The organism is Halorussus aquaticus, assembly GCF_024218795.1.
Taxonomy (GTDB): Archaea; Halobacteriota; Halobacteria; order Halobacteriales; family Haladaptataceae; genus Halorussus; species Halorussus aquaticus.
Genome location: NZ_CP100400.1, coordinates 1,329,323 through 1,439,807, shown reverse-complemented (window position 1 = coordinate 1,439,807; position 110,485 = coordinate 1,329,323). Strand labels below are relative to the sequence as shown.

General features: G+C 66.5%; 111 protein-coding genes, 5 tRNA genes and 1 pseudogene (1 of these 117 only partly in view). 49 read left to right on the top strand and 68 right to left on the bottom strand.

What is annotated here, in order from left to right; all coding sequences use genetic code 11:
* Positions 1–174: 174 nt before the first annotated feature.
* The gene (locus tag NGM06_RS07445; protein WP_254269661.1) at positions 175–570 is read left to right on the top strand and encodes a DUF7522 family protein; all 396 of its coding nucleotides are present in this window, start codon (positions 175–177) and stop codon (positions 568–570) included.
* Between the two features lie 216 nt (positions 571–786).
* Here the strand turns inward: NGM06_RS07445 and NGM06_RS07440 are convergent.
* The 6 genes from NGM06_RS07440 to NGM06_RS07415 form a co-directional block, all read right to left on the bottom strand.
* Positions 787–858, bottom strand: a tRNA-Ala gene (locus tag NGM06_RS07440).
* A 96-nt stretch (positions 859–954) separates the two neighbouring features.
* Complete coding sequence (locus NGM06_RS07435) at positions 955–1,581, bottom strand: rhomboid family intramembrane serine protease (RefSeq protein ID WP_379793586.1); 627 nt, start codon at positions 1,579–1,581, stop codon at positions 955–957.
* 234 nt (positions 1,582–1,815) lie between these two features.
* A complete protein-coding gene (gene rpsJ, locus NGM06_RS07430; RefSeq protein WP_115864703.1) occupies positions 1,816–2,124 on the bottom strand; it encodes a 30S ribosomal protein S10 in 309 nt (102 codons plus the stop codon).
* Positions 2,125–2,127: 3 nt separating this feature from the next.
* Positions 2,128–3,396 carry a translation elongation factor EF-1 subunit alpha gene (gene tuf / locus NGM06_RS07425; RefSeq protein WP_254269660.1) on the bottom strand — a complete coding sequence of 423 codons (1,269 nt, stop codon included), beginning with the start codon at positions 3,394–3,396 and terminating at the stop codon, positions 2,128–2,130.
* A gap of 194 nt (positions 3,397–3,590) precedes the next feature.
* The gene (locus NGM06_RS07420; RefSeq protein ID WP_254269659.1) at positions 3,591–4,535 is read right to left on the bottom strand and encodes a homoserine dehydrogenase; all 945 of its coding nucleotides are present in this window, start codon (positions 4,533–4,535) and stop codon (positions 3,591–3,593) included.
* Positions 4,532–5,074: an amino acid-binding protein gene (locus tag NGM06_RS07415; protein WP_163522588.1), complete on the bottom strand. Its 543-nt coding sequence runs from the start codon at positions 5,072–5,074 to the stop codon at positions 4,532–4,534. Before NGM06_RS07415 ends, NGM06_RS07420 begins: the two co-directional genes overlap by 4 nt.
* 149 nt (positions 5,075–5,223) lie before the next feature.
* Between NGM06_RS07415 and NGM06_RS07410 the strand changes: the two genes are divergently transcribed.
* A complete protein-coding gene (locus tag NGM06_RS07410; RefSeq protein ID WP_254269658.1) occupies positions 5,224–5,382 on the top strand; it encodes a hypothetical protein in 159 nt (52 codons plus the stop codon).
* A 108-nt stretch (positions 5,383–5,490) separates the two neighbouring features.
* On the opposite strand, the gene NGM06_RS07405 is transcribed toward NGM06_RS07410, so the two are convergent.
* Complete coding sequence (locus NGM06_RS07405) at positions 5,491–7,677, bottom strand: elongation factor EF-2 (protein WP_254269657.1); 2,187 nt, start codon at positions 7,675–7,677, stop codon at positions 5,491–5,493.
* A 244-nt stretch (positions 7,678–7,921) separates the two neighbouring features.
* Here NGM06_RS07405 and NGM06_RS07400 point away from each other — a divergent pair, with 244 nt between their 5' ends.
* Positions 7,922–8,692: a DUF5781 family protein gene (locus NGM06_RS07400; protein ID WP_254269656.1), complete on the top strand. Its 771-nt coding sequence runs from the start codon at positions 7,922–7,924 to the stop codon at positions 8,690–8,692.
* Between the two features lie 8 nt (positions 8,693–8,700).
* Here NGM06_RS07400 and NGM06_RS07395 read toward each other — a convergent pair whose 3' ends face one another.
* Entirely contained in the window at positions 8,701–8,922 is a 222-nt protein-coding gene (locus NGM06_RS07395; protein WP_254269655.1) for a hypothetical protein, read from the bottom strand.
* Between the two features lie 140 nt (positions 8,923–9,062).
* On the opposite strand from NGM06_RS07395, the gene NGM06_RS07390 reads away from it, so the two are divergent.
* Positions 9,063–9,392 carry a cupin domain-containing protein gene (locus NGM06_RS07390; RefSeq protein WP_254269654.1) on the top strand — a complete coding sequence of 110 codons (330 nt, stop codon included), beginning with the start codon at positions 9,063–9,065 and terminating at the stop codon, positions 9,390–9,392.
* Positions 9,393–9,567: 175 nt separating this feature from the next.
* Here the strand turns inward: NGM06_RS07390 and NGM06_RS07385 are convergent, their stop codons facing one another.
* From NGM06_RS07385 to NGM06_RS07335, 11 genes are all read right to left on the bottom strand, one after another.
* On the bottom strand, positions 9,568–10,185 hold the full coding sequence (locus NGM06_RS07385) for a 30S ribosomal protein S7 (RefSeq protein ID WP_254269653.1): 618 nt from the start codon (positions 10,183–10,185) through the stop codon (positions 9,568–9,570).
* Positions 10,186–10,187: 2 nt separating this feature from the next.
* Complete coding sequence (locus tag NGM06_RS07380; protein ID WP_163522596.1) at positions 10,188–10,616, bottom strand: 30S ribosomal protein S12; 429 nt, start codon at positions 10,614–10,616, stop codon at positions 10,188–10,190.
* A gap of 185 nt (positions 10,617–10,801) precedes the next feature.
* Entirely contained in the window at positions 10,802–12,508 is a 1,707-nt protein-coding gene (locus NGM06_RS07375; RefSeq protein WP_254269652.1) for a pyrroloquinoline quinone-dependent dehydrogenase, read from the bottom strand.
* Positions 12,505–13,434, bottom strand: a complete 930-nt coding sequence (locus NGM06_RS07370; protein WP_254269651.1) for a hypothetical protein — start codon at positions 13,432–13,434, stop codon at positions 12,505–12,507. The genes NGM06_RS07375 and NGM06_RS07370 overlap by 4 nt, the downstream gene beginning before the upstream one ends.
* A 278-nt stretch (positions 13,435–13,712) precedes the next feature.
* On the bottom strand, positions 13,713–14,591 hold the full coding sequence (locus NGM06_RS07365; protein ID WP_254269650.1) for an alpha/beta fold hydrolase: 879 nt from the start codon (positions 14,589–14,591) through the stop codon (positions 13,713–13,715).
* Positions 14,592–14,726: 135 nt separating this feature from the next.
* Entirely contained in the window at positions 14,727–15,164 is a 438-nt protein-coding gene (locus tag NGM06_RS07360; protein WP_254269649.1) for a NusA-like transcription termination signal-binding factor, read from the bottom strand.
* 2 nt (positions 15,165–15,166) lie between these two features.
* Entirely contained in the window at positions 15,167–16,357 is a 1,191-nt protein-coding gene (gene rpoA2, locus NGM06_RS07355; RefSeq protein ID WP_254269648.1) for a DNA-directed RNA polymerase subunit A'', read from the bottom strand.
* Positions 16,358–16,388: 31 nt separating this feature from the next.
* A complete protein-coding gene (locus NGM06_RS07350; RefSeq protein WP_254269647.1) occupies positions 16,389–19,301 on the bottom strand; it encodes a DNA-directed RNA polymerase subunit A' in 2,913 nt (970 codons plus the stop codon).
* A 3-nt stretch (positions 19,302–19,304) separates the two neighbouring features.
* The gene (gene rpoB / locus NGM06_RS07345) at positions 19,305–21,131 is read right to left on the bottom strand and encodes a DNA-directed RNA polymerase subunit B (RefSeq protein ID WP_254269646.1); all 1,827 of its coding nucleotides are present in this window, start codon (positions 21,129–21,131) and stop codon (positions 19,305–19,307) included.
* Between the two features lies 1 nt (position 21,132).
* Entirely contained in the window at positions 21,133–22,698 is a 1,566-nt protein-coding gene (locus NGM06_RS07340) for a DNA-directed RNA polymerase subunit B'' (RefSeq protein ID WP_163522604.1), read from the bottom strand.
* Between the two features lie 2 nt (positions 22,699–22,700).
* Positions 22,701–22,928: a DNA-directed RNA polymerase subunit H gene (locus NGM06_RS07335; protein WP_254269645.1), complete on the bottom strand. Its 228-nt coding sequence runs from the start codon at positions 22,926–22,928 to the stop codon at positions 22,701–22,703.
* 297 nt (positions 22,929–23,225) lie between these two features.
* Between NGM06_RS07335 and NGM06_RS07330 the strand changes: the two genes are divergently transcribed.
* From NGM06_RS07330 to NGM06_RS07320, 4 genes and pseudogenes are all read left to right on the top strand, one after another.
* A tRNA-Asp gene (locus NGM06_RS07330) sits at positions 23,226–23,298 on the top strand.
* A gap of 227 nt (positions 23,299–23,525) precedes the next feature.
* Positions 23,526–23,660, top strand: a pseudogene (locus NGM06_RS24300) (group I intron-associated PD-(D/E)XK endonuclease); the annotation flags it as partial.
* Positions 23,661–23,800: 140 nt separating this feature from the next.
* Positions 23,801–23,873 (top strand) — tRNA-Asp (locus NGM06_RS07325).
* Positions 23,874–24,108: 235 nt separating this feature from the next.
* Positions 24,109–24,276, top strand: coding sequence for a hypothetical protein (locus tag NGM06_RS07320; protein WP_254269644.1), 168 nt, complete (start codon positions 24,109–24,111; stop codon positions 24,274–24,276).
* A gap of 14 nt (positions 24,277–24,290) precedes the next feature.
* Here NGM06_RS07320 and NGM06_RS07315 read toward each other — a convergent pair whose 3' ends face one another.
* Genes NGM06_RS07315 through NGM06_RS07305 form a run of 3 tightly spaced genes read right to left on the bottom strand, consistent with a single transcriptional unit; the run spans position 24,291 to position 26,324 of the window.
* Positions 24,291–24,641, bottom strand: coding sequence for a fluoride efflux transporter FluC (locus NGM06_RS07315; protein ID WP_254269643.1), 351 nt, complete (start codon positions 24,639–24,641; stop codon positions 24,291–24,293).
* 16 nt (positions 24,642–24,657) lie between these two features.
* Complete coding sequence (locus NGM06_RS07310) at positions 24,658–25,206, bottom strand: fluoride efflux transporter FluC (RefSeq protein ID WP_368410464.1); 549 nt, start codon at positions 25,204–25,206, stop codon at positions 24,658–24,660.
* A gap of 56 nt (positions 25,207–25,262) precedes the next feature.
* Entirely contained in the window at positions 25,263–26,324 is a 1,062-nt protein-coding gene (locus NGM06_RS07305) for an ATP-binding protein (protein ID WP_254269642.1), read from the bottom strand.
* 165 nt (positions 26,325–26,489) lie between these two features.
* Between NGM06_RS07305 and NGM06_RS07300 the strand changes: the two genes are divergently transcribed.
* The gene (locus tag NGM06_RS07300; RefSeq protein ID WP_368410470.1) at positions 26,490–26,933 is read left to right on the top strand and encodes a DUF7382 domain-containing protein; all 444 of its coding nucleotides are present in this window, start codon (positions 26,490–26,492) and stop codon (positions 26,931–26,933) included.
* Positions 26,934–26,976: 43 nt separating this feature from the next.
* On the opposite strand, the gene NGM06_RS07295 is transcribed toward NGM06_RS07300, so the two are convergent.
* The 6 genes from NGM06_RS07295 to NGM06_RS07270 form a co-directional block, all read right to left on the bottom strand.
* Complete coding sequence (locus tag NGM06_RS07295; protein ID WP_254269640.1) at positions 26,977–27,741, bottom strand: protein-L-isoaspartate O-methyltransferase family protein; 765 nt, start codon at positions 27,739–27,741, stop codon at positions 26,977–26,979.
* Positions 27,742–27,766: 25 nt separating this feature from the next.
* Entirely contained in the window at positions 27,767–28,726 is a 960-nt protein-coding gene (locus tag NGM06_RS07290; RefSeq protein ID WP_254269639.1) for a class I SAM-dependent methyltransferase, read from the bottom strand.
* Positions 28,727–28,750: 24 nt separating this feature from the next.
* Positions 28,751–29,419, bottom strand: a complete 669-nt coding sequence (locus NGM06_RS07285) for a protein-L-isoaspartate(D-aspartate) O-methyltransferase (RefSeq protein ID WP_254269638.1) — start codon at positions 29,417–29,419, stop codon at positions 28,751–28,753.
* Positions 29,420–29,439: 20 nt separating this feature from the next.
* Positions 29,440–30,093, bottom strand: a complete 654-nt coding sequence (locus NGM06_RS07280; protein ID WP_254269637.1) for an HVO_0476 family zinc finger protein — start codon at positions 30,091–30,093, stop codon at positions 29,440–29,442.
* A gap of 171 nt (positions 30,094–30,264) precedes the next feature.
* The gene (locus NGM06_RS07275) at positions 30,265–30,669 is read right to left on the bottom strand and encodes an Hsp20/alpha crystallin family protein (protein WP_254269636.1); all 405 of its coding nucleotides are present in this window, start codon (positions 30,667–30,669) and stop codon (positions 30,265–30,267) included.
* A 216-nt stretch (positions 30,670–30,885) separates the two neighbouring features.
* Complete coding sequence (locus NGM06_RS07270) at positions 30,886–31,899, bottom strand: type II glyceraldehyde-3-phosphate dehydrogenase (RefSeq protein ID WP_254269635.1); 1,014 nt, start codon at positions 31,897–31,899, stop codon at positions 30,886–30,888.
* 146 nt (positions 31,900–32,045) lie between these two features.
* On the opposite strand from NGM06_RS07270, the gene NGM06_RS07265 reads away from it, so the two are divergent.
* The 4 genes from NGM06_RS07265 to NGM06_RS07250 all read left to right on the top strand — a co-directional run bounded on the left by NGM06_RS07265 (position 32,046) and on the right by NGM06_RS07250 (position 34,994).
* Complete coding sequence (locus tag NGM06_RS07265; protein ID WP_254269634.1) at positions 32,046–32,717, top strand: ABC transporter ATP-binding protein; 672 nt, start codon at positions 32,046–32,048, stop codon at positions 32,715–32,717.
* Positions 32,714–33,544 carry an ABC transporter permease gene (locus NGM06_RS07260; protein WP_254269633.1) on the top strand — a complete coding sequence of 277 codons (831 nt, stop codon included), beginning with the start codon at positions 32,714–32,716 and terminating at the stop codon, positions 33,542–33,544. Before NGM06_RS07265 ends, NGM06_RS07260 begins: the two co-directional genes overlap by 4 nt.
* Before the next feature lie 148 nt (positions 33,545–33,692).
* A complete protein-coding gene (locus NGM06_RS07255) occupies positions 33,693–34,637 on the top strand; it encodes an aminopeptidase (RefSeq protein ID WP_254269632.1) in 945 nt (314 codons plus the stop codon).
* Between the two features lie 18 nt (positions 34,638–34,655).
* On the top strand, positions 34,656–34,994 hold the full coding sequence (locus NGM06_RS07250; RefSeq protein WP_254269631.1) for a CHY zinc finger protein: 339 nt from the start codon (positions 34,656–34,658) through the stop codon (positions 34,992–34,994).
* Between the two features lie 295 nt (positions 34,995–35,289).
* Here the strand turns inward: NGM06_RS07250 and NGM06_RS07245 are convergent, their stop codons facing one another.
* The 5 genes from NGM06_RS07245 to NGM06_RS07225 all read right to left on the bottom strand — a co-directional run bounded on the left by NGM06_RS07245 (position 35,290) and on the right by NGM06_RS07225 (position 39,771).
* Positions 35,290–36,177 (bottom strand): ATP-grasp domain-containing protein, encoded by an 888-nt coding sequence (locus tag NGM06_RS07245; RefSeq protein ID WP_254269630.1) that lies wholly within the window; start codon positions 36,175–36,177, stop codon positions 35,290–35,292.
* A gap of 551 nt (positions 36,178–36,728) precedes the next feature.
* The gene (locus NGM06_RS07240) at positions 36,729–37,259 is read right to left on the bottom strand and encodes a 50S ribosomal protein L16 (protein WP_254269629.1); all 531 of its coding nucleotides are present in this window, start codon (positions 37,257–37,259) and stop codon (positions 36,729–36,731) included.
* A 268-nt stretch (positions 37,260–37,527) separates the two neighbouring features.
* Positions 37,528–38,178, bottom strand: a complete 651-nt coding sequence (locus tag NGM06_RS07235; protein WP_254269628.1) for a PepSY domain-containing protein — start codon at positions 38,176–38,178, stop codon at positions 37,528–37,530.
* A 93-nt stretch (positions 38,179–38,271) separates the two neighbouring features.
* Entirely contained in the window at positions 38,272–38,862 is a 591-nt protein-coding gene (locus NGM06_RS07230) for a metal-dependent hydrolase (protein WP_254269627.1), read from the bottom strand.
* 24 nt (positions 38,863–38,886) lie between these two features.
* A complete protein-coding gene (locus tag NGM06_RS07225; protein ID WP_254269626.1) occupies positions 38,887–39,771 on the bottom strand; it encodes a hypothetical protein in 885 nt (294 codons plus the stop codon).
* 105 nt (positions 39,772–39,876) lie between these two features.
* Here NGM06_RS07225 and NGM06_RS07220 point away from each other — a divergent pair, with 105 nt between their 5' ends.
* Positions 39,877–40,725 carry an aldo/keto reductase gene (locus NGM06_RS07220; protein ID WP_254269625.1) on the top strand — a complete coding sequence of 283 codons (849 nt, stop codon included), beginning with the start codon at positions 39,877–39,879 and terminating at the stop codon, positions 40,723–40,725.
* 185 nt (positions 40,726–40,910) lie between these two features.
* Here the strand turns inward: NGM06_RS07220 and NGM06_RS07215 are convergent, their stop codons facing one another.
* A complete protein-coding gene (locus NGM06_RS07215) occupies positions 40,911–41,105 on the bottom strand; it encodes a cold-shock protein (protein WP_115798789.1) in 195 nt (64 codons plus the stop codon).
* A 319-nt stretch (positions 41,106–41,424) separates the two neighbouring features.
* Here NGM06_RS07215 and NGM06_RS07210 point away from each other — a divergent pair, with 319 nt between their 5' ends.
* The 3 genes from NGM06_RS07210 (at position 41,425) to NGM06_RS07200 (ending at position 46,151) form a co-directional block, all read left to right on the top strand.
* Positions 41,425–41,910, top strand: a complete 486-nt coding sequence (locus NGM06_RS07210; protein ID WP_254269624.1) for an Lrp/AsnC family transcriptional regulator — start codon at positions 41,425–41,427, stop codon at positions 41,908–41,910.
* Positions 41,911–42,271: 361 nt separating this feature from the next.
* Positions 42,272–43,759 (top strand): proton-conducting transporter transmembrane domain-containing protein, encoded by a 1,488-nt coding sequence (locus NGM06_RS07205; protein ID WP_254269623.1) that lies wholly within the window; start codon positions 42,272–42,274, stop codon positions 43,757–43,759.
* Positions 43,749–46,151, top strand: a complete 2,403-nt coding sequence (locus NGM06_RS07200) for a DUF2309 domain-containing protein (protein WP_254269622.1) — start codon at positions 43,749–43,751, stop codon at positions 46,149–46,151. The genes NGM06_RS07205 and NGM06_RS07200 overlap by 11 nt, the downstream gene beginning before the upstream one ends.
* Positions 46,152–46,249: 98 nt before the next feature.
* Here NGM06_RS07200 and NGM06_RS07195 read toward each other — a convergent pair whose 3' ends face one another.
* From NGM06_RS07195 to NGM06_RS07180, 4 genes are all read right to left on the bottom strand, one after another.
* Positions 46,250–46,918 carry a hypothetical protein gene (locus NGM06_RS07195; protein WP_254269621.1) on the bottom strand — a complete coding sequence of 223 codons (669 nt, stop codon included), beginning with the start codon at positions 46,916–46,918 and terminating at the stop codon, positions 46,250–46,252.
* Between the two features lie 96 nt (positions 46,919–47,014).
* Positions 47,015–48,097, bottom strand: coding sequence for a sugar ABC transporter permease (locus NGM06_RS07190; protein WP_254269620.1), 1,083 nt, complete (start codon positions 48,095–48,097; stop codon positions 47,015–47,017).
* Positions 48,094–49,059 carry a carbohydrate ABC transporter permease gene (locus tag NGM06_RS07185; RefSeq protein WP_254269619.1) on the bottom strand — a complete coding sequence of 322 codons (966 nt, stop codon included), beginning with the start codon at positions 49,057–49,059 and terminating at the stop codon, positions 48,094–48,096. Before NGM06_RS07185 ends, NGM06_RS07190 begins: the two co-directional genes overlap by 4 nt.
* A 9-nt stretch (positions 49,060–49,068) precedes the next feature.
* Entirely contained in the window at positions 49,069–50,358 is a 1,290-nt protein-coding gene (locus NGM06_RS07180) for an extracellular solute-binding protein (RefSeq protein WP_254269618.1), read from the bottom strand.
* Between the two features lie 279 nt (positions 50,359–50,637).
* Between NGM06_RS07180 and NGM06_RS07175 the strand changes: the two genes are divergently transcribed.
* Positions 50,638–51,762 carry an ABC transporter ATP-binding protein gene (locus NGM06_RS07175; RefSeq protein ID WP_254269617.1) on the top strand — a complete coding sequence of 375 codons (1,125 nt, stop codon included), beginning with the start codon at positions 50,638–50,640 and terminating at the stop codon, positions 51,760–51,762.
* Positions 51,763–51,815: 53 nt separating this feature from the next.
* On the opposite strand, the gene NGM06_RS07170 is transcribed toward NGM06_RS07175, so the two are convergent.
* Positions 51,816–53,939, bottom strand: coding sequence for a DUF7997 domain-containing protein (locus NGM06_RS07170; RefSeq protein WP_254269616.1), 2,124 nt, complete (start codon positions 53,937–53,939; stop codon positions 51,816–51,818).
* 106 nt (positions 53,940–54,045) lie between these two features.
* Here NGM06_RS07170 and NGM06_RS07165 point away from each other — a divergent pair, with 106 nt between their 5' ends.
* Positions 54,046–56,184, top strand: coding sequence for an alpha-amylase family glycosyl hydrolase (locus tag NGM06_RS07165; protein WP_254269615.1), 2,139 nt, complete (start codon positions 54,046–54,048; stop codon positions 56,182–56,184).
* Between the two features lie 84 nt (positions 56,185–56,268).
* The gene (locus tag NGM06_RS07160; RefSeq protein ID WP_254269614.1) at positions 56,269–57,324 is read left to right on the top strand and encodes a TrmB family transcriptional regulator; all 1,056 of its coding nucleotides are present in this window, start codon (positions 56,269–56,271) and stop codon (positions 57,322–57,324) included.
* A 64-nt stretch (positions 57,325–57,388) separates the two neighbouring features.
* Here the strand turns inward: NGM06_RS07160 and fer are convergent, their stop codons facing one another.
* A complete protein-coding gene (gene fer / locus NGM06_RS07155) occupies positions 57,389–58,132 on the bottom strand; it encodes a ferredoxin Fer (protein ID WP_254269613.1) in 744 nt (247 codons plus the stop codon).
* A gap of 88 nt (positions 58,133–58,220) precedes the next feature.
* Between fer and NGM06_RS07150 the strand changes: the two genes are divergently transcribed.
* Positions 58,221–58,580, top strand: a complete 360-nt coding sequence (locus NGM06_RS07150) for a DUF2892 domain-containing protein (protein WP_254269612.1) — start codon at positions 58,221–58,223, stop codon at positions 58,578–58,580.
* A gap of 268 nt (positions 58,581–58,848) precedes the next feature.
* On the opposite strand, the gene NGM06_RS07145 is transcribed toward NGM06_RS07150, so the two are convergent.
* Positions 58,849–58,922 (bottom strand) — tRNA-Phe (locus NGM06_RS07145).
* A gap of 18 nt (positions 58,923–58,940) precedes the next feature.
* On the opposite strand from NGM06_RS07145, the gene NGM06_RS07140 reads away from it, so the two are divergent.
* The gene (locus tag NGM06_RS07140; RefSeq protein WP_254269611.1) at positions 58,941–59,120 is read left to right on the top strand and encodes a hypothetical protein; all 180 of its coding nucleotides are present in this window, start codon (positions 58,941–58,943) and stop codon (positions 59,118–59,120) included.
* A 10-nt stretch (positions 59,121–59,130) separates the two neighbouring features.
* Here NGM06_RS07140 and NGM06_RS07135 read toward each other — a convergent pair whose 3' ends face one another.
* Both NGM06_RS07135 and NGM06_RS07130 read right to left on the bottom strand, forming a co-directional pair.
* Positions 59,131–59,673, bottom strand: a complete 543-nt coding sequence (locus NGM06_RS07135) for a hypothetical protein (protein WP_254269610.1) — start codon at positions 59,671–59,673, stop codon at positions 59,131–59,133.
* A gap of 101 nt (positions 59,674–59,774) precedes the next feature.
* Positions 59,775–60,452, bottom strand: a complete 678-nt coding sequence (locus NGM06_RS07130) for a hypothetical protein (protein WP_254269609.1) — start codon at positions 60,450–60,452, stop codon at positions 59,775–59,777.
* A 228-nt stretch (positions 60,453–60,680) separates the two neighbouring features.
* Between NGM06_RS07130 and NGM06_RS07125 the strand changes: the two genes are divergently transcribed.
* On the top strand, positions 60,681–61,640 hold the full coding sequence (locus NGM06_RS07125) for an ABC transporter ATP-binding protein (protein WP_254269608.1): 960 nt from the start codon (positions 60,681–60,683) through the stop codon (positions 61,638–61,640).
* Positions 61,637–62,458, top strand: a complete 822-nt coding sequence (locus NGM06_RS07120) for an ABC transporter permease subunit (protein WP_254269607.1) — start codon at positions 61,637–61,639, stop codon at positions 62,456–62,458. The genes NGM06_RS07125 and NGM06_RS07120 overlap by 4 nt, the downstream gene beginning before the upstream one ends.
* Positions 62,459–62,878: 420 nt before the next feature.
* On the opposite strand, the gene NGM06_RS07115 is transcribed toward NGM06_RS07120, so the two are convergent.
* Positions 62,879–62,952, bottom strand: a tRNA-Val gene (locus NGM06_RS07115).
* Between the two features lie 92 nt (positions 62,953–63,044).
* On the opposite strand from NGM06_RS07115, the gene NGM06_RS07110 reads away from it, so the two are divergent.
* Together NGM06_RS07110 and NGM06_RS07105 are read left to right on the top strand one after the other, a co-directional pair.
* Positions 63,045–63,314, top strand: a complete 270-nt coding sequence (locus NGM06_RS07110) for a DUF7538 family protein (RefSeq protein ID WP_254269606.1) — start codon at positions 63,045–63,047, stop codon at positions 63,312–63,314.
* Between the two features lie 178 nt (positions 63,315–63,492).
* The gene (locus NGM06_RS07105; protein ID WP_254269605.1) at positions 63,493–65,451 is read left to right on the top strand and encodes an ABC transporter ATP-binding protein; all 1,959 of its coding nucleotides are present in this window, start codon (positions 63,493–63,495) and stop codon (positions 65,449–65,451) included.
* Between the two features lie 40 nt (positions 65,452–65,491).
* Here the strand turns inward: NGM06_RS07105 and NGM06_RS07100 are convergent, their stop codons facing one another.
* The 3 genes from NGM06_RS07100 to NGM06_RS07090 all read right to left on the bottom strand — a co-directional run bounded on the left by NGM06_RS07100 (position 65,492) and on the right by NGM06_RS07090 (position 69,127).
* Complete coding sequence (locus NGM06_RS07100; RefSeq protein ID WP_254269604.1) at positions 65,492–66,430, bottom strand: hypothetical protein; 939 nt, start codon at positions 66,428–66,430, stop codon at positions 65,492–65,494.
* 139 nt (positions 66,431–66,569) lie between these two features.
* Complete coding sequence (gene otsB, locus NGM06_RS07095) at positions 66,570–67,535, bottom strand: trehalose-phosphatase (RefSeq protein WP_254269603.1); 966 nt, start codon at positions 67,533–67,535, stop codon at positions 66,570–66,572.
* Between the two features lie 32 nt (positions 67,536–67,567).
* Positions 67,568–69,127 (bottom strand): alpha,alpha-trehalose-phosphate synthase (UDP-forming), encoded by a 1,560-nt coding sequence (locus NGM06_RS07090; RefSeq protein WP_254269602.1) that lies wholly within the window; start codon positions 69,125–69,127, stop codon positions 67,568–67,570.
* A gap of 335 nt (positions 69,128–69,462) precedes the next feature.
* Between NGM06_RS07090 and NGM06_RS07085 the strand changes: the two genes are divergently transcribed.
* On the top strand, positions 69,463–70,617 hold the full coding sequence (locus NGM06_RS07085; RefSeq protein WP_254269601.1) for an NAD(P)/FAD-dependent oxidoreductase: 1,155 nt from the start codon (positions 69,463–69,465) through the stop codon (positions 70,615–70,617).
* 3 nt (positions 70,618–70,620) lie between these two features.
* On the opposite strand, the gene NGM06_RS07080 is transcribed toward NGM06_RS07085, so the two are convergent.
* The gene (locus NGM06_RS07080; protein WP_254269600.1) at positions 70,621–71,013 is read right to left on the bottom strand and encodes a hypothetical protein; all 393 of its coding nucleotides are present in this window, start codon (positions 71,011–71,013) and stop codon (positions 70,621–70,623) included.
* A gap of 201 nt (positions 71,014–71,214) precedes the next feature.
* On the opposite strand from NGM06_RS07080, the gene trpB reads away from it, so the two are divergent.
* Complete coding sequence (gene trpB / locus NGM06_RS07075) at positions 71,215–72,390, top strand: tryptophan synthase subunit beta (protein ID WP_254269599.1); 1,176 nt, start codon at positions 71,215–71,217, stop codon at positions 72,388–72,390.
* A gap of 30 nt (positions 72,391–72,420) precedes the next feature.
* Here the strand turns inward: trpB and NGM06_RS07070 are convergent, their stop codons facing one another.
* Positions 72,421–72,915, bottom strand: coding sequence for a deoxyuridine 5'-triphosphate nucleotidohydrolase (locus NGM06_RS07070; RefSeq protein WP_254269598.1), 495 nt, complete (start codon positions 72,913–72,915; stop codon positions 72,421–72,423).
* A 166-nt stretch (positions 72,916–73,081) separates the two neighbouring features.
* On the opposite strand from NGM06_RS07070, the gene NGM06_RS07065 reads away from it, so the two are divergent.
* From NGM06_RS07065 to NGM06_RS07050, 4 genes are all read left to right on the top strand, one after another.
* Positions 73,082–75,058 (top strand): aconitate hydratase, encoded by a 1,977-nt coding sequence (locus NGM06_RS07065; RefSeq protein WP_254269597.1) that lies wholly within the window; start codon positions 73,082–73,084, stop codon positions 75,056–75,058.
* 320 nt (positions 75,059–75,378) lie between these two features.
* The gene (locus tag NGM06_RS07060; protein WP_254269596.1) at positions 75,379–75,912 is read left to right on the top strand and encodes a GNAT family N-acetyltransferase; all 534 of its coding nucleotides are present in this window, start codon (positions 75,379–75,381) and stop codon (positions 75,910–75,912) included.
* Between the two features lie 68 nt (positions 75,913–75,980).
* Positions 75,981–76,412, top strand: a complete 432-nt coding sequence (locus NGM06_RS07055) for a DUF5810 domain-containing protein (protein ID WP_254269595.1) — start codon at positions 75,981–75,983, stop codon at positions 76,410–76,412.
* A 122-nt stretch (positions 76,413–76,534) separates the two neighbouring features.
* Positions 76,535–76,951, top strand: coding sequence for a DUF5809 family protein (locus NGM06_RS07050; RefSeq protein ID WP_254269594.1), 417 nt, complete (start codon positions 76,535–76,537; stop codon positions 76,949–76,951).
* Between the two features lie 71 nt (positions 76,952–77,022).
* Here NGM06_RS07050 and NGM06_RS07045 read toward each other — a convergent pair whose 3' ends face one another.
* Entirely contained in the window at positions 77,023–77,544 is a 522-nt protein-coding gene (locus tag NGM06_RS07045; protein ID WP_254269593.1) for a metal-dependent transcriptional regulator, read from the bottom strand.
* Positions 77,545–77,787: 243 nt separating this feature from the next.
* On the opposite strand from NGM06_RS07045, the gene NGM06_RS07040 reads away from it, so the two are divergent.
* Both NGM06_RS07040 and NGM06_RS07035 read left to right on the top strand, forming a co-directional pair.
* Complete coding sequence (locus NGM06_RS07040) at positions 77,788–78,120, top strand: hypothetical protein (protein ID WP_254269592.1); 333 nt, start codon at positions 77,788–77,790, stop codon at positions 78,118–78,120.
* Between the two features lie 73 nt (positions 78,121–78,193).
* On the top strand, positions 78,194–78,724 hold the full coding sequence (locus NGM06_RS07035) for an NUDIX hydrolase (RefSeq protein WP_254269591.1): 531 nt from the start codon (positions 78,194–78,196) through the stop codon (positions 78,722–78,724).
* Positions 78,725–78,736: 12 nt separating this feature from the next.
* Here NGM06_RS07035 and NGM06_RS07030 read toward each other — a convergent pair whose 3' ends face one another.
* The gene (locus tag NGM06_RS07030; RefSeq protein ID WP_254269590.1) at positions 78,737–79,384 is read right to left on the bottom strand and encodes a helix-turn-helix domain-containing protein; all 648 of its coding nucleotides are present in this window, start codon (positions 79,382–79,384) and stop codon (positions 78,737–78,739) included.
* 86 nt (positions 79,385–79,470) lie between these two features.
* Positions 79,471–80,169 carry a uracil-DNA glycosylase gene (locus NGM06_RS07025; RefSeq protein ID WP_254269589.1) on the bottom strand — a complete coding sequence of 233 codons (699 nt, stop codon included), beginning with the start codon at positions 80,167–80,169 and terminating at the stop codon, positions 79,471–79,473.
* A gap of 77 nt (positions 80,170–80,246) precedes the next feature.
* Here NGM06_RS07025 and NGM06_RS07020 point away from each other — a divergent pair, with 77 nt between their 5' ends.
* Complete coding sequence (locus NGM06_RS07020; RefSeq protein ID WP_254269588.1) at positions 80,247–80,780, top strand: GNAT family N-acetyltransferase; 534 nt, start codon at positions 80,247–80,249, stop codon at positions 80,778–80,780.
* Here NGM06_RS07020 and NGM06_RS07015 read toward each other — a convergent pair whose 3' ends face one another.
* Both NGM06_RS07015 and NGM06_RS07010 read right to left on the bottom strand, forming a co-directional pair.
* Entirely contained in the window at positions 80,781–82,058 is a 1,278-nt protein-coding gene (locus NGM06_RS07015) for an RNB domain-containing ribonuclease (protein ID WP_254269587.1), read from the bottom strand.
* Positions 82,059–82,222: 164 nt separating this feature from the next.
* On the bottom strand, positions 82,223–82,522 hold the full coding sequence (locus tag NGM06_RS07010) for a DUF7562 family protein (protein ID WP_163523839.1): 300 nt from the start codon (positions 82,520–82,522) through the stop codon (positions 82,223–82,225).
* A 287-nt stretch (positions 82,523–82,809) separates the two neighbouring features.
* Here NGM06_RS07010 and NGM06_RS07005 point away from each other — a divergent pair, with 287 nt between their 5' ends.
* Positions 82,810–83,193: a rhodanese-like domain-containing protein gene (locus NGM06_RS07005; RefSeq protein WP_254269586.1), complete on the top strand. Its 384-nt coding sequence runs from the start codon at positions 82,810–82,812 to the stop codon at positions 83,191–83,193.
* A gap of 177 nt (positions 83,194–83,370) precedes the next feature.
* On the opposite strand, the gene yciH is transcribed toward NGM06_RS07005, so the two are convergent.
* The 4 genes from yciH to NGM06_RS06985 all read right to left on the bottom strand — a co-directional run bounded on the left by yciH (position 83,371) and on the right by NGM06_RS06985 (position 88,148).
* Positions 83,371–83,664, bottom strand: a complete 294-nt coding sequence (yciH, locus tag NGM06_RS07000; protein ID WP_128477306.1) for a stress response translation initiation inhibitor YciH — start codon at positions 83,662–83,664, stop codon at positions 83,371–83,373.
* Between the two features lie 137 nt (positions 83,665–83,801).
* Positions 83,802–86,129, bottom strand: coding sequence for a transglutaminase TgpA family protein (locus tag NGM06_RS06995; RefSeq protein ID WP_254269585.1), 2,328 nt, complete (start codon positions 86,127–86,129; stop codon positions 83,802–83,804).
* Positions 86,126–87,169 carry a DUF58 domain-containing protein gene (locus tag NGM06_RS06990; protein ID WP_254269584.1) on the bottom strand — a complete coding sequence of 348 codons (1,044 nt, stop codon included), beginning with the start codon at positions 87,167–87,169 and terminating at the stop codon, positions 86,126–86,128. The genes NGM06_RS06995 and NGM06_RS06990 overlap by 4 nt, the downstream gene beginning before the upstream one ends.
* Position 87,170: 1 nt before the next feature.
* The gene (locus NGM06_RS06985; RefSeq protein WP_254269583.1) at positions 87,171–88,148 is read right to left on the bottom strand and encodes an AAA family ATPase; all 978 of its coding nucleotides are present in this window, start codon (positions 88,146–88,148) and stop codon (positions 87,171–87,173) included.
* A gap of 247 nt (positions 88,149–88,395) precedes the next feature.
* Here NGM06_RS06985 and NGM06_RS06980 point away from each other — a divergent pair, with 247 nt between their 5' ends.
* Positions 88,396–89,019 carry a TetR/AcrR family transcriptional regulator gene (locus NGM06_RS06980; RefSeq protein ID WP_254269582.1) on the top strand — a complete coding sequence of 208 codons (624 nt, stop codon included), beginning with the start codon at positions 88,396–88,398 and terminating at the stop codon, positions 89,017–89,019.
* A 63-nt stretch (positions 89,020–89,082) separates the two neighbouring features.
* Here the strand turns inward: NGM06_RS06980 and NGM06_RS06975 are convergent, their stop codons facing one another.
* Positions 89,083–89,343 carry a DUF7573 domain-containing protein gene (locus NGM06_RS06975; RefSeq protein ID WP_254269581.1) on the bottom strand — a complete coding sequence of 87 codons (261 nt, stop codon included), beginning with the start codon at positions 89,341–89,343 and terminating at the stop codon, positions 89,083–89,085.
* Positions 89,344–89,433: 90 nt separating this feature from the next.
* Here NGM06_RS06975 and NGM06_RS06970 point away from each other — a divergent pair, with 90 nt between their 5' ends.
* Positions 89,434–89,640: a DUF8024 family protein gene (locus NGM06_RS06970; protein WP_254269580.1), complete on the top strand. Its 207-nt coding sequence runs from the start codon at positions 89,434–89,436 to the stop codon at positions 89,638–89,640.
* On the opposite strand, the gene NGM06_RS06965 is transcribed toward NGM06_RS06970, so the two are convergent.
* The 3 genes from NGM06_RS06965 to NGM06_RS06955 all read right to left on the bottom strand — a co-directional run bounded on the left by NGM06_RS06965 (position 89,597) and on the right by NGM06_RS06955 (position 91,958).
* Positions 89,597–90,601 (bottom strand): 5,10-methylenetetrahydromethanopterin reductase, encoded by a 1,005-nt coding sequence (locus tag NGM06_RS06965; RefSeq protein ID WP_254269579.1) that lies wholly within the window; start codon positions 90,599–90,601, stop codon positions 89,597–89,599. The genes NGM06_RS06970 and NGM06_RS06965 overlap by 44 nt on opposite strands.
* Complete coding sequence (locus NGM06_RS06960) at positions 90,588–91,355, bottom strand: coenzyme F420-0:L-glutamate ligase (RefSeq protein WP_254269578.1); 768 nt, start codon at positions 91,353–91,355, stop codon at positions 90,588–90,590. Before NGM06_RS06960 ends, NGM06_RS06965 begins: the two co-directional genes overlap by 14 nt.
* 63 nt (positions 91,356–91,418) lie before the next feature.
* Positions 91,419–91,958 (bottom strand): metallophosphoesterase family protein, encoded by a 540-nt coding sequence (locus tag NGM06_RS06955; RefSeq protein WP_254269577.1) that lies wholly within the window; start codon positions 91,956–91,958, stop codon positions 91,419–91,421.
* Between the two features lie 108 nt (positions 91,959–92,066).
* Between NGM06_RS06955 and NGM06_RS06950 the strand changes: the two genes are divergently transcribed.
* The 4 genes from NGM06_RS06950 to ddh all read left to right on the top strand — a co-directional run bounded on the left by NGM06_RS06950 (position 92,067) and on the right by ddh (position 97,118).
* Positions 92,067–93,773 (top strand): Hvo_1808 family surface protein, encoded by a 1,707-nt coding sequence (locus NGM06_RS06950; RefSeq protein ID WP_254269576.1) that lies wholly within the window; start codon positions 92,067–92,069, stop codon positions 93,771–93,773.
* Between the two features lie 68 nt (positions 93,774–93,841).
* Positions 93,842–95,179, top strand: a complete 1,338-nt coding sequence (locus NGM06_RS06945) for an eIF2B alpha/beta/delta subunit family protein (RefSeq protein ID WP_254269575.1) — start codon at positions 93,842–93,844, stop codon at positions 95,177–95,179.
* Positions 95,180–95,238: 59 nt separating this feature from the next.
* The gene (locus NGM06_RS06940) at positions 95,239–95,847 is read left to right on the top strand and encodes a class I SAM-dependent DNA methyltransferase (RefSeq protein WP_254269574.1); all 609 of its coding nucleotides are present in this window, start codon (positions 95,239–95,241) and stop codon (positions 95,845–95,847) included.
* Between the two features lie 290 nt (positions 95,848–96,137).
* Positions 96,138–97,118, top strand: coding sequence for a D-2-hydroxyacid dehydrogenase (gene ddh / locus NGM06_RS06935; RefSeq protein ID WP_254269573.1), 981 nt, complete (start codon positions 96,138–96,140; stop codon positions 97,116–97,118).
* A gap of 78 nt (positions 97,119–97,196) precedes the next feature.
* On the opposite strand, the gene NGM06_RS06930 is transcribed toward ddh, so the two are convergent.
* Both NGM06_RS06930 and engB read right to left on the bottom strand, forming a co-directional pair.
* The gene (locus tag NGM06_RS06930) at positions 97,197–98,300 is read right to left on the bottom strand and encodes an NAD(P)/FAD-dependent oxidoreductase (RefSeq protein WP_254269572.1); all 1,104 of its coding nucleotides are present in this window, start codon (positions 98,298–98,300) and stop codon (positions 97,197–97,199) included.
* A gap of 142 nt (positions 98,301–98,442) precedes the next feature.
* Positions 98,443–99,063, bottom strand: a complete 621-nt coding sequence (engB, locus tag NGM06_RS06925; protein WP_254269571.1) for a GTP-binding protein EngB — start codon at positions 99,061–99,063, stop codon at positions 98,443–98,445.
* Positions 99,064–99,202: 139 nt separating this feature from the next.
* Between engB and NGM06_RS06920 the strand changes: the two genes are divergently transcribed.
* The 3 genes from NGM06_RS06920 to NGM06_RS06910 all read left to right on the top strand — a co-directional run bounded on the left by NGM06_RS06920 (position 99,203) and on the right by NGM06_RS06910 (position 102,805).
* Positions 99,203–100,489: a TIGR00341 family protein gene (locus NGM06_RS06920; protein WP_254269570.1), complete on the top strand. Its 1,287-nt coding sequence runs from the start codon at positions 99,203–99,205 to the stop codon at positions 100,487–100,489.
* 60 nt (positions 100,490–100,549) lie between these two features.
* The gene (locus NGM06_RS06915) at positions 100,550–101,299 is read left to right on the top strand and encodes an SIMPL domain-containing protein (RefSeq protein ID WP_254269569.1); all 750 of its coding nucleotides are present in this window, start codon (positions 100,550–100,552) and stop codon (positions 101,297–101,299) included.
* Positions 101,300–101,386: 87 nt separating this feature from the next.
* Positions 101,387–102,805 (top strand): TIGR00341 family protein, encoded by a 1,419-nt coding sequence (locus tag NGM06_RS06910; RefSeq protein ID WP_254269568.1) that lies wholly within the window; start codon positions 101,387–101,389, stop codon positions 102,803–102,805.
* Here the strand turns inward: NGM06_RS06910 and NGM06_RS06905 are convergent.
* Positions 102,703–103,668, bottom strand: a complete 966-nt coding sequence (locus tag NGM06_RS06905) for an NOG1 family protein (protein WP_254269567.1) — start codon at positions 103,666–103,668, stop codon at positions 102,703–102,705. The two genes, NGM06_RS06910 and NGM06_RS06905, sit on opposite strands and share 103 nt — an antisense overlap.
* 199 nt (positions 103,669–103,867) lie before the next feature.
* On the opposite strand from NGM06_RS06905, the gene thiD reads away from it, so the two are divergent.
* Both thiD and NGM06_RS06895 read left to right on the top strand, forming a co-directional pair.
* Positions 103,868–105,256, top strand: a complete 1,389-nt coding sequence (thiD, locus tag NGM06_RS06900; protein ID WP_254269566.1) for a bifunctional hydroxymethylpyrimidine kinase/phosphomethylpyrimidine kinase — start codon at positions 103,868–103,870, stop codon at positions 105,254–105,256.
* 72 nt (positions 105,257–105,328) lie between these two features.
* Positions 105,329–105,625, top strand: coding sequence for a DUF8152 family protein (locus tag NGM06_RS06895; RefSeq protein ID WP_254269565.1), 297 nt, complete (start codon positions 105,329–105,331; stop codon positions 105,623–105,625).
* Positions 105,626–105,638: 13 nt separating this feature from the next.
* Here the strand turns inward: NGM06_RS06895 and NGM06_RS06890 are convergent, their stop codons facing one another.
* Positions 105,639–105,989, bottom strand: a complete 351-nt coding sequence (locus NGM06_RS06890) for a four-helix bundle copper-binding protein (RefSeq protein ID WP_254269564.1) — start codon at positions 105,987–105,989, stop codon at positions 105,639–105,641.
* 86 nt (positions 105,990–106,075) lie between these two features.
* Positions 106,076–106,753: a DUF4396 domain-containing protein gene (locus tag NGM06_RS06885; protein WP_254269563.1), complete on the bottom strand. Its 678-nt coding sequence runs from the start codon at positions 106,751–106,753 to the stop codon at positions 106,076–106,078.
* A gap of 184 nt (positions 106,754–106,937) precedes the next feature.
* On the opposite strand from NGM06_RS06885, the gene NGM06_RS06880 reads away from it, so the two are divergent.
* Positions 106,938–107,135, top strand: a complete 198-nt coding sequence (locus tag NGM06_RS06880; RefSeq protein ID WP_163523801.1) for a heavy-metal-associated domain-containing protein — start codon at positions 106,938–106,940, stop codon at positions 107,133–107,135.
* Between the two features lie 39 nt (positions 107,136–107,174).
* On the opposite strand, the gene NGM06_RS06875 is transcribed toward NGM06_RS06880, so the two are convergent.
* Positions 107,175–108,467, bottom strand: coding sequence for a hypothetical protein (locus tag NGM06_RS06875; protein ID WP_254269562.1), 1,293 nt, complete (start codon positions 108,465–108,467; stop codon positions 107,175–107,177).
* 309 nt (positions 108,468–108,776) lie between these two features.
* Here NGM06_RS06875 and mutS point away from each other — a divergent pair, with 309 nt between their 5' ends.
* Positions 108,777–110,485: the 5' portion of a DNA mismatch repair protein MutS gene (gene mutS / locus NGM06_RS06870; RefSeq protein WP_254269561.1), read on the top strand. Its footprint extends 1,147 nt past the window's final position; 1,709 of the gene's 2,856 nt are visible here — the first part of the coding sequence; it begins with the start codon at positions 108,777–108,779; its stop codon lies beyond the right edge, outside the window.

Here is a 110,485-nt window from a genome sequence, read left to right as displayed (position 1 = left end):
CTCGAACCGCCCCGTCGGTGCCCCAATACGAGTGTCCTCGTCGGACACCGTGACGCGTTCCTCGACGAACGGTAGTGGGCGGCGACTCGCTCCATCGTTGCTAATCTTCTATTCGACCGTCCCACGAGAGTGGCAAACAATCACAACCAATGACGTGGAGACTGTACTACTGGTATGACTCAGTCGCTCGGACTCACGGAGATGTGTCGAAGAGAAGTCGGCGACGCGCTACGAATAGCCGCAGTCTATACAGAGACCGAGTTCGAACACCTGTATCTCCGTGAGGACCTCGACCGACAGTACACTCCGGCAGAGATAGTGACGCTTCGGCGGGAACTCATCGTGTTCGCGCTCGGGAAGCAGCAACTGGCGGACGTGACTCACGCGGGAAAGGTTCGACAGATTATCTGTGAAATGGACGATGCGATTGCGCTCCAATTTCCAGTCGCCGGGCACTTCGGCGTGTTCGTCTCTATCGAAGCCTCTGAAAGGGATAGCCTGTTCGACCTCGGTGATGCTGTCGAGGCGTGGATAGAACAAGGCGGACTCCCGGCACGGGAGGAATCGTAGCGACGGAAGACGCGCAATCGACGGAGTCCCTCGCTGCGTCCGCTGGTCGAGGGAGAGTGTCGGACTTGGAGAATTCGTGAGGGGACCGATAGCTCGGTCACTGTCGCGCTGTTCGTGACCGACAGAATCGGAGTGGACTCGCTGGGACTGAGCGAACGCAGTTCGCGAAGGTCGGCGAGTCCGCTGACTGGAGCGAACGAAGTGAACCGAAAGAAGTGGACTCGCTGGGATTTGAACCCAGGGCCTCTTCCTTGCGAAGGAAGCGATCTACCGCTGATCTACGAGCCCTCGAACGCAGTAGTTCGTAACGCGCCCACTTATTAGAACCTTATGTTTCGGGGCGGGCGCGGCGGAGCGATTTCGGCGACGTGTAAAGACCGCGCGTCACACTCGGAGGAGTCTGACCCGCCCGGCCGCGAGACCGAGCGCGAGGCCGGTGAAGTGAGCGACCAGCGCCACGCCCGGCGCGGCGGTGAGCAGCGTCGCGCCCGCGGCCACCGCCAACAGGAGCGCGACGCGCGCCCGGCCGCCGAGCGGGAGCCACCCCAACACCGCGTCGGTGACGGGGTTGCCCGCGAGCACGTAGCCGAGGAGACCGAAGACCGCACCGCTCGCACCGAGAACCGGAGTCGGCCGACCGAGCAGTCCCGTGACCGCCACCTGTGAGAGACCTGCGAGCATCCCGACGCCAGCGAAGAAGCCGTGGAACCGCCACGTAGACGTCACGCGCTCGACGGCGAAGCCGACCAGCACGAGAACCACGGCGTTCGAGAGGAGATGCGTGAGACCGTCGTGAGCGTAGACGCTGGCGAGCAGGGTCCACGGCCGGACCGACACCGGTGGCGCGAGGACGAACAATCCGAACGCGAGTCGTCGGGAGACGAACCCGACGACGGTCTGGACGGCGAAGACCAGCAGGAACACCGCGAGCGTCTGGACCGTCGGACTGCCAGCGAGTCGTCCCGACCGTCCACCCTCGGCACCCTCCGGGTCGTAGTACCGATAGCTCACGGCGACCGCCTCCCGCGAGCGAGAGACCAGTCGGTCGTCGGGACGAAACGTCGTCGAACCGCTCGCGTCGGCCGCTGCACGCACGCCGATTCGTCCGGCGCGGTCAAAAAGACCGGGGAGCGTTCGCGTCGCGCGTGCGCGGCTGGTCGAAGCGAAGAAATGGAGAAGGCCGCCGGTCGAACGGCGGGTGCGAACTTCCTCGAACTGACAGCAACGAGGCGAACGCCTCGTCGCTCAGTCCTCGAGGACGATTTCGATGCTCACGTCGTTCGGAACCTGAATCCGCATGAGCTGACGGAGCGCGCGTTCGTCGGCGTCGATGTCGATGAGACGCTTGTGGACGCGCATCTCCCAGTGTTCCCACGTCGCGGTCCCCTCACCGTCGGGGGACTTGCGGGTGGGTACCTCCAGCGTCTTGGTCGGTAGCGGGATGGGACCCGACAGCGAGACACCCGTCTTGTTCGCGATTTCGCGAACGTCGTCGCAGATGTCGTCGAGATCTTCGGGACTGGTTCCCGCCAGTCGGACGCGTGCTTGCTGCATGCGTTATGGCTCGTTGACGCTGAGGACCTGACCGGCCGCGATGGTCTGGCCCATGTCGCGGATGGCGAAACTACCGAGTTCCGGAATCTCCGAGGCCGGCTCGATGCTGAGCGGCTTTTGCGGTCGGACGGTCACCTTCGCGGCGTCGCCGGACTGGATGAAGTCGGGGTTCTCCTCGGCGACTTCGCCGGACGAGGGGTCGATCTTCGCGTCGATGGACTCGATGGTACACGCGACCTGCGCCGTGTGGGCGTGGAAGACCGGCGTGTAGCCGTCCGTGATGACGCTCGGGTGCTGCATCACGACGATCTGGGCCGTGAACGTCTCGGCGACCGACGGCGGGTCGTCGGCCGGGCCGCAGACGTCGCCACGGCGGATGTCGTCCTTGCCGATGCCGCGGACGTTGAACCCGACGTTGTCACCGGGTTCGGCCTGCGGGACCTCCTCGTGGTGCATCTCGATGGTCTTGACCTCGCCGCCCACGTCGCTGGGCTGGAACGACACGTTGTCGCCCGTGTTCAGCAGACCCGTCTCGACGCGTCCGACCGGGACCGTACCGATGCCCGAAATCGTGTAGACGTCCTGAATCGGGAGGCGGAGGTCGGCGTCCGTCGGCGGTTCGGGGGCTTCGAGGTTGTTGAGAGCCTCGAGCAGAATCTCGCCGTCGTACCAGTCGGTGTTGTCCGACCGCTCGGCGATGTTGTCGCCCTCGAACGCCGAAATCGGGATGAACTCGGCGTCGTCGGTGTTGAACTGCACCTGCTTGAGCAGGTCCTTGACTTCGGAGACTACCTCTTTGTAGGTGGACTCCTTGTAATCGACGATGTCCATCTTGTTGACACCGACGATGAGTTCGTTGATACCGAGAGTGCGAGCCAGGAAGACGTGCTCCTGGGTCTGGGGCGCGACACCGTCGTCGGCGGCGACGACGAGGACGGCGTTGTCGGCCTGAGACGCGCCCGTGATCATGTTCTTCACGAAGTCGCGGTGGCCCGGACAGTCGACGATAGTGAAGTAGTATTCGTCGGTGTCGAACTCTTGGTGGGCGATGTCGATGGTGACACCGCGCTCTCGCTCTTCGGCGAGGTTGTCCATGACGTAGGCGAACTCGAAGCCGCCCTTGCCCTTCTCCTCGGCCTCTTCCTTGTGCTGTTCGATGACGTGCTCGGGTACGCTCCCCGTCTCGTAGAGGAGTCGCCCGACCAGCGTACTCTTTCCGTGGTCAACGTGGCCGATGATGGCCAAGTTCTGGTGCGGTTTGTCTTCGCTCATTTGTATCTCACGCGCAGACGCGCTCTGTCGGAATCTTTTGGCAGAAGCGGTTAAAACCATTTCGATACGCTATGCTACCCACCCCGACGCCCTACTGCGGTTATTGGTAGACCATCGCACGATTTTGGGAGAACGCGGGGAAATCAATCGGAATCAGTGACCGAAACGAACTGGCGTCGGAGCCGCCGAACGGTTCAGTCTCGAAGCCGATTCACGTCGGCGAGGACGGCGGTCGCCGTCTCCGGGCCGCCCGCCCCGCGACCGCTCAGGTTGAGTCGCCCCGCGTGGTCGGTCTCCAGTTGGACGATGTTGCGCGTGCCCGAGACGGCCAAGGTTCCGTTCTCGGGGACGAGTCGCGGTCCGACCCGGACCCCCTGTGGCGTGGCCTCGCCGATGAGTCGAATCGTTCGCCCGTCTTCGGCCGCGAGTTCGAGCGCGTTGCCCGGCAGTTCCGCGATGCCCTCGACGTCGGCGTCGTCCAGCGAGTACGCGCCGTCGTCGAGGACGTTCGCCAGAATCACGCACTTGAGCGCCGCGTCGGTGCCGTTCACGTCGAAGGAGGGGTCGGCCTCCGCGACGCCGAGGTCCTGAGCCTCCGCGAGGACGTGTTCGTAGCCCAGACCCTCGGCGGCCATCCGCGTGAGGACGAAGTTCGCGGTCCCGTTGAGGACGCCGCGCGCTGCCGAGATGGTGTCCGGACCGTAGTTCTCGATGGTCGAGAGGACCGGAATCGCGCCGCCGACCGTCGCCTCGAACCTGACCTTCCCCTCGCTGTTGCGTTCGAGTTCGCGGAGGTCGGCGTACCGCTCGGCGACGGGTCCCTTGTTTGCCAACACGACGTGGCTGTCGCGTTCGAGCGCCGCGCGGACGTGCCCGAATCCCGGTTCGGCGTCGCCGAGCGTCGTCGGCGTCGCTTCGACCAGCACGTCGTACTCGGCGTCGAGCGCGTCCTCGGGGGCGTATCGGCCGACGCTCCCGCTCTCGTTCTTCTCGGCGAGCGCCGCGGCGACGTCGATACCGTCGTCGTCCACCGCCGCACCGGTAGAGTCAGCGAACGCCGTGACGCGATGACCGTACTCGCCCGCGAGGTCGGCGACCGACCGGCCGACCGCGCCCGCACCGAGAATCGCTAATTTCACGCCGACCCCTCCAGTTCGGCGAGCGGTTCGACCACGCGAAGGTCCTTCCTGTCGGCCACCTCGCGCACCGCCGTGACCACTTCGCCGGTCGCGCCGGTCTCGGTCGCGAGTCGGAGGCGAGCGCTGGCCACCTCGCTGGTTCCGCCGGGCGCGGAGAGCGACACGTCGGAGACCGAGGCGTCGGCCTTCGACTCGATGGACGAGAGCGTCTCGGAGAAGTCGGTCTCGATGACGTTGCCGACGAGCAGTATCGACACCTCCTCGCCGTAGCGTTCCGCGCCCGCTTGAATCACGTTGACGCCCGCCTCCCGGAGGTCGGCGACGAGGGCGTCGAACCGGTCGGGCGGACACTCGAGGTCCACTTCGACCGGGATGTGTCCCCGCGGTGTGAGCGACCCGCGCTCGTGGAACACCGAGAGCAGGTTGCCGCCGTTGGCCGCGATGGGTTCGAGCGCGCCCAACAGTTCGCCGGGTTCGTCTACGAGTTCGAGGCGGACGGTGTACGCCCGCAGGTCGGTGGCGCTCGCGTCGTCACTCATCTTGGTCTTCTTTCACGCGCGGGTGAGCATAAGGCTTCAGGCGGTCGCAATACTCACCAGTGTTTCGCGGGGCCGTCCCGCGTTGACCGCAGTCAGAGACGCGGCTGGGAACCGGTCGTCGCGCGAGACGAACGGGCGACTACTCGTTGGTGGGCGTCCTCGAAACCTCGGGTGGAGAGTCGCCGCTCGCCGACACGAGTGCCCAGATGCCGGTGACGACGCCGATCCAGAGGAAGATGACGAGACTGATCCACACCAGTGTGACGACCGAGACCATGGCTGAGAGCGAGACGTACGTTACCAAGTGACTTGATTATACACCGCCTACGCGAGTTACGGCGAGCGGCGTCGTGACTCAGGGTCGGTCTGAACGCGGTGAGAAACGAACGCAGAGCGAAGAAGAGAGACGCGGAGCGTTAGAAGTAGTTGATGGCTTCGGGCAGTTCGAGCTTCATGCCCTTCCGCTCGCGGATCTCCATGATGGTCTCGCGCTGGAGGTTGTCGGCCATGACCTCGAAGCCAGCGTTCTCGGTGTTCCACGAGGCGCGGCCCTCGGTGGCGCTCCGGATGTCCGAGGAGAAGCCGATCATCTCGTCGACCGGCGCGATGCCTTCGACGACCATGAGGTCGCCCTCTTGGTACATGTCGTCGACGCGGCCACGGCGACCCTGAATCTCGCCGGAGGCCGAACCCATGTACTCGTTGGGCACGTCGATGCGGACGTCCTGCATCGGTTCGAGCAGTCGGACCTCGCCCTGAACGAGGGCGTTGTGGACCGCGTTACGGACCGCAGGGATGACCTGCGCCGGACCGCGGTGGATGGTGTCCTCGTGGAGCTTCGCGTCCTCCAGACGGAGCAGCGTCCCCTGCACGGGTTCGGCGGCCAGCGGACCGTCGTCGAGCGCCTCTTCGAGACCCTCGATGACGAGTTCCATCGTCTCGTTGAGGTGCTGGATACCCTTCGTGTCGTCGATGAGGATGTTCGTCCCGTGGATGTGCTCGACGTTCTGGGACATGTCCTTGCCCATGCCCGCTTCCTGAAGCGCCTCGCGGCGTTCCTGCTCGGGCATGTCCATCGACACGTCGCCGCGCTTGATCTTCTCGATGATCTCGTCGGTGAGCGGCTGAGCCTGGATGTAGAACCGGTTGTGACGGTTCGGCGAGATGCCCTCGATGACGTCGGTCGGCTCCTGAATCGCTTCGCGGAAGACGACGATAGGTTCGCCCGTGTTGACCGGGATGCCCTGGTTGCGCTCGATGCGCTGGGTGATGACTTCGAGGTGAAGCTCACCCTGACCGGAGATGAGGTGTTCGCCGGTGTCCTCGTTAATCGTGACCTGAATGGTCGGGTCTTCCTTGGAGACCTGTCGGAGCGTCTCGATGAGCTTCGGCAGGTCGTCCATGTTCTTGGCCTCCACGGACTTCGTGATGACCGGCTCCGAGATGTGTTCGATGGACTCGAACGGCGTCATCTCGACGCTGGAGACGGTGGAACCCGCGATGGCGTCCTTGAGACCGGTGACCGCCGCGATGTTCCCGGCGGGTACGCGGTCCACTTCCTCGCGCTCGCCACCCATGTAGATGCCGACGCTCTGGACGCGGTTCTTTCCGGCCGTTCCGGAGACGTAGAGGTCCTGACCCTTCTCCAGCGTCCCGGAGAAGACCCGACCTGCGGCGATTTCGCCTGCGTGGGGGTCCACACCGATGTCGGTGACCATCAGCACGACTTCGCCTTCCTCGTCGACGAGGCGCATCCCCTCGGCGAGGTCCGAGGAGTCGTCGCCACGCCAGACGCGCGGGATACGACGGGGCTGGGCGTCGATGGGGTTCGGGAAGTGCTCACAGACCATGTCGAGCACGACGTCCGACAGCGGGGTGCGCTCGTGGAGTTCTTGCCGCTTGTCGGCGCGCTCCAGTTCCATGATGTCGCCGAAGTCCATCCCGGTGCGCTGCATCGAGGGCATCGAGACGCCCCACTTGTAGAGGGCGGACCCGAAGCCGACCGTCCCCTCTTCGACGGAGACGGTCCAGTCCTCGATGTCGTCCATCTCCTCGGTCATGCCGCGAATCAGCTCGTTCACGTCGTCGATGACGCTGAGCAGGCGGCGCTGCATCTCCTCGGGACCCTCCTGAAGCTCCGAGATGAGGCGGTCCACCTTGTTGATGAACAGGGTGGGCTTGACGCCCTCACGGAGCGCCTGTCGGAGGACCGTCTCGGTCTGGGGCATCGCGCCCTCGACCGCGTCCACCACCACGAGCGCGCCGTCGACGGCGCGCATTGCTCGGGTCACGTCCCCGCCAAAGTCCACGTGGCCCGGCGTGTCGATGAGGTTGATGAGGTGGTCGGTGTCCTCGTACTCGTGAGTCATGGACACGTTCGCGGCGTCGATGGTGATGCCGCGTTCCTGCTCGTCCTCCTCGGTGTCCATCATCAGTTGGGTCGCTTCACCCTGGTCGGCGATCATGCCCGCACCAGCGAGAAGGTTGTCCGTCAGCGTGGTCTTACCGTGGTCGACGTGTGCGGCGATAGCGATGTTCCGGATGTTCTCCGGTTCGTCCATCAGTCGCTCGCACTGTTCGACGATCTTCTTTCGTCTTCCCATTATGGGTCTTCTACCCGAAGGAAGTTGAAAAGCGTAGTGTTTCGCCACGAGTGAGCGTGTGAGCGATTGGCGAGGTGAATCACGCGCGAAGCGAGTCTGACTCCGGTGCGGTCTGGACGCGAGCGAGACTCTCGGGGTGACGAGGCCCAGGGTCTCGAAACCGCCGTACGCTCCGCCGGAGAACTGTCAAGCACCGCCAACCGGCGCAAGAGTCATACCGACCGAAGCCTTGGGACCGTTACGCATGGAGGTTCACGTCCACGGTCCCGGTCCGACCGCGCCGTTTCTCCGCGCCCGCGACCTCTTCGAGACCGAGCACGACCTCGACTCGCCCGTCCACGTCCGCATTCGGGAGAACCCCGACGAGCGGACGTGGACCGCCCACCCCGACGACCACGTGCTGAACATCTCCCGACAGGCCGCGACCAGCGCGATGGCCCGCGAACTCGCGCTCCACGAGTTCGCTCACATGGCCCGCCACGAGCAGGACCACCCCTCTCACACCCAGTCCACCGAGGAGGTCCTGTTCCTCGCGCTGTCGGGCAAGTCCGTCGAGCGTAGGCGCGTCACCCACTGCTACCAGATTGCGAACCACATGAAGGACATCTACGCCGACGACATCACGCTCCGGGTCGGCCCGACCGACAAACTCGTCTCGTTCCTCGAATCCGAACTCGCGGCCGCGGTCGCCGACCGGCCCGCCCGGAATCAGGACGAGGTGACCCGGGAGCGCGACGGCCTGCGACTCACCGGCACCGCCGACCCCGAGATGACCGCGGTCAACGCCGCGTTCGCGCTCGCGCTGGTCGAGCGTCACGACCTCGTCGATTCGGACCACCGGCTGTACGACCTCGCGCACGCGGCCGCGAACGACGCGCCCGAGGTCGGTCTCGCGGAGTTCAAGCACCGGTTCGCGTCGCTCGGTCCCGACCCCGGCGAGAGCGAGTACCGCCGGTCGCTCGTGGACGCGACCCGCGAGTACGCGGTCGGCGGCGGCGAGAAGGCGGCGGACTGAGTCGTCGATTACACGACTTCGGCGAGTGCGAGCAGGACGGTCGGCGCGATTAACAGGACGAGACCGCCGACGACGAGCAGGGCCGGAACGAGTAGTCCGACTTCGGCGAACAGCCACAGGCCGACGCCCGCGAGGAGCGCGAGCAGTCCGAGCAGTCGGAGGAGCCACGTCACGACGCCGTCGAGACCCGAGTCGGCGACGAGGTCCAGAACTTCGAGTGCTTCGTCCATGACATGTCCGAGTTCTAACTCCGCTAACTTATACGATTCGGGGGCCGGAGTCGTCGCCTGACCACTGTTCGAGTCAGTGTCCCACTCCGAGGAGTGTCGCCAGCATCAAACTAAACACCTCTCCGACCGTACGTCCGCCGATGTCGTACACCAAAGTCGATTCCCGCGACGTCGAACCGGTCGGCGAGGGACTGCGCTTCCTCCGAGACCCCCTCGACTGCGAGAAACTGGGCGTCTCCATCCTCGACGCCGACCCCGGATGGACGGGCAAGGAGCACGACCACGCCGAGGACGGACAGGAGGAAGTGTACGTTCTGATAGACGGGGCCGCCACCGTCACCGTCGAGGGCGAGGACGTGGAACTGACCGCGGGCGAGGCCGTCCGAATTCCGGCCGAGGCGACCCGCCAGATTCACAACGGCGACACCGAGAGCAAGTTCGTGCTGGTCGGCGCGTCCGGCGAAGAGTGACGCCGCGAACGTAGAACCGTCCGGAGTCTCTGTAACCAGTGCGAACACGTCGAAAGAGATTATTTCTGATTCTCAGGGGCCACGGGACCGGCGTCAGGAAAAAGGCATGTCGTCGCGTTCGCGCGGTGAGCGTCGCAACTGTTCGAGGGGTGAGAAACGAGAGAGAAGAAACCGCTTAGCGGGCCGCGGCCGCGACGCGCTCTTTCTCTTCTTTCTGGTTGATGGCGTAGGTCTGAACGTCGTAGTTGGCCGCGCCGACGAGTTGGTCGGCCAGCGCCTCGGAGGCGTCGGTCGGCGTCTTGAACGACGCGCTGTAGACGCCCTCGGCGATGAACTTCAGGGCTTGGTCGACCCGGCGCTGGGGCGCCACGTCGACGGCCTTCGGGACCGAGATGCCACCGTACTTCAGGCGGACTGTCTCCTCGCGCGGGGCGGCGTTCTCGACAGCAGTGACGAGGACCTGAACCGGGTTCTCGTCGGTTCGGTCGTGAACCATCTCGAACGCCTCGCGGGTTATCTGCATCGTCTTCTGCTTCTTGCCGGTGTTCTCCTCGGTCTGCATCAGACGGTTGATGAGACGCTCGACGATGGAGATTTCGCTCTTCTGGAACTGCTTGGACGCGTGGCGACCCATCGTGTGTGCGACCGGCGTAATCGTGATGTAGCGCTCGGTCGAGGGGTCGTCGTACTCGATGTTGGTGATGTCCCACTCGCCGAACAGGCTCGCGACGGCCGTTCCCTCTTCGTCCGTGCCCGCTGGTTTGTCGGGGTCGGGTTGGTCTTCTGCTGCCATAGTTATCGCACCGGCTTCTCAGCGTTTCCGCGGACTAGTTCTTCGAGGCTCACGCCGTTGACCTTCACGACCTTGTAGTTGACGCCGGAGAGGTCGCCCATCGCGCGACCCTTCGCACCGCCGATGCCCGCGATGGTGACCTCGTCGTGCTCGTCGATGAACGAGATGGCACCGTCGCCGGGACAGAAGGCGGTGACCTGCTTACCGTTCTTGATGAGCTGGACCCGGACGCACTTCCGAATCGCGGAGTTGGGCTGTTTGGCCTCGATGCCCACTTTCTCGAGAACGATGCCACGGCCCTGCGGAGCGCCTTCGAGGGGGTCGGACTTCTCCCCGAGACCGCGCTCGCGTCGGGCGTAATCGGAGTCGGACCACCGGTGATTCTGGCGGTCCTTCTTCAACTTTCTCGCTGCGTACTTGCCGTTCGCCATATGGCGTGTGCTATCCGTCCGAGCTACTTAAGCCTCCCTCTTTCGAGCGGACGTAACGGCCGCAGATCGCTCAAGCGGGGTCGATTACGGAATCTGAGCGCGTCTCAGCGAGCTGTTTTACGCGCCGCTTAGGTTCGGTTCGGTCAGCAGATTCGCTCACGGCCCGAAAAAAGGATTCGCGACGGCTAGCCTTCTAGCGAGAACACGCCGACGGTCCGACCGTCTCTGACGGAGCGGAGTCCGCCGCCGCCCGCTTGGACCGCGACGTACTGCTTGCCGACGCCCGGGTCGTACCAGCTCATCGGCGAGGCGTTGACCGAGGCGTCGAACTGGTGCTGCCAGCGTCGCTCGCCGGTCTCCGAATCGTAGGCGATGAACTCGCCGTCGCCGTTGCCGACGAAAGTGAGACCGGTGGTCGTACTCATCGACCCGCCGAGAGAGAAGTTCTCCCATCGGTCCTGCCAGACGACGTCCCCGCTCACGGGGTCCACAGCGGAGAAGTACGTGAGCTGCTGGGTCCACTCGTCGGGTGCCGGACCGGGGTCGTCCATCGCGGGGTAGACGGTGAAGTTCCCGCCGAGGTACGTCGAGGGGTACTCCCACTCGTCGACCTCGTCCCACTGGAACTTGCTCGGGTAGTTCATCGCCTTCACGTGGACGTTCCCCGTCTCTCGGCTGTAGGACGCCGGGTTCCACTCACCGCCGCCGTCGGCCGAAGGCATGACCCACGGCGTGTCTTCGAGGTTATCCTGGGGGAGGTGCCACATGTTGAGGTGCTGGCAGAACTCCCGACTGCGCTCGTAGAGCTTGCCGTCCTCGGCCCCCAGCAGGTAGTTCCACCCGGTCTTTCCGGCGTGACTGACCATCTTGCGGTTCTCGCCGTCCACCTCGGCGTCGAACAGGATCGGCGGCTGAGAGGCGTCCCAGTCCCACCAGTCGTGCTGGACCTCCTGGAAGTACCAGTTTACGTCGCCGCTGTTCGTGTCGAGTGCGATGACCGCGTCCGAGTACGGGTTCGGTCCCGGCCGGACGATGCCGTTCACGTCGGGACCGGGGTTCCCGACGTTGGCGTACAGCGTGTCGGTGTCCGGGTCGACCGTGATGGTCATCCAGTTGGTCGCCGACCCGTTCTGCCAAGCGTCGCCGATCCACTGCTCCTCGGGCAGCATCGACGTGCGCCACTCTCGCTCGCCGGTCCGTGCGTTGATGGACTCGATGAAGCCCTGGACGCCGTACTCGCCGCCCGCGCTCCCGTTGAGGATGCTCCCGTTGTAGACGACGGGGGCCCACGTCGCGGAGTACCCTTCGCCCGGAGCCGCGGAGTTGTACAGCCACTGTTGCTCGCCGGTGTACCGGTTGATGGCGACGAGGTTCGCGTCGAGCGTCGTCATGTAGAGGCGCTTGCCGCGGACCGCGACTCCGCGGTTGTTCGACCCGCAGCACAGCAGCGGGGGCTGGTCCTGCTGGCCGGACGGCGAGTACCGGTAGGTCCAGATGACCTCGCCCGACCTGGCGTTGACCGCCCGGACAACGTCGGGGCCGTTGGTCTGGTACATGATGGGCGGGTCCGACGGGACGACGATCGGCGTTCCCTCGAGTTTCCCGCGCTCCTCCTCGCTCCCGACCTCGATGGTGTACTCCAAGTTCAGTTCGCCCACGTTCTCGGGCGTGATGACGTCTGCGGTCGTGAACCGCTGCTGGCGGTAGCCCCCGCCGTACATCAGCCAGCTCTCGGGATCGTCGCCCGAGTCGAGCAGCATCTCTTGGGTGACGTTCAGCCGCGGAATCCGCTGGTCGCTCTGTCGAATCGTCTCCGGGCCGTCCGCGAGGTACTCGACGGCGATTCCGTCCTCGGTCCGGGTCACTTCGGCGTGTGGTTCGTCGATGCTCATCGCGAGTCACCTCCGATGGGCGCGCGTTCGTCGTCGCCGATCCTGAACAGGTCGGCCTCTATCTGCTCCTGTCCGCGAATCGCTATCGCCGACCCGCCCGCGAGCGCGGCGGCGAGTTGGCTGTCGGTCAACTCCTCGGGACCGGCGAGGTCCCGCGCCGCGGAGACGAACATGTGGACGCCGCCGAGCATCTGCTTCACGTCCCAGATGCCGTCGTCGAGCATCGACTCGGTCAGCAGCACTTCGCGCTGCCAGAGTTGCTGGTCGAGTTCGTCTATCCAGAGCAGCGCCCCGCCGAGCGCTCGCTGGTGGAGCGGTGCCACGTTCTCCGGGTCGTAGCCCTCCGGGTCGGCCGGGAGGCTGGCGGTCGAGACCCACTGTGCGAGTCGCTCGTTCTCGTTGACGACGTCCACGACCGCCGCCGTGCGCTCGCGTTCGGTGAGACCCGCGTCGGCGAGCGCCGCGGTCAGCGGTTCGGCCCGAATCAACTCCGCGGCGGTCGCCCGAACGTGGTCGGCAGAGAACTCCGGCAGGTGGCGCTCGGCCGCCGCGAAGAAGCCGACCTCCGCGAGGTGGTCGTAGGCGTCCCACGCGGGCGCGGCCACCTCCTGATACGCGGTCCCCTGCTCGGCCGGGAACCCCGCGGCCCGGAGTTCCGGGAGTTCGGCGATACCGGCTTCGATACCCGCGAGCGACCCCGAGAGCCGTCCGCCGTCGAGTCCGCCCGCGAGGTCGGCACGGATTCGCTCGCCGTACGTCGCCAGTTCGTCGGCCGACCCCTCGCCGACCGCTCCGCGTAGGTCGGACAGCGAGAGTTCCGAGGCCGCGCCGACGCCCCCGGTCACGCCGAGTATCTTGAGGAAGTTGCGCCGGTCGCGCTCGTCCACGTCCGGTACGTCGTCCGATACCGTGTCATTGATTTCCATTCCCATCCCCACGGGAACGTCACCACTATCGACAAACTGTTTTTCCCTCGGAAACACGGCTCGTGCGTCTAAAATTTCGACGTGGAGCCATCAGAGCGAGCGGCCGACAGTGGCGCTCGACCGCTAGTCGACAGTATTTCCGACGGTAGAGCCACCGATTCCGCCGACCGGCTTTGTCCGGTTCGTCGACACGTTACGAGGAGAACCACCTCGCTTGCGGGAGTCAGCCGCACAGCTGACGGATTCCACAGGCCCAATATTGTTACGCTATCGATGTTTTAGCGGTCGTCTCGGCGTCCGTCCTCCGTGCGGACATCGTCCGGAGAGACGGTCTCGGACCGGCGAACTCCGGCGAGGAACTCGCGCACGGCGTCGGTGAAGAACGCCGGATTGTCGAGGTTGGAGGCGTGGCCCGCGTCCGGAATCTCTCGGACCGTGGCGTTCTGAATCGCCGCTTCCAACTTCGACGCGTGTCGCCGGACGAACGGCGGTTCGTTCGCGCCGTACAGCACCAGCGTCGGGACGGTAATCGCCGAGAGGTCGACCGCCGTCTCGTGGAACGCCGCGACGGCGCGGACGACCTTGGCAAACTCGTCGGTCTCCATCTCCGGGCCGTCCCTTCGAAGCCGTTCTATCTTCTCGTAGTCGCCGCTGACGCCGTCGCCGTGGAGTCGCCGCTGAAGCCACACCAGCGCCCGCTCGACGCGTTCGTAGCCGACGAGTCGGACCGGCGGGACGGCGGCCCGCAGCGCGACGGACCGCTGGAGCCACTCGCGCCGGTCGAACAGTTCGGGGGTGAACGTGTCGGCCAGAACCAGTCCGGCCAAGCGGTCTGAGTGGGCGGCCGCGTACGCCTGCGCGATGCATCCGCCGGTCGAAAGCCCGCAGACGACGGGTGAGTCGAGGTCTAACGCCGTGACGAGCGCGTCGAAGTCGGCGGCGAACAGGTCGATAGAGTAGGCGTCTCTGGCCGACCCGCCGGTTCGACCGTGCCCTCGAACGTCGTAGGCGATAGTGGTGTACTCGTCGCTCAGGGCGTCCATCTGCGGTTCCCACTGGGTGTGGTCGAGGATAGCGCCGTGAACGAAGACGAGGGGCGGTCCGTCGCCGCGTCGCTCGTAGTAGGTTTCGACGTCGTTCGTCCGGACTGTGGGCATGGTGTCTGTTAGGCCCTCGACGGAGATGAACCTACCCGGAGCTACAGAGAGTGACACGGTAACGAACCCTCGGACGAACGTGAGACCGAAAACCGGACTGCGAGAAGTCGAGACGCGGTCGGACGGGACCCGCGTTCAGGTCAACTGGATGTCGTCGATGTCGTAGTGGCGCTTGGCGAGTTTCTCCGCGGCCGCGATGTTTCGGCCGTCCTCGCCGATGGCGATACCGGTGTCCTCGGAGTCCACTTCGGCGTAGGCGACCGTCTCGTCGCCCTCGCTGACGGTGACGTTGTACACCGCCGCCGGGGCGAGCGCGTTGGCCACGAACGCCTCGGGCGTGTCGGCGTCCTCGACCAGCACCACCGATTTGCCCAGCTGGGATTCGACGTTCCGGACGGTCTCGCCGCCCGACCCGATGGCTTGGGCCATGTCGCCGGGCTTGACGAGGAAGACCACGCGCTCGTCGCCGTCCTCTTCGTCCTCGAAGACGACGCAGTCGCGTGCGGTCGCGCCGGTCTCGTCCTCGAAGAGGGCGATGAACTGGCGGGCCGTGTCCGAGAGCGTGACGACCATTCTCAGTCGGAGGCTTCCGGCTCGGAACTCATCGAGGACCCCATCCGGAGGTCCACGTCGCCCGTGCCGAGTTTGATGGGTTTCCCGACGATGACGTTCTCGGTCACGCCGTTGAGGTCGTCGACCTCGCCGTGGATGGCGGCGTCGAGCAGGTGGTTGACGGTGACCTCGAACGCCGCGCGAGCGAGGACCGACTCCTTGCTCCCCGAGATGCCGTGGCGACCGATGGACTCGATTTCGCCCCGGTTGGTCATGATGTCGGCGACCAGCATCAGGTGGCGGATGTTCACGTCGTCGAGACCCTGCTCTTCGAGGGTGTTCATCGTCTCCTCGATGATGGCCTCGCGGGCCGCCTCGATGCCGAGGTTCTTGTGAATCTCGTGGATGTTGTTCGAGGTGGTCCGGCTGGCGTCCACGCCCTCTATCTCCATCACGTCGCCGAAGGCAGACCCCTCGGTGTAGAGGATGAACTCCTCGCCGTCGTCGAGTTGCTCCTTCCGGATGACGACTCGCGAGATGTCCTCGATGCCCTTGAACACGATGTCCCGTAGCTGTTCGACCAACTGGAGCAGGTCGCGGTAACTCGGCTCGTCGGGACCGAACTCGATGACCGCCCCCTGCTGGGTGGTCTGGACGCCGAGTTCGTCCTCGATGATGCCCGCGATTTCGTCGGGCGTTATCATCCGCTCCTTGAGGGTGTCCTCGTTGAGGTCGATGGAGACCACCATGTCGGCGACGTTGGTCGAGATGTCGCCCAGCGCCAGAATCCGAGTCGCCTCTATCTGCCAGACGACCTCGTGGGCCATCTCGCGGTCGGTGGCGTACTCGTCTTCGAGGTGGACGGTCATCATCGGCGTGTCCGGGGTCTTCCGGGCGTCCACCAGTTCGATGAGTCGGGGGAGACCCTGCGTCACGTCGATCTCCGCGACCCCCGCGTAGTGGAACGTGTTCATCGTCATCTGGGTCCCGGGTTCTCCGATACTCTGAGCGGAGACGGTTCCCACGGGGTCGAGCGGATCGACTCGGGTGTCGAGATGCCGGTTCTCGACGGCGCGAGCGATCTGGTCGGCGTGCTCGGCGGTGACGCCGTCGCGGGCTTCCACGGTGCTGTACACCTCGTCTTTCAGCCGTCGGGGGAGGTCGGTGTCCTCGACGACGGCCTCGATGTCTTCGGATACGTCGTAGTCGGTCATGGTTTCGGTGAGTTAGTTGGAAGCTGTGGCGTCAGTCGTCGCTCTGGGCCTGTCGAGCGTCGACGTGTTCCGAGAGGTTCGTCGGCGGGAGTTTCTCGCCGAGGAACTCCTGTCTGCGCTCGTCGCTGCCGAACTCCTCGTCGAGGATTCGGTCGGCGATCTGCTCGACGTCGATGTCGCTCTCGTCGTTCGAGGAGACCTTCACGGGACTGGTCCCGTCCTCGCCGAACTCGAACTGGACGATGGTGTCGGAGGTGTCCCGAACCGTGCCGTCGTACTGAGTTTCGAGTTCCGAGAGCGCGTTGATGAGTCGGCGCTGGAGGTAGCCGGACTTGGAAGTCCGGACTGCGGTGTCCACAAGTCCCTCGCGGCCGCCCATCGCGTGGAAGAAGAACTCCCGGGGGTCGAGTCCGCCGGTGTAGGAGTGCTCCACGAAGCCGTGGGCCTCCGCCGAGAGGTCGTTGGGCTTGTAGTGGCTGAGGGTTCGGTCCTCGTACCCGCGGTTGATTCGCTCGCCGCGGACCGCCTGCTGGCCGACCGCTCCGGCCATCTGGGTCAGGTTGAGCATCGAGCCACGCGCGCCGGACTCGGCCATGACCACGGCGGGGTTGTCGTCGGCGAAGTGCTCCTCGGCGATGTCACCCGCGGAGTCGCGGGCCTTGCCGAGCGTCTGCATGATCTTCATCTCCAGCGTCTCGTCCACGGTCCGGCCGGGCAGGGATTCGAGGTCGCCGTTCTGGTAGGTCTCGATGAGTTCCTCGACCCGGTCGTAGGCGTTGTCGATGGCCTCGTCGATGCGGTTCTGGGCCTCCTCCGGGACCGACTCGTCGTCGATACCGATGGAGAACCCGAAGTGCATGATGGAGCGCATCGCGAGCGCGGCCACCTCGTTGATGAAGATGCGCGAGCGGGTGTTGCCGTAGACCTTCGTGATGGTGTCAACGATCTTCCCGCCGAACTCGCCCACCTCGTCCTCGGCGATGGTGCCTTGGACGAGCTGGCCGTCCTCGATTATCACGTCGTCGCCGACCGTACCGGTGAACTCGAGGTTGAGGTCGCTCGGGAGCAGTTCCGAGAAGATGTCCCGGCCGGTCCAGTAGGGTTCGCCGTCCTCGTGTCCCGAGGGGTCGGGGAGTTCGTCGATGCGAGTCGCCCGCAGGAGGTCCAGCGCCTGCGTCTCGTTAAACTGCGGGTTCTCGTTGGTGAGCAGGTACATCCCGGAGATGTGGTCCTGAATCGCCCCGATGATGTTCTCGCCGAAGCGCGGCGAGAGAATCTGTTCCTGCACGCGCATGAGGACGCGCGCCTCCGCGCGGGCCTCCTCGTTCTGGAGCGCGTGCATGTTCATCTCGTCGCCGTCGAAGTCGGCGTTGTACGGCGGACAGACGACGGTGTTGAGGCGGAACGTCTTGTACGGCATCACGACCACTTCGTGGGCCATGATGGACATCCGGTGGAGCGAGGGCTGGCGGTTGAAGATGACGATGTCGCCGTCGACCATGTGGCGGTTGACCTCCCACCCGGCCTCGACCTTCGTCGCCAGTTCCTCGCAGTTCTTCTCGGTCACCTTCAGGCGGCGGCCGTCGGGCCGCTTGACGTAGTTCGCGCCCGGGTGGCCTTCGGGGCCGTTAGCGACGTACCGTCGGGCCTCCTCCTTGTTGCGCTCGGTGACGTTCATCGTCTGGGTCATCTCGCGGGCCACGCGCTCGGGGACGCCGACCTCGTTCAGCGAGAGCGTCGGGTCCGGCGAGATGACGGTCCGCGCCGAGAAGTTGACGCGCTTCCCGGACAGCGAACCGCGGAAGCGACCTTCCTTGCCCTTCAGCCGCTGGCTGAGGGTCTTGAGGGGTCGCCCGGAGCGGTGGCGGGCGGGCGGCGTGCCCGAGATTTCGTTGTCCATGAACGTCGTGACGTGGTACTGGAGCAGTTCCCAGAGGTCCTCGATGATGAGTTGGGGCGCACCCGCCTCCCGGTTCTCCATGAACCGCTGGTTGATGCGGATGATGTCCACCAGCTTGTGCGTCAGGTCGTCCTCCGAGCGCTGACCGTTGTCGAGCGTGATGGACGGTCGGGCGGTGACCGGCGGTACCGGCAGCACCGTCAGAATCATCCACTCGGGTCGCGAGCGGTCGGAGTTGATGCCGAGCGTCTCGACGTCCTCGTCCGGGATGTCCTCGAACCAGTCCCGGATGTCGCTGGGCATCAGTTTGTTCATGTCCTCCTCGGTCAGGTCGATGTCGAGGGCCTTCTCGATGGCTTTCCGGTCGGACTCCCGCGGGCGGAACTCGCCCGACATGATGTCGTTGATGCGCGAGAGGTCGATGTCGGTCACGTCCGAGAGTTCCTGGGGAGCCATCGGTTCGCGGTCCTCCTCCTCGTCGCCCTGCATCGCGGAGGCGATGATCTCGGAGTACTCGCTGGTGAGAACCTGTTGGACCTCGTAGTATGTCGTGGGCTTCTCGTGGTTGATGTCGTACTGGACCTCGCCGCAGTAGGGACAGCGGTCCTTCTTGCGGGCCTCCCGGATGGCGGACTTGGTCACGTCGGTGAGGTCGTTGCCCAGTTCGCGGGTCCGAGTGAGTTTGGACTCGTACTTCTCCTTCTCCTCGTCGGTGAGCAGGAGGCGCGAGCAGTTCCGGCAGGTGCCCCGAAGCAGGCGTCGGATGAGCTTCGTGAACCCGACGTGGATGACGGGGGCGGCGAGTTCGATGTGGCCGAAATGGCCGTTACACGACCCGGAGTGCTTCCCGCAGGTCTTGCATTCGAGTCCGGGGTCGATGACGCCCAGTCGGGGGTCCATCAGCCCCATGTCGATGGGGAAGCCGTCGTCGTCGTACGTGTCGGCGGTAATGATCTTGGTCGCCGACATCTCTCGGTACTCCTCCGGGTCCATCAGCCCGAAGCTGATTTCGCCGATTTCCTTGGGTGTTTGTCCTGTTGACATGGTTTAGACAGCGTCTTCGAGTTCGAGTCGCGGTGCGATGCCGAGCGCCTTCATCTCGTCCAGCAGGAGCTTGAACGCGTAGGACATCTCTATCTCGTGGATGTCGGTCTCCTCGTCGCAGTTCGGACAGTAGACACGGTTCTGTTCGACGTTCTCGACCGCGCTCATGCCGCAGTTCGCACAGACGTAGATCCACTCGCGGTCGGATTCGTCGAGCAGTCGTTCCTTCAGGGTCAGGGCCGCGCCGTGACCGATGAGAACGTCGCGCTCCATCTCCCCGACGCGGAGTCCGCCCTCGCGGGCGCGCCCTTCAGTGGGCTGGCGCGTGAGGACCTGTACCGGCCCGCGGGAGCGAGCGTGGAGCTTGTTCGAGACCATGTGGTAGAGCTTCTGGTAGAAGATAGTGCCGATGAAAATCTCGGCCTCGATCTTCTCGCCGGTGACGCCGGAGTACATGATCTCCTTGCCGGAGGACTTGAAGCCCTGGTCTTCGAGTCCGCCGCGGAGTTCCTCCTCGTCCTCGCCCGTGAACGGCGTGCCGTCCACGCGGCGACCTTCGAGGGCACCGACCTTGCCGCCGATCATCTCCAGCACGTGGCCGACCGTCATCCGGGACGGCAGGGCGTGGGGGTTGATGATGAGGTCGGGAACGACGCCCTGTTCGGTGAAGGGCATGTCCTCCTGCGGAGCGATGTGTCCGACGACGCCCTTCTGGCCGTGTCGGGACGCGAACTTGTCGCCGAGTTCGGGGATGCGCTCGTCGCGCACCGACACCTTCGAGAGCTTCGAGCCGTCTTCGCCCTCCATCAGCGTGACCGTGTCCACGATGCCGGACTCGCCCGAGCGCATGGTGACGGAGGTCTCCCGGCGCTTCTGCGGGGAGAGACCGCCCATGTCGTCGGGTTCTTCGAGGAACCGGGGCGGACTGGTCTTGCCGAGCAGGACGCTGTTCTCGTCCACTCGCGTCTCGGGGTTGACGAGACCGTCGTCGTCGAGATGCGTGTACGCGTCTTCACCGCGCGCACCGCGCACGTCGTCACTCGGAATCTCGAAGCGGTCCTCCTGACCGCCGGGGTAACGCCGCTCCTCGCCCTCGTAGGTCCGGAAGAAGTGCGAGCGAGCGAGCGCGCGGTCCACCGACCCGCCGTTGAGCACGAGCGCGTCCTCGATGTTGAACCCCTCGTAGGACATGACCGCGACCGTGAAGTTCTGCGCCGCGGGCCGCTCGTCGTACCCGATCTGCTCGGTGGTCTGGGTCTTGACCATCGAGAGCTGGGGGTAGTGCAGGAGGTGTTGGCGCGTGTCGGGCCGGATGCGGTAGTTGGCCGCGGGAAGCCCGAGCGACTGCTTGATCATCCCCGACCCCATCGTAATCCGGGGCGAGGCGTTGTGTTCGGGGTACGGGACCATGCCCGCACCGATACCGAAGATGAGTTGCGGGTCCACTTCGAGGTGGGTGTGGTCCTCGGTGAGGTGTTCCTCGTCCACCGCGACGTAGATGTCTTCCTCCTCCTCGGCGTCGATGAACTCGACCTTGCCGCGTTCGACGAGGTCCTCGAACTCGAGGTCACCGTTCTTGAGTGCCTCGACCTCTTCCTCGGTCGCGAGGGGTTCGCCGTCCTCGACCACGAGGAGGGGTCGGCGGGCGCGCCCCGCGTCGGCGTTGATGATGACCTCGCGGGTCCGCTCCTTGATGGAGACGTTGACCATCTCGCTCACGTCGCCGCGGCGGCGGGCGTGGCGGACTTGTTCGGCGAGCTGTTCCGGGTCGGGGTGGGTACCGACCAGACTACCGTTCACGTATACTTTCGCTTCTCGTCCCTGACTCATGTTAGTCGTCCGCGCTCGCAGTTGGTTCGACGCCTTCGATACCGGGGATGCCTTCGACACCCATCGACGCCAGTTCTCGTTTCAGGCCCTGTTCGTCGTCTATGTTCTGGGAGAGTTCCATCGCCTGCGCGAAGTTCTTCACCAGCCCACAGTTCGGTCCCTCGGGGGTCTCCGAGGGACAGATGCGACCCCACTGGGTCGCGTGCAGGTCACGCGCCTCGAAGTGGGGCTGGCTCCGCGAGAGCGGCGAGCGGAGACGCCGCAGGTGCGACAGTACGCCCATGAAGTCGGTGCGGTCCACCAGTTGGGAGACGCCCGAGCGGCCACCGACCCAGTTCCCGGTGGCGATGGGGTGTTCGAGTCGTTCGGTCAGCACGTCGGACCGAACCACGGTGTTGACCGAGAGCTGACGGTTACGCATGTTCGCCCGCTCCAACTGGTACTTCACGTCCCGGGCCAGCTTGTTGAGCGCGGTCCGGAACAGGTCCTTCATCAGGTCGCCAGAGACCTTCAGGCGCTTGTTGGCGTAGTGGTCCTTGTCGTCGGGTTCGCGCCGGTCGAGCGCGAGTTCGAAGCAGGCCTCGGCCATCCGGCAGAGGTAGTACGCCTTGTTGATGCGCACGTCCTCCTCCTCGACGCCCTCCTCGTGGAGGTGCGGCAGGAGGTAGCGGTCGATGACGTAGTTGGCCCGCTTGAGCTGGTAGTTCTTGCCCTGTCCGGAGGCGACGCGCTTGCCGAGTTTCTCGATGGCTTCCTCCTCGGTCTGGACGTCGGCCTCCTCCAGATTCTCGAGCATGAACTTCACGATTTCGGGGTCGTCCGAGACGCGGTGGACGATCTCCTCGTCGGATTCGAGGCCGAGCGCCCGGACGAGGGTGACGAAGTTGACGCTCCCCGAGACCGAGGGGAACGACACTTCCAGCAGACCGTCGCGGGTCCGCTCCGCCAACACCAGCGCGCGGTAGCCCCGGCGCTGGCTGAACGTCTTGGCGACCTGAATCTCGTCGCCGTACTTGGTGTCGTACTCCGCGAGAATCTTGTTCGGCGCGAGGTCCTCGCTCGTCATCAGCACGCGCTCGGAGCCGTTGACGATGAAGTAGCCGCCGGGGTCGGCGGGGTCCTCGCCGATTTCGATGAGTTCCTCGTCGGAGAAGCCCGCGATGTTACACTTCTCGGAGCCGACCATGATGGGCATCCGGCCCACCTTGGTCTCCGTCGAGTCTACGACGCGCTCGTCCTCGCCCTCGCCTTTCACGATGGACATCTCCATGAACACGGGCGCCGCGTAGGTGATGTTTCGGAGGCGGGCCTCCTGCGGATACAGAAGTTCCTCGCTGCCGTCGGCCTCCCGCACGCGCGGGGTGACGATGCGAACGTCGCTGAGTTCGACGTGGACGGGTTCTTCGTCTTCCTTGTCACCGATGTCGGTGTCTATCGTTCCCTTCTCGTCGACGACCTCCTGCATGCCGCGATTCAGGAAGCTGTTGAACGAGCGGTAGTGGTGTTCTGCGAGTCGTTCCTTCGAGAAGTACTCTCGGGAGATCTCGCGTCGGTCTTCTCTGTTCATTATTATTCTACGACGAGTCGGTATGTGGTCGCGGTGTCTGTCGTTCGGGAGTCTCGCACGATCTTGATGACGTCACCGACCTCCGCGTCGTCCGGCAGTGCGGCGTCGGTGCGTTGTATCTTGGGTAAGTCGGTCGGTTTGATGTCGTACTCCTCCAGCACGTCGTCTAACTCCTCGTCGTCGACGATGCTGTGGTCCGGAACCATGTCGTGTTGGCTTACATCTACCATGTGTGGTGGGTTGTCTGGCGAAAGGGAGAAATGGCTATCACGAGATACTACAGGGCAATACACAGGGAGTCCATTTAAGACTTGCTAAGTGTCCCGCGCACGGCTCGCTGTCCGACCCACCCCGTCGGAACGCGGTTCCGGACGAGTGCCCACAAACGACACGGACTTCGCGAAGGTATAAATCGTTTGGGGCGGGGGCACGTGTCTCAGTGACCGGTGGACGAGACACCGTGTCGTGACCGGTTCGTTTGAGAAGTCTTAAGTCCAGCCGGGGACAACGAGGAAATGCGTACGAAGGCCCGGGTGGTGTAGTGGCCCATCATACAACCCTGTCACGGTTGTGACGCGGGTTCAAATCCCGCCTCGGGCGTTTTCCAGAACTTACATTCGACAGCAGTTAGTTTACTGTAACTGATATCCAAATCTTCTAGCGACATCCTCGTACACCAGTAGAGTGGGTTAGGGAACGACTACCTATAGAGCGACCGTTCGAAGGTGCGCTCTCCAGAACACGGACACACCAAGACTCGCTACGACGCAGAACGGATCTGTTACGGGTGGCATTTAGATACGAAGACGGCACACCCTCGCCACACGATGGATACGTCACGGAAGGGTGACGGAACCGAGGTGACGATTCTCGCCAGACTGATGCGGATCGGTGCCTCGGTTTCGGTCGCGTTCGGAGACAGCGACCGATACGACCTCGTGGCCGACGGCGGAGACCGGCTCCATCCAGTACGTTCTGTCCGAGCAGTTCGGATGACGCTCGTTCGGAGTCGGTCCATTTGCGACGTGGCAGTACCTACCAATGAGCGACGGAACCGACACCCATTAATAACAACGGCCGGAAGAAGGAGATGCGTACGAAGGCCCGGGTGGTGTAGTGGCCCATCATACGACCCTGTCACGGTCGTGACGCGGGTTCAAATCCCGCCTCGGGCGTTTTCTGCTGACGCCAATTCACGAGCGAGGAGCATCGGCGACGAGCGAGTCCGGCGTCAGCGAACCGACTGCGGGAGTTGAATCCTGCGAGACGCACGCCTGCGAAACGGAGTGAGCAGGACCGTCTCGCTCCGGTTCAACTCCCGCCTCGGGCGTCCTTCTACTCGAACTCACATTCGCGAGCGACTGGACAGTCACCCCCAAGCGATACCTCCGAGACGGCCGTCTATCGGGTGTGGATACGGACGAACCGAACTCGGACGAGAGCGACGAGTTTCTCCACGAGGAGTTGGTTCCGGCGCTGCTGGTCGGCGTGCTGCTGTTCCTCGTCCCCGAACCTGTCACCTCGACGCTCGGCGTCGTTCTCGGCGTCGGTCTATGGGCGTGGGACCTTCCGAGTTAGTTCGGCGCTTCGTTCTAGTTGAGCATCGCCGCCACCCAACCGCCGAGTCCGACCGCGAGCAGCGCGCCGAGTAGGTTCACCGTCGCGTTCTCGACCGCCTGACGTTTCGCGCCGTCCTCGTAGAGTTCCACCGTCTCGACGGCGAAACTGGAGAACGTCGTGAACGCGCCACAGAAACCGATTCCGAAGACGGTTAGCAGTGCCGTACCGTCCGCGAGTCCGACCGTGAGCGCGCCGAGCGCGAAACTCCCGAGGACGTTCACCGCCAGCGTACTCCGAGTCCGGGCCGAGAGCACCGACCCGACCCCGAAGCGCGCGAGCGCACCGAGGACGCCGCCTGCACCGACTAGCAGGACGGAGTTCATCCAGCCACCCCCTGAGTCATCCCGTCACCTCCTCGACCGCGGCGCCTCCCGCCACCACGGCCGCGAATCCGAGCGCGTAGTTCGCACCGACGTTGACGACCGCCCAACTCGGCGAGAGCGTCGTCGTCTGGAGCGCGAAGGTGCTGTACGTGGTGAACGACGAGAGGAACCCGTTGCCGAGTACGAGTCGAGTCTCGACACTGATTCGCCCCGCCAACTTCGACTCGGAGAGCAGAACGCCGAGCGCGAAGCTTCCGACGACGTTGACCGCGAGGGTGCCCCACGGAAAGCCACCGGGGAGCGCCACGGCCACGGCGTGTCGGAGGACGGCCCCGGCGAACCCGCCCACTCCGACGAGTACGAGGGGTTCGAGCCGTTCCATAGCGAGGACGTGAATCGGCGAACCGGACTGCTCGGCTTCGGAATCCTCGGTTTCGACAGCCGCCGCTTCTGCGCTCTCGTTCTTCGAACGTTCCTCTGCCGGACGCGATGCTGTCTCGCTCTCGCTCGCCGAACTCGCGTCCGTCCCGGCGTCGGTCGCCGAGTCGGCGTCCGTCTCCGACATGCGGTACTCGTCGGAGACCACCGCGCCGAGTTGCAAACAGCTTTCGGAGTACGTCGTCAGCGGTCGGTGGCGCTCGGACTCCCGCCGCCGTGTGGCGTCTGGCGCTCCCTGATTCGGACCGCGTGGACGCTCTCGGTCGCGTCGTCGACGAACAGGACCTCGCCCGGAGCGCCGGGCAGGCGGTCCTCGAAGCAGGAGGCGAGATAGGACGGCCGGGCCGCGGCGAGCGCGTCGAGGTCCGCCCGAGAGGTGAGTCGGTGGGCCAACAGGAGGTCGGCCTGCGAAATCGCGACCGGCGGGAGCGCACTGGGTCGCTGGGTCGCCGCGACGAGACTGAGACCGGGTTGCCGTCCCCGGGTGAGGACCGTCCGGAGCGCCGGGGACGCCACTCCGTCGAAGAAGGCGTGGGCCTCGTCTATCAGTAGCCAAGGAAGCCGAGTCGGATTCCCAGTGACGCAGTGGTCGTAGAGGTCGCTAGCGACCGCTCGCACGACCGCGTTCGCCGGTTCGGAGTCGAGTCCGGAGAGGTCCAGCACGGTTCCGGCACTCGTCCCTGCGTCCACTAGCGACGCGAGCAACTCGCTAGCGGTCAGTCCGTCCGCGGCGAACACGCCCCACGAGTCGGCGAGCGAGAGGTGATTGTCGGCCGACCGGCGCGTCGCGCGGTCGGCCTTGGTGTCGGCGTCGGCGACGAATTCGCGCATTCCGGCGAGAGTCGAGCGGGCCGCGGCGGCCTGCCAGACCAACGCGCCCGCCGGAGAGTCCGCCGCGAGTCCGAGCAGGTCGCACCACGCCCGCGGCGCGAGCGCGTCGGCGGCCACGCGGGGGCGCGAGACCACCTCCGCTCCGAGGTCGGCCAGCGACCCGAAGATGCCCATCGGGTCCACGACGACCGGGGCGACCCCCTCGGTACGGGCGAGTTCCTCGGCGAGGACGCCGAGCGTGTAGGACTTACCGTAGCCCCGCTTGCCGACGACGAGTCCGGCGTGTGGGCCGTCGAGGTCGATGCGGACTCGCGCGCCGGAACTTCCGTCGCGGGCGCGGTACGCCCCGAGGTGGCCCGAGACAGCGTCGGGCCGGTCTTCGCCGGGGACGCGGCGACCGAGGACGTGAGGCATAGTCCGGGTTCGTCCCGCTTTCGTACTTGAACCTTCGCGTGGCCGGTCCTCGAAACTGTCAGCGGCGGTTGCGCCCCCGAGGGTTTAAACCAGAGCGGGTGACGAAACCGAGCCATGCCCACCAGACTCGGCTACCTCGGCCGCGCCGACTGTCCGCGTCCAGACCTGCTCGACCGATTCGGCGACGACGAGCGCGCCATCGAGGGCCTGCCCATCCGACTCGTCATCGCGCTCGTAGTCGGCGTCGCCAGCCTCGGCGTGATGATGAACATGCTCTCGGGGCTGAGCGGCCTGACCGTCACGGAACTCGACGCCAAGCCCTCGCCGGACGTGGTCGGTCCCAGCGAAGGGAAAGTAGACGTTGCGGTGGTAGACCCCGACGGCAACCCCGTCAGTAACGCGACAGTCGTCGTCACGGGCGGCACTGCGACCCTCGACGGCGTAGTGACAGAGAACACCGGCGAGGACGGCGAGGTCAGTCTCACGCTGGACCCCGGACTCGCGCCGAACCAGCAGGAGGGCACGCTGGAAGTGAGTATCAAACCGCCCGCCGGGAGCGAGTACGCCGACGAACGCGAGAACACGGCGATACTGGTCATCGAGGGCTGACGGTGGTCGGCGAGGGACGACGTGCCGCGGTACGGCGCGCCGCTCAGTCCGACAGACTTCCGTCGCCGTCCCAGTCTATCCAGTCCTGTTCCCACCCGGTCCGGCGCTCGCGGGCGCGCTCGGCGCGCTCGCGGTCCTCGCGGACGGTCCGGTTGCGCTCGATGGACCCTGCCTCCTCGCCCTCCACGAGGAGCGGCGCGAACGCGACGGTACCGAGCGGGCGGCCCTTCTGGTCGCCCACCTCGCTACCGTCTATGACGGTCAGCGACTGGTCGCCGACGCCGACCGGGATGACCAGTCGCCCGTCCGAAGCGAGTTGTTGGACGAGGGGTCGGGGCGGGTCGGCCGCCGCGGCCTCCACGAGGACGCGGTCGAACGGGGCGTACTCCGGCAGGCCGTCCGCGCCGTCGCGGCAGTCCACGAAGACCCCCTCGTAGCCCGCCGACGCGAGGTTGCTCCGGGCGTCCAACACCAACTTCCGAGTGATGTCCACCGCGTGGACGTTGCGTTCGCCCACGATTTCCGCGAGGACCGCGGCGGTGTAGCCCACGCCAGCGCCGACGACGAGGACCGAGTCGCCGGACTCGGCGTCGAGGGCTTCTAACAGGCGGGCCGCGGTACTCGGTGCGAGAACGCGCGTCCCCAGATGCTCGAAGGAACGGTCGGCGTAGGCCAGTCGGTCGTCCGCGACGAACTCGTGACGGGGAACTGCACGCATCGCGGCGCTGACGCTCTCGCTGGAGACGACCCCTTTCGAGGGGTGTTCGAGGCTATCGACCATGTCGTCGCGCAACACCGCGAGTTTCATACGCCCTCGTGGCGTCGAAACGACTTCAATTGCCCGGCCGCCGTCCGGCGATAACCTGTAGTCGGGTCCCCGGTAGGTCCCGGACTTCGGGGTCGGCGAACCCGGCCTCGCGCAACCACTCGGTGAACTGGGTCTCGGTGTAGGTGTCGCCCCCGTCGGTCTGGGCGAGCATGTGCGCCCCGAAGAGGGCCGCGTCCTCGGCCCGGCCGCGGACCCTGTCCGTCAGCACGACCGCACCGCCGGGTTCGAGCACGTCGAAGGCGTTGGCGAGGAACTGGCGGTTCTCGTCGGGACGCAGACCGTGGGCCACGCGCGAACAGAAGACGAGGTCGAACGGGCCGTCCGGAAGTCGGTCTGTGATGTCGCCTTCGACCAGTTCGATCGGTTCGTGTTCGAGGAATCGGCGGTCGATATCCACGACTTCGGGGCGGTCCACTAGCGTCACGTCGAAGCCGCGTCGAACGAACTCCTTGGCGAAGACGCCCGGTCCACCCCCGGCGTCGAGCACCCGCTCCGCGTCTGGATTCCGGTGGACCGCGGCCGTGACGCTCGCCCGGACCGTCGCGTCGTCCACGCTGGCCATCGCGCCCGCGAAGTTCGCGGTCCAGTCCTCGGACGCCGTTCCGGCGTCCGGCGGGTCGCCGGTCCGCATCGTCTCCGGAAGCCGAATCCATCGGTCCACGCAGTCGAGCGTGTGGGGGACCGAACCGATGGAGCGCACGTCGGCTTTGGCGACGAACCCGAGCGCCCGGTTCGTAATCTCGTACCGGCCCTCGTCGCGCTCGTCTCCCTCGTCGCTCGCCGTCCCTTCGACGACCTCCAGATACCCCAGTTCGACCATCGCGTCGAGGACGATGCGGGCCGCGCGCTCGGTGACACCGGTCTCGGCCGCGACTTCGGCGGGCGTCCCGGCGTCGGTCGTGACCGCGTCGAGGACGCCCGTCTCGCGGGCGCTCCACAGGAGCAAGGCTTCGCGGTAGTCCATATCGGAACGAAGTGCGGCCGGGGCTTAGTCCTCCTGCATCGGGACGAACCGCACCCGGCCGTGGGTCTCGCGGGCGAGCGACCCGTCCGGCCGCCTGCGGGCGAAGACGAGTCGCTGGGTCGTCGTCCCGAGGGGTGCGAGCAGTCGGCCTTCCGGCCGGACCTGCTCGACAACCGCCCCCGGGAAGTCGGACGGTGCGGCGGTCAGATACGCGGCGTCGTAGGGCGCGTGGTCGGGCCACCCCTCGCGGCCGTCGCCCGGGCGGACGGAGACGTCGCCGTAGCCGAGTCGGTCGAGTCGCTGTCGCGCATCGCGGGCCAACGACTCGTGATACTCGACGCTGTAGACGTTCTCCGGACCGACGGCCTCGGCCGTGACCGCGGCGTGGTAGCCGCATCCGGTACCTATTTCGAGGACCCTCTCGCCCGAGTCGAGGTCGAGCAGGTCGAGCATCACCGCCACCATGTGGGGCGCGCTGATGGTCTGGTCGTTCCCGATAGGAAGCGGTCGGTCCTCGTAGGCGCGGTCCCGGCGGTTTGGCGGGACGAACTCGTGGCGCGGGACCGCACGCAGCGCGGCGAGCGTCGATTCGTCGAGGTCCTCGCGACCGGCGAGTCGTTCGATCATCCGCTCGCAGGCGCGCTCGTAGTCGCTGGCGTCTCGTTCGCGGTCGTCGTCCCCTCCCCCGAACATGCTATCTCACCGGTCGGATGTCACCACGCCGACCACGCCGACGACGTCCGGTCGTCGCCGTAGAGTCGCTTGATGTCCTTTGCGATGGCGACGTCGCCCTCCTCGCCGAGGGGGTTGAAGTGGTAGCCCGTGGCGTCGTCTCGCAGCGCGATGGACTTGACTTCGAACTCCTCGTCGGCGAACTCCTCGACTTCGCCGACCTCGAACTCGCGGTCACCGGGAACGTCCATCTTGACGCTCCGGGACTCGTCGCGTCTGCCGTCGTTCGGATTGATGGTGACGTTGACCCGGACGTTGTCCACGGCGCGGGTCCAGAACGTCTCGACGTCCTCCACTGTCGCCTCGTCGGTGCGCTTCTCGTCTTCCAACTGGAGGTCGGTGATTCGCACGACCATGATGGCCTCGGGCGTTTCGAGGACGAACTCTTCGCCGACTGCGACCGTCTCCTCGGGCGGGGCCTCCGCCGTGGCGGTGAACGACTCGCCGTCTTGGGACACCACGACGTCGCGCTCGACGTCCTCCTCGGTCTCTATCGTCGTCTTGTGGACGTGACTGCACTCCGTACAGCGCACGGTGGACTGCCCGTTCCCTTCCTTCAGCACTTCGTGGACCGTCTCCACGTCGGGCGAACACGAGGGACAGGTCACCGCGACGCGCTCCGCAGTTTCGCTCATATATCGTCGCCTACGTCGTCCGCGCGTAAAAGCGCGTGGAGTTTCCTGTTCGCGGTTCCGACGGAGGAACCCACGTCTGGAGACGGAGATAGGACAGGACACAAAGAGAGAAGATACGGCGACCGAAACGCTAAGACCGAACCCCTGAAGCGCGTCTTCCGGAGGCGAACGTTACTGAACGTCGATGTCCGCGGAGTCCTCGGACTTGTCGAACGTGACTTCGAGGACGCCGTTGTTGTACGTGGCCGTCGCGGAGTGTTCGTCTACTTGCGCGGGCAGGCGGACTCGCTCGTCGTACTCGCGGTGGTCGCTGGCCGCGCTGATGGTCAGGGTCTCGCCGTCGCACTTGAGGTCGATGTCGGCCTTCTCGACGCCCGGGAGGTCGGCGATGACTCGCACGACATCGTCGGCCTCGTGGATATCGACGTGCGTCTCGGTACCGAACCCGGTCTGTCCGCCGCCGTTCTCGCCGCGCTCGACGCGCATGTCGAAGTCGTCGCCCATCATCTCGTTCATCATGCGCTCGATCTCCCGAAAGAGGTCGTCGAAGGGGTCGTCGCGGTCGTCTCTTCGCATGCACGACGGTAGGATGCAAGCGGGCAAAAGCCTTTGGCACCCGGGTCTCGTTGCCGGACCTCGGATACGCCATCTGCTCGGCGCAAAAATATAAATGTCATTAGGTTAAATTACATAACAGATATGAGCCCGATAACCTACTAAACGGAGTCCGTCCGACGAATCGTCCCCGCTAAGTAACCCGCAGTATTTCGACCGCCGTGCGAGACGACGCGCTCAGATACCCATTCCGAGCGCTTCGTTCGTCGTCTCGATGCTCTCCTCGGCGTCCGCGGCGTTCGTGACCGCGCGAATCGCGTCCACGTTCTCGGGCACCACGTCGCTCTCCTGATGGATGGCCTGGAAGAGGTAGAGGTCGTCTCCTTCCATCGTAATCGACTCGCCCCAGACGCAGTTCTCCCAGATGTCGCCGCGCGGACGACCCACGTCTTGGGCGTACTCCTTGAGTTTGCCCGCGCCGTCGATGTCGAAGTGCTCGGGAATGACGAACAGTCGGGATTCGCCTTCGAGCAGGTCGCGCACCTCGTCGGCGTCGGGGTCGGATTCGAGCGTGACGTTGACGCTGTGCATGTGCATCAGCGTCGCGGGCACCTTCAGGCCGAGCGTGTCGATGTCGAGGTCCGGGAAGATGGTGTTCACGTCCGGGCCGTGGTGGGACGGGAGCGTGACCGGGTTCGGCACGATGTCGTTGATGGGACCGCGCCCGGTCTGGGCGGGGTCGCCGCCGCGCCGCACCAGCGTCGTGCGGACCTTCTCGATACCGTACTCCTCGCGGAGCGGTGCGACGAGACGCGAGAGGCCCGTCGTGTTGCACGAGACGACGCGCACGTGGTCGGCACCGTTGGCGTCCGAGAAGTTCGACCGGGCGTTGAAACTGGTGTCCACGAAGTCGGCGGACTCGCCGCCCTGATACAGCGCGGGCGTGTCGTACTCCGCGTACATCTCGGCGTTCTGCTCGCCGATTCCGGAGGGGCAGGCGTCCACCACCACGTCGCTCTCTTCGACCAACTCCTCGACCATCCCGGCGAGTTCGACCCCCGCTTCGTCGAACTGGTCCACCCGGTCCTCGACGGCCGCGTAGAGGGGAAAGCCCTTCTCGATGGCCTGTTCGGCCTCGAAGTTGGGTCGCGTCTTGGCGACGCCGACGACTTCCATGTCCGGTTGGGCGCGGACCGCGTCCGCGACTCGCTTGCCGATGGTCCCGTATCCGTTGACTCCGACCCGTAGCATGTACGTGGGTTTCCGACGCCGACGCGCATAATGGTTTCGAGCCTCCTGCGTGGGAATTAACTCCGTTCCGAGTAATCCTCTGTCAGTGGGCCGCCCCAGTGTCGGAAGGACGGGGATACAAACGATCTCGGTGACAATCTACACCCATGACCGCTGCAATCGAAACCGAGGACCTCACGCGCGAGGTCGGGGGCGACCGACTCGTCGATTCGGTCTCGCTGGCGGTAGACGAGGGAGACGTTCTCGGGATACTCGGTCCCTCTGGGGCCGGGAAGTCGTCGTTCCTCCGTCTGCTCAACCGACTGGACGAACCGACCGGGGGCACGGTCTACCTCGACGGGACCGACTATCGGGACGTTCCGCCGCAGGAACTTCGCCATCGCGTCGGCTACGTCCCCCAACGGCCCGCGCTCCGTAGCGGGACCGTCCGCGAGAACGTCACCGTCGGTCCGCGGTTGCGGGGGGAGTCCGTGGACGACGGGCGGGTCGATGACCTCCTCGACCAAGTAGACCTCTCGGGATACGGACCGCGGAAGGTGGACGACCTCTCCGGCGGCGAAGCGCAGCGAGTCGCCATCGCCCGGACCGTCCTGAATCGGCCGGAGGTGCTGTTGCTCGACGAACCGACGTCGAGTCTGGACGCGGCCTCCGAGACGCGGGTCGAGGAGTTGCTCGCCGACCTCCGGGACGAGTTCGGGTTGACGTACGTGCTGGTGACCCACGACCGCGAGCAGGCGAGGCGACTCGCCGACCGGGTCGCCGTCTTCGAGGACGGGCGCGTGACCGCGGAGGGTCCGGTCCGCGAGGTCGTCGCGTGAGCCTCCTCGAACAGCTCCGGGACCCGGTCGTCCTGCGGGGACTCGCGCAGGTCGGGGTCGCGTCCGCACTCGCCGCGCTCGTCCTCGGCATCTCGTACCTCCGGAACCTCGACCTCGAATCCGAACTGGGCCGGGCGTTCGTCAGGGGGTTCGTGCAGGTCGTCGCGATGGGCGCGTTCATCGGCGTCCTGTTCACCGTGCCGTTCGTCTGGAGCGGCGGCGTCGTCCTCGCCATGATAGTGATAGCGGCGTGGATATCGAAGGACCGGGGCGAGGGCGTGCCGGGAGTGTTCCGAGTCTCGCTCGTCAGTATCCTCTTCGGCGCGGGCGTCGTCATCACGACGATGCTCGCGGCGGGCGCGATAGAGGCGACGGTACGGAACCTCATCCCGGTCGGCGGGATGATAATCGCCAACGCGATGCAGACCAACTCGCTGGCCCTCGACCGGTTCAAAGGCGAAATCCAGTCGAATCGCGAGGAGATCGAGGCGGTCCTCTCGCTCGGCGTCCCGCCGGGGACGGTCGTCTCCGACTACGCGACGACGAGCGTCCGGGCCTCGCTCATCCCCATGGTGGACTCGCTGAAGAGTCTCGGACTCGTCTACATCCCGGGAATGATGTCCGGTATGATTCTCGCGGGCGCGAACCCCATCTACGCCGCCGAGTACCAGTTCGTGATAATGGCGATGCTGTTCGCGGCGGGCGGACTGACGAGCATGACGAGTACGTTGCTCGTCAGCGAGTACGCCTTCACCGAGGCCGAACAGTTGAAGCCGTTCGAGGCGGCGGACGCTGGCGAGGACGAGACGGGTGCGTCCGGCGGGTAAGTCGCGTCCGACCGTGGGAGACGAGTTGCGGCGGACCTTCGTTCGCTTCGCTCGCGAAGACGCCGAAAGATAAACCGCATCTTTCGAGCCTTCGCTCACTTCGTTCGCGAAGACAAGACCTAACCTCTCGCCGACCGACCTCCCGACCATGAGCCTCCGAGACGCGGCCGAGACCGCCATCACGCAGTGTCTCGCCCTCGAAGAGACCGAGTCGTGTTGCATCGTCACCGACGACAAGCGCGAGCCAATCGGTGAGGCGCTCTACGACGTCGCCAGCGAGGTCACCGACGACGCGACCATCGTCCGGTTCCCGCCGGGCGCGTCCCACGGCGCGGAACCGCCCGCGCCGGTCTCGGCCGCGATGGCCGCCAGCGACGTGTTCCTCGCCCCGACGACCAAGAGCCTGAGCCACACCCGCGCTCGCGGGAAAGCCAACGAGGCGGGCGCTCGCGGCGCGACCCTGCCCGGCATCACCGAGGAGGTGTTCACCACCGGACTGCAGGCCGATTACGAGACCATCGCGCGACACTGCGAGGACGTGCTGGAACAGGTCGCCGACGCCGACGAGATTCGGGTCACGTCGCCCCAAGGGACCGACATCACCTTCGAACCGGGCGACAGGGAGTGGCTGGACGACACCGGCATCGTCCACGAGGCGGGCGGATTCTCGAACCTCCCAGCGGGCGAGGTGTTCGTCAGCCCCGAGACGGCCGACGGCACCTACGTCGTGGACGGGACGATGATGCCCCACGGCCTACTGGAGGAAGGCCAGACCCTCGAATTCGACGTGGAGGACGGGCAAGTCACCCGCATCTCCGACGACGAGATTCGCGGGAGCGTCGAGGACGCCGCGGAGGAAGTCGGCGACGCGGCCTACAACCTCGCGGAACTCGGCATCGGCACCAACGTCGCCGTCACGGAACTGGTCGGGTCCGTCCTGCTGGACGAGAAGGCGGGCGGGACGGTCCACATCGCCATCGGCGACGACGCGGGCATCGGCGGCGACACCGAGGCCCCAATCCACTTCGACGGCATCCTTCGCGAACCGACGGTGTACGCCGACGGTGAGGAAATCGACCTGCCGCAACCCTGAACGGTGGACGACCGAGCGATGGAACGCGAAATTCACGGGCACCGAGTCCGCGGCGTCGAAGTCGGCCCGGAGACGCGGTGCGCCCACTACGATACCGACCGCGACGTTGTGGCTCTGCGGTTCGCCTGTTGCGAGGCGTACTACCCCTGCTTCAGGTGTCACGACGCCAGTGCGGACCACGAGGCCGAGCGCCTGTCCGTGGAGAGCGAAGCGGCGGCGGTGCTGTGCGGCGTCTGCGGCGCGGAGTTGACGCCCCGCGAGTTCGTCGATGGGGAGCACCGATGTCCGGACTGCGGGGCCGAGTTCAATCCGGGGTGTGCGGACCACTACGAGCGATACTTCGCGTTCGAGGGGTAGTCACGGAGTGTTCTTTCGGGAGAAGAAATCCCAGTGCGTTCGAGAGAAGTCGAGTCGAAGCTAGCTACTGCTGGAGCCACTGAGTCTACCGCACAGCACCGGGACCGCAGACCTCACGCCTCCCCAACCTCTTCCTTCGCTCGTACCCGAAGGGTACTCGCTCAGTCGTCCCTCGCGCGGACGGGCGCGGCACGGAGGCCGCTCCCGCACGCGCCGGAGTGACGTGTCCCAGTATTGCGTTCGGAAACGTATAGAAAATTTTAGGGATTGGTTGTGTATCTAATTCGGCTGAAAATCAGTCTCCGTCTCGCGCCGCCGTCCGCCGAATCAGGTCGGCGAGTCGGTCGTAGAACCCGGCGTCGTACTTCGTCTCGGCGTCGATGGTCGGCCGGGCGTTGGTCTCGTTGACCACCGCGCGGTCGTCCGCGACCAGAATATCGACGCCGAGGTAGTCGATGTCGAGCGCCTCGGCCGTGCGCTCGGCGAGAGTGCGGAGGTTCGCTGGCAGGTCCACGCCGGTCGCCACCGCGCCGCGGTGGACGTTGTGCTTCCAGCGGTCGGGTCGCGCCCCGTCGGTCGCCGAATCGGGCAGGCGGCGCTCGACGCCGCCGACGCACTCGCCGTCTACGACCATCGCGCGGTAGTCCGTCGCCTCGGGGACGTACTCCTGAACGAGGAACGACTTGTCGCCGGTGGCGCGGTAGTCGTGGACGAGGTCGAGGTAGTCGGTCACGCCGAGGTAGGAGTCGGCGTCGCCGACCTTCGCCACGCCGACGCCCCGCGTCGTGGAGTTAGGCTTGACCACGACCGGCGGGTCGAATCGGTCGAAGGCCGCGAGCAGGTCCGACTCGTCGGCGGGGTTCGAGACGAGGACGGTCTCCGGAACGGGAACCCCCGCCCGTTCGAGCGCCGCGATTACACCGGCCTTGTTCCGCGACGTGAGGACCGCCTCGCGGTCGTTGACCCACGGCACGTCGAGGAGCGCATCCACGACGCCGCCCTCCATCGCCCGCGAGGGGTAGACGAACCCCGCGTCGAACTCGTCGCTACGCCACGGCGGGTCCGACAGCGATATCGCCCGGTTCTCCGCGGGGACGTGGTGGACCGCGACGTCGCGTTCGGCCAATGGGCCGCGCATGCGCTCGAACGTCTCCTCTCGGTAGGCGACCGCGAGGTCCAGCATACGCTACCGGAGGGAGCGCGCGGGTAAAAAGGTGGATGGAGTGAGCGAAGCGCGTCCGGTCGGACTGACGGCGGGGACCGATTCCGCGTGGGCGACCTGTCGTGGTCTCGCGGCCGTCCGACGATAGCCGCGGATTACGGGGAGTGTAACGACGGTGGTAACGGCGGTAAACAGGTCCGTTTCGAGACCGTGAGTACAGCGTCGGTCGACGGGTAGTGCGGTTCGAACAGTGGGCAGGTCACCTCCTACGGAGCGTAGCGTCGGGATACTTCGGTAAAGGATTTTCTTAGAACAGAACAGTATTAGCGGTACCTCCTACCAGTGTATCAACTGTAAAAGGCTGTCAGTTCTCACTCGTCGAGTAATTCGAATCGGAAGTTCAGGAACTCGTATTCGAGTTGTCTCGACAGTAGCGGCCGATTGCCAGCGCGACGTACTCCGCGCAGTATCAGTCCCGCGTCAGAGCGGAGGTCCGGCGAAGTACGCACGGGACGACGACCGAGCCGTCGGCTCACGGGCGGAGAACGCAGGAAAAGGCGACGAGAAACCGCTTACGCAACGAGGAGCTTCTCGCCCTTCTCGACCTTGATGCGGCACGGCGGCGAAATCTTGTTGTAGGCGCGGCGGAGCGCGTCCTTCACGACGGGCGCGTCCTCGGGCTGGCACCACGCGGTGAAGATGCGGTCGTTGCGCGGGATGCGGGCGGCCGTCCCGACGACCTTCCCGAACGCCTGACGCATTCCGTCGGAGACACGGTCCGCACCCGCACCGGTCGCCTGCTTGTTCTCCCGGATGACGTGGTGGGGGAACTTGCGGAGGATCATCTTGTAGTTCTCCGGGCCGAGTTCCTTGATGAGGTGGCGGTTGGCCGAGAGGCGCGACGCCTCCAGCGAACCGTGACGGAGCTGGCACTCCTCCTCGGTGACGAGGCTGATCTGGACGGGGTAGTCGTCCTGTTCACTCTCGAGGTTGCCCATCTCGTGCTGTGCGATTTTGGAACCGGGGATGCCGGTGATGTACTCGCGTCGGGTGTACGGCGGCTTGCTGATCTCCCGGTACATCGAGGCGGGTTTGTCCGACATGGTTATTACTGGATTCTGAGGGTCACGCGGCGGATAAACCCTTCGATGCGCGGTCGGGCGTTTCAGCGTCGCTCGGGGTCAAAACGTGCGGGAACGTCCCATATCGGTACCGGTTGCGGTCCGAACGCGCTGTGCCGTGTCCTACGCGGTCCCAAAATATTATTCGGCGACATCGAGGCGGTCGGGACCGGACCCGCTATCGTGAAGGACGGAGTTCGGCGAATCTGCGTGTCGAAGACCGGCGTCTACGTGGAACTGTAACCGATTGTCAGCCTTCACCGGGGTCGAGGACACCTTCACCGTCTTTCATCGCGGCGACGATGACGGTACGTCGTCCATCGTCCGCTCTCGTGAACTCGACTTCGTAGACGAGTCCGTCGTTTCGCTGGTCGAGGTTGACCGCCGTGACAGTTCCGTTGGCGTCCGTCTCGTTCCGTGCGAGCGCGACCGCCTCGGTCGCGTCGTGCATCGCGCTCAGGTTGAGCGGCTGATTGGGTACGTCGGTCTCATCGAAGATGTTCTCGAGGAACCCCTCGTTCTGTTCCTCGCTGCTCACGACCGACCCGTTCGTGCCGTTGACGGCGATTTGGACGTGAGTCCCGTCGGGAAACAGCACGTTGACGGTGTACGCCAACTCGGGGTCCGTATCGGAGGCGAGGAGGCCACCCGCCTGAACGCGCTCTCCGCCGACCACGGTTCCGTTCCGGTCGGCGGTCTCGTTTGCCGCCACTTCCATCGCCTCGGGGAGCGAGATGGTGTCGTTCTGCGCGTCGCCCTCGTCCTGTACGCTGACCGGACTACCGCCGGTGGCTGTCAGTGCGGTGCTGGCCGTCGCAGCACTGGTGAAGGCCGTCACCCCGAACACGCCGAAGAACAGCATTACTGCCGATACGACCGCGAGCAATTCGTGTCTGTTCATGGTATTACATCAGCTTTTCAACTACTGTGAGAACAATCAAAGTCATTGCGGCCGAGCGTGGCGACCGCTCGTAGTCAGTCCGACCGAGGAAACTCACTCGACCGGGACGTACGCCGCGAGTCCGGGCGGGAGCCGGTCGGCGAGCGATTCGCCGACCTCGACCAGTCGCTTCCGGAAGACGGCGTAGACCGTCGAAACGCCGAGAAACGCGAGGACGACCAGTTGCAGTCGCCCGGCGTAGAGCACGCCGGGCACCGCGAACACCGCGGCCAGCAGCAGGTCCTCGGGCGCGCCGTCGTAGCGAACCCAGCGCCGCGGCGCGACCCACCGTCCGCGGCGGTGGTCGTACACCGCCCGGTCGGAGGTGCCGAGCCACGGCCGGAGTTCGAGACCGCCGCCGAGGGCGTCGCTGGCGGAGTGAACCGCCGCGGACGCGAGAAAGACCGCCGCGGCGACGGTGGCCTCCGTCGGAGCTACGGCCGCGAGCGCGAGCGCCGGAAGCGCCAGCAGCGAGTAGTAGACCGGGAAGTGGAGGTCCTTCCGGTGGTCGCCCGCGAGGTCGAGGTCGGGAAAGAGACCGCCGACCGCGCCCGCCGCTATCGCGGCGGTGGCGTACTCGGGCGCGACGAACAGCGCCACCGCTCCGAGCGCCATCCCGAACAGGGCGTGCGTAGTCGCCATCATGGTGAGTCCCGGTAGGGGCCGCGTCTATTCAAACCTGTTGTTACTCGAAGGACGGAATACGACGAGGGTGAGCGCCGCCAGCAGACCGCCCTCGACGAACCCCGCGCCGTGGGCGAACACGTTGGTGAACGTCCCGTGGGCCACCGGGTCTGCCGGGAAGAGACCGAAGACCAACCAGACCAGCAGCGCGAGCACGAGACCGACGTACAACAGGTCCACACCGACCTGCCGGTAGTGGTCGTCGCCGTACGTCCGGCCGCGGGTCCGGGAAGCGATACCCGAGACGGCGAGTGCGAGACCGACCGTGACGGCCGCGCCTTCGAGGACGGTGACGCGCCCGGCGTAAATCCAGAGCAGTTCCCCGAGCAGGAGCAGGACCGCGAACTGGCCGACGAAGAAGACGGTCTCGCGCGAGTAGGTCCGGCGGAGGTGGACTGCGACCGCGACCAGCAGAAAGCCCCCGAACCCGGCCACAACGCCCGAGAACCCGCGGGAGACGGGCGAGGCGGCGGGGAACCGCGTTTCGAGGAGGACGTAGCTCGTGAGGTTGACAGCGACGGGGAGGACCACGAGGAACGCCGGGAAGGTCCGGCGGAACCACGCCCGGCGGTCGGCGTGGAGGCAGACGAGGTACGTGACCAGCGACAGCGAGACGTACCCGCCGACGTTGCTCAACAGGTGGCCGGTTCCGGCGTGGACGTAGGCCGCGGTGAACAGGGTGACGGGGTCGAACGCGGCGTGGTCGAACGCGAGGCGGTCGTGGACCGCGACCGGGAGCAACAACTGGACCGCGAGGAGCGCGACCCCGACCGCTGCGATGGCCGCGAGGTCGGCCGCGATGGACGACCGGGGGTAGCCGAATGCCTCGGAGTCGGCCGACAGGTCGAACCCCGCGGAAGCGTCGCTCATTCGAAGTCGAGTTCGTGCGCGACCACCAAAAGCGTCGCCCCGGTCGCTCCCTGCAAGACCGAGGGCTACCAGAACGACTAATGAAATCACGGCCGCACGGACGGTATGGTCGAAGTCAGCGAGAACCAGAGCGACACGTTCGACATCGGCGGCGAACTGACGGTCCACAGACTCGCGTACGGCGCGATGCGGTTGACCGGCGATGACATCATCGGCAGGCCCGACGACGAGGACGAGGCCCGGGAGGTCCTCCGGCGCGCCGTGGAGATGAACGTGGACTTCGTGGACACCGCCGACTCCTACGGCCCGGGAGTCAGCGAGCGCATCATCCGCGACGCCATCGACCCCGACGACGCGGTGGTGGGGACCAAGGCCGGACTCCTCAGGAACCGGTCGGGCGACTGGATTCCCCACGGCGGTCCCGACTACTTCCGAAATCAGGTTCTCACCAGCATCGACCGACTCGGCGTCGATAGCATCGACCTCTACCAGTTGCACACCCCCGACGTGGACGCCTCCTTCGAGGAGGCCGTCCAGACGTTCGCCGAACTGAAGGACGACGGACTGGTGGACCACGTCGGCCTGAGCAACGTCAGCGTCGAGCAGTTGGACGAGGCCCGCGACGTGGTGGACGTGGCGACGGTCCAGAACGAGTACAACGTCGGTAACCGCGACCACGAGGACGTGCTGGAGGCCTGCGAGGACGCCGGAATCGGCTTCATCTCGTACTTCCCCATCGGCGGCGGCGAACTGGGCGAGAAGCGGTCGGTGCTGGAAGACGTGGCCGAGAACCACGACGCCACCCCGCGACAGGTCGCGCTGGCGTGGCTGCTCCAGCACTCGCCGGTCACCATCCCGATTCCGGGCACCTCCAGCGTGGACCACCTCGAACAGAACGTCGCGGCGTCCGGTCTCGACCTCTCCGACGAGGAGATGAAGCGACTCGACGAGTAGGCGAATCGGAGTCCGCCGTCAGTCTGTGCTCGTCGCCCGATTACTTTTCGTTGCTTGCGGGGGTCGGCCCAGACGCCTCTATCAGAACGTCCTCAGCACACGACCAGTATCCGTCCCGACGACGGCGAACGCCGTCGCTCGGCGCGAAAATAAACGAAGTAAGTTAGTTTATCTGAAAGTCCGAATCAGAGTCGCTGGACGTTAGTCGCTCGCGGACCCTTGTCAGCCTGCTCGATGTCGAACTCGATTTCCTGTCCCTCTTCGAGGTCCGGGCCGCCAACGTCCTCCATGTGGAAGAAAACGTCCTCGTCCGCGTCCTCAGTTTCGATAAAGCCGTAACCGCCTGTGTCGTTGAAGAAGTCGACCGTTCCTTTCGCCATTGCAACCTGAGAGAGTACCGGCTTACGGATAAGGCTTCCGAGATAGATGGTGTCACGGACCCCCTTCGGAATCGCGTCCGCCTCACGGAGGAACGCGACTTGGCGGTGGACGTCGAGCTCGACCAACTGGTTGGCGACCGTCTCCGTGCCGGTGTGGGCGAGTAGTCGAAATCAGACCGCTCGGTGCATCAGTGACCTACGCCGATGGGTCTTTGACCGTGGCCGCAATTGGTGTTCGCGTACCGAATCTCCCACAGGCGCACGGAGAGTGACCGACCAACATCAAAAGGTAAAGTGTCTCTGTTTCGGATACACTGGTATGACTGACGAGGAAATCGACGACGTCGACGAAGCGATCCTGTATGCACTTCAGGAAGACGCTCGTAACATGTCGTCCGGAGATATCGCGGAGCGGACCGACACCTCGGACAGTACCGTCCGCAAGCGCATCCAGCAACTCGAATCCGACGGCATAATCAAAGGGTACAGCGCCAACGTCGATTATCAGAAATCGGGGTATCCGCTCCGAATGTTGCTGTACTGCACCGCTTCGATACCCGAGCGTGGTGACCGCATTCCCGATATCCTCGAAATCGACGGCGTCGTCTCAGTGCAGGAGTTGGTCACCGGTGAACAGAACCTCCTCGTCACCGTCGTCGGCGAGTCTGACAGCGACATCACACCCGTCGCACAGAAACTCCTCGATATGGGGCTCACCGTGGCCGACGAAGTTCTCGTTCGGAGCCACGAGACGACGCCCTTCGGCAAGTTCGATTCCGAAACCCACGCACAGAACGATTCCTAGACGAGGACGCGTTTGACGTCCCGTTTCGGTCGCGCGACGAATACCTGTACCGAGTCGGCCCCGTTTTCCGACGAGCGCTATCCGGTCGTCTCGATGATGCGACAGGCCCGGCCACGGTCCGGCCTCGTCGCCCCGGAGACACGTCGGTACGGGTCGAAGTCTCTCCACCTGACTCCGCTACTTGGCACCTACTCGCACATCCAGATAAACATAATGTTCTATCATTCCCAAATTGCGAACAGAGTGTGAATATAGACAGACTTAACAGACAGTCTGTTCAAAAGGAGAGGTAGAAACGACCAGAAGCGTACCCCATGAGACCGGGGCGGGTGCCACAACGAGTCGTAGGATGGGCAGAACGATGTCAGGACACAGTTCGAAACCGACGGTCGGAGCGCTCCCGGACACGACGGTCGAATCACCGTTCGTGCCCGTTGCACTAACGTGGCTCGTGTGGTCGCTGTTCGCCGCGAGTATCGCCGTCCTAATCGCCAGATTCCGGTTCGGTGGTGCGTGGGAAATCCCGGGCCTGCTCGCCGTCGACGGCCTGACCGTTCTCATGTGGGTGGTGGTCACGTTCTTCAGCGGTGTCGTTCACAGCTACTCGCGCCGCTACATGGCCGGGAGTACCCACGAAACGAGATTCTTCGCCGCTACGTTCGGTTTCACTGTGACCGTGATGGCACTCGTCGCGGCCGACCACGTCGCACTGTTCGGAATCCTGTGGGTGACGATGGGACTGCTGATGGCGGAACTCATCGGTACTGTCAGCGGATGGGAGCAGGCGCAGGCGGCTGCTGCGGTCGCCCGCAAGTACTTCCTCTGTAGCAGTGCCATCCTCGGCGTCGCGCTGACGGCGTTGTGGTGGACGACCGGCGCGACGACGATCTCCGGAATCGGCGCGACCGCCAACGCGCTCGGTGGACCGGTGTGGCTGATCGCCGCCAGCGCGCTCGTACTCGCGGCGATGATCCAGTCCGCTTTGATCCCCTTCCATACGTGGCTCCTCTCCTCGATGACCGCACCCACACCGGCGTCGGCGCTGATGCATGCCGGGTTCGTCAACGCGGGCGGCATCCTGCTGACACGCTTCGCACCGGTCATCACGGTCGACCCCGCGCTCATGCTCGCAGTGGTCGCCGTCGGCGCGGCCAGTGCCATCGGCGGGAAGCTCCTGAAGTCGGTCCAGCCGGACGTCAAGGGAAAGCTCGCCTGTTCCACGGTCGGTCAGATGGGCTTCATGATCATGCAAGCCGGTCTCGGTTTCTTCGGGGCCGCGGTCACTCACCTCGTCCTGCACGGCTTCTACAAGGCCTACCAGTTCCTCAGTTCGGGCGAACAAGTCGAACACATCGGTCCGAGCGAGACCACTAAACACACGGTAGGCCGCGTGACGAGCGCCGTCGGTGTCGTCGTGGCACTACTAACCGGACTCGCTGGCGGAGTGGTGTTCGCGGTAATGACGGGGAAGGGGGCGAAGGTCGACAGCGGTCTCCTGTTGAACTTCTTCGTGGTCGTCACCACGCTCCACGCGGCCCGGAGCGCAATCCAGTACACCTCACTTCCGACGCTGGCCCGCTACGGGGCCGTTCCGTTGGTGTTCTTCCCGGCCATCGTCGTCTACGCAGTGGTCTACGAAGCCGTCTCGGGACTGCTGACTGTCGGCACGGCAACGACCGAGCTAACTCTGCTCCACGGCATCATCGCCGTCGGCTTCGTCGCCATCTACGTCGGCATCGAGACCGGCATCCACGAACGCAGCCAGCGCCTCTACGTGGCACTGCTGAACGCCACCCAACCGTCGTCGAACACCCTATTGACTTCCACGGAGGACTACAATGAGCGTTGAATCCGCCATCCGCGACAGCATCGACGAGGCCGCGACCACTGTCGGACCCCTCTGGCCAATCCACTCGTTCGTGACGGCCAACCCCCTCTCGGGGTTCGAAGACCGGCCGTTCGGAGAGGCCGTCGAGCAGGCGGCTACTCTGTTGGGCGGCCGTGGCTACCCCAGTGCCGAGACGTTCGGAACGGCGTTGGAACGCGGCCAGATAGACCCGGAGATCCTCGAAAGAGAACTCGCCGAGGCAGGCTACGAGGAAGACCCCGAGACGCTACTCGACCGCATAGCCGACACGGCCGACACCGAGGACGGTGACACGGACACCGCCACAGACCACGTCGACCAAGTGCTGACGAAGTGGCTGTCGGCCTTCCTCGACGAGGAGAGCGCCCACTGGTCGATGCCGAACCGCGAGAAGGGGTTCTACTCCGCCTTCCGGGGGGTGGCGGAACACGACGGCCAAATCCCCGACGAAGGACTCGTTGCTGACCTACCTGAAGCACCGATCGACACCATCGAGGCGGTCCTGAAGTCGCACCCGGAGAGCCAGTGGGTGTCCATCTTCGAGGAGCAACTGGCCGCGCTCCCGGGCTGGACCGGGTTCATCAAGCGACGCGCCGAGGACGAGGGCGTGTGGCAGTCGACGTATCCCATCTCGCTGGAAGAGTATCTCGCGGTGCGTCTGGCACTGCTAGATGCTGTCGGCGCTGACATCGAGCCTTCGAACGATATCAACGCGAACCCGGCCGACGAACTCGCGGAGGCGTTCCTTCGCGCGTGGGAAGCGACCTACCGCGACGACCTCGTCGAGGCCGTCGCAACCGAGAGTCAGTCGATGGACGACGGCGATACGTCGGGCCGCCCGGACGCCCAGTTGGTCTTCTGTATCGACACCCGCTCGGAGGTCATCCGTCGTCACATCGAGGCGACGGGCGACTACGAGACCCACGGATACGCTGGCTTCTTCGGCATCCCGATGGAGTATCAGGGATACGACGCCGACGTTGCGGTCGACGCCTGCCCCCCGATTCTCGACCCACAGCATCACATCGCCGACGTTCCGACTGACGACGATACGCGGGCACGCCACGACCGCTTGTCCGGCATTCGCGCGGCCGCCGACGAAGTCGTCGAGACGCTGGAGGCCAACGCCGCCACCGCCTACGCCTACGTCGAGACCGCCGGGAGCGGCTACGGTCTCTCGCTCGCGGCTCGCACGCTCGTCCCCGGACGCGTCCGCGACCTGTTCGACGCCGCCGCCGAGCGGGTTCCCGACGACCACGAGTTCTGTGAGCCGTCGGTCACCCACCGAGACACCTACTCCGGCGACCTACCGGTGGGGCTGACCCACGACGAGAAAGTCGAGTACGCCGCGACTGCCTTCGAGTTGATGGGATGGGACGAGTTCGGTCGCTTGGTCGTCTTCGCGGGCCACGCCAGCGAGACCGCAAACAACCCGTACGATTCGAGTTTGGACTGTGGTGCCTGTGCTGGCAACCCCGGTGGTCCGAGTGCCCGCGTCCTTGCGACGATCTGTAACGACGAAGCTGTCAAGGCTGAACTCCGCGACCGCGGGTTCGACATCCCCGAGGATACGGTTTTCCTCGGTGGCCAGCACAACACCACGACCGACGAAGTGGAACTGTTCGCGGACGACGTGCCCGAGAGCCACGCGGACGACCTCGACCGGTTGCGCACGGACCTCGCGAAGGCTCGAGAGAACGCGACTGCCGAGCGCGCCGAGTCGATGGGGACCGACGGCTCGGTAGGCCTCAGCGAGACGGAACGCCGCGCCGCCGACTGGGCCGAAACGCGTCCCGAGTGGGGGCTGGCGGGTAACGCTGGCTTCGTCGTCGGTCCCCGCGAACTGACGAGCGATTTCGACCTCGACGGCCGCGTGTTCCTCCACTCCTACGACTGGTCGACTGACCCCGACGGCGACGCACTCGAAGCGATCCTCACCGGTCCGATGGTCGTCACCCAGTGGATCAACAACCAGTACTACTTTTCGGCGGTCGACAACGCCGTCTACGGTAGCGGGTCGAAGGTGACCCAGAACCCAGTCGGTAACGTCGGCGTCTATCAGGGCAACGGCGGTGATCTGATGACGGGGCTTCCGCTCCAGTCGCTGATGGCCGCAGACGACGAACCGTACCACCAGCCGCTTCGCCTCTCGACGGTCGTCCACGCGCCGGTCGAACGCGTCGCCAGCGTCCTGACCGACCACGAAGAGTTGACCGAACTGCTGGACAACGACTGGCTATCACTGACAGTCGTCGACCCCACTCAGGACCACCGCGCCTTCCACTACGAGGAGGACTTGGAGTGGACGCCAGTGTCCGAACAGACCGAAGCACACTCGGAGATGCCGACCGCTCTCGCTGTCACAGACGATTAGCCGACGGCGACGCGGCAGACGCTCTGCTGTCCGGAGTGCGGCAGTCGCCTGAAGACGGTGTTCGTCGGCGACGAGTGAAACCGAGTTCGGGGGAGCGACTACTCCGCGTGGGGGACGACCTCGTCGAGGAGGTACTGGAGGAAGTCGGCGGTCTCGAACTCGCTCGGCCGGTACACCTCGACGTACCCGCTCTCGGCCGCCGTCATCTTGAGCGACCGGTCGCCGTACGAGCAGTCGAGACCGAGTTGGTTGAACTCAGCGCCGTCGAGCAGTCCGGCGGTCCGGTCGTCGGCGAGCAGGTCGGTCCCGTGGAGGACCCCGTTCTCGCAGTTCCCGTCGGTGTCGTAGAACCCGGCCCGCCACGGTTCGGCGTCGGTCTGGCCGTCGAGGAACGCCGACAGGTCGAGGGTCGCCCGCTCGATGTCGGCCTTCGTGTCGTGGCTCACGAGGTCGAACGCGAAGGTGCCCTCGCCGCTCCCGGCGACGACGAACTCGCCCGGGACGCCGACCAGTTCCGTCGTGCGGACTTCGGTCCCGGGCGTCTCCTCGATTCGGACCTCGCCGAAGCCGAGTTCGGCGGTAGTCCTGTCCACGACGCGCTCGACCGCCGCGCGACCCTCGAACGCGACCTCGCCGGACGGGAGCGAGAAGACCCGCCGGACGTCCAGCACGCGCTCCAGTTCCCTGTCGCCTCTCTCGACCGTGTCGGAGAACGAGTCCACGACCTCGAAATCGTCGTGAACGATGCCGAGTACGCCTGCTTTCATGTGCGAGCGGTTCACAGGGCCGGTAGTTAGTTCGTTCGGCTTCGGAGAAGTAGGGAACAATGAGAGATTCAGCGAGAGGAGTCGGACCGAGGACGGCTACCCTTCCATCCCGCTGAACGAGAGACCGCCCTCGATGTAGCGCTGGGCGAACAGGTAGACCAGCATGATGGGCGAGGCGAACGTCAGCGCGAACGCCGAGAAGCGCGCCCACGGCACCGAGTACTCCGAGACCAGCGAGAACAGGCCGACCGGAAGGGTGTAGTTCTCGGTCCCGAGCAGGGTCTGGGCCACGACGAACTCGGTCCATCCCGTGAGGAAGGTGAAGATGAACACGGTCGCCAGTCCCGCCTTCGACAGCGGGAGGATGACCTCGACGACCACTCGCCACGCGGGCGCGCCGTCCACGACCGCGGCCTCCTCGTAGGAGACGGGGATGCCGTCCATGTAGGTCTTCAGCAGCCACGTGTTGAACGGGACGGCCGTCGCCGCGTAGTAGACCGACAGCGCGAGTTTGCTGTCGTTGAGTCCGACCTGCACGAATACGGTGTACAGACCGATGAGCAGCGCGATGCCCAGACCGCCGCCGACCTGCGTGAGCAGGACGTAGCCGAACAGAATCTTCCGGCGGCCCACGAACTTCCGGCGCGAGAGCGCGTACGCGCCGGGGACGACCAGACACATCGAGAGGATGACGGTCGGAATAGCCACCGTGAGGCTGTTCCAGAAGAACATCTTGAAGCCCGAGGGGTTGTCCACGCCGTACGCCGACGCGTCGAGGAACGTTATCTGGGGCGTGTCGAACACCAGCGCCGACTCGGTGAACGGGATGGCCAACCCGATGCGATAGCTCGGCACGATGAGGTCGCCCAGCACCCAGACGAACGGTTGTATCGAGGGTTGCTCGGGGAACAGTCGCAGGCCGTCCACCGAGTGAATCGACCCGCCGGACCCCGACAGCGCCGAGATGAGTATCCAGTAGATGGGGAACAGGAGCGCGAGGACGACGACCAGCGCGCCCACCGTCAGGCCCAGACTCTTCAGCGGTCGGACGGGCGAGATGTCGCCCGCTAGCACGCCCTCGGCGGTGTAGCGGGCCTCGCGGTACGTGTCGACGGGCGTCGTCGCCAGTCCGACCGCGTCGTCCTTGACGTTCCGGACGACGGAGCGAAGCAGACTCACGCGTCGTTCACCCCGTCGGCGAGTTTGCCGCGCTTGACGTTCAGCCACATGAACACGCCGATGAACGCGACGGCGACGAGGCTAATCGCGGCACCCTGTCCGTACTGGAAGTAGGTGAACGCCTCGCGGTAGCCGTAGACGACCATGAGTTCGTTCGCGCGCGCCGGGCCGCCCTGATTGAACACGTACGGGATGAGGAACTGCTGGAACGAGGCGGCGGCCGTGAGGATGGACGCGAACAGCACCGGGCGCTTGATGGACGGCAGCGTGACGTGGAGGAACCGGGCGAGGTAGCCCGCGCCGTCCACCTTCGCGGCCTCGTGCAGTTCCTCCGAGACGTCCTGCAGCGCGCTCACGGTGATGATGACCATGAACGGGTACGCCAGCCACGCCTCCGTGACGTTGTACGCGAGGAACGCCATCCAGCGGTCGCTCAGCCACGACACCGACGAGAACCCCAGCGCGCCGAGGAGTTGGTTCGCCAGTCCGAACTCCGCCGAACTGAAGATGCCCCGCCACACCGTGATGGTGAAGATGGCGGGCAGACCCATCGGGATGATGATGAGCGAGCGCATCAGGCGCTTGCCACGGACCCGGTCGCCGGTGACGATGAGCGCGACGCCGATGCTCAGGGTTATCTTCAGCGTGACGCTCGTGGCGACGAACAGCCACGTGACGCCGAACGAGTTCCAGAAGTTCGGGTCGGTCAGCACCGCGACGTAGTTGCGGACGCCGACGAACGCCGCCTCCCCGAAGGTCAGCACCGACAGCGCGCCGTCGCCCGCGAACAGGTTCGACGGTTCGGCGTTCGTGAACGAGATACCCAACAGGTAGAGGATGGGGAACAGCATGAACGCCGAGAAGACGAACAGTCCCGGGAGGACGAGCAACAGCGACGCGTCTTCTCGTTCGAGGAACGGCACGTCCTCGACGCGCCGGGCGACGCGAGAGGCAGTACTCATGAGTTCGGTCTACTCCCAGTTCTCTCGGACGGTCTTCTCGGCCTGTTTCATCGCCGCCTCGACGCCCGCGTCGCCGTTGAACACCTTGGTGAGCGCGTCGGTGAGCGGTTGCCACACCTTCCCCATCTTCGGATGGGTCGGCATCGGGGCGCCCTGCTGGACCGTCTCGGAGAAGGCCCGGACGTCCGAGGGGAGCGCGTCGCTCCCCGCGAGACTTTCGAGAACCGGGATGCTCCCCTGATTCTTGGCGGCCTTCTCGAGCAGGTCCTCGTTGGTGGTGTACCACTCGGCGAACGACTGCGCCGCGGCGGTGTCGGCGTCGTCTTCGCCCATGGCCTTCGCGAAGTACCACATCTGGATGCCGGTGAGCGGTCGGGCCTCGCCGCCCTCCGGCGAAGGGAGCTTCGCGACGCCGAAGTCCACGCCCTTCTCCTTCAGCGTACTCAGGTACCACGGACCGTTGATGGCGAACGCCGCGTTACCCTCCGAGAACGGGGCGGCCTGCGCCTCGTAGCTGGGGTCGTTCGGCATGAAAGGCTTGAAGTTGTCGAGCGCGAACTGGATTCCCTTCACGGTCTCGGATTGGGTCAGACCGAGCATCGGGTCGTTCTCGGGGTCGAAGTAGTAGCCGCCGAACGACTGCGCCCACGCGCTGACGAAGTAGGGGTCGAACGGGTAGCTCAGGCCGTACGTGTTGTTCTCGGGGTCGTGGTGTTCGTCCATCACCGACTTCATGTCGGCGACGGTCTCCGGCGGTTGGTCCACCATCTCCTCGTTGTAGACGAGCGACACCGTCTCGGCGGCGTACGGGAGTCCGACCACGTTCCCCTCGAATTGGACGGCCTCGGCCGCGGCGTCGGTGTAGGTGCCGAGGTCCACGTTCAGTTGGTCGCTCCGGTCGGTGACGAACCCGCGCTGGTAGTAGTCGCCCACCCAGTCGTGCGCCCAGTCGAACAGATGCGGTCCCTGTCCGGCCGGAATCGCGCTCGTGGTCTTCTTCTTCAGGTCCGAGACGTCCGACCCCTCGACGGTGTGCTTGGAGTCGTCGTTGAACTGTTTCAACGCGGCCTTGCGCGCCTCTAGCTCCGTGTTCTGCAGGCGGTACCACGCTTTCGCGGTCCCCGCGGGACCGGACTCGGTGGTCGTCCCGGAGTCGTCTCCGGCAGTAGTGTCGTCAGCGCCGCCGTCGCCGGACGTCGTCGTCTCGTTCTGTTCCTGAACGCTCGCGCAGCCCGCGAGACCACCGATAATGCCCGTCACACCGATGCTCTTGAGGGCTTTTCTGCGATTCATTGTCATGGGGTGAATAAGTGTTGAATTAGTAGTTCATAACTTAAAGCCTTGGATTTCCACATGGTCTTTCACGCGAGACGTCCGTTTCCCGAAGCCCCCACCGCCCGCCGAGAACCGTCGTTTCGTACTCCCCGTCGCGTCGTAGAGTGTAAAACCGTCGGTCTCACTCGGGCGGCGACCCGAACGACTGGACGGCCGCCGTTCCAAGAGACGACGAAATATTGCGTCACACATTCATCGAAGAGGACAAGAACTAAACCGTGGGGGACGTACGCACGGAGAAGGATGGCGACAGTAACGCTGGACGACCTCAGAAAGGAGTACACTAACGGGCAGATAGTGGCCGTGGAGGACATCGACTTGGACGTGGACGACGGGGAGTTCGTCACCGTGGTCGGCCCGTCGGGGTGCGGGAAATCCACCACCCTGCGGATGATTGCGGGACTCGAACGCCCGACTTCGGGCCGCATCGCGATAGGCGGGGAGGACGTGACGGACGTCCACGCACGCAAGCGCGACGTGGCGATGGTGTTCCAGAACTACGCGCTCTACCCCCACAAGACGGTCGATCAGAACATGGCGTTCGGTCTCCGGATGAGCACCGACCTCTCGAAGGACGAGCGCCGCGAGACGGTGCGCGAGACGGCCGAGATGATGGGTATCGAGGACCTGCTGGACAAGAAACCCGACGAACTCTCGGGCGGTCAGAAACAGCGCGTCGCGCTGGGCCGGGCCATCGTGCGCGACCCGGACGTGTTCCTGTTCGACGAACCGCTGTCGAACCTCGACGCCAAACTCCGGACGACGATGCGGACCGAGATTCAGCGACTCCAGAACGAACTCGAGACGACCTCGGTCTACGTGACACACGACCAAGAGGAGGCGATGACGATGGGCGACCGCATCGTCATCCTCGACGGCGGCGAACTCCAGCAGACCGGAGTCCCCAAGGAGGTGTACGACGACCCGGCCAACGAGTTCGTCGGCGGGTTCATCGGGTCGCCGAGCATGAACTTCCTGACGGTGCGCGTCGAGGACGACGGCGCGACGACCCGACTCGTCGGGGAGGACGGGTTCGACTACGAACTCACCGACGAGCGCCTGCGGGACGCGGTCGGGGGCCGCGACCGGGTTCGAATCGGTATCCGACCCGAGGACGTGTCGGTCTCCGGGCCGGGGCGCAACGCCGTCGAGACGACGGTCGAGGTCATCGAACCCGTCGGGTCGGACAACTACCTCCACCTCGGCGTCGGCGAGGACTTCATCGCGCGAGTCGCCTCCGACGTGGAACCGGAACAGGGCGAGTCGATTCACGTCGCGTTCGACGCGTCGGACCTCCACTTCTTCGACGCCGACGACGGCGAGTCGCTGCTGTACGAGACCGAGCGGTCGGCGGCCCCGACGGTCTGAGCGACGCCGTGACGCGGAAAATCTGAGCGCGAGCCTCCTTCTCTCGAAGTTTTCTACTCTTCGGGGACTGCGGCCGGTTCCTCGACCGACGCGTCGCGCTGGGCCAGCAGTGCGAGCGTCGTCGTCCGAAGCGCGTGTGGCCACCCCAGCGGTGTGGCGCTGTCGGGCGTCCCGTCGTCGAACACTTGCTCGGGGAGCAGCGCCCCGCCCGGACAGAGAACTCCGTCGGGGAGGACGAGTCCGAGCAGGTCGCGGGCCGTCGCCGCGAACTCCTCGGCGCGGCGGTCGCCCCGGTCGTCCAGCAGCGCCGCGAGGTTCGCGCAGGCGAACGCGCCCCACGCGGTCGAGACCGTCCATATCTTCTCGTCGTCCTGCGAGCGCGCCCGCCAGTCGTCGCCCTCGTAGCGCGCGAGACCGCGGACCGAACTCTCCGGCGGGTCGCGGTGGAGTTCGTCCACGACCGTCCGGACGTGCGAGACCACCCTGTCGAGGCGGCGGTCGTCCACCTCGCTCACGCGGGCGTACGCGAGGTGCGCGCTCGCCAGCGCGAGCGACCCCGAGTCACATCGAGTGTCGAGGGCACCCGGTTCGAGGTGGTCGGGCGAACCGTCGCCGTCGGTCTCGGTGACGAGTCGGTAGCCGTAGATGCCGCGCTCGGGGACCCAGAGGTCGTCGAGCGCCTCGTAGACGCGGTCGGCCTGCTCGGCGGCGCGGTCGGACAGGTCGGCCGCGCTCGCCGGGAGGTCGCCGTCCGCGGCGGCGACCGCGGCGTACGCTTCGAGGAACGTCGCGGCGGTGTGGGCGAACCGGCCCGTGGCGTCCTCCCACGCGTTCTGGCAGGCCACGGGGAGACCGTCGGACTCGACGGTCCGGTCGAGTCCGTCGAGCGCGTCCGCGAGCGTCCCGGTCGTCCTCTCGGCGAGGTCGGCGTCGAGTTCGGGGAGCGCGTCCGCGAGGAACGCGACGACGCTGGCGGTCTGGTCGGCCTGATACTCGCTGTAGTCGGTGTCGCCGCCGACCGCGAGGTGGCTGTTGGCCCACCCCGGCGCGAGCGTGCGGTTCCGCGGCCAGACGCGGTGGGGCCACGTCCCGTCGGCGAGTTGGGTCTCGCAGTAGCTCTCGGCGCTCCGGGCGTGCCAGTCGTCGAGTCCGAGGTCGAACTGGCGGTCCGCGCGCAGGAGGAACCGCGATATCTCGGCGTCGTCGCGGAACCACGTGTAGCCGTACCCGCCCGAGTGAGCGTAGTAGGGGTCGAACTCCGGCCCGGCGATGCGGAGACCGGTCGGGGCCGACAGCATGCCGACGACCCGGAGGTCGGCCGCCACCGCGTCGCGTCGGGGCAGGTCGTCCGGGGTGCGCGGTGCGCGGTCGCTGGCGGCCCGCTTCAGGGACTCCGCGCCGTCGTACTCGGCGACCACCTCGGCGAGTCGGTCGAGCGCCGCCTCACGGTCGGTCCGGGTCGCGTCGGTCAGGAGCGTCACGAGCGTCGCCGCGCCGTCCTCGAAGGGGAGTTCGCAGAACAGGTCGCCGCTCAGACTCGCCTCCTCCCGGCGACCGGCCTCCTCGGCCAGCGGTCGCTCGACGGGGTCGGCGTCGAGCAGTCGCGCGAAGTCGGCGGGGACGCACCCCCGCGCGGCGTCGAATCCGGTCGCGCTGGCCACGTAGTCGTGTTCGGCGTCGTGGTAGAGTTCGACGGCGTCGGCGTGGCGGAGTTGCGCGACGCCGGTGTCGCGCCCGTCGGGTCCGAAGCCGAGGAACCCGACCAGCGTTCCGGCGTCCGCGTTCTCGCTTACCACGTGAGTCACGTGCGCGCGCCCGAGAGTGAGGTCGTACTGAGTGAGGGTCGCTCCTCCGGCCTCGTCGGGCAGTCGGTGTTCGGTGATCACGAGCGTCGTCTCGCCAGCGTACGACTGGGAGACCGTCTCGCAGTCGTCGAACCACAGCAGGTCGCCGTCGCGTCGGACGCCGAGTCGGGACGTGTCCAGTCCGTTGCGACCCGTGAGCGGCGAACCGAAGTCCCGGGGGCCGCCGTCACGGTCCACGTGGACCAATCGACCGTCCCCGTTCGCGGGGGTGAACCCGGAGAACCGCCCGGTCGTCGTCCGGCGCTCGCCAGGGAAACGCGTGTCGTGGCCCTCGTGACGTTTGAAGTCGTCGAGAGCGTCGCGGAGTTGCATTGGCGGAACGAACGTGGCGGCTTCGTTAATAACCTTTGGTGTAATTGTTGTTCACACATACACACGTAACGGAACAGTGAAGTGCGTCGGCCCGGGCGGTTGGCGTATGCACGAACCCGGACCACCCAGATTCGCTCACGTCGGGGAGTCCGTCGAACTCGCGCCCCGCCGCCCGGACGCCGACGGTCGGTTCTCGTGGCGCGTCCGCGACCGACCCGACGACAGCGACGTTACCGTCGGCGACGGCGCGGTCGTCCACCTCGAACCGGACGTTCCCGGCGTCTACGCGCTCGAACTGGACGCCCCCGACGGGACCCACCGCCAGATTCTCCGGGCGTTCCCCGACCCCCGGCGAGCCGTCGAGTTCCGCGCGCCGATAGCCGACCTCCCGCTCCCGGCCGAGGAGATAACGTGCGTCTCGCTCACCGGGCCGTTCAACGAGTACACGCTCGGTCGCGACAGGATGGGTCGCGAGGGCGACAGCTACGTCGCGGAGTTCGACCTCCCGCCGGGCGACCACGAGGGCATCTGCGTGGTCAACGACGACTTCGAGCACTCCCACACCGTCGAGGTCTCGGTCCCCGGTCCCGGGCGTCCGCGCGTCCATCTCGACGCGAGCGTCGAGGGCGAGACGCTCGTCGTGACAGCGAGCGCGGAGGCCGCCCCGGACGGGAGCGACCCGGACGTGGAGTTCTGGCTGGACGACCGCGACGAGTTGGCCGAGTCGGCCGCGACCCGGGACGGGAGCGAACTCCGCGTGCCGGTCGCGGACCTGCCGGAGCGTGCTCGGGTCCACGCCGTCGCGGTCGCCGAGCGCCACAGTGTCGCCGACACAGTGGTCGTCGAACGACCGGCCGACGCCGCAGAGACTGGCGATACGAGAGACTCGACCGACGTGACCGTCTCGCGGCCCAACGACCCGCCGGAGTGGGCGCGCCACGCCACGGTCTACCAGATATTCGTGCGGCGGTTCGCGGGCGAGATGGTCGAGACGACGTTCGAGGAGATTGAGCGCCGGGTGCCGTACCTCGAATCGCTCGACGTGGACTGCCTCTGGCTCACCCCCGTCGTGGAGAGTCCCACCGACCACGGCTACCACGTCACCGACTACTTCGACACCGCTACCGACCTCGGCACCCGCGAGGAGTTCGAGTCGCTGGTCGAGCGCCTCCGCGAGGCCGGAATCCGGGTCGTGTTCGACCTCGTGGTCAACCACACCTCGCGGGACCACCCCGCGTTCCAGATGCACTCGGCGGACGTGCCCGAGTACGCCGACCACTACGAGCGCGTGCCCGCCGACCCCGCCGGGACCGACCGCGACGCCACCGACACCGACGACGTGGACTGGGCGGGCGAGGGCGCGCCGGGGTACTACTTCAACTGGACGCGCATCCCGAACCTCGACTACGACTCGCTGGCGGTCAGGTCGTGGATGCTCGACGTGGTGGACGAGTGGGCACCGCTGGTGGACGGCTTCCGCGCCGACGTGGCGTGGGGCGTCCCGCACGGCTTCTGGAAGGAGGTCCGCGACCGGGTGAAGTCCGAAGATTCGGAGTTCTTCCTGCTCGACGAGACCATCCCCCGGGACCCCCAGTTCCACGAGAACGAGTTCGACGCTCACTACGACACCGCGCTCTACGGCGCGCTCCGCGACATCGGCTCGGGCGAGGCCCCCGCCGACGCGCTGTTCGACGCGCTCGAAGCGAACCGCCGCGAGGGGTTCCCCGAGTCGTCGCTGCTGCTGCGCTACGTCGAGAACCACGACGAGACGCGCTACCTCGAAGCGTGCGGTCGGGCGGCGCTCCCTGCGGCCGCGGCCGCGACGTTCACCCTGCCGGGCGCGCCCATGATGTACTACGGACAGGAGCGGGGCGTCGCCGAGCAGCGCGGCGAGATGAAGTGGTACGACGGCGATTCGGCCCTCACCGCGTTCCACCGTCGGCTCTCGCGCCTGCGCGGCGAGCGGTCGGTCCTGCGGACCGGCGACGTCGAACGCGTCGAGTGGGAGTGCCCCGACCGACCGAACGACGACCGGACGGTCGCCTACGCCCGCGACGACGGCGACTCGCGGGTGGTCGTCGTCCTCAACTTCGGCGAGGAATCGCGCGAGGTCGCGGTCGGCGAAATCGCGGGCGAGACCGACCTGTTGACCGGCGCGTCGGTCGCCGTCGGGGGCAGCGCCGAGACCGGCGACGGGACGACAGTCGAAGTCGCCGACGCCGTGGTCCTCGAAAGCGAGGGCTGACCGAACGAGCGAGGACCGGTCGCTGAACCCCGGTAGTCGCGTCAGACGCGGCGCTTAAGTGGCGTCCCCGGCCAACTGTGAACGATGGACGACCCGACGCTCTCTCGACTGCTCCGGGAGTTCGGCTTCTCGGACAAGGAGATAGACATCTATCTGACGGTACTCGACCACGGCGAGGCGAAGGCCAGCGTCGTCGCCGACGACGCGGGCGTCTCTAAGCGGTACGTCTACAGCGTCAGCGAGGACCTAGCGGAGCGAGGTTTCGTCTCGGTCAACGACCACTCGGTCCCGACGACCATCAGGGCCGTCCCGCCCGAGGAGGTCGTGGACGCGCTCACCGACACCGCCGAGCAGATGCGACCCGCGCTCGAATCCCGGTACTCGCGGGTCGCGCCCCAGTCCGACGAGTTCGAGGTCATCAAGGCCCGCGTGACCGTCCTCAAACGCATCACCGCGCTCATCCGGGAGACCGACGAGGAGGTGACGCTGTCGGTTCCCCACGACCACCTCTCGGAGGTTGCCGACGAGTTGCGCGACGCCGTGGACCGCGGCGTCCTCGTCCTGCTGGTCGTCACGGGGGCCGACCCCGGCGCGGACCTCGGACTCGACGGTCTCGCCACGGTCGCTCGCGCGTGGGAGGAGTCGATGCCGACGATGATTACCGCGGACCGGACCCGGAGCATCGTCGCCCCGCCCGAGATGATAGCCCGGTCGAACAGCGGTGAGCGCGCCATCGCGTTCACCCAGCGCCAACTCGCGCCCGTCATGATCGGTTCGTTCTTCGGCAACTACTGGCCGATGGCTCAGGAGGTGTACGTCGCCGACGCCCACGACCTGCCCGAGACGTACGACGACTTCCGGCAGGCGGTCCTGCAGGCGACGCTCCACCTCCGGACGGGGCGGGAACTGGTCGCAACCGTCCGCGGGCAACCGACCGACGGCGACGACGGTCCCGGCGAAATCGAGGGGCAGGTCGTCGCGGTGCGGCAGGGACTGGTCGAACCCGCGAACAACTCCTTCCCGGTGGAGGCCGCGCTGGTGGTCGAGACCGGGGCCGGACGCTACAGCGTCGGCGGCGACGGCGCGTTCGTCGAGGACTACGAGGCGTCGGAAGTGGTGCTGGACTTCGCGGAAGAGTAAGACGGAGGACGGCGCGACCGCCGCCGGTCGCGCTCGGAACGGACACAGCAGTTTCCGGGCGACGTCAGTCCGAGTACGCGTTCTCGAACGGGTCCGGCGGCAACAGCAGGTCCTCCAGTTCCGGCATGTGCTTGATGTTGTACAAGACCGTCAGTTCGGCGGTGACGGGCATCCCGTTGCAGGACAACCGGATACCGCGCTCCATCAGTTCCGACGGGAGGACGTGACTGGCGGGCATCGACAGTTCGCCGTCCAGCAGCATGACGGCGCAGTTGGCGCACGCGCCGCCGCGGCAGGCGAAGGGCCACGCGTGGTCGTGGTCCTCGGCCGCTTCGAGCAGCGACTGGCCGGGTTGGACCTCGAACTGGCCGTAGTCCACCTCGTCGAGGTCCTCGGCCGCCGCCTTCCGGAGCAGGTCCTCGTCGTCGGTCTCCCACCCGAAATCCGTGAGGACGTCGTAGTTGAGATACGTGACCTCCGAGGAGACCTTCGGGTCTCGCGCTCGGTTCCGTGTCTGGTCGCGGTTCCGCGTCTGGTCCCGGTCGCGCGCTCGGCCGCGGTCCTGCGCCGAGTTCTCCGCCGAACCCGGACTCGGCGTTCGGTCGCTCGCACTGTCGCCCTCGGTAATCGGTTCGTCCGGGCGATAGCCAGCCTTGATTCTCTCGTAGGCCGTCCTGACCGCCTGAAACTCCGCGACCGACCCGCCCTGGTCGGGGTGGGCCTCCTTCACCCGCTCCCTGTAGGCCTGCTCGATTTCGGCGTCGTCGGCGTCGGAGTCGAGACGTAACACTTCGAACGGGGACTCCATCACCCTCTGCTAGCGAAATCCGAGGTAAAAACCTTGGCTCGGCACGCAGTCCGGCCGCCTTCGCGAGCGCGCCGGGGCGTCCGCGGCGATGAACTACAAGGGCGCAGGGACCGAACTGTCGGACATGGAACGCAGCAAGCGCGTTAGTGAGCGGAGCCGACTCGTCCGCACGATTCTCGCCGCCGGTCTGGCGGTCGCCGCAATTCGCTCGCTTCAGCGGGGGAAGCGACTGAGCGGGGTGCTAGCGGGGGTCGGCGCGCTGGCAGTCGGATACGGGGCGACGGCCGAGTCCGGGGAACTGTCCGAGACGCTCGGTATCGGCGAGACCGAGGAGGAGGCGGAACTGCGCTGTGCGGTCTGCGGCCAACCCATCCGACCGGGACAGCGCCGCGGGCCGAACGAGAACAACGAAATCGTCCACGAGGCCTGCATGGAAGCGGCGAAGTGAGCGGTCGGTTCGGAGTTCCCGTACTGCGAGGTCGAACCCGTCCGCGGTAGAGATTCGCGGCCGACGGTTCGGTCGCTGCGCTCGTTCGTGTTGTCGGCCGCAGGAATATGCCGCCTCCCCAGATTCGAACCGAAGCAAGACAGTCCGGGATGCACACTACGTTGCGCTTCCGGGCTGTGACTTGCAGGGTTCAAATCCGTACGGAGATGCAGATTCGCAGCCGACGGTTCGGTCGCTACGCTCCCTCACGTTGTCGCCCACAGAAGTATGCCGCCTCCCGGATTTGAACCGGGGACAGCTCGATCTTCAGTCGAGTGCTCTCCCAGTCTGAGCTAAGGCGGCGCACTCGCAACGAGGCACATGAGAGAGAAAAGCGTTTCGAAACACCACGACGGAAGCGGGACAACGACTTTGGTCCGCGAGACCGTCTCTCACGATATGGGCGACCCGGCCTGCTACCTCGAGTTCTGTCCCGACTGCGACGCACAGGTGACCATCGCGGACGAGGAGTGCCCCGACTGCGGGGCCGACATCGAGTGAGCGCGCCGGGTCAGGCGACCTTCCGGCGCTCGGAGAAGCGCGTCGTCCCGCTGTCGGAACGGACGACCGTGACGATGGTGACGTAGCCGTCGTTGGCACTGATAGCCATCCCGCCAGAGAAGCCCACGTCCACGCGTTTCGTCGAGGTGTGAGATTCGCCGGGTCCGAGAGTCCCGACGGTCTGGGTGCCCGACCAGAGCAGTTCGTCGTCCGCGTACATCTTCGTCGTGACGCGGACGTTCTCCCGGGGCGTCCCACCGGTGTTGTCCAATCGGGCCGTCACGTCCCGACAGGTGCTCCCGCACTTCTCGACGGTCAGGATGGTGAACGCGTACTCGCGGTCGTCCGTCGTCCCGGTCGTCGTTCCACCTGCATCGCTGTCGCTCGAATCTGTCCCGGTCGGCGACGCTCCCGCTTCGGTGTCGGTCGTCTCCGCGGACGGAGTCGTCCCGTCGCTCGGACTCGCGCCCGGAATTGCACCGTCGGCGAACAGGACGCCTCCTCCGACAGTCCCGAGCAGGACGACGGCCGCGGCCAGCAGACGGCGGTTCACCACATCACCCCGAAACTGGCGTGCCAGCGCATGGCCGTGGCGTTTCTCGTAGGGTGGTATAGGTTTGGTGGCTCCCGAGGAGTTCGACGTACCACGCGTCGCTACGAGTGGAGTTTCTCGTCCACTAGCCGTTTGACGTAGGGACTGACGTCGTGTTTCAGGACGTTCGCCCCCATAATCAGCGTCCACCCGGCCAGACCGAGGAACACGAGGAGGAAGACGGCCACGACGAGGACGTTGTTCCCGGCCCAGAGACGCGTCCCGAATAGCTGGTCGAGCGACCACAGCAACGCGCTGAAGACGAACCCGGCGGCACCGAGGGCCATCACCGCGTTCGCGTACTTCGTCCAGCGACTCCCCGTCAGTCTCCGTTCGGTCTCGGTCTCGGCCGCCGCTCGCACCTCGGCCTCCGTGCGGAGGTCGAGTCGTTCGAGCGACCGCAGGTCGTCTCCGTGCTCCGAGTACTCGTTCCCCCGAGCGCGAGCGGTCTCTATCAGGTTCTCTCGGTCGTACTGCTTCAGTTCGCGGATGCGCTCGATGGTGAGGTACGCGTTCGAGAGAGCCTCTCGAAGCTCCTCGTCCGGCGCGTCGTCGAACGCCAGATCGAGTTGTTTGTCCGGAACGTCGGCGAGGAGTTCGAAGTCGAGCGTGCCCGCCTGTAGCCGGTTGCGGATTCGTTGCTGGTCTCGTCGTTTCTTGCTCTCGGTCAACTCCTCGAAGTCGTTTCGGAGGCGTCGCCGCTGGGTCTTGGTGAGGAGCGACGCCGATTTCCGGGTCATGATACCGATATCACCTTTTTACGTTGTTATATCCACCGATGACGGAGATCTCGGAGAATCGTTGTACGCGGGTATCTCGTCGCTACAGGGGTGTATCGACCGGAGAGCGACCCCGGCATCGAGGAGAGCTACAGCGCCGAAATTTCGGGTGTATGGAGCTCTGAAGCCGATACAGGGGCGAAAACGGACGCCCCCCTTTATTGTCGTCATTCGGGTACCGGAGACCGGATGTCAGTGATAGAGACGAGAAATCTGACGAAGCGTTTCGGCGACGTGACCGCCGTCGACGGCCTGTCGTTCGAGGTCGAGGAGGGCGAAGTGTTCGGCTTCCTCGGTCCCAACGGTGCCGGAAAATCGACCACTATCAACGTGCTTCTCGGCTACATGTCCCCCACGTCGGGCAGCGGGACAGTGCTGGGCCACGACGTGGAGACGGAGTCGCGCGAACTCCGGGCGCGAACCGGCGTTCTACCGGAGAACGTCGGGGTCTACGACCGGCTAACCGGGCGGGAACACGTCGCCTCCGCGATTCGCATCAAAGACGCCGACGACGACCCGGAGGAGTTGCTCTCCCGGGTCGGTCTCGACCCGAACGCGTGGGACCGTCGGGCGGGCGGGTACTCGACGGGGATGGCGCAACGAATGGCGCTGGCGACTGCCCTCGCCGGTGACCCGGACCTGCTCGTCCTCGACGAACCCCAGTCGGGACTCGACCCTAACGGGATGCAGGAGATTCGGGATATCGTCCTCGAAGAGGCGGCCGCCGGGACCACCGTCTTCTTCTCGTCGCACATCCTCCCCGAAGTCGAGGCTGTCAGCGACCGCGTCGGCGTGATGCGGGCGGGAGAGATGGCGGCGGTGGACGGCATCGACACCCTCAGAGAACGGTGGACCGACGACACGGTCGTGCGGGCGACGGTCGCCCAGCCACCGGTTCGACCCGAGATGCTGGCGGACCTCGCCGGTGTCGAGGAGGCGGAGGTGGAAGAAGACCGCGTCACCGTCTCGTGCCGACGGCCGCGGGCGAAGGGACGAGTGATAGCGGCACTCGAACGGGCCGGGGGCGTCGCCGACTTCGAGGTAGACGAAGGGAGCCTCGAAGACACGTTCACGGCGCTCACGGGAAGTGCGGACGCGGGCGAGCAGACGGCGTCACCGAACGCCGAGGAACCGGAGGTGTCGGCGTGACCGACTTCGGTTCGGTGGTCAGCGTCGTCCGGCAGGACCTGCTGGACATCCGGCGCGGCCGACTGATGCAGGCGGTTCTCGGACTGTACGTCCTGTTCGTGGGGATTCTCTTCGTCGGCGTCGGCCTCACCGAGGGCCAGACGGTCTCCACGGCGATTCAGCTCACGGTGTTGATCGGCTTCCTGTTCGTGCCGCTGGTGTCGCTGTTCGCGGGCTACCTCGCCATCGCGGGCGAGCGCGAGTCCGGGACGATTCGGTTCCTCCTCGGCTACCCGCTCGAACGGAGCGAAGTGCTGCTCGGCAAGTACCTCTCCCGATTCGGTCTCGTCTCGGTGGCGGTCGGTCTCGCCTTCGCCGTCGCCGGAGCGGTGTCGGTGCAGCTGTTCGACCAGCCGCGACTCGACGCGGTTGCGACGTTCGGCGGCCTGACGCTCCTGTTCGCGGGATCGTACGTCGGTATCGGTATCGCCGTCTCCGCCGCGAGCGACAGTCGAGGGCGAGCGATGACCAACACCTTCGTGATGTACTTCGTGTTCACGCTCATGTGGTCGCGCCTCTCGCCGGTCACCGTGCCCCAGTTCGTCGCTGGCGCGGCGGACCTGTTGCTGGGGGTCCAACTCTCCGGCGGCGTCTGGCAGGTCTTCACCACGTTGAGTCCCGCCGAGGCGTACTTCCGGTCGCTCCGACTCCTCCCCGGCGGAGCGTTCGAGACGAGCGGGTCGGTCAGCACCGTCACGGTGGTCGGCGTGCTGCTCACGTGGATCGTCGTCCCGCCCGCCCTCGGCTACCTCTCGTTCGTCCGCGCCGAAATCGACTGACTGCGCGGGTCCGCCGACTGATACGTCGGCCCTCCACTCCGTTTTCCGGGTCCCTCAGCACGTCCGTTCTCTCCTCGACACGTTCTCCCGGCCGTAACCGCAGAAGCGAGCCACCGACCTGTTAGCCCGGCGTGACCGCCGGTCGTCGGAGGACATCTGGGTGCAGTTCTCGGTCCACCGGGGGAGAAGAGGGTCCACACTGACCGCTTCGGAAGCCGAGAAACCAGCGATTCGAGTCGGATGAACAGACTGCCGCCGTGCGACGACGAACGGCCGTCACCTCGCTCGTCGCGTCACACCGCGAGAAGTGGGTCCGGGCGGATTCGAACCGCGGTCGTTTCGCTACGCTCCACTCCCTGCTTCGAATCGCCCTCCGGTCACGGATTTGCGCCTCGCGGAGTCGCTCGGCGCAAAATGCAGTGGGTCCGGGCGGATTCGAACCACCGGCCTCAGCCTTGTAAAGGCCGCGTCATAACCAACTAGACCACGGACCCGATATCGGGACAAAACCGCTCGCCGGAAATAACTGTTACCTTCTCGGTCGCGTTTCGTAAACCACTACCACGGCCGCCGACTACTCTCGGCCATGGACGAACGCGTCGAGGCGCTCGCCGAACAGGAGGGCTGGCAGGCCGAGGAGTTCGCGGCCCGCGTCCACTACAAGGGCGGGGACGACTACTACAGCATCGAGTTCTACGCGCCGAGCGAGTGCGTGGTCTACTGGAAGGTGAAGGGAGACGGCGAGACCGCGGTCCCGGTCGGCCGCGACACCGTGCCCGGTCCGCTCCGCGACCGCATCCGACAGGACTTGGCTCAGGCCGACGTGGACCCCGAGATAGAGTCCCAATCGCTGTAGTTCGGGACGAGCGTCGTCGGACTCTTCGGCGCGTTCTGCTACTCGTTCACAGACTACCGATACGCATAAGGTCGGTCTATTCGTCATTTCGAAGCCCAATGAGAACGCTCGAAGCCACGCCTCCGGTGTTTCGATTCGAAGGAAAGTTTTTCAACGGCCGAACCTTTTCACAGTGGTAATGAGTTTCACAGACGACGAAGACGACCCGTTCGAGGAACAACGGGAGCAGGCCGAGAACCCGATGAAACGGCTGTTCCTCGAGTACGGGTCCGACAACACGTTCGCGTTCGTCACGGGCGTCGTGGCGAGCATCTTCGCACGAGTGCTGAACCTGCTCCCGCCGGTAATCCTCGGCGTCGCCATCGACTCGTTGTTCGGCCAGCAGTCGAACCAGATTCCGTACGCGGACGCGCTGGCGGGTCAACTCCCGTTCGTATCGAGCGGGTTAGTAGCGTCCATCACACCGGCAGGACGGACCGGACAGTTCTGGTTCTCGGTCGGCGTCGTCGCGGCCGCGTTCGGCGTCGGTGCGGCGTTCCACTGGGCGAGGAACTGGGGTTGGAACTCCTTCGCACAGAACATCCAGCACAACATCCGGACCGACACGTACGACAAGATGCAACGGCTGAACATGGACTTCTTCGCCGACAAGCAGACCGGCGAGATGATGTCCATCCTGTCGAACGACGTGAACCGACTGGAGCGGTTCCTCAACGACGGGATGAACTCGGCGTTCCGACTTGGCGTGATGGTACTCGCCATCGCGGCCTTCCTCTTCGCCATCAACTGGCAGTTGGCGCTCGTGGCGATGGTGCCCGTGCCGCTCATCGCTATCTTCACCTACAAGTTCATCCAGATTATCCAGCCGAAGTACGCCGACGTTCGGACCGCGGTGGGCAACGTCAACTCCCGACTGGAGAACAACCTCGGCGGGATTCAGGTCATCAAGACGAGCAACACCGAGAGCTACGAGTCCGACCGGGTCGAGGACGTGTCGAACGACTACTTCGACTCGAACTGGGGCGCCATCGTCACCCGCATCAAGTTCTTCCCCTCGCTCCAGATTCTCTCCGGACTCGGATTCGCGCTCACGTTCGTCGTCGGCGGTCTCTGGGTGTTCAACGGCGAGGGGCCGTGGTTCTTCACCGGAACCCTCAGACCCGGCGAGTTCGTCACGTTCATCCTGTTCACCCAGCGGTTCATCTGGCCGATGGCGCAGTTCGGCTCCATCATCAACATGTACCAACGCGCGTACGCGTCGAGTTCCCGCATCTTCGGGCTGATGGACGAACCGAGCCGAATCCGGGAGGACCCCGACGCCGAGGACCTCGTGGTCGAGGACGGCGACGTCGTCTACGACGACGTGACCTTCGGCTACGACGAGGACGAGACCATCGTGAACGACATCAGCTTCGAGGTGGAGGGCGGCGACACCCTCGCGCTGGTGGGACCGACGGGCGCGGGCAAGTCCACCGTCCTCAAACTCCTGCTCCGGATGTACGACGTGAACGAGGGAGCCATCCGCATCGACGACACCGACCTGCGGGACGTGAGTCTGCCGAGTCTCCGCCAGAACATCGGCTACGTCAGTCAGGACACGTTCATGTTCTACGGGACAGTCGAGGAGAACATCGCCTACGGCACCTTCGACGTGGATCACGAGGACATCGTGGAGGCCGCGAAGGCCGCGGAGGCCCACGAGTTCATCGAGAACCTGCCGGACGGCTACGAGACCGAAGTCGGCGAGCGCGGGGTGAAACTCTCTGGCGGGCAGCGCCAGCGCATCTCCATCGCCCGCGCGGTGCTGAAAGACCCCGAAATTCTCGTGCTGGACGAGGCGACCAGCGACGTGGACACCGAGACCGAGATGCTCATCCAGCGGAGTCTGGACGACCTCACCGAGGACCGGACCACGTTCGCCATCGCCCACCGCCTCTCGACCATCAAGGACGCGGACAAAATCGTGGTCCTCGAAGGCGGCGAAATCGCGGAGCGCGGGACTCACGACGAACTGCTCGACGAGGACGGTCTCTACGCGCACCTCTGGGGCGTGCAGGCCGGGGAAATCGACGAGTTGCCCGAGGAGTTCATCGAGCGCGCGACCCGGCGAACCGCCAGAACGGACGCGGGCGACTGATATTCGCGGTACCGAACGCGACCACTCGCGGTCGTACCGATTATCGTCGCCGGTACTTCCCGCCGCCTTTCTCTATCTGGAAGTCGCGCTGTCTGTCGAGTTGCCTGTCGAACCGGCGCTCGTACTCCCGCGTGGCGCGCTCGCGGTCGGGCCGACGGCCGGAAGTTTGCCGACGCTGACGCGGAGGCTCGCCCTGCGGGCCGGGTTGGCCACCACGACCGGACGGACTGGTCCCACCGCCGCGGCTCGGGTCCCACCGCCCGCCGTACTTCGGCGGCCCGGACTCGGGGTCGCTCCCCCCCGCGCGCTCACTGCGCTCCGACGAACCCCGGACTCGCTCGCCTCGCTCGGCCCCGTCCGTCGGTGCAGGCTCGGAGGGGTTCTTCGGCGGCTGCGTTCGCTTCGGCGGCGTCGCGTCGGGCGCGGACCGGCCACCCTCACCGGGCGTCGAATCGGGCCGCGCCGAAGCGTCTCGACCGCCGGTCGGACCCGGGCCGCTCTCGGCATCCAGACCGCCGGGTTGCTCCGGCGGACCGGTCGGTTCGCGGTCACCGGTCTGCTCTCCGGACGGTGGGTTGCCCGACAGTGGCCCGCCACCGGGTGGGTTACCCGAGGAGGGTTTGCCGGGGGACGATTCGCCCGGTGGCGGTCCCCTGGTGCCCTCGGTCGGGGCATCGCCGCTCGGGGGTCGAGCGCCGTACCGTCGTTGCTGGGAGTTCGGCCGGTCGGTCTGGTTCCCGTAACGTCGGTCGGTCCCGCCGGGTCCTGTCGGCGGCGGGGACTCGCCGCCCGGCGCGTCGCCGCGTCGGCGAGAGTCCGCGTCTCGGCCCCCGTTACCGTAGGTCCGCACGCTCCCCTCGTCGTCCCCGTCGCCGGAGGACGGGTCGGTCGTCGCCGGTCCGAAGCGGTCCGGGGAGTCGGCCGACCCCGCGCGGTCCTCGCGCTGCTCGTCGTCGGTGTCGCCGTCGTCAGTAGCCATGGTTCCGTACGGGAGTTGACCGATTCGGCGAATAAACCGGAGCGACCGTTCACATCGTTCGCGTCGGCGGCGGCCGGTTCAACGCGGCATTACGCCGACGGCACGGAGATTCCCGGCCGAATTTCCGGGTGCGGGCGGGTCAGGACGTTTCGGCGGACCCGTCGCGGTGGTCGGCCGCGACGAACTCGACGCCGTACTCGTGCAACCACTCCAGTACCGCGCGGACGGCCTCCGGGTCGGCGACGCGATACGGTGCCTCGGTCGCGGGGTCGTCGCCGACTTTGACGCCGAGACCCCGGTCGTCGAGCAGACTGAAGGCCGCCTCGTCGGTCGTGTCGTCGCCGACGTAGACCGGAAGCCAGCGCTCGTCGTCGGGGACGAGTTCGTCGCGGAGTTCGCGGACCGCCTCGCCCTTGTCCCATTCCACCGCGGGCCGGAGTTCCAGCACGTCCTTGCCGGTGGTCAGGCGCACGTCGTCGCGGGCGGCGACCAGCGACTCGACCGAGTCCACGACCCGGGGCACCTCGTCGTCGTCCACGAGTCGGTGGTGGACGGTGGCGGTCACGCCCTTGTTCTCCACGATGACGCCTTCGATGTCCGCGAGTTCGTCGGTCAGCAGGTCGCAGAGTTCGGCGATGTCGTCCTTGGCCGCGCTGGCGGTCGGGTGGACGGTGTACTCGTCGGCGTGGATTTCCAGACCGTGGTTCCCGGCGTAGGAGATGTCGGGGACGCCGACGCGCTCGCGCACGTCGGCCAGTTCCCGGCCGCTGACGACCGCGACCTCGACGTTCGGTTCGTCGGCCAGCGACGCGACGGCCTCGCGCGTCGGGTCGGGAATCGTCGCCTCCTCCGGGAGGTTCTCGATGGCCGCGAGGGTGCCGTCGAAGTCGAGCGCGACGAGCAGACCCTCGTGGTCCACGAGTTCTTCGACGACGACGTAGAGGTTCTCGCGGAGTCGGGCCGGAATCTCGGCGTCCGCGTCGTCCGGGCCGTCGGCATCGTCGTCCGGGACTGTTTCGCCGTCGGTGCTATCGTCCGGGTCGGTGTCGCCGTCGTGGTCCGGGTCGGTGTCGCCGTCGTGGTCCGGGTCGGTGGAGTCTGCCATCGGTGGATGCGAATGTCGAATCGGTAGCCGCGTCAGTCGTCGGTCGGACTCGGTCTGCTCTGCCGGAGCGAACGCCGCCCGCGTTCGACGGCGGCGGCGGTCTCGAAGGTGGACTCAAGCCACTCGTAGACGTCCTTCGCGTGGACCTCGCGCTGGAGGTCCGCGACGCGCGTGCGGCGCTCGGCCAGCGACAGCGAGAGCGCCTCGGCGATACCGTCGGCGAAGCCCGGCGTGTCGTAGGGGTGGACGAGGACGGCCCCGTCGCCCAACTGGTCGGTCGCGCCCGCGAGTTCGCTCAGGACGAGGACGCCGGGGTCGCGGGTCTGGGCCGCGACGTACTCCTTGGCGACGAGGTTCATCCCGTCGCGGACCGGCGTCACGAGGCCGAGGTCGGCCTCGCGGTAGAGCGCGGCGATGGCCGCCCCGGGGAGGTGGTCGGTGGTGTATATCACGGGCGTCCAGTCGTCGGTGCCGAACCGGTCGTTGATGCGCTCGATTTCGGCGGCGACGCGGTCCTGCAGTCGGTCGTAGGCCTCGATGCCCGACCTGCTCTCGGTGCCCTTCTGGACGTAGGTGAACTCGCCGCGCCGCTCGGGGTTGTCGGCCCAGAAGCGTTCGAGCGCGGCGAGGCGCTGTTCGATGCCCTTGGTGTAGTCGAGGCGCTCGACGCCCACCGCGAGGGTGTCGCTCGGGTCGATGCCGTGGGTCTCGCTGAACTCGGCCCACCACTCGTCGGCCTCGTCGGACTCGGCGAGGTCGGCCTGTCTGCTGGCGTCGATGCCGAGCGGGAACGACCGCACGAAGGTGCGGTGGCCGCGGTACGAGACGCTGCTGCTGGCCCGGTCCACGCGGGCGTCGGTCGCGGCCTCCACGCAGTCGAGGAAGTTCCGGCAGTAGTCCTCGGTGTGGAACCCCACGAGGTCGTTGGCGAGCAGTCCGTCGAGCAGTTGCTCGTACTGCGGACACGCCCTGAACACGTCCCGCGACGGCCACGGGATGTGCCAGAAGTGCGCGAGGAAGGCGTCGGGCCGGGCGTTCCGGACCCGGCGCGGGGCCAGCGCGAGGTGGTAGTCCTGAAACCAGACCACGGGGTCGCTCCCCGCGTCGTCCGTCGAGTCGAGAATCGCGTCGGCGAAGTCGGCGTTGGTCTCACGGTACTCGCGCCAGAACTCCTCGCGCGGAGTCATCTTCGCGGTGTCGAGGTGACACAGCGGCCAGAGCACCTGATTGCTGTACCCGCGGTAGTAGCCCTCGACCTGTTCGTCGGTCAGCCAGACGCGTTTGAGGTCGTACGCGGGGTCCTCGGGCGGGACCGCAACGGTGTCGTCCGGGCCGACCACCTCGCGGTCGGCGTCGCCGTCGCCCCACGCGACCCACGTCCCCTCGACGGCCTGCATCACGGGGTCAAGCGCCGCGGTGAGACCGCCCGCCGGGCGGTCCACGTCGATAGCGCCCCGGTCGTCGGTCTCCCCCTCGTAGTTGTGGCTGTACGGTTGGCGGTTCGATGCCACGACGAGTTCGCGGTCCTCGCAGAGGTCTGCGACTGTCTCGGCGGCCGATTCGATGGTCGCCCCTGTCGTGTTCGTTGTCATCCTGAGAGTGTGTCTCCCGTCTCCCTCGGCGGACGAGCGTCCGCCGTCGGCGTGTTCTGCTACCCGAGAGTTGCCGATACGCCCTGATAATGTAGTCGTCAGTTCAGGTCCGTTCACGATCGTTCCGTGCCGGGAAGGACAGCCTACTCTCGTGGCAACGGTCGCCGACGCAGTTCAGGGCGGATTTTCGGTCGGTTAACCCGCGATTACCGTCGAAACGACGCGGTCGTTTAAGAGACAGCGCCGGTCGAACGCCGCGACGGACTGCAATCGTCGCGAGTCCACAATCCTGTGACAGGGTAACGATTAACTCTCGTGCGGACCTCCGAGGAGGTATGAACGTCGCCATCGTCGGGGGCGGTATCGTCGGACTCGCCAGCGCCCACTCCCTCGCCGCGCGCGGGGCCGACGTGACCGTCTACGAGAAGGGGTCGCTCGGGAACGGCAGCACCGAGCGCTCCGTCGGCGGCATCCGCGCCCAGTTCTCGACGCCCGTCAACGTCGAGTTGTCACTGGCGAGCATGGCGGTCTGGGAGGCGTTCGAGGAGACGTTCGGTACGGACATCGCCTACCGGCGGTCGGGGTACCTCTTCGCGGCGCGCGAGGCGGAGACGGCTCGCGCGTTCGAGGAGCAGGTCGCCATGCAGAACGACCTCGGGGTACCGAGCGAGTTGCTCGACCCCGAGGCGGCCGCCGACTACTGCCCCGGTCTCCGGAGCGAGGCGTTCGTCGCCGCGACCTACTCGCCGACCGACGGGTTCGCCGACCCGCACCTCGCGCTACAGGGGTTCGCCGCCGCGGCCCGCGACGCCGGGGCCGAGATTCGGACCGACACCGGCGTGACCGAGATTCACCGCGGGAGCGAGGGTGTGACCGGTCTCACCGTCGAAGGGCACGAGCGCCGCGACGCCGACTTCGTGGTCAACGCCGCTGGACCGTGGGCACGGCGGGTCGCCGCCATGGCCGACGTGGAGATTCCGGTCGCGCCCAAGCGCCGCCAGATTCTCGTCGTCGAACCCGAGACCCCGGTCCCCGAGGACGTGCCCCTGACCATCGACCTCGACAGGGGGTCGCACTTCCGGCCCGAGCGCGACGGGGCGGCGCTCGTCGGCGGGCACTTCGACAGTTCCTCGGACCCCGACGCCGACCCCGACGGCTTCGACCGGAAGACGGACCTCGACTGGACCGTCGAGGCCATCGGGCGCGCCAGCGACTGCGCGACGTACTTCGGTCCCGACTCCGAGATTCGCCGGGGGTGGGCCGGACTCTACGCCGTCACGCCCGACCACCACCCGATACTCGAAGAGACCGTGCCGGGGTTCGTACAGGCCGTGGGCTTCTCGGGCCACGGCTTCCAGCACGCGCCCGCGACGGGACAGATAGTCGCCGAGTTGGTGCTGGACGGAGAGGCCTCGCTGGTCGATATCTCGGCGCTCGGGAGCGAGCGGTTCGAGTCGGGGGAGTTGGTCGAGGAGCGCAACGTGGCGTAACCGTCAGTCCAGCACGACGAACTGGACGTTGACCACGGTCCCGTCGTGGCGAACGTAGTGGCCCCACCGGTACTCGGACGAACTCGATTGGTTCAGGGTGTACGTCGGCAATGCGGCCACGTCGTCCTTCACTCGCTCCACGTCCGCCTCCGGAACCGTGACGACGGAGTCCGACCCGTTCGCGGCGGCCCGGCGAACCGCCCGCCGGAGGTACTCGTTCACCTCGACGCGCGGGTCGTCGGACGCGAGGACGGTCGCGTTCGGCGGCGCTTCCTCGACCGCGACGGCGTGGAACTCCCCCTCTCCTCCGGCGGGCGAACTGCCGACCGACCCCGCGCATCCGGCAGTGACGAGCAGGAGGGTGAGAGCGAGTAGCGAACGGAGACGCCGGTTCATGCGGTCGGCTTTCCGCGTGGCGGACGTCTGTTTTCTGTTCGACGTTTCTCGCACCGCGGAGCGCGAGACCCGGACCGCAACCGCCGCGCGAGCGTCCGAGCGGTCCGCGGGCCGAACCTCCCGTGAACCGATAGAGCGGGAAATGGCGTCCAGACGCGAGCGCGCTCAAGATTTATGTAACTCGGGGAGAATTCAGGAATCATGCCAGAGGAGGACACCCAGACCGGGAGCTTCGAGGGGTTCGGCGGGCGACACGTCCCCGAACCGCTCGAAGAACCCCTCGAACAGTTGTCGCGGGCGTTCGACGAGATTCACGACACCGACCGATTCCGTCAGCGATTCCGGAGCTATCTCGAAGACTTCGCGGGGCGACCGACGCCGCTCTTCCACGCCGAGCGCCTCTCCGAGGAGTTCGGCGCCCAGATTTACCTCAAGCGCGAGGACCTGCTCCACGGCGGCGCGCACAAGATAAACAACTGCCTCGGACAGGCCATCCTCGCGGAGGAGGCCGGGAAGACGCGCCTCATCGCCGAGACCGGGGCCGGACAGCACGGCGTCGCCACCGCGATGGTCGGCGCGCTGCTGGGCATCGAGACCGAGATTTACATGGGGGAGAAGGACGCCGAGCGCCAGCAGATGAACGTCTTTCGGATGCGCCTACTGGGCGCGACGGTCAACGAGGTCACTCGCGGCGGGTCGGGTCTCGCCGACGCGGTGGACGCCGCGCTCGAAGACTTCGCCGGGAACGTCGAGGACACCCACTACCTCGTCGGGTCCGCGGTCGGACCGGACCCCTTCCCGCGGATGGTCCGGGAGTTCCAGTCGGTCATCGGTCGAGAGGCCCGCGACCAGATTCGGGAGAAAGCGGGGCGACTCCCCGACGCCGCGGTCGCCTGCGTCGGCGGCGGGTCGAACGCCATCGGCCTGTTCCACGCCTTCCGGGACGACGACAGCGTAGAGTTCTACGGCGCGGAGGGCGGCGGCGAGGGAGCGGGGTCGGGCAAACACGCCGCGCCACTGTCGGAGGGCGAGGACGGCGTGATGCACGGGATGAAGACTCGCACGCTCGACGAAGACACCGAAGTCCACTCGGTGTCGGCCGGACTGGATTACCCCGCGGTCGGCCCGGAACACGCCATGTTCCGTGCGGTCGGCCGGTGCGACTACCGGGCCGTCGAGGACGCCGACGCGCTGGAGGCGTTCCAGAAACTGGCGGAACTGGAGGGCATCATCCCCGCGCTGGAATCCAGCCACGCCGTCGCGCTCGCCGAGGAACTCGCCGCGGACATGGACGAAGACGACGTGATTCTGGTGAACCTGAGCGGTCGGGGCGACAAGGACATGGAACAGGCCGCGGAGCTGTTCGATTTGGGATAGTCCCGGGAACGGAACCCTCGTCCGCCGCGTTCAGAACTCGTCCAGCGCGACGTTCTCGCCCTGATACGACCCGTCGTAGGTGCCGTCGTGGTCGGCCTCCGCGAGGACGAGTTGCGCGATGCGCGCGCCCCGTTCCAGTTCGATGTCGTGGTGGACTTGGAGCAGGCCCTCGCCCTTGCCCTCGTATCCGGCGTCCCAGACCGCGGTGTTCAGCATGCAGGAGTTACGGAGCAGCGACGACCGGGGGTAGATGTAGCCGACGTGACCGTCGGGTATTCGGACGGTTTCGGCGTACTGAACGACGTAGCCGCCGGGCGTGAGGTAGTAGGTCTCGGGCGCGTCGTCGGCGACCTGCTGCGTTTCGAGTCGCTGGCGGTCGCCGATCTGTTTGCCGTCTTGACCGATTCGTCCGGGTTCGCGCTGTTCGTAGACTGCCTCCAGCGTGAGGTCCACGCCGTTGGGTTGAACTTGCTCGTCGTCGGTTTCCGAGACGTGTTCGGCGACGAACGGGCCACTCTCGAACATGTGCGTTCGGTTCCACCGCGTAACTATAGCGTTGGCGGACTCGCGGCGGCGTGAGAACGCGAGTCGGTTCGCACAATTTTTGCCCTACAGCGCCGGGATTTACAACAACCATCAAGAACCGAAACACGCGGGATTTATACCCGAGGAGAGCAGATATTTGAACGATATGGGACAGACGCTAACGGAGAAAATCCTCGAGGACCACCTCGTCGAGGGAGATCTCACCACAGGCGAGGAGATCGGAATCGAAATCGACCAGGTCCTCACACAGGACACGACTGGGACGCTCGTTTGGCTTCAGTTCGAGGCGCTCGGTCTCGACGAAGTACAGACGGAACTGGCGGCGCAGTACTGCGACCACCAGACCTACCAGTTCGACTTCAAGAACACGGACGACCACCGCTTCCTGCGCTCGGCCGCGGGCACCTACGGCGCGCACTTCTCGCGACCCGGGAACGGTATCTGTCACAACGTCCACAAGGAGAACTTCGCCGCGCCCGGCAAGACGATGCTGGGTTCGGACTCCCACACGCCGACCCCCGGCGGACTGGGCGAACTCGCCATCGGGTCCGGCGGTCTCGACGTGACGGTCGCCATGGGCGGCGGCGCGTACTACATCGAGATGCCGGAAGTCGTCAACGTGCGACTCGAAGGCGAACTCCCCGAGTGGGCCACCGCGAAGGACGTCATCCTCGAGATGCTCCGACGCCTCTCCGTGAAGGGCGGCGTGGGCAAGATCTTCGAGTACACCGGTCCGGGCGTCGAGAGCCTCTCGGTCCCCGAGCGGACGACCATCACCAACATGGGTACCGAACTCGGTGCGACCTCCTCGATCTTCCCGACCGACGAGAACACGAAGGACTACCTCGAACGCCTCGGTCGCGCCGAGGACTACGTCGAGGTCGGTCCCGACGAGGACGCCGACTACGACGACCAGATCACCATCGACCTCTCGGACATCGAACCGCTCATCGCGAAGCCGTCGATGCCCGACAACGTCGTGCCGGTCAACGAGGTCGAAGGCACGGAAGTCGATCAGGTCATGATCGGCTCCTGTACCAACGGCGCGTACGAGGACATCCTCCCGGCCGCGAAGATGCTGGAAGGCCGCGAGACCAACAAGACGACCGAGATGATCGTCGCGCCCGGTTCCAAGCAGGCCTCCGAGATGCTCGCCCGCGAGGGCTGGGTCTCCGAGATGATGGCCGCAGGGGTCAACTTCTCCGAGGCGACCTGCGGTGCCTGTATCGGCATCGGTCACGTCCCGGCCAGCGACTCCGTGTCGCTCCGGACGTTCAACCGTAACTTCGAGGGTCGCTCGGGTATCGAGGACGACAACGTCTACCTCTGCTCGCCCGAAGTCGCCACCGCGGCCGCCATCAAGGGCGAGATCATCGACCCGCGCAACCTCGCCGACGAACTCGGCGACCTCGAGGACCCCGGCTTCGAGATGCCCGAGAAGTACACGGGCAGCAACGTGGACCTCATCGCGCCCGACGAGGCTCCCGACGACGAACTCATCAAGGGGCCGAACATCGGCGACGTGCCGCTGAAGGACGAACTTCAGGCCAGCCTCGAAGGAGAGGCGCTCCTGAAGATGGAAGACAACATCACGACCGACCACATCATCCCGGCGACGTCGGACATCCTGAAGTTCCGGTCGAACATCCCGAAGCTCTCGGAGTTCACCCTCTCGCGAGTGGACCAGGACTTCGCCCAGCGCGCGCTGGACGCCGACGGCGGCTTCCTCGTGGCGGGCGAGAACTACGGTCAGGGTAGTTCGCGCGAACACGCCGCGCTGTGCCCGATGTACCTCGGTGTGGAGGGCGTCCTCGCCCAGAGCTTCGCCCGCATCCACAAGGCGAACCTCTTCAACTTCGGTCTCATCCCGCTCGAAATCGACGAGGAGACCTACGCGAAGATTCAGCAGGGCGACGACATCGAAATCGTGGACGACGTGGCCGAAGCGGTCCGCTCCGGTCAGGAAGAGTTCACGGTGCGCGTCAACGACGACTGGGAAGCGACGGCCCACCTCGACGCCTCCGCCCGCGAACGCGAGATTCTGGCCGACGGTGGCAAGCTCTCGCACACGAAGAAGCAGGCCGAAGGCGGTAGCTCCGGCGCGACCCCCGCGGACGACTAAGTAGCGCGGTTCTTCTCTCTATTTTTGCGTCTCGATTAACCGTCAGTCTCGCGTCCCGTCACTCCCGTTAGAAGCGGCGACTCTACCGCGAGTGAGGAACGATCGCGACGAACGAGCGACCGAGAAGTCACTCGACGGAGCGACGCGACTGCGTGGAGCAGAAGGCGGGTATCAAAAGGTGGGGGTGGGTGGGGGAGATTTCGGGAGCTTGCACCTCCGGCCGGAGAGTGCATTTCGTTCTTATGATTAGTGCTACTAAAGAATTACGGGGTCGGGTTCGGGCATGACACTCTTAAGGGTCGGGCGAGAAACCGCGGGCAGTGACAACGACTCACGCGGAGGACGGCGGCGGCGTCCGGATTCGGCAGGCGGTGCAGGCCGACCTGCTGGCCGTGCTACGCATCGAGCGGGCCTCGTTCGACCAGCCGTGGCCGTTCTCCGCGTTCGAGCGATATCTGGGCGAACGCGGCTTTCTGGTGGCGGTCGCGGGCGGAGGGTCGGGAAGCCCGCTGGTCGAAGGCGGCGACGAGCGAGGCGTGCGGACGAACGAGAGCGTCGTCGGCTACGTCGTGGCCGACCTCGTCCCCAACCACGGCCGACCGTTCGGCCACGTCAAGGACATCGCGGTGCATCCCGACCACCGCGGCGAGGGCGTCGGTGCGCGACTGCTGGAGCGCGCGCTCCACGTGCTGGAGGTCCGGGGCGCGCGGAGCGTGAAGTTGGAGGTCCGGGCGAGCAACGACCGCGCGGTGTCGCTGTACCGGGACTTCGACTTCGAGTTCCTCCGGACCATCCCGCGGTACTACGACGACGGCGAGGACGCGCTCATCATGGTCGTGGACCTCGACGCGTGAGTCGGCGGGTCGAGCGAAGGTGAGCGTCGAGCGTGGCGCTTTTCGGCGCGGACGACCTACGCTCGGCCATGGGATACGCCTGTCCGGTCTGCGAGACGCCCCAGTCCGACGCCGAACACCTCGCCAACCACCTCGCGTTCACGGCGATGCTCGGCGACGACGACCACGAGGCGTGGCTGGACGACCACGCGCCCGGGTGGAGCGAGGACGGGGAAGACGAACTCGCGGCACGCATCGAGGAACACGCCAAGGAGGTCGGCTTCCCGCAGGTCTTCGAGGACACCACGCACGACCACGGCCACGACGACGAACCGCAAGCGGGCGACCTCTTCGAGGACGAGTTAGAGCGTGCCAACGAGCGGGGTCGCGGGTCGCGCACCAGCGGTGCGGGCAACGCGAGCGCGCCTGCACTCGACGCCGAAGCGCAAGGGATTCTCCAAGAGGCCCAAGAGATGACCGAGGAGATGCTGGACGACGAGGGCGAGGACGACGAGGAGTGAACGACCTGCGGGCGCTCGACGAACTGTTCTTCTCTCCGACTGCTGCGGTCCTGTCGGTGACTGCTGGTGTCGTATCGAGCGAGGACGAAAAGGAGTAGTCCCCGGCCTCCGAACGCCCGGCTATGGAGATGCACGGCTTTCTCGCGCCCGAGACCGAGACCGAGGCACGGCAGCGCTACGAGGCGGTCGGTCCCGCGGCCCAGACCGTCGTCAAGGAGACGGCGAGGGCGATGGCGTTCGACGCCGACGAGTACGACCAGCGCGTGACCGGCGAGGTGGTCGAGACGGCGCGCGACGCCCTGTTCGCGTCGCTGCTCGAAGTCCGGACCGGCACGCGCGAGGAGTACGAGGAGTGGTTGGCCGACCGCGACCGCGAGGTGAGCGAGGAGGGGTCCCAGAGCGTCGGTCACGTCGCGTGGCACGACGCCCTCGGCGAGACCGTCGTCGCCGCGACGTACGAGAACGAGCGCCGGGCCGCGGTGGCGACCCTCCGACGGCAGGCGTTCGGTCGCGTCTATCGCGACCTCGTGGCGCAGTAAGCGGGTTTCGAATTCCGGCCCGGGACCGCCGCGGTCCGGGAGAACAGGAAGAATCGCCGTCGGAGCGCTGGCTACGATTCGGCGTCGGCGTCGTCCGCAGTACCGATATCGTCGTCCTCGCGCACCGCTTCGGCGCGTTCGGCCGTCCCGCGGACCTCGTCACTGCACGCGCTGTACTCGTGATTGGGCGCGCTGCACTTCCCGTCGCAGGGGTGGTCCACGAGGTTCTTGAGTCGGTGGACCGCCTCCTCGGAGAGCGCCTGTCCGATGGCGCGCGGGTCGTCGGCGTCGCCCTCTCGGAGCGCCGCCACGTCGAGGTCGAGGTCGTCTTCGAGGAAGTTCTCGGCGACGCAACGCCGCCACGTGAACTCGCGGGCCGCCGCCTCGCCGTCGTCGGTGAGGACGACGCCCTCGTACTTCTCGTAGTCCGCGAGACCGCGCTCGTCGAGCGACGTGACCATCCCGGTGACGCTGGCGTCGCTCACGTCGAGCACTTCCGCGAGTTCGCCGGTGCCCGCACGGCGGTCGGTCTCGGCCGTGAGCAGGTGGACGGCGCTGAGGTAGCGGCCGACGCTCTCGGATACCTCGCTCATGTTACGCGTTTGGTCGTGTCGGACGGGCATAAGCCTGTTCCCGGACATCTCGGGCGCGCTGACCGAGTCCGGGAGACCGACGTACGGCCGGGAATCGAGCGGTCCGTCGGCGGGGTTCCGGCGGTTACGCGGTCGGAGCGTGACGGGCAACAAGCTACTAAGGCTCCGCGCCTGTACGTTTGCGCAGCATGTTCACGGCCGACCGGACAGGGACGACCACGAGCGGGGACCGTACACCGAAGCATGGCTGACGGAGAGTCGCCGTTGAGTCAGTCGGACATCGAGGCGCGAATCCAGCGGGTCGGTCGGTACTCTCGCATGGTCAAGTCCGGACTCGCGGTGATACTGTTCGCGTTCGCGCTGGCCGTGGTCGCGGTCCTCCCCGCGAACCTCGGGAGCGTCGCGGCCGCGGTCGATGCGATACTCCTCCCGCTCATCTTCGTGGGGATGGGACTGCTCCTGTTCGGAATCGGGATGCACCTCCACCTCCTCCACCTCAACCTCGTCCACCAACTCCGCAAGCAGGACGGGCAGGCATCGCAGGCCGCCGGACGGGAGGCCGAGTCGGAGTCCTAACGCGCCCGGATTCCGGTCGAGTGGCCGGGGACGAGCAGTCACGTTTTAGCGTCCGGCACGCGACCCACTCCACATGAGCGAGGACTGGCGCGTCGTCGAGTCGGTCGCGGAGTACGAAACCGGATGGTACACCGGGGGCTACGACCTCGTCGAGCAACCCGACGGTTCGACCAAGAAGTACTACTGGGCAGAACTCCCGCCCGCGGTCGTGGTGCTGGCGGTCGCCGACGGGCAGGTCGTCTTCGTCGAGCAGTACCGACCGGTCATCGGCGAGACGTGTCTGGAGTGTCCGGCCGGAATCGTCGAGGACGGCGAGTCCTACACGGTCGCCGGGGCGCGCGAACTCCGCGAGGAGACCGGGTTCGACGCCGCGGGCGTCAGTCTCTTGGAGGACTTCTACTGCTCGACCGGCGTCCTGCGCCACGAGCGCGGCATCGTCTTCGCGGAGGGCCTGACGCCCGTCGAACGCGACTTGGACGACAACGAGTTCCTCTCGGTCCGAGCGATGCCCGTCGAGGACGCCCTCGACGCCGCGCGGGAGGCCCCCGCCAACGACGCCACCATCGAGGCGCTCCTGCTCGCCCGCGAGGAAGGACTGCTCTGAGGTCGCCGCCGGTCAGGTGTCGGTGACCAGCGTCCGGGCGATGAGTTTCGCCTCGGCCCGGCGCATCCGACCCGAGACGGCGGTCGGCGAGAGGTCGAGCAGGTCGGCGAGTTCTTCGAGCGTGACGTCCCGGGGTTCCTCGAAGTAGCCGTGTTCGAGCGCGGTCAGCAGGGTGTCGCGCTGTTCGGCGGTCAGGTCGTAGGTGCCGTCGGCGTCGATTTCGGTCAGCGAGTGGAGTCGCTGGAGTTCGAGCGAGATGTCGTGGTCGATGCAGTCGGACTGAAACGACCGGACGGCGTCGTGAGACGGGAAGCGGAGTTCGAATCGCCACGCGTCGCGTTGCCCGCTTGCCTCCAGCACGGTGGCATCGACGCGCTGGATGACGCGCGCGAGGTCGGCCACGACGTCCGCCCACTCCACTCGGTAGAGCGTCTGGTCGTCGATGCTGTCTAGGACCTCCAGCGACTCGACTCTCGGTTGCTCGCGGACCGTCTCGGCGAACTCCGCCAGCGTCTCGCCCCACGCCCAGAAGAACGGCAGTATCTCCTTGCGCGTCGGCACGACCTTCTCCAGTTCGACGCGAACGTCGGGGTGGGCGGCGAGCGCGTCGCCCAGCGCGAACTCACCGGCGGGCGTCGTGAACTCCGCGATGATACTCATCGTCCCACTAATCGGCGTTCTTCTTTAAAAGAGCTGTCCAGTATTGAAAAACGGGGGTCCGAGCAGTGCGTCTTCGCCACCGACTGTCACCGGCACGCCGACACCGCCTCTCGAATCGCGGCGACGTACTCCTCGCGGTCGTACCCGATTCGCGGGAGCCAGACGTTCTGGTAGGAGGGATGGAGCAGCGGGAGGACGGTCGTCCCGAACTCCGGGAGGTCGCGGCGGTCGAGGACGGCGTCGAGGAACCCGCCGGGGAGGTCGCCTACCAGCGCCAGCGTGGCGTGCTTACCGGTCGTCGCCACCACCGCGGGGGAGGTTCGCTCGATTTCGGCCGCGAGGTGGCCCCGGCAGTTCTGGCGTTCCTCGGCTGTCGGTTCGCGGTTGGTCGGGGTGCCGTCGTCCTCCGCCTCGGCGTTCTCGGAGTCCGCTGGAAAGCACTTCACTGCGTTCGTGAAGTAGAGGTCCTCTGGCTCGACATCGGCGTCGGCGAACAGGTCTCGGACCGCCCGGCCGGAGTGGCGGGAGGTGTAGGCCATCCCCGTCCAGTTACCGCCCCGCCAGCGGTCGGCCTCCGGGTCGCCGACTCGCGGCTCGTCGCCGCTCGTCGTTTCCGTCGAACGTGGTTCGACGCCGAAGGCGGGCGCTTCCCCGACGACCACCACGTCGGCGTCGAGCGACCCGTTGCCCCACGAGATGCGCTCGCGGGACTCGACCAGCGCGGGACACCGCGAACACCTCGGTTCGAGGACGTTGCGCGACTCGGGGTCGGGATACTCGGTCACGGCGGGGCTTGGCGGTCCGCGATACTGAACCCCTCGCTCGCGAAACCTATTTGTCGCCGGTCGCACACGCACGACGCATGGACGACACTGACGTTCGCCCGGCGACGACCGGCGACGTGGGCGACGTGCGCCGCGTCGCCCGCGAGTCGTGGCACGCGACCTACGACGACATTCTGGGCGCTGAGGCCGTCGAGTCGGTCGTTGACGACTGGTACGACCTCTTCGCTCTGCGCCAGTCGGTCGAGCGCGAGGACGGCCTGTTTCTGGTCGCGGAGCGCGAGGGAGACGGCGGGGACGCCGAAACCGAACTGATCGGATTCGCGCAGAGTGTCCTCGGTGACGAGGAGCGCGCGGACGACGCCGCGGCCCAACTCCCGCGCATCTACGTCCACCCCGACCACTGGGACGAGGGCGTCGGGTCCGCGATGCTCGACCGGGTCGAGGCGTGGGCGGCCGACCGCGGGGCCGAGCGACTCCGACTCCTCGTACTGGCCGACAACGAGGTCGGCAACGCCTTCTACGAGCGTCGGGGGTACCGGGCGGTCGGCGAGCGCGAGTCCGAGTTCGAGGGCGAGACCGTCACCGACTACGTCCGCGAGAAGGAGTTGTAGTCACTCCTCGACGACTTCGATGCCGCGGTTGTTGACCGCCGCGGCGTCGAGACCGACCTCTTCGAGGAACTGCTTGTACTCGCGCTCGCAGGCCTCGGCGTCGGCCTGCTTGTCGCTGGCGCGGTCGCAGAGCGCCACGAGGTCCTCGGGCACGTCGTTGGTGTACACTATCCAGTGGTTGATGAGGTCGCTGAGTCGCCGGATGGGACTGGTGAAGTGGCCGTAAATCTCGAAGTTGAGCGCGTGGTGGCCGCCGAACGGGTCGTTCATGTACCGCGCCCGGGGCATCACCTTCATCACGGCCCACTGAATCTTGTCGAGTTGGCGGTCCGGCGCGTCTTCGAGCGTGGCGTTGACGGCCTGTCGGGGGTCGTCCCACTTCGACCCCGGAATCGAGACGCCGTCTAAGTCCTGAATCTCCTGCAGGGCCTCGCTCCACTCGTCGGGACTCGGTTGCGGGTGGACTCGGTACATCGCCTCGACGCCGCGGTCCCACATGAGCGTGTGCGTGACGGCCTTGTTGGCCTTCAGCATGCACTCCTCGATGATGGTGTGAGCGCGGTCCCGCCGGGGGTTGAGAACGAGGCTCCCCTCTTCCTTGCGCTGTTGGTGCATCTTGTCGGCCAACTCGAACGCGAGTTCGTTCTCCTCGTGGAGGTCGGCGTCCTCGTCCTCGATGCGGTCCTCGGCCTGCGTGTAGGTGAGTCGCTCGTCGCTGTTGATGACCGACTTGTAGATGTCGATGCTCTCGTAGCCCAGGTCCTCCTTGTCGAGGTGCATCTCGACGGTGTGGGCGAGGCGGTCCTCGTTTGGCACCAGTGAGCAGACCGTCTCCGCGAGCACCGGCGGGAGCATGTGTATCGTGTAGTCGGGCAGATAGACGGTGTTGGCGCGCTCGACGGCCTCCTCCCACATGTTGGTCTCGGGGTTGACGTAGTGGGTCACGTCGGCGATGTGGACCCAGAGGACGTACTCGTCGTCGCGCTCTTCGATGGAGAGGGCGTCGTCGAAGTCCTGCGCGTCGATGGGGTCGGTCGTCCACGTCGTCTTGTCCCGGAGGTCCTCGCGCTCCTCGACCTCGTCTCGAATCTCGGACTGGATGTCCTCGGTGCGCTTCTCGGCCTCGGTCAGCACCTTCTGGGGGAACTCGTCGCGGATCTCGAACTTCTCGAAGAGGTCCTCGCGCTTCTCTTCGAGTCGGTCTGCCAATTCAGGAGATATCTCGACCGGGCCTTGCCCCTCGGGGGTTCCGGCCTCGGCCTGCGCGTCGCTCGTCATACCGAAGGATAACAGAGTCGAATAGTTAGGCGTATCGGAGCGACGGTGTCGTCACCGCGTCCGCTCCGCCGACGCGACACCGGCGCGACCGCTCGTCGTCGAACCCGTTACCTCGTCGTCGACGGTCGCGACGTATCCCCGCCGTTCCCGGCAGTACTGCCGATTCATCGCTCGTGGTCGAGCGGACCGTAGCGGTCCTCCACGGCCTGACAGTACCGGGAGAGGAACTCGATCTCTGTCAGTCCCCCGGCGTCGATGTCTACCAACAGGTCTTCGAGTTCGTCTCGCGGTTGGTGACACAGTTCGGTGTGACACTCCTTGCAGAGGTGTTCGAACGTCTTGCCTTTGCGTTCCCAGCGGTCACCTTCCTTGTCGTACTCGCGCGCGTCGGAACGACGGATGGTCTCGCCGCAGGCGATGCAGTCGACCGAGTCGTTTCCCCGGTTACTCCGGGAACCCCACATACTCGGATACACGCCCCGCGATTACTTGCGGTTTTTGGTCACCACCCCGGTAGCTTCGCCGGGATTCCTCGCGAAAGTAACGGGCGCTTACCACGGTGGTTTCGCGTCGGAGCGAGGCGACACGGAGTTATGGACGGGCTATCCCGGTCCGTACCCACGACCGCCCCCGCGGGAAGCGACGAACATCTAGTCGCCGAGACGGACCGACCGCGCCGCCGACAGGACTCGCGTCCGGCACGTTCGAGGTACCGCGGGGCTTATTCGGTCGGAAAGCCAAGGTGGAGTCGATGGACGCCGAAATCTCCCCCGAGGAGGTAGACGAACTCCTCGACGCGGACGAGGACGTCCGCGTCGTGGACATCCGGCCGGAAGCAGAGTTCGACCGAGGACACATCCCCGGTAGCGAGAACGTCCCGTTCCACGCGCTCGCCGACGAAATCGAACGGTTCGACGGGGCCGACCGAATCGTCACCGTCTGCCCGCACGGCAAGGCCAGCGTGCAGGCCGCGCGACTCGTCGCGTCCTACGAGGGCGTGTCCGACGACGCCCGCGTCGAGAGCATGGAAGGCGGACTCTCGAAGTGGGAGTACGGACTGACGCGGAGCGACGACGAGGAGAACGCGAGCGACGAGGGCGCAGACGGCACCGACGAACCGGACGCTCCCTTCTGAACCGCGGCCGACGAACGACGCCGGAACCGAGACGCGTCTGCGAGGCGAATTTTCACGCGGAGAGGTTCAGCCACCCCCGTGACGACCCAGAACCAGTAGGGCCGGTCTGCAGAAAGAAGAATCAGAACGTAGTGGTTACTCGATGACCCTCTTCGACATCACAAAACCGACGTGAAATCAGGCTACGTTGAACCCTTTGTCACGGAGGAAATCCTCGACGCGCCCGGTGTGATTGCCCTGGAGCTCTATCTGGCCGTCCTCGACGGTCCCACCGCAGGCGAACTTCGACTTGAGGTCTGAGGACAGACTGTCGAGATCCACGTCCTTCGGGTCGAATCCTTCGATAATCGTTACTTCCTTACCGTAGCGTCGCTCGTCGATGCGGATGTTGATCTGCTGGGACTCTTTGGCCACGTCCTCGCAGACGCAAAGCTCTTGAGGCAGCCCGCACGTCGAGCACACTTCCGACATTACAGTTCGGGAATTGGTCGTAGGGGTACAAAACTGTGTCGCTAATTCCCCGAGTTGGGCCGCGATAGAAACCGGATGCGAGCGGTCGCGTTCGGCCCGGAAGGCGCCGTATCGAGGCCGGAAACCGTGCCCCCCTCTCACCGACCGCCGCCCTCACCGACATCGAGGAGGCCCCGGCGCTCGCTGACCAACTCGTCCACCAGCGAGACCGCCTCCTCGGCCAGTCGCTCCTCGGCGTCCCCGGCGTACCGGACGCGCTCGTAGATGGCCCCCACGCGCTCGGCCCGGTCGTCCACGTCGGCGTTCGCGGCCAGCGCCGCGAGATACTCGCGTCGGGACTCTCCGGGGCGGCGCTCGCGGTACTCCTCGGCGAGCAAGCGTTCGAGGCGGTCGAACGCCCGCGTCACGTCGGTCTCGGGGTCGCGACGGGGTTGCCACCTGAGCCAGACCGCGCGCCGGAGTCGGTCGAGGAGACCGGTCCGTCGCGCGGCCGCGAGCAGGCCGACGACCACGAGCGCGCCCAGCACCGCCTGCTCGCGCGACGGCGGGCCTATCGGGAGACCGCCGCCCTCGTCGCCGGAGGCCCCACCGCCCGCGCCGTCTGCGGTGGTAGTGAACCTGCCGAGCGTCCCGTTGAGCGCATCCCCGCCGGGGTTGACGGGTCGGCGGTCGCCGAGTCCGGGCGCGGACGTGGTCGGGCCGGTCGTCCCGTTCTCGGTGGGACCCGTCGTCGCGCCCTCGCCGGATTCGGTCGTCGTCGCGGTGGTCGTCGGCGTCCACGTCCCCTCCTCGCTCTCCTCGGTGTCCACGTCCGAGATATTACTCTGGCGGGCCTGTTGGACCTGCGAGCCTTCGATCTGCTGGCGCGGGGCGGACGGCGTGGGGTCGAACTTCACCCACCCGACCTCCGGGAAGTAGACCTCGACCCACGCGTGGGAGTCGAGACCGCGGACGACCCACTCGTCGCTGGCGACTCGCTGGCCGGGGGTGTAGCCGACCGCGAACCGCGCCGGAATCCCCTGCGACCGGAGCATGGTGACCATCGAGGTGGCGAAGTAGGTGCAGTAGCCCGACTCCATCTCGAAGATAAAGCTCTCGGCGATGTTCCCGTCCGGCCGTGAGACGTCGAGCGAGTAGCGCTTGTTCGATTCGAGCCAGTTCTCGACGGCCTTCGCCGTGCCGTAGGGCGTCTCCGCGCCCGCCTCGCTGACGATTTTGTCCGTCCGCTGTCGGATACGGTCGGCCGAACTCCCCGGCAGTTGGAGGTACCGACGCTCGACGCGGTCGGGGTAGTCGGTCCCGGCGGCCCGGAGCTGGCGCGTCGTGGGGTTCGGAACTCGACTGACGACCGTGTAGCTCTCGCCCTGCCGGAGCGCGCCAACTGGTTCGAAGGCCCCGAGCGAAGTGACGCGAGTGTTGTCGCGGTCGCCCGACTGCAACCGCGTCGGTTTCCACGCCGCGGGCATCGCACCCATCCGCTCGACTTCCACGGTGACGGTCTGGGTCACGGTCTTCGACCGGCCGGGCGGGGCGGGTTGGGCCCGATACGCCCTGCCCTCGCCGGTCCGAATCCAGCCGTTACCGTCGTAACGGTCGTAGGCCGCGACCCGCCAGTAGTCGGCGTCGCTCGATTCGACCGTGAACCTGACCTTCGGCGAGAGCCGAATCGACCCGACGATGGACACCCGGTCGCCGCTGGTGACGAACGCCTCCTCGACGGTCGGCGGACTCGCGCCGCCGCCGGGGATGATGGGACTCGCGCCGCCGCCCGGCACGACGGTGGCCGTCGAGGCGAGGACCACCATCACCACGAGCACGACCGCCAAGGTGTCCACCTGCGCGGACGTGCCGCCGCGGCGCGCGAGCGTCCCGAACCCGAGCGTCGCGGCGGCCGCGAGCGTCCCGACCAGCGTGGCGAAGTTGCCGAGGTCGCCCGTCAGGACGAAGAATCCCATCGCGGTCCCGGCCGCCCCGACCGCCAGCGCGTAGCGCCGCCGCAGGACGAGATACCACGGCGCGAACACCATCGCCGGGGCGACGCCGAGCGCCCACGCCCCGACTTCGGTCATCCGGAGGACCGACAGGCCGGTGAGCAGCGCCACGTTGTCGGCCACGATTTTCCCGACCGAGGCCGCGACGAGGTAGGCGCTGGGCACCGCCACGTAGTACCCGACGAGGCCGAGCGCGAGCAGACCCGCCGCGAGCGCGCTGGCCTGCGCGAGGCGGAGGCGACGGGCGACCGCCGCCCCGGCGAGCAGCGTCGCCCCGACGAGCGCGAGCAGGGTCGTCGTCCCGCCCACGATGTCGGTGACGTGGTAGAGGACGCCGAGGTAGGTGGCCATCACGACCGCCAGCGACCCGACCGCCAGCCAGTGGTACGACACCGCCACCTCGCCGAGGTCGAGTTCCCGGCCGACCGCACTGTTCGCGCTCGCGCGGTCCGAGTTCGCACCGTCCGCGCTCATCGGGACTCACCTCCGGAGGGTCGGCCGCCGTCGGCGAGCGCGGTCCGGCTACCGCTGGACTCCGCCGCGCCCGTACCCGACAACTGGCCGAAGGTGACGGTCCGCTCGCCGACGGTGACGCGGACCTCGTCCTCGTCGGTTCGGCCCCGTACGAGAACGTCGATTCCCTCACGGCGGTTCTCGCTCACCGTTCCGGGGTACGTCCGGGCCAGCAGGGTCAGCAGTTCGGTCCGGTGGTCCTCGCCCGTGTCGGGTTCGACCCGGCCGCCGGGGACGGTCAGTCCGACCGCGAGTCCGGCGTCGAGCAGGTGCGTCAGGATGCTGGCGGCGGCCTCCGCGACGTCGTCCATCCGGCCGCCGTCGGCCTCCGCGAGGAGTTCGACCTGCTGGCGCTCCTCGTCGGCCTCGAACTCCATCACCACGAGGTCCTCGTTCGGGCGCTTGGCGCTGGACTTCCAGTGAACGTCTCGGAGCGGGTCCCCGCGCTCGTACGCTCTGAGTTGGTCGAACCGGTCGCGGCCGCCGAGACCGAACTGCCGGTCGAGCGACGCGAGGTCGCTGGCGTCGCTCAACCGGTGAATCTCGGGGAACACGACGATTTCGCGGTTGACCGGGTAGGTGTAGGTCCGCTCCCAGACGCCGAGCACGTCCTCCGCGACGACTTCGACCGGGCCGACCGACTGGAATCCGCGGTCTCGGAGCGTCACGTCGAAGGTGACGGTGCCGTCGGCGACGGTGGTCTCGAACTCGGGGTCCGCGAGGTCCACCCCGTCGCCGACGTCGAGACGGACGGTCGCAGCCAGCGGCGAGGAGGCACCGAAGTCGAGCGACACCGTGGCGGTCTCGCCCGCGAACCCGTACTCGGGCGTCTCGGTCCGGAGCTCGGGCTGTCCGGCGCGCCGGACCTGAAACCACCCGGCCGCGAGCGCGACCAGCGTCGGGCCGACCACCGCGTTCAACGAGCGGGCGCCGAAGCGCGCGGCCATCAGGAACGCGCCGACCGCGACGACGGCGAGCGCCCATCCGCGTCGCGTGAACATCTCACTCCACCGGAACCGATTCCAGCGCCTCGGCTATCAGTTCGCGGCCCGACGCGTCGCCCGACGACGCGGCGGTCCGGACTCGGTGGGCGAGGACGCTCTGGGCCTCGGCCTGCACGTCGTCGGGAACCACGTAGTCGCGGCCGTCGAGAACTGCTCTGGCCTGCGCCGACCGGAGGAGCGCGATGGACCCGCGCGGACTGACCCCGAGGTCGGCGTGGTCCCGAGTGTAGTTCGCCAGTCGAGTCACGTACGCCCGAACCGGTTCCTCGGCGGTCACGGTAGCGACCGTCTCGCGGGCCGCCAGAACGTCCCCGGCGGTCGCCACGGATTCGAGTTCCTCGATGGGGTGGCGGCCCGTGACGCGTCGGAGGACCTCCGATTCGTCCTCGGGGGAGGGGTAGCCGAGCGTGAGCCGTTTGGCGAACCGGTCCACCTCGGCGATGGGGAGTTCGTAGGTCCGGTCGGCCTCCACGTCGTTCTGCGTGGCGATGACGGTGAACGGCTGGTCGAGTTCGTAGGTCTCGCCGTCCACCGTGACCTGCGCCTCCTCCATGGCTTCGAGCAGTGCCGACTGGGTCTTGGGCGGCGCGCGGTTTATCTCGTCGGCGAGAACCACGTTGCCGAACACCGGGCCGGGCCGGAACTCGAACTCGCGGGTCCGCTCGTCGAAGACGTTGACGCCGGTCACGTCGGTCGGCATCAGGTCGGGCGTGAACTGGACTCGCGAGAACTCGCAGTCGATGGACCGGGCCAGCGACCGCGCGAGCATGGTCTTGCCGACGCCGGGCACGTCGTCCAGCAGGAGGTGACCCCGCGAGAGGATGGCGGTCACGATGTGTTCGGTGACGTCGTGATGGCCCACGATGACGCGCTCGACGTTCTCGACGATTCGCTCGGCCACGTCGGCGGCCTCGTCTACCGGCAAAGCGGTCGGTGACGCGTCGGTTCGACGTTGAGGGGAGTTAGCTTCCGTCATGAGTGGCTCCGTCAGCACGCGGAGGGCGAGAAAGCCGACGACCTGTCGCGTTGGCCGCCGAAGCGTGCAGTTATCGTGTTACCTTTCGTGTCCAGCTTTGAAACTTTTGTCCCAGCACGAACGTGTTTTCCTCCGCGGTGTGAGACGTTCGGCTCGGACCCGACGTTCTAGCAGGATTAAGACACGTCGAATCTCGGAGGAGTCCGAGGTTTGATACACCCACACATACTACGTAGTTATCGACTACATGCCGCCGGAGAATCTCTTCGAGGAGTCGGCCGACGACACTCGGACAGCCATCATGGAAGCGACGTACCGGGCGCTGACCGAGTACGGCTACGCCGGTCTCACTATCCAGCGAATCGCGGACAAGTTCGAGAAGAGCAAGTCGCTACTCTACCACCACTACGACGGGAAGGACGACCTGCTGGTCGATTTCCTCGAGTTCGTCCTCGACTACGCCGAGAGCAACGTCCCGAGGAGCGGCGACGAACCCGCGCCGAGACGCCTCACGGCGTTCCTCGACAGCGTCTTCCCGCCCGACCCGACCACGGACGACGAGTTCGTCGGCGTCTTCGTCCAACTCCGGGCGCAGGCGGTGCAGGACGACGCCTACGAGTGTCACTTCACCCAGAGCGACCGCTACTTCCGCCAGCACGTCGCGGGCATCATCGAGGACGGCATCGAGGAGGGGACCTTCCGCGAGGTGGACGCCGAGCAGTCCGCGGCGTTCCTCGTCTCGCTGGTCAACGCCGCGCTGACCGAGCGCACCACGACCGACGACCCCGACGCGCTCCGGGCGGTCCGAGCGGAGGTAGACGACTACCTCGAAACGCGCCTGTTCGCGAACGACCGACGCCGGGACCGCTGAGAGGTCTCTCAGCCCTTTTACAGCCGGAGAGAGATTGAGGGACGGCGAGAACGGACGTCTGACCTACCACTCCTTGCAGTCGGCGCAGACGAGACCGCCGTCCCGTTCGCCGTCCGCGCGCCACCGCCGTTCGACCGACGCGCCGCAGTCGGCGCACTCGCCGCCCGCGGGCGACCACTCGTACGTCGAGACTGCGGGGTCGGCGTCCGCGACGGTTGCCGCGGATTCCGCCGGTGACTCGGCGTCGTCCGGCGCGACACTCTCGGTCTCGTCGCTCCCGGTGTCGGTCGAGTCGAACCGGTCGAGCGATGCGTCGTCACTCACGGCCCGGAGTAGGGAGCCACCCGTCGTAAGCGTGCCGGAGTATCGCCCGCATACGGAGCAAACAAGTACCCTCGTTACACACGACTACGCATGGTGAACATCATCCAGAACGTCTTGGACCTGATCGGCTACATCGGCGAGGCCGCGTTCTCGTTCCCGACTTCGATACTGCTCGTTGCAGTGGGGTCGCTGCTGATACTGTTCTCCGTGGCGGTGTTCGGCTACCTCACCGCTGGCGCGGTCGTCGATCTGCTCATTCCCGAGTCGCTCGGTCGACCGCCCCAGCAACGAGGCTGACCGCGTCCTCCGGGTCGGGACCGAGCGGCGACCCGGCGACGAAGCTATCGGCGTACTCCAGCACTCCCGAAATCTTCTCCGCGGCGGCCTCCGGCGTTCCGGCGATGCAGAACGCGTCTATCATCTTCGGCGTGACCGCCTCGAACGCCGTCTCGAAGTCGCCGGATTCGATGGCCTCGCCGATTTCGGCCGCGCGGTCGCGGTCCACGTCGTGTCTGTCGAGGACCGGCGGGGCCGCTCCGGCGGCGATGAACGCGACCGGCGGTCTCGCGGCCTCGCGGGCGGCCTCGGCGTCCTCGGCCACGCTGACGCTGGCGTAGGCCGCGAAGTCGAAGTCGTCGCGGCCGCCCCGGGAGGCGGATCGCTCGGCGAGTCCCTTCTCGACCTGCTCGTCGGCCCACGCGAAGTCGTCGGGGTGCGAGGCGTTTACCAGCACGCCGTCGGCGTGCTTCGCGGACATCCGAATCATGTGGGGTCCCTGCGCGCCGACGTAGACGGGGATGTCGTCCTCGCGGGCCGACCCGACTTCGTAGTTGAGACCGGCGTCGGTCGCTCGGAAGGTGCCGTCGTGGTCCACGCGCTCGCCCGCCCAGAGCTTCTGAGAGACCTTCATCGTCTCCAGCACGCGCCGGAGCGGTTTGTCGCGCTCGAAGCCCAGATTGCGGAGCGTCGAGCGGTCGCCCGCGCCGAGACCGCAGACCGCCCTGCCGTCGCTGGTCTCGTCGAGCGTCGCCACGCGCGAGGCCAGCGAGACCGGGTGGCTCTCGTAGGGGTTGGCGACGCCCGGCCCGACCAGCAGGTCGTCGGTCGCTGCGGCGACCCTGTCGAGGACGACGAAGGGGTCGCGGTTGTTGTAGTGGCAACTGGCGAACAGCGCGTCGAACCCCTCGCGTTCGGCCGCCCGGCCGATGTCCACGAGGTCGGAGACGGGGTGTTCGGGCGTGAGTTCAATTCCGCGCAAACTCCCACCCCCTGAGCGCCTGCCGCACGAAGTCGCCGTCCACGTCGCGGTAGAGGTTGTCGCTCCCCTCGTGGTTGCCGAACTCCCAGTCGCGCACGACCGCCACCGGGAGACCGTCGTCGCCCTCGCCGGTCACGAGGTTCGCCGCGGCCGCGAGTTCGTCCACGACCGCCTCGACCGTGACTTCGAGTTCGTGGCCGTCGCGGTCGGTCTCGCCCCGCCAGTCGCGCGACGCCGGGATGCCGGACCACCCGATGGCGACCCCGCGCTGGCCGTGCCGGAAGGGTCGTCCCGAGGTGTCGGTCACGATGACGGCCGGGTCGGCCGAGAGGTTGCGCCGAATCCGGTCGGCGCTCTCGCTCGGGCGCTCGGGCAACAGCAGGAGGTCGTGGCCCTCGTCGCCGACGTTCGAGCGGTCGATGCCCGCGTTGACGCCGACGTGGCCGAATCTCGTCGCCGTGAGCAGGAACGGCGCGTCCATGATTATCTCGGTACTCTCCTCCAAGACGGCCTGTGCGAATCGGGGGTCCTTCTCCTCGCCGGAGACGGCTTCGAGTCGCTCGGCTATCTCCTTCGCTCGGGGTCCCGCCGGGAAGTCGTCGAGGTCGGCGCGCCGGTCCTCGGCCTTCGAGACGACGGTGCTTGCGACCAGCAGTACGTCGTCGTCCCGGAGGTCGGCCCGCGACTCGACGAGGGCCGCGAGGTCGTCGCCCGGCCGGACCTCTGGCAGTCCCGGCACCGCGAACACGTCCATACCCGGAGATTCGCGCGTCGGAGATAAAAACCCGCCCGAAACGGGCAAGTGACGACGGTGGACCTACGCCTCGGGGTACTTCTCCGGGTTCTCGACCTGCACGTCCTCGACGTACATCTTCGTGTTCACTTCGCCTTCGAGAATCTCGACGGTCATCATCGTCGCGACGTTCGCGGGGTCCGCGCCGGTCGCACTCCCCGGGTTCAGGAACCGGATGCCCTCGATGTCGTCGTCCACTACCGCGTGGGTGTGGCCCGCCACCGCGATGCCCGGCCCGGTCAGTTCCTCGCTGACGGCCGCGGCGACGGTCTCCTCGTACTCCTCCGCCGTGGCGGCGGTGCCGTGGGTCACGACGAACGTGGTGTCGCCGACATCGACCGTGGCCACCTCCGGCAGGTCGAGCGAGTCCGGGTCCATGTTCCCGGCGACGGCGGTTAAGTTCTCACCGGCGAGGTCCGCGACAGTCTCGTAGGCCTCCGGACTGTCGAAGTCGCCAGCGTGGATGGTGTAATCGGCCTCGCGGACGCGCTCGGCGACCCAGTCGGGGATTCGTTCCGCGCGGGACGGGACGTGCGTGTCGCTGACGATGGCGATTTCGACCATGGCCGTGGGTTCGGCGTCGGTCGGGATAAACGTGCAGGCCTGTCGTGTTAGGCGGTGGTCTTTTGCCGACCGCGGTGGTCACTGTCGATGGTGGGGGAGACGAGGGGAATGCTAACACACGGTAACGGAACGACAGCGACGCTACTGGTACTGTTGCTCCTCGCGTCGGGTGTCGCCGGAGCGACGGTGGGTTCCAGTACGGCGAAGAAGACTTCGAACGCCGCGACGGCGAACGCACCGACAGCGAACAGTGCGACGGCAACTGCGGCGACAGCGAACGCGGCGACGGTGAACCGGGCGACAGAGGGCGGAGCGACGAGCGCGCAGGACGACGGCGGAACGCAGAACGCGACGGTGGCGTCGTGTGCGGCGACGCCGCCCGAAAACGGCTCGGACCCCGCGTCGGACGTGAAGGGGTGGGAGAACGGCTACTGGTACGACGAGTCCATCGACGTGAGACAGGACGACGGAGTCCAGCGCGGGGAGCGCGAGACCATCGTCTCGCGGACGATGGCGCGCGTCGAGGCGGTTCGGTGTATCGAGTTTAACCAGTCCGTGCCGGTCGAACTACTGAGTCGCGAGGAGTACCGCCAGCAGCAGGCGGGCCGGAACGTCTCGGACGGGCTTCGAGCGTTCGACAACGGGAAGTTCGAGGCGCTGTTCCTCGTCAACGAGTCGGCCGACTCCATCGCGGTTCAGAACCGGAACCGAGGCTCCGGCGTCCTCGGCTTCTACAGTCCGCGGCGCGATAGAATCGTGGTCATCGCCGAGAACGCCGAGACGCTCCGGATGGACGAGTTGACGCTCGCTCACGAGTTGATGCACGCGTGGCAGGACCAGCAGTACAACCTCTCGGGCGAGCCGTTCGCCGCGAAGTTCCGCGACCAAGTGAACGCCCGGAACGGTATCGTCGAGGGCGACGCGAGATACACGGAGCAACTCTACGCCGAACTGTGCGGGGAGGCGTGGAACTGCCTCGAACCGCCCTCGCGCAGGAGCGCCGGGCCACTGGCCAACATCGGCGTCTACCTGCTGAAGTACCAACCGTACAGCGACGGTCCGGCGTTCGTCCGGATGGTCTTCGAGGTCGGCGGCTGGGACGCGGTGAACGCGCTCTACGCGGACCTGCCCGCCTCGACGGAGCAGATCATCCACCCGCAGAAGTACAACATCGACGAACCGACGAACGTCTCGCTGAGCGACGAGGCCGACGAGTCGTGGAGTCGCGTCAGACCGCCGGACCGACCGGGCTACGGCCAACTCGGCGAGGCCGCGCTGATGGCGATGTTCATCTACCCGTACTACCACAGTCAGGGCCAGTCGAACGTGGTCCCGCCCGCCCAGTGGTTCAACCGGAACGAGACCGGGAACGTCAGCGACTTCGACCCGCTAAACTACGAGTCCCAGTTCTCCACCGGGTGGGACGGCGACCGCCTCCACGTCTACCGGAACGAGTCCGGCGCGGGGGCGTACGTCTGGCGACTCGCGTGGGACTCCCCGCAGGACGCCACGCAGTTCGTCGAAGGCTACAGTGAGGTTCTCCGGTACTGGGGCGGCGAGGAAGTCGCCCCGAACGTGTGGCGCATCGACCGCGGAGGCTTCGCCGATGCCTTCTACGTGGACGTCAACGAGACGACAGTCACCATCGTGAACGCGCCGACGGTCAGCCAGTTGAACGAGGTCCGGTCGAGCGTCGGACCGCTCGCGGGCGACCAACCGACCGACGACGCCGAGGCGACCGCGACAGTAGAGACCGAGACGAACGAGACTGCGACGAACGGAACCGCGACGAACGAGACGACGACCGAGGCGTAGGTCGGCGGCCGCGACTCTGCCGCTTCTTCGACCCGACGTTCAAGCCGCTCCGGGCCGACGCGTCCCGTATGGAGGGAACCCACGTCGTCACCTGTTTCCTCAGGAATCGCGGTGAGGTGCTGTTGCTGCGGCGCTCCGAGGCGGTCGGCTCCTACCCCGGTAAGTGGGGCGGCGTCGCGGGGCACGCCGAAGGCCACCCCGACGCCGGAGGACGGACCGCGTCCTCCGAACCCTCGTCCGCCGACGCTCGCGAGGACGCCGCGGCCCGCGAGGAAATCGAGGAGGAGACCGGTCTACTCGACGCCTGCACGCTGGCCCGAGAAGGCGTCACCTTCGAGTTTACCGACGAGGACCTCGACACGAAGTGGGTCGTCCACCCCTACCTGTTCGACTGCGAGCGCCGGGACGCCGAGACCGACTGGGAGACCGACGAATTCGAGTGGGTTCACCCGACCGAAATCCTCCGGCGCGACGCCGTACCGAACCTCTGGACCGCCTACTCGCGGGTCGCGCCGACCGTCCAGCAGGTCGCCGAGGACGAGGACCGCGGGTCGGCCTCTCTCTCGGTCCGGGCGCTCGAAGTGCTGCGCGACCGGGCGGGGTCCTTCGCCGCGCGGGAGAACGGCAGGTGGTCCCAACTCGCCGCCCTCGCCGAGCGACTCCTCGACGCCCGGCCGAGCATGGCCGCGGTCGGCAACCGCGTGAATCGCGCGATGGCGGCGGCGAGCGACGCGGCCGACGACGAGGCGAGCGACCGCCCCACCGCGGGGGCCGTCGAACGCGCCGCCCGCGAGGGCATCGAGCGCGCCTACCGGGTGGACGAGCGGGCCGCCGCGAACGCCGCGGCGGAGATTCGGAGCGACGCCGTGCTGACGCTCTCTCGCTCGGGGACCGTCCGCGACGCGCTCCTCGCCGCCGACCGCGCGTTCGTCGCCGAGTCGCGCCCGGCCCGGGAAGGCGTCGGCGTCGCCGAGCGACTGGCCGCGGACCCGGACGGTCCTGACGTGACGCTCCACACCGACGCCGCCGTGGCACACGTGCTGGCGACCGAGGACGTGGACGCGCTACTCGTCGGTGCCGACGCCGTCCTGCCGGACGGGCGGGTGGTGAACAAGACCGGGACGCGCGGGGCCGCGCTGGCCGCAGAGCGGGAGGGCGTTCCGGCGTACGCCGTCGCGGCCACCGACAAGGTCCGGACCGACGACGCAGTGCATCTAGAGGAGGGCGACGCCGGAGCGGTGTACGACGGCGACGCCGAAGTCGAGGCGCTGAACCCGACGTTCGACGTGACGCCCGCGGACCTGTTTTCGGGCGTGATTACCGAGCGGGGCGTGTTGGACGAGAGCGGAGTCTCGGCGGTCGCCGACGAACTCCGCGCGCTCTCGGCGTGGCGCGACGGCGAGTGACGGCGGCCCGGAACGACTCCGGCCGAACACTCAACTCGGCGCGCCTCGAAGTCGTACCGATGCCGGTACCGCCCGCAGACCTCTACGACCAGTACGCGGCCGACTTCGACGCTGACACCGGACTCGACGCGTTGCCGGAGACGTTCCGCGACCTCCTCGACTCGTTCGTCGATTCGCTCGGCGGTCCGACCGTCCTCGACGCGGGGTGCGGACCCGGCCGCGACGTCGAGTACTTCCTGACCCGCGGCCTCGACCCGGTCGGCATCGACCGCGCACGCGGCATGGTCGAGTACGCCCGCGAGAACCGTCCCGGCCGATACCTCCAGATGGACATCCGCCGACTCGGGTTCGAGAGCGACCGATTCGACGGACTCTGGTGTCCCGCGTCGCTGTTCTTCCTCCCGCCCGAGGAGATGGCGACGGCGCTGAGCGAGTTCGCGCGCGTGCTTCGGCCCGACGGGGTCGCGCGACTCGGGTTCAAACTCGGCGACGGGCGGGTCGAAGTCGAGAAGTGGGACGCGACGACGGTAGAGTATCACGTCTCCGAGAACGAGGCGCGGGGGTTGCTCGAAGCGGCCGGGTTCCGCGCGGAGTCGGTTTCGGTGGACGCGGTCTCACCGGAACGGACGTTCGCGAACTTCCGCTGTCGCGAGGCGGGCCAGTCGTAGAACGCTCTCGCCCCCGCGTCCGACAAGGATGGATTCATCACGCTCCGGGCGGTAGCACTACTCGGTGGCGATGAAGAAAGTTACCCCCTCCGAGCCCCTTGTGACGAGGAACTTCCACCGAGCCACCGTCCGATAATTCGCGGTACAGCGGGGTTTCTACGAGTAGAACTAGGTCTCGATACGCCTGACAGGTAGTGATGAGTCCGGGAAACCAAGTTAGGTCGTCTCGCGAGACGGACGATAGTTCCCCGACCCGAAGATTCAACCGCCGAGACTCCGGACACCCAGCCATGCAGGTACGCCGTCTCGGCATCCACGACTCCGTGAGCGCCGTCTTCCCACCGGAACGACTCCGCGACGCGCTGTCGGACCTCGGTAGCGAGGCGCGTCGCGCCTCGGACACGAGCGGGGAGCAGAGCGACCCGCGAGTCGCGGTCCCGGTCGTCGGCGACGACGAACTCGGCGACTGCGACGCGGTCGTGACGTTCGGGTACAGCGACGCCTTCCTCGACGCGGACCTCGACTGGATTCACTCGATTCAGGCCGGGTACGACCGCTTCCCGCTGGACGCCCTCGAAGAGCGGGGCGTCACCCTGACCAACAGCACCGGCATCCACGACACCAGCGTCGGCGAGTTCGCGGTCGGCCTGATGCTGTCGTTCGCGCGCCGCCTCCACACCTACGTCCGCGCGCAGACGGACCGCGAGTGGCACCACCCCGCGTGGGACGAACCGTTCACGCTCGACGGCGAGCGCCTCTGCGTCGTCGGACTCGGCACCCTCGGACGGGGAATCGCCGAGCGCGCCGACGCCCTCGGGATGGACGTGGTCGGCGTCCGGCGCTCGGGCGAACCCACGCCCCACACCGAAGCGGTCTACACGCCCGACGACCTCCACGAAGCCATCGCGGGCGCGAAGTTCGTCGCGCTGGCGGTCCCGCTGACCGACGAGACCACCGGGATGGTCGGAGCCGAGGAGTTCGCGGCGATGAACGACGACGCCTACCTCGTCAACGTCGCCCGCGGGCCGGTGGTCGTGCAGGAGGAACTCGTGGCGGCGCTCCGTGACGACGACATCGCGGGCGCGGGACTGGACGTGTTCGAGGAGGAACCGCTGCCGGAGGACTCGCCGCTCTGGGACTTCGAGGAGGTCCTCGTGACGCCCCACCGCGCCGCGGCCGAGCGAGACTACTTCCGACACATCGCGGGATTGGTCCGCCAGAACGTCGAGCGCGTGGAGTCTGGCGACGAGATGACGAACAGGGTCGTCTGAGGCAGTTCTGTTCCCCGCGGTCCGGCGGCGTCCCCTCGAACGGAGTCACTCTCGCGGCGTCGTCCCTCGCGAGAAGAGTTATTCTCTCGGCGTCATCCCCGCGTGTTCGTCGGCCGCCCGCACGCGCCACAGCCGCGCGCGGAGGTCGTCGGGCATCGCGGGCACCCTGAGGTCGGGGACCCGGTCGAGTTCGTCGGGCGCGACCGGGAACTGCCGGAGGTCCTTGTGGAGCGCGATACCGGCGTACGCGCCGTCGCCGATGGCGATAGGCGTCTGGTTCTCGCCGTGGGTCAGGTCGCCGACGGCGTAGACGCCCGGGACGCTGGTCTCGCGGTCCTCGTCCACCGCCACGGCACCGTCGTCGCGGAGGTCGCACCCGAGTTCCGCGGCGAGGTCGTTGTTGTACTCCCTGCCGTAGACGGCGAACCCGCCGCCGTACTCGCGTGTGTGGCCGTCGGCGAACTCCAGACCGCCGAGCCACGGGGCGTCGTCGCCGGTGCTGTGGTCAGAGTCCTCTGCGGCGAAGGCGTGGTCCACGCGGTCCTCGACCACCGCGACCGGATGGGCCTCGACCTGCGCGGCCACGTCGTCGCTCCATGCGGGGTCCTCGTCGTTCAGCAGGAGGTCCACCTCGTCGGTGAAGTTGAGCAGGAGCATCGCCACCTCGGCCGCGTGGTCGTCGTGACCGAGGACGAACACGGGTTCGTCGCCGAGGGTGTAGGCGTCGCAGTGGACGCAGTAGTGGAGACCCCGGCCGGTGAACCGGCGGAGGTCACGGACCCGCGGGGGCACGTCGGTGAACCCGGTGGCGAGGACCACGCGGTCGGCCCGGAGTGCGACGTTCTCGGCGTTCACCCGGAACTGGGTGTCGTCGCTCTCGTTCTCGAACTCGGTCGCGGCGGCCCGGTCGCGTTCGACCTCCTCAACCGCGCGCACGTCGTCACAGTAGTAGTCAGCGCCGTACTCTTCGAGTTGGTCGATGGCGAGTTCGGTCACGTCGCGTCCGGAGGTCTCCTCGGAGACGCCGACGAGGTTGTGGACGAACGAGATCGACTCGTACCGGCCGCCCTCGCGGTTGACCAGCGCGGTCCGGTGGCCGAGGCGGGTCGCGTAGAGCGCGGTCGTGAGGCCCGCGGGGCCGCCGACGACGACGACGACCTCGTAGGCCGGGGTCTGAGCCATTGGGTGCGATTGCGTCGTGACGTAGTTTGACTTTGGGGCCGGGCGGTCCGGTGGGACGGTCCGTTCTGGCGTGAGTAGGCGAGTCGATGGCGAGCGTGGTAGGCGTGACTGCCAGCGAACTGCCCGAAACGGAAGCGACCGACTACGAGAAGAACTTCAGCAGGTCGTCGCGCTTCTGCTCGTGGAGGTGGTCCTTCACGGCCTCGTTCAGCGCGTCGATGTTGCCCCGTTTGGCGCTGATGGGCGCGATCGTGTCCTGCCACTGCTTCCACGGCGGATGCAGACCGAGGCGGTCGCAGAGTTCGTTCAGGCGCTCGTCCTCGTCGTCTACCTTGTCCATCTTGTTGACCGCGACGACGACCGGGATGTCCACGTCACGGAGGAAGTAGAACATCTCCACGTCGTAGGGCACCTCGTCCTCGCCCGAGTGGCGGTCGATGATGTCCACCGCGCTCTTGCCGTCCACGACGAGGACGCCCACGAGTATCTTGTCGGCGTTGTCCTCGACGTAGCGCACGATGTCGGTCTTTATCTGCTCGCGTTGCTCCTCGGGCACGCCGGACATGAAGCCGAACCCCGGCAGGTCGGTCAGCACGAAGTCGTCGCTGGCCCAGTCGTAGTGGTTGGGCGACCGCGTGACGCCGGGTTTGCTCCCCGTGTCGAAGGTGTGGCCCGTCAGCTCGCGCATCAGCGTGGACTTCCCCACGTTCGACCGGCCGACGAAGACGACTTCCGCGTCGCGGCCCGGGCGACTCTCGAACATACCCCTGCTTGGGCGTGACGATGTTTAACGGGCGCGGTTCCACCGAATCGGCGTCCGTCGGGGCAGTCGGTGCTCTCGACGGACTGCAACAGTTCTGTTGGCGCGACTTATTTACACCTTCCGTGCCATCTCCGAACATATGCGGCTCGTGCAGGTTTCGATTCCGGCGGGCAAGCGGGAGTTAGTCTCCGACGTGCTCGACTCCGAGGGGATCGATTACATGTTGACCGACGAGACCAGCGGCCGGGAGTACACCGCCATCGCTTACTTCCCGCTGCCGACGAACGCCGTCCAGCCGATTCTGGACAAGTTGGAGGACGCCGGACTCGGCGACGACCCCCACGCGGTCATCATCGACGCGGAGACCGACACCTCCCGTCGGTTCGAGGAACTGGAGAAGCGGTACACCGATGACAGCGACGCGTCCGAACACATCGCTCGCGAGGAGATAACGACCAAGGCCCGCGAGATGGTGCCGGAGTTACAGACCTATCTGGCGATGACCATAATCAGTGCGGTCGTCGCCACCGCGGGGCTACTGCTGGACTCGGCGGCGGTCGTCGTCGGGTCGATGGTCATCGCCCCGCTCATCGGTCCGGCGATGGGCACGAGCGTCGGCACCGTCCTCCGCGACCGCGAACTGTTCCGCGAGGGCGTGAAGTTCCAGTTCATCGGCGGGTTCGCCGCCATCGCGAGTTCGACGCTGTTCGCGTTCGGCGTGCGATACGGCTTCCTCGTCCCGCCGGGGACGAACATCTTCGCCATCTCGCAGGTGAGCGGGCGACTCACCCCCGACTTCCTCTCGCTGGTGGTCGCGCTCGGCGCTGGCGCGGCGGGCGTGCTGAGTCTCGCCTCCGGGGTCTCCGTGGCGCTCGTGGGCGTCATGATAGCCGCGGCGCTCGTGCCGCCCGCCGCCGCGGTCGGCGTCGCCATCGCGTGGGGCCAACCGATGGCCGCGGTCAGTTCGCTCGTGCTGGTCCTCGTCAACCTCCTCTCCATCAACCTCTCCGGACTGCTCGTGCTCTGGTATCTCGGCTACCAGCCCCGGAGCTGGTTCGAACTCAGCGAGACCCGAACGACGCTGTTCAAGCGCATCGGCGTCCTCGTGGTCGCCATCGCCCTCCTCTCGGTGTTCCTCGGCGGCGTCACCTACGCCACCATCGAGAACGCGACGTTCCAGAACGAGGCCCAGAACGAGATCGACACCGCCCTCTCACAGGAGGGGACACCGAAGCTACTCAACGTCGATTTCGAGGGGAACAGAGCACCGCCGTTCGGGCAATCGAAACAGGTGATAGTCACGGTCGGCCGAGCGCCCGGCGAAGAGTACCCCCGATTGGCCGAGCGACTGAAACAGCGCATCCGGCGCAGTACCGGCCGGACCGTGAGCGTACAGGTCCGGTTCGTCGAGATAGACGCCGCGTAGGTCAAACCGCGGTTTCACTCAAGCGGACCTTTTTCTCGGCCCCCGTCGTATCAGGGAGCGATGTACAAGGGAGTATTCGCAACCGTGGGGGTCGCCCTCCTGCTAGTGACTGCCGGATGCGTCGGGAGCGTCGCCCCGACCGCCGACGCGAGCGCACAGACCCAACAACCCGACCGCGGCGGCAAGACCATCGGCGTCTCCGCGACCGGGCAGGCCGCGGCCACGCCCGACCAAGCCGTCGTGCGTGTCGCGGTCGTCGCCAGCGACGACGACGCGAACGTGGTCCGCGAGTCGCTCGCGGAGAACGTCACGCGGATGCGCGAGGCGCTCGGACAGGCGGGCGTCGCCGACGACCAGATCCGGACGGTCGCGTACAACATCGAACAGGAGTACCGCGAGGAAGGCGGCGAGCGGCGGCCCGCCGGGTTCCGAGGCGTCCACGCCTTCGAGATTACGCTGTCGAACGCGAGCAGGGCGGGCGCAATCATCGACGCGGCGGTCTCGAACGGGGCCGACCGCGTGGACGGCGTCGAACTCACGCTGTCCGAGGAGCGACGGAGGGAGGTCCGCGCCGAGGCGCTCCGGGACGCGATGGACAGCGCCCGCGCGAACGCCGACGTCATCGCCGAGAGCGCGAACCTGACCATCACCGGCGTCCACAGCGCCTCGACCGGCGACGTGAGTTACAGTCCCGTGAGGGCCGAATCGCTCTCCGCGGACGCCGCCGGACAGTCCGGAACCCAAATCGAGTCCGGACCGGTGACGGTCGTCGCGCAGGTGCAAGTGACCTACAACGCGACCGGCGCGTAGGACCCCTCCGGCGCGACCGGGATATCGGTCCGTAGCGCCCCCGCAGGCGGCCTGAATGTTTTTGCGTCGGTACGCCGTGGCTCTGCTGTGCGACTGATACACGTCCTGATTCCGGACGAGCGACGCGGCCCGGTTCTGGGCGCGCTCGACTCGAAGGAGATAGACTACGCCGTTCTCGAAACCGACGAGCGAACGAGCGAGGAGGTACTCGTGGAGTTTCCCCTGCCGAGCGACGGGGTCGGCGACGTGATGGACGCACTCAACGATGCCGGTCTCGAAGAGGACCAGTACACCGTCATGGCGAACGCCGAGACCGCTTCCACCCCGAACATGGAGCGGTTGGAGGACAGGTACTCCGACGACTTCGACCCGCTGACTCGGAAGGAACTCCGGTCGAAGGCCCGCGACATGGCTCACGACCGGACGTCGTTCGTCTGGATGATATTCCTGAGCGCCATCATCGCCACCGCGGGCCTGCTGCTCGACTCGCCCGCAATCGTGGTCGGGTCGATGGTCATCGCGCCGATGGTCGGGCCGGTCCTCACCGCGAGCGTCGGCGCGGTCACCGGCGACAGAGAGATGCTCGTGGACAGCATCAAGTTACAGGCGATAGGACTCGGCGTCGCCGTCGTGACCGCGCTGGCGTTCGGCTACGTTCTCAGGACGTTCTCGTTCGTTCCCCAGTTGCGAATCACCGCTCTCGGGCAGATTAGCTCGCGGGTCGCGCCGAGTCTGCTGACCGTGGCGGTCGGTCTCGCCGCGGGGAGCGCCTCCGCGTTCGGACTCACGACGAAGGGACCGACCTCGCTCATCGGCGTCATGATCGCCGCGGCACTGATTCCGGCGGCGGCGACCGCAGGCATCGCCGTCATCTGGGGGTTTCCCGTCGTCGCGGCGGGGTCGCTGGTCCTCCTGCTCATCTCGCTCATCGGCATCAACGTCGCCGCGTTCTCCACGCTCCGGTACCTCGGCTATCGACCGAACGGATTCGAGCCGGGGCTCTGGGAGTTCGACAGTCGAAAACAGACCGCGACGGTCGCGGTCGGAGTCGCGGTGCTCCTCCTCGTCGTGGGAGCCACGACGTTCGCCACGTATCAGCAGATTACCTACCAACAGACCATCAATCGGGAGATCAGTTCGGTGCTTCAGGACCCGGCGTACGCGAACCTCACCTACGTCCAGACCTCCACCGAGTACGCGTTCAGCGGCGGCCTGTTAGAGACCGAGTCGGTCACGGTGACTATCAGTCGCACGTCCGACCGGGAGTATCCCGAACTGGCGAATCGGCTCCAGCAGCGGTTGAACGCCGCGACGGGCCAGAATCCGTCGGTTCGGGTTCACTTCGTGGACTACGAGACCGCGAACACCACGCAGGGGTCGCTCGACGCGCCCCGTCCCGCGGTCTACTCCCGGTCCTCGAAGGGGAGTTCGGGTTCGTACCCGACCGCCTCGACGGCGTCGTCCAGCACGCCGTCCACGTTCTCGCCGCTCTCGACGCTCATGTAGGCGTCGGCCTCCACGTCCGTCGAGAGGTCCGACTTGTTGCAGACGGTGAGGACCGGTACGTCTCCGAAACGCTCGGCGATGGCGTCCCGGAGTTCGAGTTGGGCGTCGAGGGGGTAGCCGCAGTACCCGCTGGCGTCCACGACGAAGAGGATGGCGTCGGCGAGGTGGGTGAGCGCCGAGACCGCCTGATTCTCGATGTCGTTGCGCTCGTCCTCGGGTCGGTCCAGCAGGCCGGGCGTGTCCACTATCTGGTAGCGGATGTGGTCGCGCTCGAAGTGGCCGACGCGGACGCCCTTGGTCGTGAAGGGGTACTCCGCGATTTCGTTCCGGGCGTTCGTGACCGCGTTGACGAACGACGACTTGCCGACGTTGGGGTATCCGGCCACGACGATGGTCGGTTCGTCCGGGTCGATTTCGGGGAGTCGCCGGAGGTCCTGATGGGCCTGTCCGACCCGCAGGAGGTCGTCTTCGACCTCTTCGACGATGTCCGCGAGGCGGGCGAACCCCTGCTTGCGAATCTTGCGGTCGGCGTCGGCGTCGCCGGTGAGTTTGCCCTGATACTCCCGTCCGATGTCGTGGGTCTTCCTGCTGGCCCACTGGATTTCGGAGAGGCTCTGGCGCAGTTCGTTCACGTCCACGATGGCGTCGGCGAGTTCGTAGTAGAAGGGGTCCACCTCGTCGAAGTCCGGCCACTCCGCGGCGACGTTCTGCATGTTGTCGCTCAGGATGTTGGACGCCGTCTGGAGCATCGACTGCTGGGCCTCGGTCCCGTTCTTGGCCCGTCCCGCCCGCGCGGCCCGCGAGAACGCCTTGTCGATGAGTTCCTCCGACGTGGGTGTCGTCGGTAGGTTCTCGAAAATCATAGGCATAGGTAGGGTCTCGCGGGATTAAAAGGGCGTCCATACGAGCGCGGCCCCGGTTCGGACGTGCGGACGGTTGCAGTACGGGTTTCTGCCGGATGGAGCGACAGCGGGAAATGTTTCAGTTCGACCTACAGCGCCACCGAGGAATCTCGGCTACGACCCCGCACCACTAAGTACCACGTTGTTTTACCACCAGCTAATGAGCAGAGGGAGCCGACCATCTGCGACCGAGACGCGGACGCCAGCACCGGTCGAGAAGCCAGTCGCGCTCACCGTCGCCGGGAGCGATTCGGGCGGCGGCGCGGGCGTGCAGGCGGATCTGAAGACAATCGAGGCCCACGACGCGTTCGGGACGAGCGCCGTGACCGCGGTCACGGCCCAGCACACGCGCGGCGTCGAGTCCACCCACGTCCTGCCCGCCGAGGAGGTCGCGGCCCAAATCGACGCCGTGACCGGCGACTTCGGCGTGCGGGCGGCCAAGACGGGGATGCTCGCCACTGCAGAAATCGTCGGGGTCGTCGCAGACCGCGCCGCGAGCGCGGCCTTCCCCGTCGTCGTGGACCCGGTGATGGTCGCGACCTCCGGCGACAGACTGCTCGACCGCGAGGCCGAGGCGGCGTACGAGGAACTGATTTCTGCGGCCGCGCTGGTGACGCCCAACGCCGACGAGGCCGCGGTCCTGACCGGCGTGACGGTCGAGAGCCGCGAGTCCGCGGTCGAGGCTGGCGAGGAACTGCTGGCGATGGGTGCCGACGCCGCGCTCGTCAAGGGCGGCCACGTCGGAGGCGACGCGCTTCAGGACGTGCTGGTGACGCCGGACGGGACCCGAACCTTCGAGCATCCCCGCGTCGAGACCGACGCGACCCACGGGTCCGGATGTGCGCTCTCGGCGGCCGTCGCGGCGCGTCTCGCCCGCGGCGACGCCCTCGCGGAGTCCGTCGAGGCGGGCGTGGACGTCGTGACTCGCTCAATTCGCTACCACCTCGACGTGGGCGAGGGACCGGGCGCGGTCCACCACGGCGTCGAGCGGCGGAACCGGGCGGCGCGCGAACCGACCGCGGAGGCGGTCCGTGAAGTCGTCCAGACGTTCGTGGAGGCCGACGTGTCGGCCCTCGTACCGGAGGTCGGAATGAACGTCGTCGGCGCGACGCCCTACGCCGAATCGGTCGGCGAGACCGCCGCCGTGGAAGGGCGTATCACGCGGACGTTCTCCGGCGTGAAACCGAACCGGGGCGTGCGCTTCGGCGCGTCGAGCCACGTCGCGCGCTTCCTGCTCGCCTGTCGGGAGTTCGACCCCGACCTCCGGTTCGCGGTGAACTGCCGGTTCGACGCGGACGTGGAGGCCGCGCTGGAGCGTCTGGACTGGGCGGTCGCCGCGTACGACCGCGGCGCGGAACCGGACGAGGTGAAGAAGCGCGAAGGATCCACGATGCAGTGGGGTGCCAGACGGGCCTTCGAGTCGGTCGAGGGGACCCCGGTCGCCGTCGTGGACCGGGGCGAAGTCGGGAAGGAGGCCATGACGAAAGTGGTGGCCGAGGACGGCGAGGAGTTGGCCGAGCGCGTGCTGACGTTACTGGACGCGCACTGAGCGTCGCTTCGACCGTCGCATCGGAGTCGCTTCGACCGCACTACTGTTACCAGAGCGCGACGTAGGACGCGTATGTCCGATTCCGACGACGACGGCGAGGACCTCGCGGCGCTCGTCGCGGACCTGCACGACCACCTCGAAGCGACCGCCGAGTTGCCGGTCGAAGCGCGGGCGAGTCAGTGGCTGGGCGAGGCCGAGGCGGTCTGCGAGGACGCGACCGGTCCGGACGTACCCGAGGCGGTCGTCGAGAAGCGCGTCGGGCAGGTCGGGATGCTGCTCTCGAACGTCGAATCGACCGGAAACGACGCGGCCGACGAACGCGTCGCCGCGGCGCGCGAACTGGTCGAAGAAATCGAGTCGCGGCTGTGAGTCGGGAGCGCCGTCAGGCCGCCTGCTGCATCATCTGGCGGCACGACTCGGCGCAGTCGTCCAGCACGTCGGCACAGACCTGACAGTGGTCCTGGTCGTGACGCCGACACTCCTCGGCGCACTCTTCGCAGGCCCCGGCGCAGGCCTCCGCGAGTTGGGTGCTGTAGTTGGAGTTACGCGCCATGAACCGCGCGTGTTCGCTGGCGAGGTCGGCCACGTCCCGACAGAGGCGGATGCACTTGGACATGTCCATGTCCTCGTCGAGACACTGGTCGGCGCACCACTCGCAGGCCTGCATCGCTTCGAGGCAGTTGTCCATGCACTCCTCGGCGGTGTCGTTCAGTTCGAGTTCTGCTAGTGCCATCGCATCTGGGTGACACGATAGCGAGCGACTTACGCTCGGTGGCTAAAACGGGGTGAGGTCGTTCGTTTCGGCTCCTGTCGGAGTCGTCACGCCCCCATCTCGGTCCCCATCTTCGCGGGGTTCATCATCCCCTCCTTGACGCCGAAGTGAATGAGCAGGAGGTTGACCGGATAGGCCGCGAGGAGGCCCAGCGTCAGTGAGAACACCAGCGAGGTCCAGAACAGCACGTCGCCCAGTCCGGCCTCGCCCGCCAGCCAGATGTCGCTGCTGATGGCGACGATTTCCATCACGGTGATGCTCGCGGTCTCGGAGTAGAAGGCGTCCCAGAGCGCCTCTCGCAGGCCGACCCCCTCCTGCAGGAGCGGGCCGACCGTCATGAGATAGCCGAAGAAGTACGCCAGCGCGAAGGTGAGGACGACGACGCCCGTCGTCTTGAACGCGAACAGACCGACCGCGATGGAGAAGCCCAGCACCTCGCCGGTTCCACAACCCGAGTAGCAGTGGCTGACCGACCGGAACCCCTTCCGCCAGAGCGAGTCGCGGTCTATCTGGGCCCGGCCCGAGTACCAGTAGCCGACGAGACCCAGCGGCCCGGAGTACAGCACGGTGAAGCCCCAAACGAACTTCATGAGGCTCTTCAGTTCCGTGTTGTTCGTCCGGAGGTCCCAGACGAGGACGCCGAGCGACAGCGCGACGACGACGGCCCACACCGCGAGGACGGTGGGGTTCGTCAGCACGTTCTGGAGCGCCTGTTGGATACCCATGTACGTCGATACGGCTCTCGCGTTTTACCGGGTTGTGGCTAATCCGCAACGCTATTCCGAGGGGTTTTTCGACGTATTCCTCACCGTCTCCCGTCATTAACCTTATTTTCTGAGCTATATTCCGAGTTCAGAGCGTAGAATCGAAGGGGAAAGTCCGAAAAGGAGCGCTCCCCTAGTGACGTACATGGCGAAACAGATAACCGTCGAAGGCATGAGCTGTGGCGGCTGCGAGGAGAACGTCGAGAACGCGCTGCGGGACCTGCCGGGCGTGACCGACGCAGAGGCCGACAACGAGCGCGACAGCGTGACGGTCGAAGGGGAGGCCTCCGACGAGGACATCGCGGCCGCGGTCGAGGACGCCGGGTACACGGCGAAGGTGTAGTCGAAACTTCGTCCGCGAACCGGAAGTCCTCACCAACGACTATTCGTACGCGAACCGTTGAACGGCACGGACCGTATTTCGCTCTGACCGCGATTTTGCGAACTCTGAAAGCGAACGAACGTCGATTATCGCGTCACCGTGAGACGGGTTCGACGACGCCTCGGCTTCGCTACCGACCTCGAACACCGCCGGGTTGGTGTGGCCCTCGTTCCAGAACCACACCCACTTTGCGGTGGGATTCTCCGAGTGGTCTTCACGTCGCACGTTCGGCTGAGAGTACGACCAGCGCAGACCAACATTGCGCACGCCAAGGAACATGGAGGTCCGATAACTGCCGTTTCGTAGTCCGGCCGGTTCGTGTGCGGTCAGGCTGATTCGATTGGCGTATCCTTGGTTCCAGTCGTGGGACGCAATCGAACGACGATTCATCCACTGCTCGTCGGTATCGAACTGAGTGAATCCCGGGTAGACGTTCAAGTTCTGTCTGGCCGCCAACAGATTTCGGTCGAGCCCGGCGTCGTAGTGATACACGTCTACCACCGATACGACGCTTCCATACGGGGACTTACGAACGTCCAACGTACCGCCGGTAAGGAACCGCCACGCTTCGTCAGACTGGTCCTGGATGTCACCGGTGTAACCCCAACCAGATTCGTGACGCGTCGTCTCGGGTCGGGACTCCGTTTCGGTAGCAGTGGCGGTCATAGATTCGGCCAGTCGTTTCCTCTGCTCCCGTGCCGTCTTGTGGATGTTTCGGACCTCGTCCTCCACGAACCCGGGAGTCCCGTCGGCCGCCTCGGTCGTCGTCTCCACGAGTCCCTCCGTCGTCTCGATGTCTTCGGAGGTGACAGTTTCTTCAGTCGTCGTTGTCGGCTCCTCGACTGTCTCGGTCGTCGTCCTCTCGAACGCTTCGGTCGTCGTTTCCTCAGTCGTCGTCGTTTCGGCCACCTCCTCAGTCGTCGTCGTTTCGGCCACCTCCTCAGTCGTCGTTTCCCCTGTCGTCGGAATCCGGCTTCTGTCGTACATACCCCCGATGTAGTACCGACTACGCCCGTCCGGGGCAATTTTGTATACGAACGCCATAATCGCGGGGTCGCGTCGGAATCGGAACTCGCCGACGCTAATCGGTGCGTTGCCGTACTGCTTCCTGTAGTCGTCTATCGCATCTCGTTGAATTCGGTTCACCTCGTCCAGCGTGAGCGGGTCGTTCCGCCAACCCTTGACATCGACCAGAATCCCGTCTCTCGCCTGTTCCACGTCCACGGTGTGCGACGAGAGGAACGGCATGCCACAGATGCCTGCCAAGAACGCTCGTCTGCTTGTTCGGTCCATGACGAACGGTCACCCCCAACGCGGAAGGACCACTACGACCGACTAATCAGTTTCGTCGTCAGTACACGATTGTACGCCTCCACGATTTACAGGGTTCGATGGCGGAAGTACCCCGAGCGCCGTCCGTTAGCGCGGGCGGTTACGTCACTCGTGCGTCGGTGATTTCCCCACGTATCAGTGGTGGTTCAAACCGACACTGCCATCGTCGAAGTACAGCGGGATGACTCCGATGCAACCCGGACCGTTTTAGTCGTCGTCGCCCCTGTCTCCCGATGATGACTCTACTCTCGCGTTCGTCCCTCCGGGGAGGTGGCCGCCGTGTCCGAGGCTGACGCCGAGGCGACCGGCATCGTCGGCGAGTTCCTCTCGCTCAAGGCCGAGACCGACGCCGACTTCCTCGTGATGCAGGTCGGCGACTTCTACGAGTTCTTCGGCGAGGACGCCGAGACGGTCGCGGACCTGCTGGACCTGAAGGTCTCCCAGAAGTCCAGCCACGGGTCCAATTACCCGATGGCAGGCGTCCCGGTGGACAAACTCACGCCCCACCTCAAGCAGTTGGTCGAGCGGGGCTACCGCGTCGCCATCGCCGACCAGTACGAGACCGACGACGGCCACGCCCGCGAGATTACGCGGGTCGTGACCCCGGGTACCCTGCTGGAGACGACCGACGCCGACGCCCAGTATCTGGCCGCGGTCGTCCGGGTCTCGCCGGAGCGCTACGGTCTCGGCGTGGCCGACGTGACCACCGGCAGGTTCCTCGTGACGGAGGTCACCGGCGAGGACGCCGACGCCGCGACCGACCGGGTGTTCACCGAACTGTACCGGTTCGACCCCGCCGAAGTCCTGCCCGGCCCCGAGGTCCGCAACGACGACGCGTTCCTCGACCGGATTCGCGAGCGCACCGACGCGACGCTCACGCTCCATCAGGCCGACGCGTTCGCGCCGGGTCGGGCGACCCACGAGACGAAGGCGCAGTTCGGGCAGGAGACCCTCGCCAGCGTCGGTCTCGACGATACGGCGGGAGCGAGCAGGCGGAACGAGAACCCGCAGGTGCAGGCCGCGGGCGCGCTGCTCTCGTACGTCGAGGAGACCGGGACCGGCGTCAAGGCCTCGATGACGCGCCTGCAGTCCTACGAGGGCGACGACCACGTCTCGCTCGACGCGACGACCCAGCGCAACCTCGAACTCACCGAGACGATGCAGGGCGACCGCGACGGGTCGCTGTTCGACACCATCGACCACACGGTGACGAGTCCGGGCAAGCGCCTGCTGAAGGAGTGGCTCCAGCGACCCCGACAGGACCTGCCGACCCTCCGCAGGCGGGGCGACGGCGTGGCCGCGTTCGCCGACTCCGCGCTGGCCCGCGAGACGGTCCGGGAGACGCTCGACGGGGCCTACGACCTCGAACGACTGGCGAGCAAAGCGGCCCACGGGAGCGCGGACGCTCGCGACCTCCTGCGAGTGCGCGAGACCCTCGCGCTCTTACCAGAAGTCGCCGACGCCGTCGCCAGCGACCCCACGCTGTCGGAGTCGCCGCTCGCGGAAATCGTCACGCGACCGGACCGCGAGGCGGCCGCCGCCCTCCGCGACGAGTTGGACGCGCTCGCGGACGACCCGCCGGGAACCGTCACGGAGGGCGGCCTGTTCCGCCGGGGCTACGACGACGAGTTGGACGAGATTATCGACCGCCACGAGGAGGCCGAGGAGTGGCTGGCGACGCTGGACGACCGCGAGAAGCGAAAGACCGGAATCGGGCACCTCCAAGTGGACCGCAACAAGACCGACGGCTACTACATTCAGGTCGGGAACTCCGAGACGGGGAAGGTTCCTGACCGCTACGACCGACTCAAGAGCCTGAAGAACTCCGAGCGCTACACCACCGACGAGTTGGACGAGCGCGAGCGCCAGATATTCCGCCTCGAAGAGCGCCGGGGCGAACTGGAGTACGAACTGTTCGGCGACCTGCGGGAGGGGGTCGCCGAGCGCGCCGACCTCCTGCAGTCGGTGGGACGCGCCCT

Excerpts from the sequence above, each read along its gene's own strand:
- NGM06_RS07195 (WP_254269621.1), bottom strand. The coding sequence starts at position 46,918 with ATGAAAGCAGGCGTACTCGGCATCGTTCACGACGATTTCGAGGTCGTG.
- NGM06_RS07125 (WP_254269608.1), top strand. The coding sequence starts at position 60,681 with ATGTCAGTGATAGAGACGAGAAATCTGACGAAGCGTTTCGGCGACGTG.
- thiD (WP_254269566.1), top strand. The coding sequence starts at position 103,868 with ATGAGCAGAGGGAGCCGACCATCTGCGACCGAGACGCGGACGCCAGCA.
- NGM06_RS07280 (WP_254269637.1), bottom strand. The coding sequence starts at position 30,093 with ATGAGCGAAACTGCGGAGCGCGTCGCGGTGACCTGTCCCTCGTGTTCG.
- NGM06_RS07255 (WP_254269632.1), top strand. The coding sequence starts at position 33,693 with ATGAGCCTCCGAGACGCGGCCGAGACCGCCATCACGCAGTGTCTCGCC.
- NGM06_RS07445 (WP_254269661.1), top strand. The coding sequence starts at position 175 with ATGACTCAGTCGCTCGGACTCACGGAGATGTGTCGAAGAGAAGTCGGC.
- NGM06_RS06895 (WP_254269565.1), top strand. The coding sequence starts at position 105,329 with ATGTCCGATTCCGACGACGACGGCGAGGACCTCGCGGCGCTCGTCGCG.
- NGM06_RS07045 (WP_254269593.1), bottom strand. The coding sequence starts at position 77,544 with ATGAGCGAGGTATCCGAGAGCGTCGGCCGCTACCTCAGCGCCGTCCAC.
- NGM06_RS07250 (WP_254269631.1), top strand. The coding sequence starts at position 34,656 with ATGGAACGCGAAATTCACGGGCACCGAGTCCGCGGCGTCGAAGTCGGC.
- NGM06_RS07385 (WP_254269653.1), bottom strand. The coding sequence starts at position 10,185 with ATGGCAGCAGAAGACCAACCCGACCCCGACAAACCAGCGGGCACGGAC.
- NGM06_RS07245 (WP_254269630.1), bottom strand. The coding sequence starts at position 36,177 with ATGCTGGACCTCGCGGTCGCCTACCGAGAGGAGACGTTCGAGCGCATG.
- NGM06_RS06970 (WP_254269580.1), top strand. The coding sequence starts at position 89,434 with ATGGTGAACATCATCCAGAACGTCTTGGACCTGATCGGCTACATCGGC.
- NGM06_RS07100 (WP_254269604.1), bottom strand. The coding sequence starts at position 66,430 with ATGGCTACTGACGACGGCGACACCGACGACGAGCAGCGCGAGGACCGC.
- NGM06_RS07185 (WP_254269619.1), bottom strand. The coding sequence starts at position 49,059 with ATGAGTACTGCCTCTCGCGTCGCCCGGCGCGTCGAGGACGTGCCGTTC.
- NGM06_RS06985 (WP_254269583.1), bottom strand. The coding sequence starts at position 88,148 with ATGACGGAAGCTAACTCCCCTCAACGTCGAACCGACGCGTCACCGACC.
- rpsJ (WP_115864703.1), bottom strand. The coding sequence starts at position 2,124 with ATGCAGCAAGCACGCGTCCGACTGGCGGGAACCAGTCCCGAAGATCTC.
- NGM06_RS06990 (WP_254269584.1), bottom strand. The coding sequence starts at position 87,169 with ATGTTCACGCGACGCGGATGGGCGCTCGCCGTCGTCGCGGTCGGCGCG.
- NGM06_RS07235 (WP_254269628.1), bottom strand. The coding sequence starts at position 38,178 with ATGAACAGACACGAATTGCTCGCGGTCGTATCGGCAGTAATGCTGTTC.
- NGM06_RS07105 (WP_254269605.1), top strand. The coding sequence starts at position 63,493 with ATGAGTTTCACAGACGACGAAGACGACCCGTTCGAGGAACAACGGGAG.
- NGM06_RS07265 (WP_254269634.1), top strand. The coding sequence starts at position 32,046 with ATGACCGCTGCAATCGAAACCGAGGACCTCACGCGCGAGGTCGGGGGC.
- NGM06_RS07350 (WP_254269647.1), bottom strand. The coding sequence starts at position 19,301 with ATGTCAACAGGACAAACACCCAAGGAAATCGGCGAAATCAGCTTCGGG.
- NGM06_RS06940 (WP_254269574.1), top strand. The coding sequence starts at position 95,239 with ATGCCGGTACCGCCCGCAGACCTCTACGACCAGTACGCGGCCGACTTC.
- otsB (WP_254269603.1), bottom strand. The coding sequence starts at position 67,535 with ATGGCAGACTCCACCGACCCGGACCACGACGGCGACACCGACCCGGAC.
- NGM06_RS06920 (WP_254269570.1), top strand. The coding sequence starts at position 99,203 with ATGCGGCTCGTGCAGGTTTCGATTCCGGCGGGCAAGCGGGAGTTAGTC.
- trpB (WP_254269599.1), top strand. The coding sequence starts at position 71,215 with ATGCCAGAGGAGGACACCCAGACCGGGAGCTTCGAGGGGTTCGGCGGG.
- NGM06_RS07230 (WP_254269627.1), bottom strand. The coding sequence starts at position 38,862 with ATGATGGCGACTACGCACGCCCTGTTCGGGATGGCGCTCGGAGCGGTG.
- NGM06_RS07140 (WP_254269611.1), top strand. The coding sequence starts at position 58,941 with ATGAGAGAGAAAAGCGTTTCGAAACACCACGACGGAAGCGGGACAACG.
- NGM06_RS07110 (WP_254269606.1), top strand. The coding sequence starts at position 63,045 with ATGGACGAACGCGTCGAGGCGCTCGCCGAACAGGAGGGCTGGCAGGCC.
- NGM06_RS07310 (WP_368410464.1), bottom strand. The coding sequence starts at position 25,206 with ATGTCGGAGACGGACGCCGACTCGGCGACCGACGCCGGGACGGACGCG.
- NGM06_RS07160 (WP_254269614.1), top strand. The coding sequence starts at position 56,269 with ATGGACGACCCGACGCTCTCTCGACTGCTCCGGGAGTTCGGCTTCTCG.
- NGM06_RS07275 (WP_254269636.1), bottom strand. The coding sequence starts at position 30,669 with ATGCGAAGAGACGACCGCGACGACCCCTTCGACGACCTCTTTCGGGAG.
- NGM06_RS07240 (WP_254269629.1), bottom strand. The coding sequence starts at position 37,259 with ATGTCGGACAAACCCGCCTCGATGTACCGGGAGATCAGCAAGCCGCCG.
- NGM06_RS07130 (WP_254269609.1), bottom strand. The coding sequence starts at position 60,452 with ATGACCCGGAAATCGGCGTCGCTCCTCACCAAGACCCAGCGGCGACGC.
- NGM06_RS07165 (WP_254269615.1), top strand. The coding sequence starts at position 54,046 with ATGCACGAACCCGGACCACCCAGATTCGCTCACGTCGGGGAGTCCGTC.
- NGM06_RS07290 (WP_254269639.1), bottom strand. The coding sequence starts at position 28,726 with ATGGACTACCGCGAAGCCTTGCTCCTGTGGAGCGCCCGCGAGACGGGC.
- rpoA2 (WP_254269648.1), bottom strand. The coding sequence starts at position 16,357 with ATGACCGACTACGACGTATCCGAAGACATCGAGGCCGTCGTCGAGGAC.
- NGM06_RS07270 (WP_254269635.1), bottom strand. The coding sequence starts at position 31,899 with ATGCTACGGGTCGGAGTCAACGGATACGGGACCATCGGCAAGCGAGTC.
- NGM06_RS06930 (WP_254269572.1), bottom strand. The coding sequence starts at position 98,300 with ATGGCTCAGACCCCGGCCTACGAGGTCGTCGTCGTCGTCGGCGGCCCC.
- ddh (WP_254269573.1), top strand. The coding sequence starts at position 96,138 with ATGCAGGTACGCCGTCTCGGCATCCACGACTCCGTGAGCGCCGTCTTC.
- NGM06_RS07080 (WP_254269600.1), bottom strand. The coding sequence starts at position 71,013 with ATGAACCGGCGTCTCCGTTCGCTACTCGCTCTCACCCTCCTGCTCGTC.
- NGM06_RS07040 (WP_254269592.1), top strand. The coding sequence starts at position 77,788 with ATGGCTGACGGAGAGTCGCCGTTGAGTCAGTCGGACATCGAGGCGCGA.
- NGM06_RS06885 (WP_254269563.1), bottom strand. The coding sequence starts at position 106,753 with ATGGGTATCCAACAGGCGCTCCAGAACGTGCTGACGAACCCCACCGTC.
- NGM06_RS07375 (WP_254269652.1), bottom strand. The coding sequence starts at position 12,508 with ATGAGCATCGACGAACCACACGCCGAAGTGACCCGGACCGAGGACGGA.
- yciH (WP_128477306.1), bottom strand. The coding sequence starts at position 83,664 with ATGTCGGAAGTGTGCTCGACGTGCGGGCTGCCTCAAGAGCTTTGCGTC.
- engB (WP_254269571.1), bottom strand. The coding sequence starts at position 99,063 with ATGTTCGAGAGTCGCCCGGGCCGCGACGCGGAAGTCGTCTTCGTCGGC.
- NGM06_RS07285 (WP_254269638.1), bottom strand. The coding sequence starts at position 29,419 with ATGTTCGGGGGAGGGGACGACGACCGCGAACGAGACGCCAGCGACTAC.
- NGM06_RS07215 (WP_115798789.1), bottom strand. The coding sequence starts at position 41,105 with ATGGCGAAAGGAACGGTCGACTTCTTCAACGACACAGGCGGTTACGGC.
- NGM06_RS07070 (WP_254269598.1), bottom strand. The coding sequence starts at position 72,915 with ATGTTCGAGAGTGGCCCGTTCGTCGCCGAACACGTCTCGGAAACCGAC.
- NGM06_RS07175 (WP_254269617.1), top strand. The coding sequence starts at position 50,638 with ATGGCGACAGTAACGCTGGACGACCTCAGAAAGGAGTACACTAACGGG.
- NGM06_RS06875 (WP_254269562.1), bottom strand. The coding sequence starts at position 108,467 with ATGGACCGAACAAGCAGACGAGCGTTCTTGGCAGGCATCTGTGGCATG.
- NGM06_RS06980 (WP_254269582.1), top strand. The coding sequence starts at position 88,396 with ATGCCGCCGGAGAATCTCTTCGAGGAGTCGGCCGACGACACTCGGACA.
- NGM06_RS07180 (WP_254269618.1), bottom strand. The coding sequence starts at position 50,358 with ATGACAATGAATCGCAGAAAAGCCCTCAAGAGCATCGGTGTGACGGGC.
- NGM06_RS07405 (WP_254269657.1), bottom strand. The coding sequence starts at position 7,677 with ATGGGAAGACGAAAGAAGATCGTCGAACAGTGCGAGCGACTGATGGAC.
- NGM06_RS07340 (WP_163522604.1), bottom strand. The coding sequence starts at position 22,698 with ATGAACAGAGAAGACCGACGCGAGATCTCCCGAGAGTACTTCTCGAAG.
- NGM06_RS07205 (WP_254269623.1), top strand. The coding sequence starts at position 42,272 with ATGTCAGGACACAGTTCGAAACCGACGGTCGGAGCGCTCCCGGACACG.
- NGM06_RS07210 (WP_254269624.1), top strand. The coding sequence starts at position 41,425 with ATGACTGACGAGGAAATCGACGACGTCGACGAAGCGATCCTGTATGCA.
- NGM06_RS07400 (WP_254269656.1), top strand. The coding sequence starts at position 7,922 with ATGGAGGTTCACGTCCACGGTCCCGGTCCGACCGCGCCGTTTCTCCGC.
- NGM06_RS07150 (WP_254269612.1), top strand. The coding sequence starts at position 58,221 with ATGAACTACAAGGGCGCAGGGACCGAACTGTCGGACATGGAACGCAGC.
- rpoB (WP_254269646.1), bottom strand. The coding sequence starts at position 21,131 with ATGAGTCAGGGACGAGAAGCGAAAGTATACGTGAACGGTAGTCTGGTC.
- fer (WP_254269613.1), bottom strand. The coding sequence starts at position 58,132 with ATGGAGTCCCCGTTCGAAGTGTTACGTCTCGACTCCGACGCCGACGAC.
- NGM06_RS07055 (WP_254269595.1), top strand. The coding sequence starts at position 75,981 with ATGGGATACGCCTGTCCGGTCTGCGAGACGCCCCAGTCCGACGCCGAA.
- NGM06_RS07035 (WP_254269591.1), top strand. The coding sequence starts at position 78,194 with ATGAGCGAGGACTGGCGCGTCGTCGAGTCGGTCGCGGAGTACGAAACC.
- NGM06_RS07030 (WP_254269590.1), bottom strand. The coding sequence starts at position 79,384 with ATGAGTATCATCGCGGAGTTCACGACGCCCGCCGGTGAGTTCGCGCTG.
- NGM06_RS06890 (WP_254269564.1), bottom strand. The coding sequence starts at position 105,989 with ATGGCACTAGCAGAACTCGAACTGAACGACACCGCCGAGGAGTGCATG.
- NGM06_RS07085 (WP_254269601.1), top strand. The coding sequence starts at position 69,463 with ATGAACGTCGCCATCGTCGGGGGCGGTATCGTCGGACTCGCCAGCGCC.
- NGM06_RS07415 (WP_163522588.1), bottom strand. The coding sequence starts at position 5,074 with ATGAGTGACGACGCGAGCGCCACCGACCTGCGGGCGTACACCGTCCGC.
- NGM06_RS07170 (WP_254269616.1), bottom strand. The coding sequence starts at position 53,939 with ATGCAACTCCGCGACGCTCTCGACGACTTCAAACGTCACGAGGGCCAC.
- NGM06_RS07065 (WP_254269597.1), top strand. The coding sequence starts at position 73,082 with ATGGGACAGACGCTAACGGAGAAAATCCTCGAGGACCACCTCGTCGAG.
- NGM06_RS07020 (WP_254269588.1), top strand. The coding sequence starts at position 80,247 with ATGGACGACACTGACGTTCGCCCGGCGACGACCGGCGACGTGGGCGAC.
- NGM06_RS06945 (WP_254269575.1), top strand. The coding sequence starts at position 93,842 with ATGGAGGGAACCCACGTCGTCACCTGTTTCCTCAGGAATCGCGGTGAG.
- NGM06_RS06955 (WP_254269577.1), bottom strand. The coding sequence starts at position 91,958 with ATGGTCGAAATCGCCATCGTCAGCGACACGCACGTCCCGTCCCGCGCG.
- NGM06_RS07395 (WP_254269655.1), bottom strand. The coding sequence starts at position 8,922 with ATGGACGAAGCACTCGAAGTTCTGGACCTCGTCGCCGACTCGGGTCTC.
- NGM06_RS07015 (WP_254269587.1), bottom strand. The coding sequence starts at position 82,058 with ATGACGAGCGACGCGCAGGCCGAGGCCGGAACCCCCGAGGGGCAAGGC.
- NGM06_RS06905 (WP_254269567.1), bottom strand. The coding sequence starts at position 103,668 with ATGATTTTCGAGAACCTACCGACGACACCCACGTCGGAGGAACTCATC.
- NGM06_RS07090 (WP_254269602.1), bottom strand. The coding sequence starts at position 69,127 with ATGACAACGAACACGACAGGGGCGACCATCGAATCGGCCGCCGAGACA.
- NGM06_RS07010 (WP_163523839.1), bottom strand. The coding sequence starts at position 82,522 with ATGTGGGGTTCCCGGAGTAACCGGGGAAACGACTCGGTCGACTGCATC.
- NGM06_RS06960 (WP_254269578.1), bottom strand. The coding sequence starts at position 91,355 with ATGGACGTGTTCGCGGTGCCGGGACTGCCAGAGGTCCGGCCGGGCGAC.
- tuf (WP_254269660.1), bottom strand. The coding sequence starts at position 3,396 with ATGAGCGAAGACAAACCGCACCAGAACTTGGCCATCATCGGCCACGTT.
- NGM06_RS07380 (WP_163522596.1), bottom strand. The coding sequence starts at position 10,616 with ATGGCGAACGGCAAGTACGCAGCGAGAAAGTTGAAGAAGGACCGCCAG.
- NGM06_RS07315 (WP_254269643.1), bottom strand. The coding sequence starts at position 24,641 with ATGAACTCCGTCCTGCTAGTCGGTGCAGGCGGCGTCCTCGGTGCGCTC.
- NGM06_RS07220 (WP_254269625.1), top strand. The coding sequence starts at position 39,877 with ATGGTCGAAGTCAGCGAGAACCAGAGCGACACGTTCGACATCGGCGGC.
- NGM06_RS07305 (WP_254269642.1), bottom strand. The coding sequence starts at position 26,324 with ATGCCTCACGTCCTCGGTCGCCGCGTCCCCGGCGAAGACCGGCCCGAC.
- NGM06_RS06950 (WP_254269576.1), top strand. The coding sequence starts at position 92,067 with ATGCTAACACACGGTAACGGAACGACAGCGACGCTACTGGTACTGTTG.
- NGM06_RS07050 (WP_254269594.1), top strand. The coding sequence starts at position 76,535 with ATGGAGATGCACGGCTTTCTCGCGCCCGAGACCGAGACCGAGGCACGG.
- NGM06_RS07370 (WP_254269651.1), bottom strand. The coding sequence starts at position 13,434 with ATGGAAATCAATGACACGGTATCGGACGACGTACCGGACGTGGACGAG.
- NGM06_RS07200 (WP_254269622.1), top strand. The coding sequence starts at position 43,749 with ATGAGCGTTGAATCCGCCATCCGCGACAGCATCGACGAGGCCGCGACC.
- NGM06_RS06880 (WP_163523801.1), top strand. The coding sequence starts at position 106,938 with ATGGCGAAACAGATAACCGTCGAAGGCATGAGCTGTGGCGGCTGCGAG.
- NGM06_RS07360 (WP_254269649.1), bottom strand. The coding sequence starts at position 15,164 with ATGGTCGTCACGCTCTCGGACACGGCCCGCCAGTTCATCGCCCTCTTC.
- NGM06_RS07295 (WP_254269640.1), bottom strand. The coding sequence starts at position 27,741 with ATGAAACTCGCGGTGTTGCGCGACGACATGGTCGATAGCCTCGAACAC.
- NGM06_RS06915 (WP_254269569.1), top strand. The coding sequence starts at position 100,550 with ATGTACAAGGGAGTATTCGCAACCGTGGGGGTCGCCCTCCTGCTAGTG.
- NGM06_RS07225 (WP_254269626.1), bottom strand. The coding sequence starts at position 39,771 with ATGAGCGACGCTTCCGCGGGGTTCGACCTGTCGGCCGACTCCGAGGCA.
- NGM06_RS07005 (WP_254269586.1), top strand. The coding sequence starts at position 82,810 with ATGGACGCCGAAATCTCCCCCGAGGAGGTAGACGAACTCCTCGACGCG.
- NGM06_RS07335 (WP_254269645.1), bottom strand. The coding sequence starts at position 22,928 with ATGGTAGATGTAAGCCAACACGACATGGTTCCGGACCACAGCATCGTC.
- NGM06_RS07390 (WP_254269654.1), top strand. The coding sequence starts at position 9,063 with ATGTCGTACACCAAAGTCGATTCCCGCGACGTCGAACCGGTCGGCGAG.
- NGM06_RS07365 (WP_254269650.1), bottom strand. The coding sequence starts at position 14,591 with ATGCCCACAGTCCGGACGAACGACGTCGAAACCTACTACGAGCGACGC.
- NGM06_RS06995 (WP_254269585.1), bottom strand. The coding sequence starts at position 86,129 with ATGAGCGCGGACGGTGCGAACTCGGACCGCGCGAGCGCGAACAGTGCG.